The organism is Superficieibacter sp. 1612_C1 (assembly GCF_015234305.1).
Taxonomy (GTDB): Bacteria; Pseudomonadota; Gammaproteobacteria; order Enterobacterales; family Enterobacteriaceae; genus Superficieibacter.
In genome coordinates this window covers 172,889-288,231 of the sequence record NZ_JADGMI010000005.1, presented here as the reverse complement: position 1 = coordinate 288,231, position 115,343 = coordinate 172,889, and the positions used below count along the sequence as shown (strand labels likewise).

Sequence of the window (115,343 nt, the reverse complement as noted above, 5' to 3'; positions counted from 1 at the left end):
CTCTCACCCGGATGCCGGTAAAACGACCATCACTGAAAAAGTGTTGCTGTTCGGACAGGCGATCCAGACCGCCGGTACAGTGAAAGGCCGCGGCTCCAGCCAGCATGCTAAATCCGACTGGATGGAAATGGAAAAGCAGCGTGGGATCTCGATCACCACCTCGGTGATGCAGTTTCCGTATCACGACAGCCTCGTCAACCTGCTGGACACCCCGGGGCACGAAGACTTCTCGGAAGATACCTACCGCACGCTGACGGCGGTGGACTGCTGCCTGATGGTCATTGATGCTGCAAAAGGGGTAGAAGACCGGACCCGTAAGCTGATGGAAGTTACCCGTCTGCGCGATACGCCGATCCTCACCTTTATGAACAAGCTTGACCGCGACATCCGCGATCCGATGGAACTGCTGGATGAAGTCGAGAACGAACTGAAAATCGGCTGCGCGCCGATCACCTGGCCTATCGGCTGCGGCAAACTGTTCAAAGGCGTTTACCACCTTTATAAAGACGAAACTTATCTTTACCAGACCGGTAAAGGTCATACCATCCAGGAAGTCCGTATTGTTAAAGGGCTGAATAACCCGGATCTGGACGCGGCGGTCGGTGACGATCTGGCGCAGCAGCTGCGTGATGAGCTGGAGCTGGTTCAGGGTGCGTCGAACGAGTTCGATCAGGATCTCTTCCTGGCGGGCGAAATTACGCCAGTCTTCTTCGGTACCGCGCTGGGTAACTTTGGCGTCGATCATATGCTGGATGGTCTGGTGGAATGGGCTCCTGCGCCGATGCCGCGTAAAACCGACACCCGTGAAGTGACGGCGGCGGAAGAGAAGTTCACCGGCTTCGTCTTTAAGATCCAGGCCAACATGGACCCGAAACACCGTGACCGCGTGGCCTTTATGCGCGTGGTTTCCGGCCAGTATGAAAAGGGCATGAAGCTGCGTCAGGTTCGTATTGGTAAAGACGTGGTGATCTCCGATGCGTTGACCTTTATGGCTGGCGACCGCTCACACGTTGAAGAGGCGTATCCAGGCGATATCATCGGCCTGCATAACCACGGTACCATTCAGATCGGCGACACCTTTACCCAGGGCGAGATGATGAAGTTCACCGGTATCCCGAACTTCGCGCCGGAACTATTCCGCCGCATTCGCCTGAAAGATCCGCTGAAGCAGAAACAGTTGCTGAAAGGGCTGGTGCAGCTCTCGGAAGAGGGCGCGGTGCAGGTATTCCGCCCGATCGCCAACAACGATCTGATTGTTGGCGCAGTCGGTGTTCTCCAGTTTGACGTGGTGGTGGCCCGTCTTAAAAGCGAATACAACGTAGAGGCGATCTACGAATCGGTTAACGTGGCGACCGCCCGTTGGGTGGAAAGCACTGACGTGAAGAAGTTTGAAGAGTTTAAACGTAAGAACGAACTTCACCTCGCACTCGACGGTGGCGATAATCTGACGTATATCGCGCCGACGATGGTCAACCTGAACATCACCCAGGAGCGTTATCCTGACGTGCAGTTCCGTAAAACGCGCGAGCACTAATCGCTATGCCTTGCCGGGCGCTGCAGCCGCCGCGCCCGTTACTTTCCCTGCCTTATTAATCCCTTGCGGAAATATCTTAATTCAACGCTTTTTCGCTTCGAATGGTCTTTTTTTAGTCATCTGCGCAAGCGGAATTATCATTGTGATCTATATTTAACAAAGTGATGACAAGTCGACTGGCTGAATGCTCTGTTCAATGCGTGAATAGCAGGTTTATGAGCCAGTTAATTTGTTAATCACAATATTAATAACTGAAGCACGGCGGTCACTACCCACTTCTTACCATTAAGCTTCGCTTATGTTGAGAACGCACACTGACTGCTATTAGGTGAGTTTTCACCGCTACAGCAAAGCGGCGTTGTGGTCGCAAACGTTCAGATAATGGACAAACCTACAGGATGAGTTCGATGACTATGAAAAGACTGAAGATTTCTAAATCTCTGCTGGCTGTGATGTTAGGTACTGCGCTGGTGAGCGGCTCTGCCCTGGCGGAAAGCTCTACTGCGGATAAAGCGAAAGCAACCTCTGACAGCGCAGGGCAAAAAATCGATAGCTCTATGAATAAAGTCGGCAATTTCATGGACGACAGCGCGATTACAGCTAAAGTTAAAGCGGCGCTGGTTGATCACGAAACGATTAAGAGCACCGATATCTCCGTGAAAACTGAGAAAAAGGTGGTTACGTTGAGCGGCTTTGTTGAGAGTCAGGCACAGGCTGAAGAAGCTGTGAAAGTGACGAAACAAGTTGAAGGTGTCTCATCTGTCAGCGACAAACTTCACGTGCGTGACAGCAAGTCACAGGGCGTGAAAGGCTACGCAGGCGATACGGCTACAACCAGCGAAATCAAAGCCAAACTGCTGGCCGATGATATTGTCCCGGCACGTAAAGTGAAAGTGGAAACCACTGACGGCGTTGTTCAGCTCTCCGGGACCGTAGATTCCCAGGCGCAGATCGATCGCGCTGAAAGCGTCGCCAAAGCGGTTGACGGTGTGAAAAGCGTTAAGAATGACCTTAAAGCGAAGTAAATCGCAGAATACGATCCCCGGATTTGAATCCGGGGGCGTGTAAACTAAAAGTAAACGACAATGCAGTGAGCAGCCTGAGCGCTCATGTTTAGCGGTCGACAATGACTATGGTAAAGGAGAAACGTATGTTTCGTTGGGGCATTATATTTCTGGTTATCGCGTTAATTGCCGCCGCTCTGGGTTTTGGTGGACTGGCAGGTACGGCAGCGGGCGCAGCAAAAATCGTCTTTATCGTCGGTATTATTCTGTTCCTCGTCAGCCTGTTTATGGGCCGTCGACGTCCATAGCGACGAATTAGATGTGGTAAAAATGTAAAAGCCAGTCTCCGGACTGGCTTTTGCAGTTTCAGCGCCGGGTAAATTGCGCTACCTTAGTCGTATAACTAAGAAGAATGAAAACAGGAAAGCAGGGTGGGACAACGAATTCCCGTGACGCTCGGCAATATAGCGCCGTTATCGGTTGAACCCTTCCGTCCTGAAAAGTTGGCGCTGGTGTGTGAAGGGGGAGGCCAAAGGGGTATTTTTACTGCCGGGGTTCTGGACGAATTCATGCGCGCGCAATTCAACCCGTTCGATCTCTTTCTCGGCACCTCTGCCGGGGCGCAAAATCTCTCCGCTTATCTGTGTAACCAGCCCGGCTATGCGCGTAAAGTTATCATGCGTTACACCACCACCCGCGATTTCTTCAATCCGTTGCGCTTCGTGCGCGGCGGCAATCTTATCGATCTTGACTGGCTGGTGGATGCCACCGCCAGCAAAATGCCGCTGGCGATGGGCTACGCGGCAGACCAGTTCGAACGGGGCAAGGCGTTCTATATGTGCGCCTGTCGTCAGGATGACTACACGCCGGGCTATTTTGCCCCAGACGAAAAAAACTGGCTGGATCTGATCCGCGCCTCCAGTGCCATTCCGGGCTTTTACCGCAGCGGCGTTTTGCTGGATGGCATCAACTACCTGGACGGCGGCGTCAGCGATGCGATCCCGGTGCAGGAGGCCGCCAGACGCGGGGCGACAACCATCGTGGTGATCCGTACCGTGCCGTCGCAAATGTACTATACGCCGCAGTGGTTCAAACGGATGGAGCGCTGGCTGGGCGAAAGTAGCCTGCAACCGCTGGTGAACGTTGTACAGCATCATGAAACCAGCTATCACGCGATCCAGCAGTTTATTGAACAGCCGCCGGACGACCTGCGGATCTTCGAAATCTATCCGCCGAAAGCGCTGAACAGTATGGCGCTGGGCAGCGGCTTACCCGCGCTGCGCGAAGATTATAAAACCGGACGGCTGTGCGGACGCTATTTCCTCGCGACCGTCGGTAAACTGCTGGCGGAAAGCCCGCCGCTGCTGCGCCACGCGCCGCGCATCCAGGTTCCTGCGACAGTGGTGGTGCCGCCTGCGCCTGTCGCCAACGATACGCTTCATACGCCTCTCGTCGATGCGCCGCAGGCTAACGATGCCAGCTTTAATCATGAGGATCTGGCGTGACGGCGCGCTTTATTGACACTCATTGCCATTTCGACTTTCCGCCTTTTACCGGCGATGAACGCGCCAGTTTGCAGAAGGCGGCGCAGGCCGGAGTAGAAAAAATCATCCTCCCTGCCATTGAAGCCAATGATTTTGAACGCGTGACGGCGCTGGCGGAGCAGTACGACGCCCTCTATATGGCGCTGGGTCTGCATCCCATCGTTATTGAGCGGCATACCGACGCGTGCCTCGGACGGCTGGAAGATCATCTTGCCGCGCCAGCGGACAAGCTGGTCGCGATCGGCGAGATCGGCCTCGATCTCTATCGGGAGGATCCGCAGTTCGAACGTCAGGAAACGCTACTGGACGCGCAGCTTGCGCTGGCGAAGCGCTACGATTTGCCGGTGATCCTGCATTCCCGGCGGACTCACGACAAGCTGGCAATGCACCTTAAACGTCACGATCTGTCGCGTACCGGGGTGGTGCATGGTTTTGCCGGGAGTCTGGTACAGGCTGAACGCTTTATTCAGTTAGGCTACAAAATCGGCGTTGGTGGTACGATTACCTATCCTCGCGCCAGTAAAACCCGCAACGTGATGGCGCAATTACCGCTGGAGGCGCTGCTGCTGGAAACCGACGCGCCGGATATGCCGCTAAACGGTTTTCAGGGCCAGCCGAATCGGCCTGAGCAGGTGGCGCGGGTGTTTGCGACATTATGCGAGCTGCGGGCGGAGCCTGCGGAAGTGATTGCCGAGACGATATGGCAGAATACGGTGGCGTTGTTTAAATTTGCCGGATAGTAAACAAACCGTACCGTTGGCTTTTTGCCGGATGGCGACGCTGGCGCGTCTTATCCGGCCTACAAATCAATGACGTTATATGCAGAATTGTAGGCCGGATAAGGCGAAGCCGCCATCCGGCAACCTGTCTGCGGTGCTGCAAAATTACAAATACAGTGCCGGAAAAATCAGCTTCTCTACGCCCCGCGCCCTTAATGCTTTCGCAAGCTGGTTCACATCCTCCGGCGTCGCGCCCGGCCATGTTCTTGCTTCACCGTATACCCCGTGAGCATGAAAGGCATTGAGACGCACCGGAACATCGCCCAGTTGGGATATAAACGCCGCCAGCGGTTCAATATGCTCCAGGTAATCCACCTGACCCGGAATAACCAGCAGCCGTAGCTCGGCCAGCTTTCCGCGATCCGCCAGCAGCAGGATACTGCGTTTAATTTGTTTATTGTCCCTTCCGGTAAGCACAAGGTGGCATTCGCTACTCCAGGCTTTCAGGTCGATCATCGCGCCATCGCACACTGGCAGCAGTTTCTGCCAGCCAGTTTCACTAAGCAACCCGTTACTGTCTACCAGGCAGGTTAACTGCCGTAACTGCGGGTCGGCTTTGATCGCACTGAACAGCGCCAGCAAAAAGGGTAATTGTGTTGTCGCCTCGCCGCCGCTGACGGTAATGCCCTCAATAAAAAACCGCGCTTTGTGCAGATGCGCGAGCACCTCCTCCACGCTCATGGTTTGCGCCATCGGCGTCGCCTGCTGAGGGCACATTTTCAGACAGGAATCGCACTGCTGACAAATGTCCGCCTGCCATATCACTTTCCCTGCGTGAAGACTTAATGCCTGATGCGGACACTGCGGCACACATTCTCCACAATAGTTACAACATCCTATCGTCCACGGATTATGACAGCTCTTACAGCGCAGATTGCAGCCCTGTAAAAACAGGGCCAGGCGACTGCCCGGCCCGTCTACGCAGGAGAAGGGGATAAGCTTACTGACCGAAGCGCATCTGCTGTTCATGGCTTATTACGCGAGGTTGACGTTCCATAATGCGCGTGTTGCGCGCCGCCTCTTCGCCCAGCCAGGTGGTATTCAGGCGCGAGCCTTCAGCGCGGTACTTCTCCAGATCGGACAAACGCACCATATAGCCGGTCACGCGGACCAGATCGTTGCCGCACACGTTGGCGGTGAACTCCCGCATTCCCGCCCTGAATGCGCCGAGGCACAGCTGGACCAGCGCCTGCGGGTTGTTCTTGATGGTTTCGTCCAGGGTCAGAATATCGCTGATACCCGCCTGATAATGGGCGTGATGCGGGGCGACGGTTTGCAGATGGGTAATCGGATCCGGCTCGTCGCCGTAGGGCAGACGCGCGCCCGGCGTGGTGCCGGAATCTGAACTGATGCCGGATTGAGCGTGCAGCATGGCACGGTTTTTCCAGCCGTATTTTACCGGTGTATTTTCTACAAATTCAGCAAGCTGTGCGCTAATGCGGTAGCCCAGTTGATTGGCCTCATCGTCCTTACCGTAACGCGCAGCCACGCCCGCTTTTTCACACAGAATATTGACGGCCTCCGCCAGCGCATACATGCCGAACATGGGAACAAACCGCTGTGGATCGATTAACCCTTCCTTCACCAGGAAGCTGTTATCAAAGAAATGTGACTGCTGATAGAGAAATTCACATCGCGCATCGATAATCGCCAGTTGCTGTTCACAGTAGTGGGGAAGGAGACGCGAAAAGAAGTCCTCTGCCGACTGGCTGCGCTCTGCGACGGCTTTCAGGTTCATCCTGACCAGCGTACTACCGCCCCCGGCTAATGGCAGTGAGTTGTAACAGCTCACCACGCCATAGTGGCCTTTTGTGAAAATTTTATCATTCACCGGCCCGTTAGCGATATGCGGCTTGCTGCATTCACAGATATTTTCCGCAACGCGTAATAGTAAATCGTCCGGAGTAATCTCAGGATCGTAAATAAACGTCAGATTAGGGGAAACCTGTTTCAGCTCCGCATCAGCGCGCAGGATGGCGCGGGTGACAGGGGTATCCGCCGGGCCGATATTGGCGTGCATAAACGCATCGGGCAGCGTCCTGTCGAGATAGCGCCAGAAACGTTTAATTCGAATATCGACCTCTTCTTGTGTTAGGATTCTAACATATGGTTGCAGCAATGTATCAAGCTGACCCAGATAGACTGGCATTGAGGTCACGGAAGGGACGTGATGATACAGAATGGTCAACAATGAAAGCGCGTCATCAAGATCCTGCGCGCCTTCAAGTTCCAGCCACGCTGAGCCGTGTTCAAGAAACCTGGCGTAATCCGGCAGAACATAACGTGGCTTGAACGGCGCATGGCCTTCAAACATATCGCAAATCACGCCGTCATCCAGCGCCGCCTGCGCTTCAGCCGTCAGCGCCGGGGAAGGCAGGGCATTTTCCGCTTCCAGCGCGAGAAAATGGCGCTTTTGTTCAGGGCTGAGCGTTGGACTGGTCACAATCTGTTGGCAACGTTGTTGCAGCGTGTTTTCGCATGAAGTGGGCATCGTCGCGTCCTTAGTATGCCGTAATGATGCTCTATTCTAAGAAAAGGGAGAGAAGGCGCTTTTGATCCTGATGCCTTCATCTCCAGAAACATGAGGGTGGTAAGTGATATAGATCTCATTACAGCAATGCAAATTTGTACGAAGTTTTCATTAACTGTGATGTATGTCGATATGTAATCGCGAGTGGATGTTAGAATACTAACAGACTCGCAAGGTGAAATTTTATACGGCGATGCCGTTGGAGAATCAAATGAGCGATTTAAAAGCAAGCAGCCTGCGTGCACTGAAACTGATGGACCTGACCACGCTGAACGACGACGACACCAATGAAAAAGTGATCGCGCTGTGTCATCAGGCGAAAACCCCGGTGGGTAATACCGCCGCCGTTTGTATTTATCCGCGTTTTATCCCCATTGCGCGTAAAACGTTGAAAGAGCAGGGGACACCGGATATCCGTATTGCGACCGTCACCAACTTCCCGCACGGCAACGATGATATCGATATCGCGCTGGCCGAAACCCGCGCTGCGATTGCTTACGGCGCTGATGAAGTTGACGTGGTGTTCCCGTACCGCGCGCTGATCGCCGGTAACGAACAGGTTGGTTTTGATCTGGTGAAAGCCTGTAAAGACGCCTGCGCAGCGGCTAATGTGCTGCTGAAAGTGATCATCGAAACCGGTGAACTGAAAGAAGAAGCGCTCATTCGTAAAGCGTCGGAAATCGCCATTAAAGCGGGCGCGGATTTCATCAAAACCTCGACCGGTAAAGTGCCGGTGAATGCGACGCCGGAAAGCGCGCGCATCATGCTGGAAGCGATCCGCGATATGAACGTGGCAAAAACCGTAGGTTTCAAACCGGCGGGCGGCGTGCGTAGCGCGGAAGATGCGCAGCAATTCCTGGCGATTGCGGACGAACTGTTCGGAGCTGACTGGGCGGACTCCCGCCACTACCGCTTTGGCGCATCCAGCCTGCTGGCCAGTCTGCTGAAAGCGCTGGGTCACGGCGACGGTAAGAGCGCCAGCAGCTATTAATCGTTGTCGGCCGGGTAAGCGTAGCGCCACCCGGCAAGTGGGTTTGATGCCGGATGGTGGCTGCGCCTTATTCGGCCTGGCGCTATCCTTCCACTCTTTTCCTCTGGAGGTCCCTTGTTTCTCGCACAAGAAATTATTCGTAAAAAACGTGATGGTCACGCGCTAAGCGACGAAGAAATTCGTTTTTTCATCAACGGCATCCGTGATAACACCGTCTCCGAGGGACAGATTGCTGCCCTGGCGATGACCATTTTCTTCCACGATATGACGATGCCTGAGCGCGTTTCGTTAACTATGGCGATGCGAGATTCAGGAACCGTACTGGACTGGAAGAGCCTGAATCTGAATGGCCCGATTGTCGATAAACACTCTACCGGCGGCGTGGGCGATGTTACCTCGCTGATGCTTGGCCCGATGGTCGCGGCATGCGGTGGTTACATTCCGATGATCTCCGGACGCGGCCTCGGTCATACTGGCGGCACGCTCGACAAGCTGGAAGCGATCCCCGGTTTCGATATCTTCCCGGACGACAACCGTTTTCGCGAGATTATTAAAGACGTTGGTGTGGCGATTATCGGGCAGACCAGTTCGCTCGCACCGGCGGATAAACGTTTTTATGCTACCCGCGATATTACTGCGACGGTGGATTCCATCCCGCTGATCACCGGTTCTATCCTCGCTAAAAAGCTGGCGGAAGGGCTGGATGCGCTGGTGATGGATGTCAAAGTGGGCAGCGGTGCGTTTATGCCGACTTACGAACTTTCCGCCGCGCTGGCCGAGGCGATTGTCGGCGTGGCGAACGGCGCAGGCGTGCGTACTACCGCTCTGCTAACCGATATGAATCAGGTGCTGGCCTCCAGCGCGGGTAACGCGGTGGAAGTGCGTGAAGCCGTCCAGTTCCTGACCGGTGAATACCGTAACCCGCGTCTGTTTGACGTCACGATGGCGCTGTGCGTTGAGATGCTGATCTCCGGTCAGCTTGCCAAAGATGATGCCGATGCGCGGGCGAAATTGCAGGCGGTGCTGGATAACGGTAAAGCGGCGGAAATCTTCGGTCGTATGGTGGCGGCGCAGAAAGGCCCGAATGACTTCGTGGAGAACTATGCGAAATATCTGCCGATGGCGATGCTCAGCAAAGCCGTTTACGCCGATACCGAGGGGTTCGTCAGCGCGATGGATACCCGTGCGCTGGGGATGGCGGTAGTGTCTATGGGCGGCGGGCGTCGTCAGGCATCCGATACCATTGATTACAGCGTCGGCTTTACCGAGATGGCGCGTCTGGGCGACAGCGTTGACGGACAGCGTCCGCTGGCGGTGATCCATGCTAAAGACGAAGCCAGCTGGCAGGAGGCGGCGAAAGCCGTCAAAGCGGCTATTGTTCTTGACGATAAGGCACCGGAAACCACGCCAACGGTCTATCGTCGCATCACTGCATAGCGTACATCATTCGCGTTGTGGCGGTGCCGGTCCCGCTCATCTTCCCAAAACGCGAATGATTTAGGGTATACTGATCTGATCGCTTTTTTATGAGCACTACGTACGGAGAAACTATGAAACGTGCATTTATTATGGTGCTGGACTCTTTCGGCATCGGCGCTACCGAAGATGCGAAAAACTTTGGTGACACAGGCTCTGATACGCTGGGTCATATCGCAGAAGCCTGCGCCAAAGGCGAGGCTGACCATGGCCGTAAAGGCCCGTTAAACCTGCCTAACCTGACCCGTCTGGGGCTGGCGAAAGCTCACGAAGGTTCGACCGGTAAAATTGCTGCTGGTCTTGATGGCAACGCTGAAGTCATCGGCGCTTATGCCTGGGCGCATGAACTTTCCTCCGGTAAAGATACCCCGTCCGGTCACTGGGAAATCGCTGGCGTACCGGTGCTGTTTGACTGGGGCTACTTTAGCGACCACGACAACAGTTTCCCGCAGGAACTGCTTGATAAGCTGGTGGAACGCGCCAACCTGCCAGGCTACCTCGGCAACTGCCACTCTTCCGGTACGGTGATCCTGGACCAGCTGGGTGAAGAGCATATGAAAACCGGCAAGCCGATTTTCTATACCTCCGCCGACTCCGTATTCCAGATCGCCTGTCACGAAGAGACCTTTGGCCTCGATAAACTTTACGAGTTATGCGAAATCGCCCGTGAAGAGCTGACCGAAGGCGGTTACAACATTGGCCGCGTTATCGCCCGTCCGTTTGTCGGTGATAAAACCGGTAACTTCCAGCGTACCGGCAACCGTCACGATCTGGCCGTTGAACCGCCTGCACCGACTGTGCTGCAAAAACTGGTCGATGAGAAAAACGGCCAGGTGGTTTCTGTTGGTAAGATTGCGGATATCTACGCCAACTGCGGCATCACTAAAAAAGTGAAAGCGACCGGTCTGGACGCGCTGTTCGATGCCACCATTAAAGAGATGAAAGAAGCGGGTGATGAGACCATTGTGTTCACTAACTTCGTCGACTTCGACTCTTCGTGGGGCCACCGTCGTGATATCGCCGGTTATGCCGCCGGTCTGGAGTTGTTCGACCGCCGTCTGCCGGAGCTGTTGGAACTGGTGGGAGAGGACGACATTCTGATCCTGACCGCTGACCACGGCTGTGACCCGAGCTGGACCGGGACCGATCACACCCGTGAACACATTCCGGTGTTGATCTACGGCCCGAAAGTGAAAGCGGGGTCGCTGGGTCACCGTGAAACCTTCGCGGATATTGGTCAGACCGTGGCGAGCTATTTCGGTACGTCGCCAATGGAATACGGCAAAAACATGCTGTGATGGCATTGCCCGGTGGCGCTTTGCTTACCGGGCCTGCGGTTTTATCGACTTGTAGGCCGGGTAAGGCGAAGCCACCACCCGGCACTATTACGCTGAACAAATACATAATGAATAAGGACCTGAAAATGGCTACTCCCCACATTAATGCAGAAATGGGTGATTTCGCTGACGTCGTTTTGATGCCGGGCGACCCGCTGCGCGCTAAACACATTGCTGAAACCTTCCTCGAAGACGTGCGTGAAGTGAACAACGTCCGCGGCATGCTGGGTTTCACCGGTACTTATAAGGGCCGTAAAATCTCCGTGATGGGTCACGGTATGGGGATCCCGTCCTGCTCCATCTACACCAAAGAGCTGATCACCGATTTCGGCGTGAAGAAAATCATCCGCGTAGGCTCCTGCGGCGCGGTGCGTGCCGACGTGAAATTGCGTGATGTCGTGATTGGTATGGGTGCCTGCACCGACTCCAAAGTGAATCGTCTGCGTTTTAAAGATCATGACTTCGCCGCCATTGCCGACTTTGGCATGGTGCGTGACGCGGTAGAGGCGGCGAAAGCGCTGGGCGTGGAAGCGCGTGTCGGTAATATCTTCTCCGCCGATCTGTTTTACACGCCGGACCCGTCTATGTTCGACGTGATGGAAAAATACGGCATTCTGGGCGTGGAAATGGAAGCGGCGGGCATCTATGGCGTAGCGGCTGAGTTCGGTGCGAAAGCACTGACCATCTGCACCGTGTCTGACCATATCCGTACCCACGAACAGACGACGGCGGCTGAACGTCAGACCACCTTCAACGATATGATCAAAATCGCGCTGGAATCTGTGCTGCTGGGCGATAAAGCGTAAGTTTTTTTAGCCCGGTGGCACAGTGCTAAACTGGGCCTGCAAAACTGCGCAAAATCTGCACGCCGGATAAGGCATTAGCCGCCATCCGGCTTATTTTTCCCCGAAGTATCTATTCACCAATTTTAATTTTTTAAAAATTTACCTTTATTTTTCAGTGGGATGGCGTTTAAAATCTATCCAGGAATCTATTCATTCGGTACGGCCATGCATCCAGGATGGGTATACAAGCAACGCCTCCGGACATTCATAAATTTCTGCCATTCTACTTTTCATATGTGCACTTATTTGTTCTTTTTCGATACGTTTAAGCGCGTCTGGAGTGATGTTTAACATTTTCGCTGCATCAGTACGTGATACATTTTTATAGATGCGTACTGCGGCAAGCCAGGAAACTTTTTGACTAACCATGGTTAACGCAATCGCTTGTTCTTGTTTTAGCAGATCAATCACCTTGCTTTACCTTACCGCTCCGGCCACCCACGCCGAGACCTCACGCAGCTCTTTTTCCTGCTCCGGGAAATCAACCAGCAGCGCTTCGCACTCCTGCTGTAGCATATCCGCCCGGTACAGGCAGCCCTGCAAACGGCCCGCCAGCGCCTCCAGCGGCGCGGGATTCAGGCTGTCGGTAAAGACCTGCGTACGAGTAATATGGCCTTTTTCAACGTCGAAATGCAGTTCCACGCCACCCCAGGTGAAGCGTTCATCCAGCAAATGACTAAAGGCAGGGGCCTGGCCGAAGTTCCACTCCCAGCTGCTCTGGCGGGCAAAGGTCTCGGCAAAATTTGGCAGATCCGGCATTTTCTCCGGGGAGATAATCTCGGCCTTCACGCGCTCGCCATAGTAGCTGAAAAAGGCCTCAGTGACCGCCTCGCAGACCTGCTGATGGGTAATGCCCGGTAGCAGCTCTATCAGATTCGCGACCCGGCCACGAACCGAGGTAATGCCTTTAGCTGCCAGTTTCTTTTTATCCGGATTCAGATAATTAGCCAGACGGCTGAGATCGGCATTGAGCAGCAGCGTACCGTGATGGAAACCGCGATCTTTGGTTTCGCGATAGGCTGAGCCGGAGACTTTTCGATCGCCTTCAGCTGTTTTCACCACCAGATCGTTACGCCCGGACGCCTCCGCCGTAACGCCCAGCGCGTTTAATGCATTGAGCACAATAGCGGTGGAGACCGTTTTATCGTACTCCGGCTTCCCGGCCATAAAGGTGAAACAGGTATTGCCAAGATCGTGAAATACCGCGCCACCACCGCTACTGCGCCGTGCCAGCCGGACATTATCTTCCTCCATCCGGCGAGTGTTACACTCTTTCCACGGATTTTGCGCGCGCCCGATGACTACCGTGTCGGCATTGCGCCACAAAAACAGCACCCGCTGCGTAGCGGGCATCTGGCGGAAAATAGATTCCTCAACGGCCAGGTTAAACCACGGATCGTACGAGTCGGAAAGAAGCAGGCGTAATGTCGGCATCAAACTATCCTTTTCATCATCGCTTTGCGGCAAATGAGCGCCATATTGCGGAAAATTGTCTTTTCTATATTGCCAGAAGCGCTATTGTCGGGGTAGCCTCATGCGTCGTTTTACCCTGGATAGACAGGAGTTGTAATGCCCAACATTACCTGGTGCGATCTGCCCGATGATGTGTCTTTATGGCCTGGTTTACCGCTCTCATTGAGTGGTGATGAGGTGATGCCGCTGGATTATCACGCAGGCCGTAGCGGCTGGCTGCTGTATGGTCGTAGCCTTGATAAACAACGCTTAACCCAGTATCAGCGTAAGCTGGGTGCAGCCATGGTGATCGTCACCGCGTGGTGCGTGGAAGATTATCAGGTCATCCGCCTGGCCGGATCGCTGACTGCGCGTGCGACGCGTCTGGCGCACGACGCGGGGCTGGACGTGGCACCGCTGGGTAAAATTCCGCATCTGCGTACGCCGGGCTTGCTGGTGATGGATATGGATTCCACTGCCATCCAGATTGAGTGCATTGACGAAATTGCCAAACTGGCCGGCACCGGTGAAATGGTGGCGGAAGTGACCGAGCGCGCGATGCGTGGCGAGCTGGACTTCACTGCCAGCCTGCGCAGCCGCGTGGCAACGCTGAAGGGCGCGGATGCCAATATCCTGCACCAGGTGCGCGACGGATTGCCGTTGATGCCGGGCTTAACCCAGCTGGTACTCAAACTGGAGTCGCTGGGCTGGAAAGTGGCCATCGCCTCCGGCGGCTTCACCTTCTTTGCTGAATATCTGCGTGACAAACTGCGACTGTCGGCGGTGGTTGCCAACGAGCTGGAAATGAGGGACGGCAAGTTCACAGGGCATGTGATCGGCGATATTGTCGATGCGCAATATAAAGCCATGACGCTGGTGCGTCTGGCCGAAGAGTACGGCATTCCCCATGAACAAACTGTGGCGATCGGCGATGGTGCAAACGACCTGCCGATGATTAAAACCGCCGGACTGGGCATTGCCTATCATGCGAAACCGAAAGTGAATGAAAAGACGGAAGTGACTATCCGTCATGCTGACCTGATGGGCGTGTTCTGCATCCTGTCCGGCAGTCTGAACCAGAAATAACTGAAATGCCGGAGCAGGCGACCCGCCGGCAATGGTATGAAAAAACGAGGTAACACGTGGCGAAAGCTCCAAAACGCGCATTTGTCTGTAATGAATGTGGTGCGGATTATCCGCGCTGGCAGGGACAGTGCAGCGCCTGTCATGCCTGGAACACCATCACCGAGGTGCGCGTCGCGGCATCGCCAACCGTGGCGCGTAATGAAAAACTGAGCGGCTATGCCGGCAGCGCGGGCGTATCGAAAGTGCAAAAGCTTTCCGATATCAGCCTGGAAGCACTGCCACGCTTCTCCACCGGCTTTAAAGAATTCGACCGCGTCCTGGGCGGCGGCGTCGTACCGGGTAGTGCGATCCTGATCGGCGGTAATCCCGGCGCGGGTAAATCCACGCTGCTGCTGCAAACCTTGTGCCGACTGGCGGAAGGAATGAAAACGCTGTACGTCACCGGGGAAGAATCTCTTCAGCAGGTTGCCATGCGCGCGCACCGGCTGGGGCTGCCGACAGCCAACCTGAATATGCTCTCGGAAACCAGCATTGAGCAGATCTGCATGATTGCTGATGAAGAGCAGCCGAAGCTGATGGTCATCGACTCTATTCAGGTGATGCATATGGCGGATATTCAGTCGTCGCCGGGAAGCGTGGCGCAGGTCCGCGAGACCGCCGCGTATTTAACACGCTTTGCCAAAACGCGCGGCGTGGCGATTGTGATGGTCGGCCACGTCACCAAAGACGGGTCGCTTGCCGGGCCGAAGGTGCTGGAGCACTGTATCGACTGCTCGGTGCTGCTGGACGGCGACGCAGATTCCCGTTTCCGTACCCTGCGCAGCCATAAAAACCGCTTTGGCGCGGTAAATGAACTTGGCGTTTTTGCCATGACTGAACAGGGGTTGCGCGAAGTCAGTAACCCGTCCGCCATCTTCCTCAGCCGTGGCGATGAAGTCACTTCCGGCAGTTCGGTGATGGTTGTCTGGGAAGGCACGCGTCCGCTGCTGGTAGAAATTCAGGCGCTGGTCGATCACTCGATGATGGCGAATCCGCGTCGGGTGGCGGTAGGGCTGGAGCAAAACCGTCTGGCGATCCTGCTGGCGGTACTGCATCGTCACGGCGGGCTACAGATGTCCGATCAGGATGTGTTCGTCAACGTGGTTGGCGGCGTGAAGGTCACAGAAACCAGTGCGGATCTGGCCTTGCTGCTGGCGATGGTCTCCAGCCTGCGCGATCGACCATTGCCGCACGATTTGGTGGTGTTTGGCGAAGTTGGGCTGGCGGGCGAAATCCGCCCGGTGCCAAGTGGTCAGGAGCGCATCTCAGAAGCGGCAAAACATGGCTTCAAACGCGCCATCGTCCCGGCGGCCAACGTACCCAAAAAACCGCCTGAAGGGATGCAAGTTTTTGGTGTTAAAAAACTTTCTGACGCCCTCAGCGTATTTGACGACTTATAATAAAAGACTCGCCGTCTTTCCGGCGGTCGTCTCGTAGCCTGATGCGCGCAGCGCTATCAGGCCGCGGGCGAGGAAGCCGGATGGTATGACCCCAACTTAGCAGGAGGCTCTTGTGTCATTTGATTACCTGAAAACCGCGATAAAGCAAAAAGGCTGCACCCTTCAGCAGGTGGCGGACGCCAGCGGTATGACTAAAGGTTATCTAAGCCAGCTTCTCAATGCCAAGATCAAAAGCCCCAGCGCGCAGAAACTGGAAGCACTGCATCGCTTCCTTGGGCTGGAGTTCCCGCGTAAACAAAAGAGCGTCGGCGTGGTGTTCGGCAAATTCTATCCGCTGCATACCGGGCATATTTATCTGATCCAGCGCGCCTGTAGTCAGGTCGATGAACTGCATATCATCATGGGCTACGATGAGACGCGCGACCGCCAGTTGTTTGAGGCCAGCGCGATGTCGCAGCAGCCGACAGTGTCAGACCGCCTGCGCTGGCTGCTTCAGACCTTCAAATACCAGAAAAATATTCGCATCCATGCGTTCAATGAAGAGGGCATGGAACCTTACCCGCACGGCTGGGACGTCTGGAGCCGGGGTATCAGCGCGTTTATGGAAGAGAAGGGTATCCAGCCTAACTGGATCTACACCTCCGAAGAGGCCGACGCGGCGCAGTACCCGCAGCATCTCGGCACCGAGGCGGTACTCATCGATCCGAAACGTACCTTTATGAATATCAGCGGCGGGCAAATTCGCGCTAACCCCTTCCGCTACTGGGAGTATATTCCGACAGAAGTGAAGCCATTCTTCGTGCGTACCATCGCGGTGCTGGGCGGGGAATCCAGCGGTAAATCCACGCTGGTCAACAAGCTGGCAAATATCTTCAATACCACCAGCGCCTGGGAATATGGACGCGACTACGTTTTTTCTCACCTTGGCGGTGACGAAATGGCGCTCCAGTATTCCGACTACGATAAAATCGCGCTGGGCCAGGCGCAGTATATTGATTTCGCTGTGAAATATGCCAATAAAGTCGCGTTTGTTGATACCGATTTTGTAACCACTCAGGCCTTCTGCAAAAAATATGAAGGGCGTGAGCATCCGTTCGTTCAGGCGCTGATCGATGAGTATCGCTTTGACCTGGTGATCCTGCTGGAAAACAATACGCCGTGGGTGGCCGACGGTCTGCGCAGTCTGGGCAGCTCGGTGGATCGTAAAGAGTTTCAGCGGTTACTGGTTGCCATGCTGGAAGCCAATAATATCGACTTCGTTCATGTCGAGGAGTCAGATTACGACTCGCGCTTTCTGCGTTGCGTTGAGCTGGTGAAAGAGTTGATGGGCGAGCAGGGATAGAGAATATGTGCCGGGTGGCGGCTTCGCCTTACCCGGCCTACAAAAACTACATAATATCAGCGTGTTGCATGTATTTACCGTAGGCCCGGTAAGCGCAGCGCCACCGGGCATCAGGTGGCACGGCGCTGACCGTGACGTTGTGGAATGCCGGGTGGCGGCTTCGCCTTACCCGGCCTACAAAAACTACGTAATATCAGCGTGTTGCATGCATTAACCGTAGGCCCGGTAAGCGCAGCGCCTCCGGGCATGTACAGATTACTTGGCGATACGCTTGTACTTAATCCGCTTCGGCTCCAGCGCGTCCGCGCCCAGCGTGCGTTTCTTGTACTCTTCGTATTCAGTAAAGTTACCTTCGAAGAACTCGACTTTGCCTTCATCCTGATAGTCCAGAATGTGGGTGGCGATACGGTCAAGGAACCAGCGGTCGTGCGAGATCACCATCGCGCAGCCCGGGAACTCCAGCAGGGCGTTTTCCAGCGCGCGCAGGGTTTCGATATCCAGGTCGTTGGTTGGTTCATCGAGCAGCAGCATGTTGCCGCCAACCTGTAGCAGCTTCGCCAGGTGCAGACGACCGCGCTCACCGCCGGACAGCTCGCCCACGCGTTTACCCTGATCGACACCTTTGAAGTTGAAGCGGCCCACGTAGGCGCGGCTTGGCATTTCGGTGTTGCCGATTTTCATGATATCCAGCCCGCCGGAAACTTCTTCCCATACGGTTTTGCTGTTATCCATCGCGTCGCGGAACTGATCCACGGAGGCCAGCTTCACCGTTTCACCCAGGGTGATCGTCCCGCTGTCAGGCTGTTCCTGACCGGACATCATGCGGAACAGGGTGGATTTACCCGCGCCGTTCGGACCGATGATGCCGACAATCGCGCCTTTCGGGACCGAGAAGCTCAGATCGTCGATCAGCACACGATCGCCGTAAGATTTACGCAGGTTACTGACTTCAACGACTTTATCGCCCAGACGCGGTCCAGGTGGGATAAACAGTTCGTTGGTCTCGTTACGTTTCTGGTATTCGGTGCTGTTGAGTTCTTCAAAGCGTGCCAGACGGGCCTTGCCTTTCGACTGACGGCCTTTCGCGCCCTGACGGACCCACTCCAGCTCTTTCTCAATGGATTTACGGCGCGCCGCTTCCTGAGAGGCTTCCTGCGCCAGACGCTGATCTTTCTGCTCCAGCCAGGAGGAGTAGTTGCCTTCCCACGGAATACCTTCACCGCGGTCAAGCTCCAGGATCCAACCGGCAACGTTATCGAGGAAGTAACGGTCGTGGGTGATCGCCACCACGGTACCTTCGAAGTCGTGCAGGAAGCGTTCCAGCCAGGCGACGGATTCGGCATCCAGGTGGTTGGTCGGTTCGTCGAGCAGCAGCATGTCTGGTTTTTCCAGCAGCAGACGGCACAGCGCGACGCGGCGGCGTTCGCCCCCGGAAAGCTTCTCAACTTTCGCATCCCAGTCCGGCAGACGCAGGGCGTCGGCGGCGCGTTCCAGCTGTACGTTCAGGTTGTGACCGTCATGCGCCTGAATGATCTCTTCAAATTTACCCTGTTGCGCAGCCAGCTTATCAAAGTCCGCATCCGGCTCGGCGTACTTCGCGTACACTTCATCCAGACCTTTGAGCGCGTTAACGACTTCAGCTACCGCTTCTTCAACGGATTCACGAACGGTATGTTCCGGGTTCAGCTTCGGCTCCTGCGGCAGGTAGCCAATCTTGAGACCCGGCTGTGGGCGAGCTTCCCCTTCAATATCGGTATCAATACCGGCCATGATGCGCAGCAGGGTAGATTTACCGGCACCGTTCAGGCCCAGTACACCGATTTTTGCGCCAGGGAAGAAGCTCAGGGAGATGTTTTTCAAAATATGACGTTTCGGCGGAACCACTTTGCCGACACGATGCATGGTATAAACGAATTGAGCCACGTTGGACTTCGCCTCTTTTATGGTAATGAGTTCAAAGGCGAAGTGTAGCCGTTTTCCTGACTGAATCCCAGCGGACCTGGCTGGTGCGCTAAAGTAAAAAAATGTCCGGAACGTGGCGGAATGTGCAATGTCTGATTAGCATAAACAGTTTACGCGGCACGATGCTGCCTGAGTAATCCATTAAATAAAGAGGAAGAGCTTGTGAAGAGAGCCAACGATGTGGCCTGGCGTCTTCTGGCCGTTAGCGCTTGTCTGATGAGCGTTAGCTACCAGGCCCATGCTGATTCACTGGATGAACAGCGCAACCGCTATGCCCAGGTGAAACAGGCGTGGGACAACCGTCAGATGGAGACGGTCGATCAACTGATGCCGACGTTGCAAAGCTATCCCCTTTATCCTTATCTCGAATACCGTCAAATCACCGACAATCTGCAAAATCAGACGGCGATTGCGGTCAGTCAGTTTGTGCAGGCTAATCCAACCCTGCCGTCGGCCCGTGCGCTGAAATCCCGCTTTGTGAATGAACTGGTGCGTCGTGAAGACTGGCGCGGCTTGCTGGCCTTTAGCCCGGATAAGCCTGGCTCTACCGAGGCACAATGTAACTATTACTTTGCGAAGTGGAGTACCGGACAGGCGCAGGAAGCCTGGGACGGGGCGAAAGATCTGTGGCTAACCGGGAAAAGCCAGCCTAATGCCTGCGATAAGCTATTTGGCGCCTGGCGCGCATCGGGAACGCAGGATCCGCGCGCGTATCTGGAGCGTATTCGCCTGGCGATGAAAGCCGGCAATACCGGGCTGGTGAATACGCTGGCCGCGCAAATGCCGCCTGATTACCAGACCATTTCTACCGCCGTGATGTCGCTGGCGAATGCGCCGGACAGCGTGCTGACGTTCGCCCGCATGACCGGTGCGACCGATTTCACTCGTCAGATGGCGGCCGTCGCGTTCGCCAGTGTCGCGCGTCAGGATGCGGAAAACGCGCGGCTGATGATCCCTTCGCTGGTTCAGGCGCAGGAGTTAAATGAGGAGCAAACCCAGGAGTTGCGCGATATCGTCGCCTGGCGGCTGATGGGCAATGATGTCACCGACGAGCAGGCGCGCTGGCGCGATGATGCCATTATGCGCTCGCAGTCGGTCTCGTTACTGGAGCGCCGCGTGCGGATGGCGCTGGGCTCCGGCGATCGTAAGGGCCTCAATACCTGGCTGGCGCGCTTGCCGATGGAAGCCAAAGAGAAAGATGAATGGCGCTACTGGCAGGCCGATTTGTTGCTGGAGCGCGGACGGGATGCGGAAGCAAAAGAGATCCTACATACGCTAATGAAGGAGCGTGGGTTCTATCCTATGGTTGCTGCCCGCCGTCTCGGCGAAGATTACCAGCTTAAAATTGATAAAGCGCCGGGCAATGCCGATCCTGCTCTGGTTCAGGGCGCAGAAATGGCCAGGGTGCGCGAGCTGATGTACTGGGGACTGGATAATACCGCCCGCAGCGAATGGGCGAATCTGGTCAGCAGCCGGACGAAAACGGAGCAGGCCCAGCTGGCACGTTACGCTTTTGACCGCCAGTGGTGGGATCTGAGCGTGCAGGCGACCATCGCCGGTAAACTGTGGGATCAGCTGGAAGAACGTTTCCCGCTGGCGTGGAACGATCTCTTCGCCCGCTATACCAGCGATAAGGACATCCCGCAAAGCTATGCGATGGCGATTGCCCGCCAGGAGAGTGCCTGGAATCCAAAAGTTCGCTCACCGGTCGGTGCGTCTGGCCTGATGCAGATTATGCCCGCGACCGCCGCCCATACGGCGAAAATGTTCTCTATTGCCGGTTATAGCAATCAGGGGCAGCTACTGGATCCGGAAACCAATATTACGATTGGTACCAGCTATCTTCAGTATGTCTATCAGCAGTTTGGCAATAACCGTATTTTTGCTTCAGCGGCCTATAACGCCGGTCCGGGGCGCGTGCGCACCTGGCTGGGCAACAGCGCCGGGCGCATTGATGCGGTCGCGTTCGTGGAAAGTATTCCATTCTCTGAAACGCGCGGCTACGTGAAGAACGTGCTCGCCTATGATGCTTACTACCGTTACTTTATGGGTCAGAAGCCGGTCATCCTTAACGACGCGGAATGGGATCATCGTTACTGATCCCGGCGAGTTATGTTATGCTTGTACTCGTTTAAGAGTACATCAGGCAGGAGATACCCCGGTATCTCCTGTTATAACAAGGCGGTGTGACATGACCCAGCAATCACCTTACTCCCCGGCTCTGGCCGAGCAGCGTAATCAGGAGTGGCTTCGTTTTGTGGAGCTGCTTCAACAATCCTGTGGGGAAAATTTACATATCCCGCTTCTGCAACTGATGCTGACGCCCGACGAGCGCGAAGCGCTGGGTACGCGGGTACGTATTATTGAAGAGTTGCTGCGCGGTGAAATGAGCCAGCGTGAGCTTAAAAACGAGTTAGGCGCGGGGATAGCTACCATTACGCGCGGATCGAATAGCCTGAAATCCGCGCCGGTAGAATTACGTCAGTGGCTGGAGACCGTTCTGCTCAGGAATGACTGAGGGTTGACACCTGGCAAAGCGTTACCGATAGACCGCATTATGAAACGGGCTCAGCGCCAGGATCACCGCCTGATGATACACGCTGCTGCGGGTGAGCTTTCCGGCGGTAAAAATCCCAATCGCGCCCTCTTTTCGTCCGATTTCATCAATGCCGGTATACTGTGACATCACCGGACCCAGTGCCTCACCCGCGTTGACTTTTTCGAGGATCGCCGATGGCAGTGGCAGGGTGGCAGAGCGGGCTTCACCGCGCTGTTGCCCACTCTCAATCACCACCCAGCTAAAGGTGCTGCCATCGTCGATTCCGGCTTCAATGGCGACCCAAAAATCGGCGTCCGGGCGCAATTGCCGGGCATTCTTCACCCGATTTCTTGCCCCGGTGCGGGTTTCTTCGCTGCCGAACGGCTGCTCAGGAACGCCGCTGGCGACGGAAACGGCGTCGATTTGACACGCGCTTTCGCCGAAGATCTCGTTAAATGCCTGGAGAATTGCCTGAATTTTGGCGGGATTAGTGGTAGCGACGACAACATTGTGCATAATCATCATTAACTCTCAATAAAATATCATCGCAGTATAACGGATAAACAACATGTTACAGGTATACCTTGTTCGCCACGGTGAGACGCAGTGGAACGCCGAGCGACGTATTCAGGGCCAGTCTGACAGTCCGCTCACTGAAAAGGGCGAACGGCAAGCGCATCAGGTGGGGGAACGGGCGAAAGCGCTGGGCATCACCCACATCATTTCCAGTGATCTAGGACGTACCCGCCAGACCGCAGCGATCATCGCCGATGCCTGTGGCTGTAAGGTTACGCTGGATCCGCGCCTGCGCGAGCTGGATATGGGCGTGCTGGAAGAGCGACATATTGATTCCCTGACCAGTGATGAAGAAGCGTGGCGTCGTCAGTTGGTCAACGGCACGTCAGACGGGCGTATTCCGGACGGTGAGTCTATGCAGGAACTGAGCGACCGTATGCACGCGGCGCTGGCAGCGTGTCTGGAATTACCGGAAGGCAGTCGTCCGCTGGTGGTCAGTCACGGCATGGCGCTTGGCTGTCTGGTCAGCACCATTCTTGGTCTGCCAGCCTGGGCAGAACGTCGCCTGCGTCTGCGGAACTGCTCGATCTCGCGGATTGATTACCAGCAAAGCCCGTGGCTGGCGTCGGGGTGGGTTGTTGAGACGGCAGGGGATGTCTCGCATCTTGACGCCCCTGCGCTGGACGAATTGCAGCGTTAACGACGGATTGGAATCAGGTATTCGCAACGAATCTGAATCGGCGGCTCCTGATTCCGCGCTTCATCCTCGGGGAAGAAGCGCTCAATATCCTGGCCTTTACGGCGGGTCAGATTGAGCATCGGCATACAGGTGCCGTAGACGGTGAGGATAAATTCCTGCAAACCAGTCCCTGGCCCTTCGTACGTAAACTGAATGTATTCGCCACCTTCCAGCTTCACCGCTTGTCCGTTTTGCAGGTGGCCGTTGACCATGTCAGTGGTTAACGCCGTGGTGTAGAATACCTCCTGCTCATCGTCTTTTTCCAGACTGGGACGCGGCTCATGCAAGCCGTACAGTACGCGTGGCAGGGAGGGCGAATTCCCCAGAAATTCCCGCCAGAACTGAATGCGCATCTGATTACGGAAATCGGAAATCTCTTCCAGTTTGCAGGTATAACTCTGGGTTACCCCGACCAGCTCCGTTTGCTGTAGCGTCACAAATTCATACTGAGGCATGCTAAATTCAGACAGGCGCAGCGGTGGACGCATACCGAACGAACTCCAGTCCGGCGAGCGGCGATAAAGCGCGGGCGTCAGATTAAACTGCTTTTTAAACGCGCGAGTAAACGTCTGCTGCGAATCAAAGCGGTACTGAAGGGCAATATCAAGGATCGGACGCGCGGTCAGGCGCAGGGCAACAGCGGATTTGGATAAACGACGCGCACGAATATAGGCACCGATGGCATGGCCGGTCACATCTTTAAACATCCTTTGCAGATGCCACTTGGAATAACCCGCTTTTGCCGCCACATTATCGAGTGCCAGGGGTTGGTCAAGATGACCTTCCAGCCAGGTAAGTAGATCGCGAATGATCCCAGCCTGATCCATACAATGTCCTCATCCATAAAAGCAGTTGCCTGATACTAAGGTAGCGGATGATAGCATTTTTTGATGTTTTAGCATTCAGTGTTTTTTTTGCGAATAAGTGCGATTGTAGGTAGCTAAAAAAGATGATCTTTCTAATGCTGTGATCTATAAACAGTTTCTTTAGTAAAGTTGAATAATCACGCAGTTAAATCTTTGGAAAAAGTAACAATATGAAATATAAGCGCTTGATTCTTTCCCTGTTGTTAGCCACAACGGCCCAGCTTGCCCATGCTGAAGAGGTGGGTTCCGTCGATACCGTCTTCAAAATGTTTGGCCCCGACCACAAGATCGTCGTAGAAGCGTTTGACGATCCGGATATCAAAAACGTGACCTGTTATATCAGCCGCGCTAAAACCGGCGGTATCAAAGGCGGCCTGGGTCTGGCGGAAGATACTTCCGACGCGGCGATTTCCTGTCAGCAGGTCGGGCCGATTGAGCTGAGCGATAAAATCAAATCCGGCAAAACGCAGGCTAATGTCGTATTCCAGAAACGGACCTCGCTGGTATTCAAGAAACTCCAGGTGGTACGATTCTACGATGCAAAACGTAACACGCTGGCTTACCTGGCCTATTCGGACAAAGTCGTTGAAGGCTCGCCGAAAAACGCACTGAGTGCGGTGCCGATCATGCCGTGGAGAGAGTAAACAGGGACCCCGTATGCAGCAGCCATTAATCTGGTTAGTTGAGGATGAAGTCAGCATTGCGGAAACGCTTATTTATACGCTGCAACAGGAAGGATTTGCTGTCAGAGCCTTCGAACGCGGGCTACCGGTACTTGAGGCGGCGCAGCATCAGGTGCCGGATCTGGCGATCCTTGATATCGGGTTGCCGGATATCAGCGGTTTCGAACTGTGCCGACAGCTTCAGGCCCATTATCCGGCGCTGCCGCTCCTGTTCCTGACCGCCCGCAACGACGAGGTGGATAAGCTGCTGGGGCTGGAAATGGGGGCGGACGATTATATCGCGAAGCCGTTCTCCCCGCGTGAAGTCTGCGCGCGGGTACGCGTTGTGCTGCGCCGTCTGCAAAAAAGCAGTGAGCCGCCGCCCCTTCAACGTATCGGTTTGTTTGAGCTGAACGAAACGGGCGCGCAGATCCGCTGGTGCGGACAGACGTTACCACTCACCCGCTATGAATATTTGCTGCTGAAAACGCTGCTGAAATCGCCAGGCCAGGTTTTTTCCCGCCAGCAGCTGATGGATAAGGTATGGGTTGATGCGCAGGAGAGTTTTGATCGCACCGTCGATACCCATATCAAAACCCTGCGCGGCAAGCTGCGCGCCATTAATCCCGATCTCTCACCTATCAATACCCATCGCGGTCTCGGCTACAGCCTGGGGATCCAGTAATGCGCATGGGGATGCGTTTGCTGCTCGGCTACTTTCTGATTGTCGCCGTCGCAGGCTGGTTTGTGTTTTCCATTTTCGTGCAGGAAGTAAAACCCGGCGTGCGGCGGGAGATGGAGGGAACGCTGATTGATACCGCCACGCTGATGGCTGAACTAGCGAAAGACGATCTGCTCTCCGGCAATACGCAAAATGGCCGTCTGGCTAAAGCGTTCGCCGATTTGCGTTATCAACCTATTAACGCGAGCATTAGCGGCATTAAAAAAAGGCGCAACGAATACCTCCTCTACATGACTGACGCGCAGGGGAAAGTGGTATTCGACTCTGCCGGTCGGGCGGTGGGGGAGGACTATTCCCGCTGGAATGACGTATGGCTGACCCTGCGGGGGAAATACGGCGCACGCAGCACACAAATCGATCCTGACGATGTCGACAGCACGGTGATGTACGTTGCTGCTCCCATTATCCACGACGGGAAAATTATTGGCGTCCTTAGCGTCGGTAAAGCGAATAACACCATGGCCCCGGTGATTAAGCGCAGCGAGCGTCGCATCCTGTGGGCTGGTGGCGCACTGCTTGGCATTGCGCTGATGATTGGCGGCGTGATGGTCTGGTGGATCAACCGCTCCATCGGCAAGCTGGTTCGCTATGCCGATTCCGTGACCCTTGAACAGCCCGTGCCGCTACCGGATGTCGGCAGCAGCGAACTGCGTAAGCTGGCCAACGCTCTGGAAAGCATGCGCGTGAAGCTTGAGGGGAAAAACTATATCGAGCACTACGTTCATGCGCTGACGCATGAATTAAAAAGCCCGCTGGCCGCCATTCGTGGCGCGGCGGAGATCTTACAGGAAGCGCCTCCTCCCCAGGTGGCTGCGCGTTTTACCGACAATATTCTGACGCAGAATGCGCGGATGCAGGCGCTGGTCGAAAAACTGCTGCTCCAGGCGAAAGTCGAAAGCCGGCTTGAAATCCCGCTGGCTGCCGTTTCGGTGAATGCACTGTTCGTCCGCCTGCGTGAATCGCGCAGCATTCAGCTTGAGCGTAAAGGCATTGCGCTTCAGTGCGATGAGAGCGACCTCCAGGTGGAAGGAGAGGCGGAGCTGCTGGACGAAGCGCTGGGAAATCTGCTGGATAACGCCATTGATTTTACCCCCTCCGGCGGCAGGATTTGGCTGACGGCACGCGCGCAGGAAGAACAGGTGTGCCTCCGCGTGACCGATAGCGGCAGCGGTATTCCTGACTATGCCATCGACCGTCTCTTCGAGCGCTTTTATTCCCTGCCGCGTGAAAACGGCCATAAGAGCAGCGGGCTGGGACTGGCTTTCGTGCGTGAAGTCGCCCGACTGCATCGCGGTAGTATCCAGTTGGTAAATATCTCGCCGACAGGCGCAGAAGCCACGCTGACGCTTCACCGTCGCTTCACATAGCTTCAACCTCTGCACACATAGCCGTTTTACTCTCCGGGCATTACAGAGGAGAACGCTATGCTGAAGTCACCGGTTTTTATCAAAATTGTTACCCTGATGGGGTGCATGCTGCTGCTGTTAGTCCCGCTTATGCTGCTGCATAACGTCATCACCGAACGCGCCAATTACCGCGATGACGTTGAGGCTACGCTACGGCAAAGCACCAGCGGTCCCCAAAAGGTGGTGGGGCCGCTGATTGCCATCCCGGTCACGGAACTCTATACCGTCCTGCGCCCGCGTGATGATGGCACTCGCGAGCAGGTGCAGGAAAAGCGGATTGCCCTGCATTACTGGCTTCCCGAGTCGCTCATGGTGAAAGGCAATCAGGACGTTGAGTCACGGCAAATTGGCATATATGACGGCAACGTCTGGCACGGCGATCTGTCGCTAAAGGCCGAGTTCGATCCGGCCCGGCTGAAGGATATTATGAATGCCGGTACCATTGCCGGTGAGCCTTTCATCGTGCTGAGTGTGGGCGATGCGCGAGGGATCGGCCGGGTTGATCCGGCAACCGTGAACGGTGAAATCTTTAACGCTGAGCCTGGACCCGGCATGTTGATTGAGGAACAGGGGATCCATATTCCGCTGCCTTCACGGGTGATCGATGAAAAGCGTCTTAGCGTGGAGTTGTCGCTAAACCTCAGCGGGACGGGGCCGCTGGCGCTGGTGCCGGTGGGGCGTAATAGCGAAATGTCGCTTATCGGCAACTGGCCGCATCCCGGCTTCACCGGCGATTATCTGCCGGCAAAACGTGAAATTACCCCCAGCGGTTTTCAGGCGCAGTGGCAAAGCTCGTGGTTTGCCAATAACCTCGACAGCCGATTTTTACGTGATGCTGACGATAGCTGGAAATCGTTGCCCGCCTTTAGCGTCAATATTGCCACGCCCTCAGACCAGTATCAGCTCACTGACCGGGCAACCAAGTACGCCATCCTGCTGATTGGCCTGACGTTTATGGCTTTCTTTGTCTTCGAAACCCTGACGACGTTACGGATGCATCCGGTGCAATACTTGCTGGTAGGGCTGTCACTGGTGATGTTCTATCTGATTTTACTCGCCCTCTCCGAGCATATTGGCTTTACGGCGGCCTGGATTTGCGCCAGCCTTGCCGGGGCGATGCTGAACGCGTTTTACCTGCACGCCGTGCTGAAAGGATGGCGGAACAGCCTGCTGTTTACTGGCGCGCTGCTGGCGCTGGATGGCGTGATGTGGCAACTGTTGCGTTCCGAGGAGAATGCCTTGTTGCTGGGAAGCGGGGTGTTGTTTATTGCGCTGAGCGCCATTATGTTGCTGACTAAAAATGTCGACTGGCACAGCGTTTATGGGCGCAGGAAAAAAACAATGCAGCCAGAAATAACCGACGATCAATTACGATTGTGGAAATAAAAAAGCGGCGCATTGCGCCGCTTTTTTTAATCAAATTATTCCTGCAAGTCACCGCAGAAACGATAGCCTTCACCATGGATGGTGGCGATGATTTCCGGGGTATCCGGGGTGGATTCGAAGTGTTTACGAATACGACGGATAGTAACGTCAACGGTACGGTCATGCGGCTTCAGCTCGCGTCCGGTCATTTTTTTCAGCAACTCGGCACGTGACTGAATTTTGCCCGGATTTTCGCAGAAGTGCAGCATAGCGCGGAACTCACTGCGCGGCAGCTTGTACTGATCACCGTTAGGACTCACCAGAGAGCGGCTGTTAATATCCAGCTCCCATCCGTTGAACTTATAGCTCTCAACGCTGCGACGCTCTTCGCTAACGGTACCCAGGTTCATGGTACGCGACAGGAGGTTGCGAGCACGGATCGTCAGTTCGCGCGGATTGAACGGTTTAGTGATGTAATCATCGGCACCAATTTCGAGGCCGAGGATTTTATCGACTTCGTTATCACGGCCGGTAAGGAACATCAGGGCAACGTTTGCCTGCTCGCGCAATTCACGCGCCAGCAGCAGACCATTTTTGCCCGGAAGATTGATGTCCATAATCACCAGGTTGATGTCGTACTCGGAGAGGATCTGATGCATTTCTGCGCCATCGGTGGCTTCGAAAACATCATAACCTTCCGCTTCAAAAATACTCTTCAACGTGTTGCGTGTTACCAACTCGTCTTCAACAATCAGAATGTGCGGGATCTGCATGGTTTGCTACCTAAATTGCCAACTAAATCGAAACAGGAAGTACAAAAGTCCCTGACCTGGCTGATGCATGGCAAAAATTAACATGCGCAGCATAACAAGACTAAAGTACGTAATTGCGTTCTTGATGCACTTTCCATCAACGTCAACAACATCATTAGCTTGGTCGTGGGTACTTTCCCTCTGAACCCGACAGTGTCAAAAACGGCTGTTATCCTAACCATTTTAACAGCAACATAACAGAGCAGGAGACAGCTGACACCCAATAAAACTACGCTTCGTTGACATATATCAAGTTCAATTGTAGCACGTTAACATCTTGCAGAAACTCTTGCAGCGAAATGCTAGCGTCTATCACAATCTATCAACAACTCAACAAGTTACCCATGATAATTTATAAGTACGGTGAATTTAATTACGTGGAAACATACAAAATATAAATATCAATACTAAACATGTAGATAAGCATGTTCTGTTAACATACTACACTCACTAACGGCTTTAAAACAGTTTAGCTTCTTTTAAGTATGGGGAAAGCGGGCGATAGTGACGGTTGTTGCAAATTTGTAAATTCTCGATGCGAAATAAGCTGCCCGCCATGCCCCCTTTCACCGGCAAACTGATTAATAAGAGATCATAAATGCGATTCACAATTGTACTGGTCGCCCCCGCCAGGGCGGAAAATATCGGCGCGGCTGCCAGAGCGATGAAAACTATGGGATTCAGCGAGTTACGGATTGTTGACAGCGAAGCGCATTTGCAGCCAGCCGCGCGCCGCGTCGCGCACGGTTCTACCGATATTCTGGACAATCTGACCACGTACCCGACGCTTGAGGCGGCGCTGCACGATGTGGACTTTACCGTTGCCACTACCGCGCGAAGCCGGGCGAAATTTCATTACTACGCCACGCCGCCAGAACTGGTCCCGCTGCTGGAAGAGAAGGCCGGGTGGCTGAACCATACCGCCCTCGTTTTTGGCCGGGAAGATTCCGGTTTGACCAATGAAGAGCTGGCGCTGGCCGATATTCTCACCGGCGTTCCGATGGTCGCGGATTATCCTTCGCTTAATTTGGGCCAGGCAGTGATGGTCTTTTGCTATCAATTAGCGCCACTAATACAACAACGTCCCATCACCTCCAGTCCTGGCGATGAAAATCAATTGCTGGCGTTACGCTCACGCATTGTCACCCTGCTTGAGTCACTGGGGGTGACGAATGATGAAAAACTGGCCGACTGGCTACAGCAGCGTATCGGTCTGTTGCAGCAACGTGATACGGCAATGCTGCATCGTTTACTCCACGATATTGAAAAAAAACTGGCAGAGTAAAAACCTGTCCTTAGTTTCTGCGTCAGATTAATAATCTGCTTTGTTGGCAATTAGCCCCATTGGTACATTAAAAAATGCGCTGAAGGTGGTCGGATGGCGAGCAGGTTAAAAATGTGACGAATTTAAAAATTCATTGACTTAGCCAGGCAGATACTTTAACCAATATAGGCATACAGGACAGACAGATAACTATTACAGAGCAAACAACATCATGATCCGCATCAGCACAATCACCATTACCACCATCACAATTACCACAGGTAACGGTGCGGGCTGACGCGTACAGGAAAAACAGAAAAAAGCCCGCACCTGAACAGTGCGGGCTTTTTTTTCGGGTAAAAATCAAAGGGGCATTACCATGCGAGTGTTGAAGTTTGGCGGTACATCAGTGGCAAATGCAGAACGATTTCTGCGGGTTGCCTATATTCTGGAGAGCAATGCCAGGCAGGGGCAGGTTGCGACCGTCCTCTCTGCCCCGGCAAAAATCACCAACCACCTGGTGGCGATGATTGAAAAAACCATTGGCGGCCAGGACGCTCACACCAATATCAGCGACGCCGAACGTATTTTCGCCGAACTTCTTCAGGGCCTTGCCGATGCTCAGCCAGGGTTTCCTCTCGCCCGGCTAAAAACGGTTGTCGAGCAGGAGTTCGCGCAGATCAAACATGTTCTGCACGGCATCAGCCTGCTCAACCAGTGCCCGGACAGCGTCAACGCTGCGCTGATTTGCCGTGGCGAAAAACTCTCTATTGCCATTATGGCTGGCCTGTTACAGGCCCGGGGCCACAACGTAACGGTCATCGATCCGGTTGAAAAACTGCTGGCCGTCGGACACTACCTTGAATCCACCGTGGATATCGCTGAATCCACCCGTCGTATCGCGGCCAGTCAAATCCCGACCGACCATATGATCCTGATGGCAGGCTTTACTGCCGGGAATGAGAAAGGCGAGCTGGTGGTGCTGGGACGTAATGGTTCAGACTACTCGGCGGCGGTGCTGGCGGCCTGCCTGCGCGCAGATTGCTGTGAGATCTGGACCGACGTTGACGGCGTGTATACCTGCGACCCGCGTCAGGTTCCGGACGCACGTCTGCTGAAATCCATGTCTTATCAGGAGGCGATGGAGCTGTCTTATTTTGGGGCGAAAGTGCTGCATCCGCGCACGATTGCGCCGATTGCCCAGTTTCAGATCCCCTGTTTGATTAAAAACACCGGCAATCCTCAGGCTCCCGGTACGTTGATTGGCGCTAACAGTGATGAAGACGGTCTGGCGGTCAAAGGGATTTCGAATCTTAATAATATGGCGATGTTCAACGTCTCCGGTCCTGGCATGAAAGGGATGGTGGGCATGGCGGCGCGTGTGTTTGCCACGATGTCGCGTGCCGGGATTTCGGTGGTGTTAATTACCCAGTCCTCTTCCGAGTACAGCATCAGCTTTTGTGTGCCGCAGTCCGACTGCGCCCGTGCGCAGCGCGCGATGGGTGACGAGTTTTATCTTGAGCTGAAAGAGGGGCTGCTGGAGCCGCTGGCTATTATGGAACGGCTGGCGATTATCTCCGTGGTCGGCGACGGCATGCGCACCCTGCGCGGGATCTCCGCCAAATTCTTCGCCGCGCTGGCGCGGGCCAATATCAATATTGTCGCCATTGCGCAGGGCTCTTCCGAGCGTTCCATTTCCGTGGTGGTCAGCAATGATGACGCTACGACCGGCGTGCGCGTCACCCATCAGATGCTGTTTAATACCGATCAGGTGATTGAGGTCTTCCTGGTGGGCGTCGGCGGCGTCGGCGGCGCGCTGCTGGAGCAGATCAAACGTCAGCAGACCTGGCTGAAGGGTAAGCATATCGATCTGCGCGTCTGCGGCGTGGCGAACTCGAAAGCGCTGTTAACCAACGTCCACGGCCTGAATCTGGAAAACTGGCAGAATGAACTGGCGGAAGCGAAGGAGCCTTTCAACCTTGGCCGTTTGATCCGCCTGGTAAAAGAGTATCACCTGCTGAACCCGGTGATTGTCGACTGTACCTCCAGCCAGGCGGTCGCCGATCAGTATGCCGATTTCCTGCGTGAAGGTTTCCATGTGGTGACGCCGAATAAAAAAGCCAACACCTCATCAATGGATTACTACCATCAACTGCGCCATGCGGCGGGACATTCGCGACGCAAATTCCTCTACGATACCAACGTCGGCGCGGGCCTGCCGGTGATTGAAAATCTGCAAAATCTGCTCAACGCGGGCGATGAACTCCAGCGTTTCTCCGGCATCCTTTCCGGTTCCCTGTCGTTTATTTTCGGCAAGCTTGATGAGGGCATGAGCCTGTCGGAAGCGACCCGCGTCGCGCGGGAAATGGGCTATACCGAACCCGATCCGCGTGACGATCTCTCTGGTATGGACGTAGCGCGTAAGCTGCTGATCCTCGCGCGTGAAACCGGGCGCAGCCTTGAACTGAGCGATATCGTGATTGAGTCCGTGCTGCCGGAGAGTTTTGACGCCACCGGCGATACCGACAGCTTTATGGTCCGCCTGCCGCAGCTTGATGACGGTTTTTCTGCCCGCGTGGCAAAAGCGCGTGATGAGGGTAAGGTTCTGCGCTATGTTGGCAATATTGAAGACGACGGCGTGTGCCGGGTGAAAATCGCCGAGGTGGACGGTAACGATCCGCTGTATAAAGTGAAAAACGGCGAGAACGCGCTGGCCTTTTACAGCCATTACTATCAACCGCTGCCGCTGGTGCTGCGCGGTTATGGTGCGGGCAACGATGTGACCGCGGCGGGCGTATTCGCCGATCTGCTGCGCACCCTTTCATGGAAGTTAGGAGTTTAACATGGTTAAAGTTTATGCCCCGGCTTCCAGCGCCAATATGAGCGTCGGGTTTGACGTACTGGGGGCGGCGGTAACGCCCGTTGACGGTTCGCTACTGGGCGATACCGTTGCCGTTGAAGCCGCGGATCGTTTCAGTGTGGAAAATAGAGGCCGTTTTGCCAGTAAACTCCCCGCTGAACCGCGTGAGAATATCGTTTATCAGTGCTGGGAACGCTTTTGTCAGGAGATTGGCAAAACCGTTCCGGTGACCATGACGCTGGAAAAAAATATGCCGATTGGCTCCGGGCTTGGCTCCAGCGCCTGCTCGGTGGTAGCCGCGCTGGTCGCCATGAATGAGTACTGCGGCAAGCCGTTGAATGACACACGGATGCTGGCATTAATGGGCGAGCTGGAGGGACGTATTTCCGGCAGCGTTCACTATGATAACGTCGCCCCCTGTTTTCTCGGCGGCATGCAGTTAATGATCGAAGAAAACGGCATTATCAGCGAGCAGGTGCCAGGCTTTGATGAATGGCTGTGGGTGCTGGCTTATCCGGGGATCGTCGTCTCCACGGCGGAGGCGCGTGCCATTCTGCCCGCGCAGTATCGCCGTCAGGATTGCATCGCGCACGGTCGCCATCTGGCGGGATTTATTCACGCCTGTTATTCACGTCAGCCGCTGCTGGCGGCGAAACTGATGAAAGATGTGATTGCCGAACCCTATCGCGCAAAATTGCTGCCGGGCTTTAATGAAGCGCGGCAGGCTGTCGCGGAAATCGGCGCGCTGTCTTGCGGTATCTCTGGTTCAGGGCCAACGCTGTTCGCCCTGTGCGATAAAACCGATACCGCGCAGCGCGTGGCGGACTGGCTCAGCAGGCACTATCTGCAAAATCAGGAAGGCTTTGTTCATATTTGCCGGCTGGACACGGCGGGCGCACGAGTAGTGGGATAACCAATGAAACTCTATAACCTCAAAGATCACAACGAGCAGGTCAGCTTTGCGCAGGCCGTTACGCAGGGGCTGGGCAAGCAGCAGGGGCTGTTCTTTCCGCATGATCTGCCCGAATTCAGCCTGACCGATATTGATGAGATGCTGAAGCAGGATTTCGTCAGCCGCAGTACTAAAATCCTCAGCGCGTTTATTGGCGATGAGATCCCGCCTGCGGTGCTTGAAGAGCGCGTGAGGGCAGCATTTGCTTTCCCGGCTCCGGTGAAGCCGGTGACCGAAGAGATCGGCTGCCTGGAGTTATTCCACGGCCCGACCCTGGCGTTTAAAGATTTCGGCGGGCGCTTTATGGCGCAGATGCTGACGCACATCAGCGGTGACAAGCCGGTGACCATCCTGACCGCGACCTCCGGCGATACCGGGGCCGCCGTCGCCCATGCGTTTTACGGCCTGCCAAATATCCGGGTAGTGATCCTCTATCCGCGCGGCAAAATCAGCCCGCTACAGGAAAAACTGTTCTGCACCCTTGGTGGTAATATCGAAACCGTCGCCATTGATGGCGATTTCGACGCCTGTCAGGCGCTGGTCAAACAGGCGTTTGATGATGAAGAATTAAAAGCGGCGCTGGGGCTGAACTCTGCCAACTCGATTAATATCAGCCGCCTGCTGGCGCAGATCTGCTATTACTTTGAAGCGGTGGCGCAGTTGCCGCAGGAAGCTCGTAATCAGCTGGTGATTTCCGTTCCCAGCGGAAACTTCGGCGATTTGACCGCGGGCCTGCTGGCAAAATCGCTCGGTCTGCCGGTGAAGCGCTTTATTGCCGCCACCAACGCCAATGACACCGTGCCGCGCTTCCTGCACGCCGGGAAATGGGAGCCGAATGCGACGCAGGCGACGCTCTCTAATGCGATGGATGTCAGCCAGCCAAACAACTGGCCGCGGGTGGAGGAGATCTTCCGGCGTAAAATCTGGCGTCTTAACGAGCTGGGTTACGCCGCGGTGGATGATGAAACCACCAAAGCCACGATGCGTGAACTTCAGGGGCTGGGCTACGTGTCTGAGCCGCATGCGGCCATTGCCTATCGGGCGCTACGCGATCAGCTGCAACCGGGCGAATATGGTTTATTCCTCGGCACCGCGCACCCGGCTAAATTTAAGGAGAGCGTTGATGCAATCCTTGGCGATACGCTGCCGCTACCGAAAGAGCTGGCCGAGCGGGCGGATTTACCGTTGTTGTCGCATAATCTACCGGCGGATTTTGCCGCTTTACGCCAGTTGATGATGGCGCGCGGGTAACTATTCGCGCTAATTATGCCGGGTGAGCATTGTGGCTACCCGGCATTTTTTATGGAGAAAATAAGGAGGAAAAAAGCAGGCAAAAAGGAGAAATTCCCAATAAATGCGGTAACTTAGAGATTAGGATTGCAGAGAATAACAACCCCCGTTCCCCTCACGTATTCTCCTGACATCGGCCCACATTGGGCAAGAATGAAAAGGAGTAACCCATGTCTACACTGAAACCCGCGCTTCTGGCGCTTTCGATGCTGCTGGTGGCTCCCGTCGCGGTACAGGCAGCAGAGATCACCCTCATTCCGGCAGTTACCCTGCAAATCGGCGACCGCGATGATCACGGGAACTATTGGGATGGCGGCCACTGGCGGGATCATGGCTGGTGGGAGAAACACTACGACTGGCGAGAAAATCGCTGGCAGCCGCATGGTCCGCGTGCAGAGCAGCGCCATAACGATCATCATGACGATCGCCGCGACGATTACCGTCCGGGACCGGATGATCATCATCGCTAACGTAAAGCGCCTTCGGGCGCTTTACTTACTGCTCATGACGTTTAAACACCAGCTCGCCACTGCCGGATGCGTCTTTATCAAAGAAATAGCCGTCGCTGTTAAACGCGGTAAGCTGCTCCGGCGTCGTCAGACGGTTTTCAATGATGTAGCGGCTCATCAGGCCACGGGCTTTCTTGGCGTAGAAGCTAATGACTTTGAACTTGCCGTTCTTCTCATCAAGGAACACCGGCTTAATCACCTCACCGTTCAGCTTTTTCGCCTTCACGGATTTAAAATATTCCTCTGAGGCGAGGTTGATCACCACGCGATCGTTCTGCGCTTCCAGCATCTCGTTGAGCTTATCGGTAATGATATCGCCCCAGAACTGGTAAAGATCTTTGCCGCGAGCATTGGCGAAGCGGATGCCCATCTCCAGACGATAAGGCTGCATCAAATCCAGCGGACGCAGCACCCCGTAGAGACCAGAAAGCATCCGCAGATGCTGCTGGGCAAAATCAAAATCCGCCTCGCTAAAGGTCTCGGCCTGAAGCCCGGTGTAGACGTCACCCTTAAACGCCAGAATCGCCTGGCGGGCGTTTTCCGGCGTGAAGTCGGGCTGCCAGTCGTGGAAACGAGTGGCATTCAGGCTCGCCAGCTTATCGCTAATGCTCATCAGACTGGCGATTTGCGGTGCCGTCAGCTTGCGCGCGTCCTTAATCAACTGCTGCGAATGGTCCAGCAGTTCAGGCAGGGTAAAGCGTTTCGTCGCCAGCGGACTTTGATAGTCCAGCGTTTTTGCAGGTGAAATCAGAATCAGCATAGTTAATCCTTGCGGCAAATTATCCTGCGACTGTAGCAAAAAAAGCAGGCGATGTGGGCGATGGCTGCGATTGTCGCCTTATTGCTTCGGTGGATTTTCCCATGTATCCGGCATTAATTGCCGCTGGAGATCCGGGTAGCGTTGCGGATCAAATACCGGCCGCACGCCTAATTTACGCTGACGCAGATAGTCGCTGGCGATAAGCCGCACCACTGGCGACAGGAGCAGGATGGCGGTCAGATTGGTGATGACCATCAACGCCATTACAATATTCGCCAGTTGCCATACCACCGGAAAGCTCAGAAACGAGCCTGCCACAACCATCATTAACGTGGTGGCACGTAACACCCAGCGCGCCCAGCGCGCATCAAGACGCAGGAAAAACAGGTTGTTCTCGGCGTAGAGATAATTCCCCACGATGGACGTAAAGGCGAACAACATGACGACGATGGCGACCAGTCCGGCACCGGCATCGCCAATAAGCATCACCATCGCCTGCTGTATTCTTTGAATGCCTTCTATCGCGGTATGCGGCGTATTTGCGCCTGCTAACAGCACGATTAACGCACTACAGGTAGAGATAATAAACGTATCAATAAACACGCCGATCATCTGCACAATGCCCTGGGCAGCAGGATGCGGTGGCCAGGAGGCTGCGGCCGCCGCGACATTAGGCGTCGAGCCCATTCCAGCTTCATTGGAGAACATCCCGCGCTGAAAACCGCTGGTGAGTGCCTGGCTAACGGTATAACCCGCCGCGCCAGCCGCCGCTTCCTGCCAGCCAAAGGCGCTTTTGACAATAGCCGCGAGCGTGCCGGGGAGCGCCGTAATATGCCATGCGGTAACAAGAAGGCTGGCGATAACCCAGATAACAACCATCACCGGTACCAGCCATTGCAGCATACGGGCAACGCCGCGAATACCGCGCACCACCGACAACAGGACCAGCGCGGCAAGCCCCACGCCCGTTGCCAGTGACGGCACAGAGAAAGCGTAGTTTACCGCACTGGCAACGGAATGCGCCTGAACCGTATTAAAAACCAGGCCATACGAGAGCAGTAAAAACAGGGAGAAGAGTATGCCCATCCAGCGCATCCCCAGCCCGCGATCCATATACCAAGCCGGTCCACCGCGAAACTGTCCCGTGGCATCGCGCTGTTTATAAAGCTGGGAGAGCGAACATTCAGCAAAGCTTATCGCCATACCGGTCAGCCCCGATATCCACATCCAGAAGATAGCCCCGGGTCCGCCTGCGGCAATAGCCAGTGAAATACCGGCGAAGTTGCCGCTGCCGACGCGCGCGGCCAGACTGGTGCACAGCGCCTGAAACGAGGTTAACCCGCCCGGCTGCGGTGTCAGGCTGTTTTTCAGACTTTTGCGGTAGTGACGAAGATAGCGAAACTGAATAAATCCCGTGCGCCAGGTAAACCAGATGCCAGCCCCGGCAAGGAGGTAGATCATTATCGATCCCCACATGACGTCGCTCATAAACTGAAGAAAATCAGGCATTAAACGTCCTCTTGTTTATGCCGGTGCGCTTATGTAAGCGCTACCACTTACGGGATAAATGATTACCCTTCAGGTAATCAGCCAGCGAAGTCTACCATACTCTCTGCGGGCTTACCGTCGCGGTTGCGCTGAGAGTGGGTCGTGATATTATCAGGGCAGACCGGTTACATCCCCCTAACAAGTTGTTTAAAGAGAAACACTATTATGACGGATAAATTGACCTCTCTGCGTCAGTACACCACCGTGGTGGCTGACACCGGAGATATTGCGGCAATGAAGCTGTATCAGCCGCAGGATGCAACAACTAACCCTTCTCTGATCCTCGGCGCTGCGCAAATTCCTGAATACCGTAAACTGATTGACGATGCCGTGACCTGGGCACGTAACCAGAGCAGCGATCGCGCGCAGCAGATCGTTGATGCGAGCGATAAACTGGCCGTTAACATTGGTCTGGAAATTCTGAAACTGGTGCCGGGACGTATTTCGACTGAAGTCGATGCGCGTCTTTCTTATGACACCGAAGCGTCCATCGTTAAAGCCAAACGTCTGATCAAGCTGTACAACGACGCTGGTATCAGCAACGACCGTATTCTGATCAAACTGGCCTCTACCTGGCAGGGCATTCGCGCTGCCGAGCAGCTGGAAAAAGAAGGGATCAACTGTAACCTGACGCTGCTGTTCTCCTTCGCTCAGGCTCGCGCCTGCGCCGAAGCGGGCGTGTACCTGATTTCTCCGTTTGTCGGTCGTATCCTCGACTGGTACAAAACCAATACCGATAAGAAAGAGTATGCGCCAGCAGAAGATCCGGGCGTGGTATCGGTAACGGAAATCTACGAATACTACAAACAGCACGGCTATGAAACCGTGGTCATGGGCGCAAGCTTCCGTAACCTGGGCGAAATCCTGGAGCTGGCGGGCTGCGATCGGCTGACCATCGCACCAGCGCTGCTGAAAGAGCTGGCGGAAAGCGAAGGCGCGATCGAGCGTAAACTGTCGTTTAGCGGCGAGGTTAAAGCGCGTCCGGAGCGTATTACTGAAGCCGAGTTCCTGTGGCAGCACAACCAGGATCCGATGGCGGTCGATAAACTGGCGGACGGTATCCGCAAGTTCGCCGTTGACCAGGAAAAACTGGAAAAAATGATCGGCGACCTGCTGTAATCATGATGGCCGGTAACATCCTACCGGCCATTTTTTTATCTGGCAGGCAAAATCAGTGTTGAAGCTGCCGTAACTCTTCTATTGCAATGCCCGTCATCTTGACGATCGCCTGATCCTCTAACCCATTCTCCAGCATCGCTCGTGCAATTTTGAGCGTGGCTTCACGTTCTCCTGCCTGCTTGCCTTTTTCAATACCTTTCATGAGACCGATATTTTCCAGTTGCTCTGCCATTGTCATCAATTCATCTCCATGTCGGGGGACGCGCTGTGCAAGCTTACGCAAAAACACGGTGGCGTTTTGTGTTTCGCTGGTCTGCAACATGTAGTTTACCAGGGCAACTACCTGCTGTCTGTCAATATGCTCCATTAGCAACAGGCTGGCGAGTTTATCCAGCAATTGCGCCAGATCGCGCTGGCGAATATGTTTCTGAATAAGCGTCAATGCCGCCATACTTCGATGCTGCATAATATCATCGTCCGGGATCGTCGTGATATCGACCAGGGTAAAATCATGGCTATAGATCTGGCAGGCAAGCTGGGGATCGGTAAAGTCTTCCAGCCAGTTCATCGCCCAGGGATAGGGGCTTCTGCGAACCTGATAAAAAAGAATCGGGATCACCAGGGGGAGGGTGTCATGTCCGGCATCAAGATGACGTTGCATGGCGGCAATGGCATAGCGCATCAGGCGAAACGCCATATGTTTGTCCGGTGAGCTTTGATGTTCAATCAGGACATGAATGTAGCCCTCTCCCCGGGTCGTTTTCAGTGAGTAGAGTATATCGCTGTAGTAAGAGCGTAAATTCTCTTCAAGGAAGCTCCCGGATGCCAGCTGTAGCGTGTCGAGATTGCAGAGGCGAAGTAGCGCAGGGGGCAGGTGGAGCATTATAAAATCGCGCGCCGTTTCAACGCGTGAGAGAAACGTTTTGAAAATGGCATCGTGAGGGGTTGAGGTGGTTTTTTCACTCATGACAAGCCGTCCATGGACTATTTTGGCGACATCCTGCCACTGGCGGCAGCAAGCCGATAGTGGAAATAAAAAAAGGATATCGGTTTTGCGTACCTCCTCGAGAAAGGTGATGTTCAGATGCGTCGTATTGCGTGACGTTCGCGTGTATTATTCCTGGAAATAGCATCACAGAAGGGAATACTCATGGACACCTTACGCATTGGCTTAGTTTCCATCTCCGATCGCGCCTCCAGCGGCGTTTATCAGGATAAAGGCATTCCGGCGCTTGAATCCTGGCTGGAAAAAGCGCTCACCACACCTTATGACATCCAGACGCGTTTAATCCCCGACGAACAAAGTATCATTGAACAAACGCTGTGTGAGCTGGTGGATGAAATGAGTTGCCATCTGGTCCTGACCACGGGCGGAACCGGTCCGGCGCGGCGTGATGTGACGCCGGACGCCACACTGGCAGTGGCCGATCGTGAAATGCCTGGTTTTGGCGAGCAGATGCGGCAAATCAGCCTGCAATTCGTTCCGACCGCTATCCTTTCCCGTCAGGTGGGCGTCATTCGCAAGCAGGCGCTGATCCTCAATTTACCGGGCCAGCCTAAGTCTATTCAGGAAACGCTGGAAGGCGTTAAAGATGAACAGGGTAAATCGGTGGTGCCGGGTATTTTTGCAAGTGTACCGTATTGTATACAGATGCTTGAAGGACCTTATATCGAAACGGACAGTCAGGTAGTAGACACTTTCCGGCCCAAAAGCGCGAGACGAGAGACGCTTTCCTGATTAAGCAGGTTGCCAGGTTTTAACAAAAACGTCCGTAGCGTAGCGATTTATTTACTATTAAGTAATTTTTAATTTACATAGTATAGTGAGCATCTTCTCTCCTGCTTACACATGGTCAGCTATGTCGAAAAACGCACGGACTCTGAATCGTCAGGACTATAAAACGCTGACGCTCGCCGCCCTCGGTGGCGCGCTGGAGTTTTATGATTTTATTATCTTCGTTTTCTTTGCGGCATTAATCGGCGATCTTTTCTTCCCCGCTACTATTCCTGAATGGCTGCGTCAGGTGCAGACGTTCGGGATTTTTGCCGCCGGTTATCTGGCACGGCCGCTGGGTGGCATCGTCATGGCCCACTTCGGCGATCTGGTCGGACGTAAAAAGATGTTTACCCTGAGCATTCTGCTCATGGCCCTGCCAACGCTGGCGATAGGGCTGTTGCCTACCTATGCCACGGCAGGTTTAGCTGCGCCATTGCTTCTGCTGTTAATGCGTATCCTCCAGGGCGCGGCCATTGGTGGCGAGGTGCCGGGAGCGTGGGTGTTCGTCGCTGAGCATGTGCCGGAGCGGCGGATAGGCATAGCCTGCGGCACGCTGACGGCCGGGCTGACGGTGGGTATTCTGCTCGGCTCGGTGGTCGCGACTATCGTCAATACCACCCTGAGCCAGCAGGCGATTCATGATGTCGGCTGGCGTTTACCGTTCCTGCTGGGTGGCGCGTTCGGGCTGATCGCCATGTATCTGCGCCGCTGGTTACAGGAGACGCCCATCTTCCTGGAGATGCAGCAGCGTAAGGTTCTGGCAAAGGAATTGCCGGTGAAATCGGTCATTGTCAGGCATAAGAAAGCGGTCATTCTCTCTATGTTACTGACCGGCCTGCTCTCTGCCGGCATTGTGGTCGTGATCCTGATGTCGCCGGTCTGGCTGCAAAAACAGTATGGCTTTGCCCCTGCGCTAACCCTACAGGCCAACAGCATTGCCACCATCATGCTCTGTTTTGGCTGCCTGATGGCCGGGCTGGCGGTCGATCGTTTTGGGCCCGGTAAAATATTTATCATTGGCAGCATAATGCTGGCCTGCTCCGGCTGGATGTTCTATCACCTCTCCGGCGTGTATCCGCAGCAACTGTTTTTACTGTACGGGCTGGTGGGGCTATGCGTGGGCGTCGTGGGGGCCGTGCCTTACGTGATGGTCAAAGCATTCCCGCCCGCGGTGCGTTTTTCCGGCATCTCCTTTTCCTACAATATGTCGTATGCCATTTTCGGCGGCCTGACGCCAGTCGCGGTCACCATGCTGATGGGCGTTTCGCCGATGGCTCCGGCCTGGTACATTTTGGCGATATCACTGGTGGGAATAGCGCTGGGCGTAGTCTTAAAGCGTGAGAGCAGTGAAGATAATACGGAGAGGGTTTTACAGCGTTCTTAATGCTGAAGATTCATGGCGGATACCCTGAACGGTATCCGCCAGCGTCAATTAGTGCTGCTCGCCAATCGGCAGCACGGTACGGCCAAACTGTTCGTTCAGCACTTCACCCATCGCCAGATAGATAGCGCTTGCACCACAGACCAGACCAACCCAGCCTGCAATGTGAATGATACCTTCATTGCCGCCGATGTTGCCGACTGCCAACAGCGCAAACAGGACGGTCAGGCTTAAAAAGACAAACGACAGCATTCTTGCGCCTTTCAGCGTACCGAAGAACATAAACAGCGTAAACACGCCCCACAGACCGAGGTAAGCCCCGAGGAACTGCGCGTTTGGCGCATCGGTTAAGCCCATTTTGGGCATCAGCAGGATGGCGACCAGCGTTAGCCAGAAAGAGCCGTATGAGGTAAAGGCGGTTAAACCAAAGGTATTGCCCTTTTTAAATTCCAGCAGGCCGGCAAAAATCTGCGCGATACCACCGTAAAAAATACCCATCGCCAGGATAATACCGTCGAAAGGGAAAATGCCCGCATTATGCAGGTTCAGCAGAATAGTGGTCATGCCGAAACCCATCAGGCCCAGCGGAGCCGGATTAGCCAACTTAGTGTTGCCCATAATTCCTCAAAAACTTATCGATTTACAGTGAAAGGTGTTCGCCCATCAAACCCGCTACGGGGAGGGCGCAGCATCATAATCGGAGGTATTTGCACTGTCTATGATCTGCCGGGGGTAAAAGGTGATTTTTACCCCCGCACAGTAATGGCGAAATCAGGCGTGTTGAGCCGCAATCATTCGGCGCAGGCAGGCTATTCGTAATACGGCGGGGATAGTCACCCGATACGCATTACCACTCACGGCTTTTACACTATTTAGCGCTGCACCCACCGGGCCACCCAGCCCGGCACCGCGCAGTAAACCGTGTCCAATCACGCTGACGGCCGCATGGGTGCGCAGGATGCGGTTTAGCTGGCCGGAGAGCAATAACGAAACGCCGCCAATCAGTTTTTTATCCTCAAGCAACCGGGGCAAAATCTCTTCCAGCTCGGTCACTTTAAGCTTTACCGCAGAAAAGAACTGCGCTTTTTGCTCCTCATTCATTTTCTTCCACGTATTGCGCAGAAAATGCTCCAGCAGACACTGCTCGATTGCAAACGTAGACTGGTTTTTTTCTGCTTTCAGCTTCAGGCGATGGCAAACATCCAGCAGAATGGCCCGATACAATTTCCCGTGTCCGCGCAGCGTATTGGCGATGCTGTCGCCGCCGAAGTGCTGAAGTTCGCCAGCGATAAGCCGCCAGCTATGACGATGACGTTCCGGATGCCCCTCCATCGACTGATAAAGTTCATTGCGCAGCAGCATGCTTGAGAGACGCGGCTTATTTTTGCTGTTATGGGTTAATAAACGGGCAAAATCGGCCAGCTGTTCTTCGCTACAATGCTGCAAGAAGCTGAGATCGTCGTCGTGTAAATAAGTGACGTTCATAAATGTTAATGTCCAATAAATAATGTTAACAACAATGGACTGTTAATAATTAGTCATCGCCAATAATTTTTAGCCGCGCCATATCTGAGGAGTTCACCGTATGGCCGGAAAATACAATCTTCGACACGCAGCGTTTATTGTCGTTATCGCTATTAATATTGATCCAGCCCGTGCTCTCGCCTTCTTTAATGGTGGAAGGCACGTTCAGGCTCTGGCTGGCGTTGCGTAAGGCTTTAAAGTAGACCGATGCGCCGCTAAGCTGCACATCACCGTGATCGGCCTTAATCTGGATACGCTTCACCACGCGGCAAACGGGCATTTTTAGCGTCAAATCATTCGTTTCATTACGCGGCATGGCGATAATACCCATCGCTTTATGAGCGTTCGCCATAGCAGGCAGGTTGATCAATAAGCCGGACAGTAAGCCTAAGAAGATTATTAATAACCGGTTCATTTTTATTCCTTTGTAAAATGCATTCAATGGCGCTTTAGCGGGGCCCTTTATTTTAACACTTAATGTCTTTTTCCTTCGAGTTCGCAATGCTTTCCATTTATTTCAAAAGTCATGGGAATGTATTTGTTATTTATATTCACGCTATGAATGTATTGCTTATCGCCGGCGAGCGGAACGCTTGCGCTGGAGCCAGTGAGCTGTCTGAGACGATCCCGATCGGCAAAATTTTTTTCACTTCCCCCCTTGATGCAGGTCGCGGCGACCCCATCTTGTAGTCAACCGCAGTGAGTGAACCTGAAAAAAAACGATTTAAGGCAGTTGAAACCGCACGTTTCGCCCTTATTACAGGTTCACAACCACATGATGACCGAATTTTTAGTGGAGACGTTTAGATGGGTAAAATTATTGGTATCGACCTGGGTACAACTAACTCTTGTATAGCGATTATGGATGGCACGACGGCACGTGTGCTGGAGAACGCAGAGGGCGACCGCACAACGCCTTCTATCATTGCATATACGCAGGATGGTGAAACTCTGGTTGGTCAGCCGGCTAAGCGTCAGGCAGTGACAAACCCGCAAAACACCCTGTTTGCGATTAAACGCCTGATTGGCCGCCGCTTCCAGGACGAAGAAGTGCAGCGTGATGTATCCATCATGCCGTACAAAATCATCGCCGCCGATAACGGTGACGCATGGCTTGATGTTAAAGGCCAGAAAATGGCACCGCCGCAGATCTCTGCTGAAGTGCTGAAGAAAATGAAGAAAACGGCAGAAGATTACCTGGGTGAGACGGTAACTGAAGCGGTTATCACCGTACCGGCCTACTTTAACGATGCTCAGCGTCAGGCAACCAAAGACGCGGGCCGTATCGCCGGTCTGGAAGTCAAACGTATCATCAACGAACCGACCGCTGCCGCACTGGCCTACGGTCTGGATAAAGAAGTCGGCAACCGTACTATCGCGGTATATGACCTCGGTGGCGGTACGTTCGATATCTCTATTATCGAAATCGACGATGTTGACGGCGAAAAAACCTTCGAAGTACTGGCCACCAACGGTGATACCCACCTGGGCGGTGAAGACTTCGACAGCCGTATGATCAACTACCTGGTTGAAGAATTTAAGAAAGATCAGGGCATCGACCTGCGTAACGACCCGCTGGCGATGCAGCGTCTGAAAGAAGCGGCAGAAAAAGCGAAAATCGAGCTGTCTTCCGCGCAGCAGACCGACGTCAACCTGCCGTATATCACTGCGGATGCGACCGGTCCGAAACACATGAACATTAAAGTGACGCGTGCGAAACTGGAAAGCCTGGTCGAAGACCTGGTGAACCGTTCTATCGAGCCGCTGAAAGTGGCATTGCAGGATGCGGGTCTGTCCGTCTCTGACGTTCAGGACGTGATCCTGGTCGGTGGCCAGACGCGTATGCCGATGGTGCAGAAAAAAGTTGCTGAGTTCTTCGGTAAAGAGCCGCGTAAAGACGTTAACCCGGATGAAGCGGTGGCGATTGGTGCCGCAGTTCAGGGTGGTGTACTGACCGGTGAAGTGAAAGACGTACTGCTGCTGGACGTTACCCCGCTGTCGCTGGGTATCGAAACCATGGGCGGCGTGATGACGGCGCTGATCAGCAAAAACACCACCATCCCGACCAAGCACAGCCAGGTGTTCTCGACTGCGGAAGACAACCAGTCTGCGGTAACCATCCATGTGCTACAGGGTGAGCGTAAACGCGCCGCTGATAACAAAGATCTGGGTCAGTTTAACCTCGATGGTATTCAGCCTGCGCCGCGCGGTATGCCGCAGATCGAAGTGACCTTCGACATTGATGCTGACGGTATCCTGCACGTTTCCGCGAAAGACAAAAACAGCGGTAAAGAGCAGAAGATCACCATCAAGGCGTCTTCTGGTCTGAACGAAGACGAGATCGCGAAGATGGTCCGCGAAGCGGAAGCCAACGCGGAATCTGACCGTAAGTTCGAAGAGCTGGTTCAGACCCGTAACCAGGGCGATCATCTGCTGCACAGCACCCGTAAGCAGGTTGAAGAAGCGGGCGATCAGTTGCCGGCAGATGACAAAACCGCTATCGAGTCTGCGCTGAGCGCGCTGGAAACATCGCTGAAAGGCGAAGACAAAGCGGATATCGAAGCGAAGATGCAGGCGCTGGCTCAGGTTTCCCAGAAGCTGATGGAAATCGCTCAGCAGCAGCACGCACAGCAGCAGGCTGGCGCTGATGCTTCTGCAAACAACGCGCAGGATGACGATGTGGTCGACGCTGAGTTTGAAGAAGTAAAAGACAAAAAATAATCGCCCTTTGAATGGGTTATGAACTGGCACGGGCGAAGAGGTTTCCTCTCCGCCCGTGCTCGCATGTTAGGGGCTGAAAAAGACAATGGCGAAACAAGATTATTACGAGATTTTAGGCGTTTCCCGGACGGCGGAAGAGCGTGAAATCAAAAAGGCGTACAAACGCCTGGCGATGAAATATCACCCGGACCGTAACCAGGGTGATAAAGAAGCTGAAGCCAAATTTAAAGAAATTAAAGAAGCGTACGAAATCCTGACCGACGCCCAGAAGCGTGCGGCTTACGATCAGTACGGCCACGCCGCGTTCGAACAGGGCGGCATGGGCGGCGGTGGCGGTTTCGGCGGCGGCGGTGCTGACTTCGGCGATATCTTTGGCGACGTGTTTGGCGATATCTTTGGCGGCGGCCGTGGTCGCCAGCGGGCTTCACGCGGAGCCGATCTGCGCTACAACATGGAACTGACGCTGGAAGAAGCGGTACGCGGCGTCACCAAAGAAATTCGCATTCCGACGCTGGAAGAGTGTGATATCTGCCACGGTAGCGGAGCCAAACCCGGCACGCAGCCGCAGACCTGCCCGACCTGTCATGGTTCCGGCCAGGTGCAGATGCGTCAGGGCTTCTTTGCCGTACAGCAGGCCTGTCCGCACTGTCAGGGCCGCGGTACGCTGATCAAAGATCCGTGCCATAAGTGCCACGGTCACGGGCGCGTCGAGAAAAGCAAAACGCTGTCGGTTAAAATTCCGGCAGGTGTGGATACCGGCGACCGTATCCGTCTGTCAGGTGAAGGCGAAGCGGGCGAGCACGGTGCGCCAGCGGGCGATCTGTACGTTCAGGTACAGGTGAAACAGCATCCGATCTTCGAACGCGAAGGCAACAACCTGTATTGTGAAGTGCCGATCAACTTCGCCATGGCGGCGCTGGGCGGTGAAATCGAAGTGCCGACCCTGGATGGCCGCGTGAAGCTGAAAGTGCCGGGTGAAACCCAGACCGGTAAACTGTTCCGTATGCGCGGCAAAGGGGTGAAATCCGTGCGCGGCGGGGCACAGGGCGATTTGCTGTGCCGCGTGGTTGTCGAAACGCCGGTAGGTCTTAATGACAAGCAGAAACAGCTACTGAAAGAGTTGCAGGACAGTTTTGGCGGTCCGACGGGCGAACATAACAGCCCCCGCTCTAAAAGCTTCTTTGATGGTGTAAAAAAGTTTTTTGATGATTTGACGCGTTAATATCATCCCGGCAATTCATCGGCCTGAGAGTTCACTCTCAGGCTTTTTTTTGCCTGTTTATTACTGAGTCGGCCAGCGTCCGCCCGCAGAACGGCCTGTATCCCTGACGTTCAGGTTTCAGTACCGCCGCGAAAGAGGCAGATATATTAAGTTTTATTAAAAATGATATGTTGTTTAGCTAAATAGAGTTGTTGGTTTATATGAAACATTTTGTGGATTTATTGTTTATAAAAAAACGATGTCTCTCATCGTAATAATTTATTATTCTTTTGATAAACTGTTATTTGCTTTATTTTGAGTATTATCTATATTGCATTTTTTAAATTTAAGAGGCTGACAATGGATGGGCTCAAAAGGTGCCAACAAGCACTTTGATTATAATTTAATCAAAGTCCTTGACGCTGTCATATCGGCAGGCAATGCCACCAAAGCCTCCAAAAGATTATCCGTTACGCCTGCTGCTATTTCTCTGGCACTGTCCCGTTTGCAGAGCTTTTATCAGCAAGAATTATTTGTCAGAAGCAAAGATGGTCTGGTTCCCACGGCAAAAGCCATCGAGATCCATCAGGCTTTTCGTCAGGCTATGGCGCTGGTAAATGATACCTTTGTCCCCGAAGAGACGAGTACGCGCAGCCAGAAAATCACCGTGCTTGGTAGTGAGATCGCTGAAAACTATTATCTGTCACAGTTATATGAAGATGATATTTTTGAGCGATTCTCTCTGCGTCATTTCTCTGCCAGAAATATACATAAAGATACTCTCAAAGAACATTTGATAGTCGGTGATTGCGATCTTGTTATCAGCCCCGACACTATCATCGAGCCGGGTATCGAAAACCAACTTATCGACAGCTTTAAAAACTTCGTCTGCATCTGTAGCGCCGACAATCTGCTTGGCGAGTTGTCGCAGCTCACGCTGCACAGCTTTTATTCTGCACGTCATGCTGTCTATCAATCTGGACTCTTCTCACCCATTATGATCAATGATGACGATCTGCATGAAAAAAATGACGAGTATAAGGGGTACCGGGTGAAGGGCTACCGCAGTGATTCCATCAGCGGCATCATCAGTATCGTTGAGCGTACCTCATTAATTGCCATATTACCTTTAAAGCTGGCGCTTTTTTATAAAAATCAGCGCCGCTATGCGATTAAAATGGTCCAGCCACCGCCGCAATTGGTTTTTAAACCGCTGAATGTTTATGCTTCATGGAATAATAAAAGCAGTAAAAAACAGGACGTAAAGGAATTGGTAGATATGCTTCATACCCTTTCCTCATTCAGACGTTAGGAGTAGTACCTTCAGGGACGAGTGATAAAAATTGGTATTTAATGATGCGGTTTGATTACGGCTTTAGCGCTATTTTTATTACATTCCTACCATGTCATTTCAATACAGGAAGTTAAAATGTCTATTCCCAATCATTTAGAAACCTCAGAAGTTGTACTTCTGGAGATGGAAATTTTATTAACCGTTGTCGCGACGGGCGCGTGGGGCGGTTTTGTCAGTTATCTGTTAAAGTCCAACAGGAAAAAGACGGAACCAATGCATAAAAGCATTATGAGCTGTCTTACGCAAATTGTGATCTCCTGCTTTACCAGTTTTTTATTAAGCGCTATCGCGATTGAAAAAGGGCTAAGCTTCAATATGATTTTACTGGCCGCCGGTATTGGTGGCGTATTTGCCGCGCCGATACTTAAATTCCTCGGCGATAAGCTAAAGAAAACCATCGAAGATAACAGTATCATAAAATAAAAATATAAGGCTCATTGCTGAGCCTTATACCGCTCGTTTTTATATTGCTACGCAAAGGCGTAGCAATGCATTTTTTCGTTTTTTACGTTACCCGGTTTTTAATCCATCCGTAGATGAAATCTTCATTTTGCGGTCTTTCTTCCGTAATATTCAGGTAGTAGGCACCCTGGCTACAGTTCAGCGCTTCGACCAGCACATGCTCGCCCTCTCTGCCGCGCCAGGCGATGAAGACCTGCAAGGCGGTAATGGTCATAGGTCCGATGTGACCATCAACTTTAATATCCTGATAATTTTTCTGCTCGCGGTTCAGGGCATTCAGCCAGCGCTGCAACCACAGGCAGGGAAGCCGCGGTCCAATGTTCACAGCGGCATCGCAGAGTTCAAAAGCAACTGGCCAGGAAATCTGCGAAATAAGTTCAAAGCCCGGTTTTATCCAGTAATTATTTTCGAGTATAGAGTACGCTTCTGCGCGCGTCATATCCCGCATATCGCCCTGATAACCGTTCGCACGCGCTGTCGCTTCGGTAATTCCCCAATTGGTTGCGCCGCCCCGATCGTTAGGGTTATTTGTGTAACTGCCTTCTGTCATTAAAATGCCGTCAATAACTGGATTCATTTTTTCACCTCAACAATATTAGTGGATATTCACATAACAGGCGGCTGCTAATACGGCAGCGGCAGCAACGGTAAGCATGACTTTAACTGGCGTTTTATTTAGCCATGCCCAGCGTTTGCCTGTTTTATTGTCTATTGGTTTTACCGGAATCTGGTTATTAACCTGAATGCCTTTTCGCGGCACGGTAATCAAAAAATCATTCACTCCTAATGATTTTAGATCGCGACGAATGAGATAGAGTATCTGCGTTAAATTGGCATCATTAACGAAGTTCCCCCGACTTCCCCATAGCGCCGTGGTGAGCTGCTGGCGTTCAATCACATCCATTTGTGCGTTCTCAATAATAAAGCTAAGGCATCTTGCACGCATTGCGGTCATTTTGATAACCAGCGAATTCGAGATACTTCTTAACTCATGATTCCTTTCATTGTAGATACAATTGTTATTGATCATGTAGGTTTTCATAACGTCATCCTTTAGAAATTTACATCCTGTTTTGAGTGCGACTGATATTAATTATAAGAATTTGCTCAATCCATTATTTCCCAATGATTTTATTGAGTTAAACGCCGGAAAACCAACTTACGTCACAAAAAAGTGACCTTATTAAATGAGGTTTACTATCAACTTTAATGAAACTTAATACATAACATGGCGCAGGGCTTTGCTAATTCACTCGATGGTCATTAGCGTGATGAGAGTGGGATGTTTATCTGAGGAATCTCACTATTTTAGTGATTTGAGCATCACCTGAATATGTGATGTTTTGTGATTAGCCATTTGGCCGATGCGGATGGATTATGGACCCCGCAGAACGAACTGCGATTAATTTTAAATCATAAGGAAATAATCATGGCACAGAGCAAATTAATTAAGGGCGATACCCTGACAGAAACCAGCAACGCAGCTGACGGCTTTAACCCGGCAATTGACGACAGTAAACTGAGCTACACCTCTGCTCGTGTCGCGAAACCTGTCTATAACCAGTACAAAGCTGACGCATCGAAGCCGAAAGTATTTGGCTACTATACTGACTGGTCGCAGTACGATTCTCGTTTGCAGGGCGATGACACTGAACTTAACCGTGGTCGCGGCTACGATCTGAACAATGTGTCTCCGACCGCTTACGACAAAATTATTGTTGGTTTTGTGGGCATCACCGGCTTTAAAAAGCAGGATGGCCTGGACCGCGACGTTGTTGCCGAAGGCGCAGCGCTGTGCGGTAAAGTGAAATACGAGCCGACCTTCCTCGATCCGTGGGGCGATTTCCAGACTTACGTAAACGTCGGTTTCGACGTTAGCGGCTGGGATGTCGATCCTAAGACCGTAACTCAGGCCAACACCAAAGGCTTCCTCGGCGGTCTGCGCGACCTACAGGCGAAAGCGAAAAAACAGGGCCATAATCTTGAGCTGTCCATGAGCATCGGCGGCTGGACCATGAGTAACGGCTTCCATGAAACGTCGGCTTCCGACGCTTCCCGTAAAATTTTTGCTAAAGGCGTGGTCAAACTGTTCAAGCAGTTCCCGATGTTCAGCGGCGTGGACCTGGACTGGGAATACCCGAACGTGGAAGCTGTCGGCAACCCGTACGGACCGGAAGATGGTGCGAACTTTGCCCTGCTGATCGCTGAAGTGCGCAAACAGCTGGACGCCGCAGGCCGTAGCGACGTGAAAATTTCTATCGCTGCTTCCGCGGTTGTCGCTAACCTCGCTTACGCTGGCGTTAACACCCTGATGAAGTCCGGTATGGATTTCGTCAACGTCATGACCTACGACTTCTTCGGTACGCCGTGGGCAGAAACCGTAACCCATCATACCAACCTGAAAGCGCTGACCGCAGGCGGCTGGTCTGTTGAAACTATCGTTGACTACCTGCTGGCGGAAGGCTTCCCGGCTGAGCGTATCAACATCGGTTACGCCGGTTACACCCGTAACAGCCGCAACACCGAAATCACCAGCTTCTCCCCGCTGGAAGGGACTTATAACCCAGGCACTGGCTCGACGACCGGTACGTTTGAAACCGGTACCTCCGAATGGTACGACGTGATTTACAACTACCTGGACCTGGAAAATCAGAAAGGACGTAACGGCTTCAACGTCTATACCGACCAGAAAGCAGACGCGGACTATCTGTACAACCCGCAGTCTAAACTGTTCATGTCGCTGGATACCCCGCGCACCGTTAAAGCCAAGGGCGAGTATGCGGCGAATCTGGGTCTGGGCGGCGTATTTACCTGGACAATCGATCAGGACAACGGCGTGCTGGTTAACGCGGTACGTGAAGGTCTGGGTTATGAACTGAGCAAAGAAGTCATCGATATGGAGCCGTTCTATTTCGAAGGCATCAACGTTGAAGAAAAAGAAGAAGATGAAGGCCAGAAGGTAAACCATGCGCCGAAAGCGGCCATCGAACTGCGCGTTGTGGGCGGTTCCCGCGTTCAGCTGTCCGGGGCGAACTCTTCTGATGAAGATAAAGATGAACTGAGCTTCAGCTGGGGCGTACCGTCTGCCATTACCGTGGCGGACAAGACAGCGGAAATCATTGAGTTTGAAGTGCCGCAGGTCACTGAAGAGACACAGTTCCAGTTCACTCTCTTTGTTCGCGACTGCTGGGGTGAGCCGTCAACACAGCAACGCTTTGTTCTGACCGCGGTTGTCGCTCAGGCAGACGCGCAGCCGAAAGAAGACGACGTGCTCCCTGCACCGGAAGACGAAGACGTTATCCCGGTACCGGACGATAAAGAAGAAGATAAAGAAGAAGAGACCGATACCACGCCGGACGATAAGGCTGCTCCTTACGCCGAATGGGACGCGACCAAAGTTTATGGCGCTAGCTGGGGTTCTTTCGAAATCGTTAGCTGGAAAGGCCATAACTACCAGGTTAACTGGTGGTCTCAGGGCAACCAGCCGGATCTGAACTGCGGCGCTGGCGGCGCATGGACTGACCTCGGCGCTTACTAATCGACCGTAGCACGGATAGTTGTTGAATTTTGCTAAATGGAAGCCCCGGTGACTCGGGGCTTTTTTCCCCTAAGGACAGAGGATTTATCATGTCGGCCATTTCCATTAAGAGCAGCGCGCTCAACGCGCAAAGCTGGTATCAAAAGATGACGCTGACGCTCACGAACCAGAGCGATCGCGCCGTTGATCTCAATCATGCCACTATTCATTTCACTGCATCGGGTCATCCCGATCCGTGGGGTAACTTTGGCGGTAATCTGAAGGGCGATCTTCCATTGACGCTGCGCGAACAGCCGCAGGGAAGATTGAACGCCATTGAGATGACCATCAATAACCGCGGCGAACTCTTACTGGCACCGGGAGAAAGCGGCAAACTCTTTTTTAGCCTGGCGGCGGCAAAAGTCCCGGTGACGCTGTCGGCATTCACATTAACGCTGGCGTCAGAGGCGGCGGACGTTATTCCGGATGAGGAAGAAGAGGACAAAATACCGCAGCCGCAGCCGGAACCACAACCTGAACCGCAACCCGAGCCTCGGCCAGAACCGCAACCCGAGCCAGAGCCGCAACCCGAGCCTCAGCCAGAACCGGTCACCGGCGAGGGGATCGCCTTAACCGTCAGCGATATTAACGTCAACAGCTGGTATCAGCGTGTCAAAATGACCCTGAAAAACGGCTACTCGCGCGCCATCGACCTTAACAAGCTGCAAATTACCTTTACCGCCAGCGCGCATCCAGACCCTTACAGCCCGTTCAGCGGGACGTTAATGGGAAACCAGCCGGTTAAACTTGGCAGCGACGACGGCTGGCCTGTCGAAAAAAATAGCATCACTATCAATAATGACAGCGCAATGAAGCTGGGTGCAGGCAAATCGGCGGAGCTGGAGTTTTATCTGGCGGCAACGCAAACTCCGGTTGTACTCGAAGACCTACAGGCGACGCTGGCGCACGATCCGGGTCGTCAGGGCAAGATCGAATTCATCTTCCCGGCGCGGAAAGAGGCGACCCCCCTGAAGCCGGGGCTGGATATCGTTTACCCGGACGGCAGCGTTAAAAACGTCACCGGCGAGTGGGGCCAGTCGCTAACGGTGGCCGATCTCGCGGCAGGGCAGTACACCGTTAACGTTCAGTCCCCTGAAAATGATGACATGCGCATTGCGCCGGTAAAAGAGACGCTGACCGTTACGCTTGTCTCAGGCCAGGACAGCAAGAGCTGCCCGATCGCCTTCCAGGAAACGGTACGTTTTGCCGCGATGACGCTCAAACTGGATCTCCCTTCCTGCGACGGCGGTCTGATAAACGCCGAGCTATGGGGTAGCGATAACACCGTCGCGCGTACCGTGGCGCTTACGGCTGGAGAAGCATTACAGGTGACTCGCCTGACCGCCGGTCAGCGTTATGAGGTGCGTCTGCTTCCCGCCTGCATTAACAACCTGATGATTAGCTCCCCGGCGCAGCCGACCGCAGCGATCCCTGAAGTGGGTAAAGCCACCGTGGTTAACGTTGGCTATCAGCAGAAAAGCACCGATACCGCTGGCTTTGTCGAGGTGAAAGCCACCGTGCTTGGTCTGCCAAAAGGTGCCGGGGCCCAGCGCTATCGCTTCCATAGCGGAAACGGAAAAGGGGAGTACCAGTATCTGTTGACCCTGGAAAGCCATAGCCAGCAACAGGCGTTTCCTCTGCGCATCGCGCCGGGGCTGTATGCCGTGGAGGTTGCCGATGTGCATTGCGATGGGGCCATCTGGCACTGCGAAGCCGACGCCGGTCTGCGCCTGCTGCAAAGCAGCAATGTGATTACGCTCTGCTTTGAAAAAGGCGTTGTTTTGCAGGTACGCGGCTGGCCAGATTACGTTGCTCACGGCGGCGTCACGGTGAATGCGGCGGATACCGCCACGCTCTACCGCGATGTGCCCGTCAGCGCGCTGTTTAAATATGACGGTTTTGACGGCGGCGGCGACCCGATCCCGGCAAAAGAGATGGACCTGAACAGTGACGGCTTCCTGGATTACGACCTGCTGCCGATCCACAAAACCGTGCCGCTGGTGCGGCAAATTGAGAAAGAGGCGGGCCGATCGGTGATGCCGGTGATGGTGGTGTATACTGCCAACGCCAGCGGTGGTAGCGCCGTGAGCGATCTACAGGATAGCCAGAAGCTGCGTAACCACTTCGGTAACTTTATTACGCAATGTATGGCCGCGCAGTCTTATAAAGATGACGCGCACCCGGTCCCGGCGACGTTTGTCCTGAACCCCGATTTCCTGGGCGCGATGCAACAGGAGCCTTACGGTTACACGGCGGTGAGGCAGAAAAACAGCGTACCGGTGAATGCCCAGCTCGCCGTGGCGGTGAAGGCGCTTGCCCCGGTGCTGAAATACAGCGTGCCAGCGCTGCCGACGTTCAGTGACGATCTGTATGGCTACATTCAGGCGATCAACTACCTTGTTCACCAGTTTGCGCCGGATGTGGCGTTCGGCTGGCAGACTAACGTCTGGTCAACCGGCACGGCCGACTGGGTACTGCGCGAAGGTGCCGATCCGCAGGCGCAGGGAAAACAGATTGCGGCCTTTATTAATGAGCTTGGCGTTTACAGCGGCAATTACGCACCCGATTTTATCGCTTTCGATAAATTTGAACGCGACTGCTTTAGCCCGGACGCGCTGGCGCACTATGGCTGGAACGCGACCTGCTGGCTTAACTACCTGGGAATGGTGAAACAGGCGGCGAAAGATCTGAATAAACCCGCTATGCTCTGGCAGATCCCGGGCGGGCATATGCCGACGGCAGAGGAGGGCACCACCATGATTAGCGAAAACCATTTTGCGTCGGGTGGCACCTTCTTTATGGGCGACAAGCGTATTGGTACCAATGTGGAGGAGATTACCGGGACGTTGAAAAATATGGCGCTCAATCAGGGCACCTACGGCGCGGCGACGGCAGGAGACTTCTTGCGTAAAGATAAGGGGTATGATTGGGGACAAATGCAGGCGTTAAATCTGCCTGACTATAATGTCTTTTCTATCCTCTGGGGTGGTGGTTCGACCGTCAGCATCACCACTATTCACTCTAATGGTGAAGACGGTGGCTGGCTGGCGGATAAGATGCGCGAATATTATTCCTCTCCCCGCAGCCTTACTTGAATAATTTAATCCTGAACGATAAGGTTGATCCCTGGCGGTATGGAAATTATTTCTCCATACCGCTATGGTGATCGCTATGTAGTTTTTTATGGTAATATATGTTAAGGATTTACTTAAATCATTATTTCTAATTGTGGTTGCTTTTGTGATTATTTTTAATGCAATTGTTTCTATGGTTTTTATCACCCTGCTTCAATAAGTTAATCTTTAAATTGATGTTAATTTTAGTGAATTGATTTTCATATACTTAACCCGTATCGTATGTTTTTGTTTTATACTGACTATGCACCCGATGAATTTAGAAATTCTGGCAAACATTGAAAATTGTACTGACGATTCATTACATTCTTTCATCTTTAATCAAAAATCGAAGCCCCTTGCCGCCCTGGCTAATGTATTACAGAAACTGATCCCGCACGGCACGCCTCTTTCTTTAGAAGTTGGCGAAGTTTTTCCATTGGGGATGAACAAGGAAGAACAAAAGATTGTGATACTGGATGAGGGAATTACCTCATTCTGCCATGCAAAAAGTCAGCGTCAGCTCTGCGCTATTTTTGCGCCTACATTACTGGGTCTCATAGACAGCTATGCCCGTACTTACGAGGTTTCCGAGTGGCCGCATCACTATCTGGTGGCGGAAACCCGCTGCAAAGGTTATTCAATCCTGCTGGCAGATTTTATCAGGTTGTCTGATGAGTTAAATTTATGGCATGACATTGCCCGCATTCTTGCGCAGCGGCTAATGGTTATGAGTGCGCGCGAACAGGAGCTGGTCGGCGTCGATTCTTACCTGAAGGTCAGAGCATTGCTTATTGAGATCTCGATATACCCTGATGCTTATCGTCAGCAGATCAATATCATGAGTTTCATTCAGCGACGCACGGGTTTATCAAAAAGCCGCATCATGAAGATCCTTTCCGAGCTTAAGAAAGGCGGTTATATCAGTATTGATAATGGAAAGCTTGTTGATATGAAAAAACTGCCGGCAGCCTATTAGCGTTTTCCTTTCCGCGGGCAGGATCTTCTTTTTGAAAAAGAAAATCCTGTCGCTACTTAAAATGCTTATTTAGATTTTGCTTAATCATACTATTATATTTTTGTCAATATGAAATGAAGCAAATGCCAAATGGCAGCTGGTTATGATTTTAAAATCAACAGGTTAACATCGGTCCTTTAAAAAGATCATCTCATCGTTGCACCTCAACCCGCTGTTAGTAATAATAAAATTCAAGTCGGGAGAATAAAGCGTTGCTTCGCCTTTCCCGATTAAGCTATCGAAAAGCTAATTGACTCAAATAAATAACGACCAGAATTCTTCTCCATGAATTCGATCTCTACTTATATCTGACTGTATAAGGAATATACTGAGCAGGCGGGTGGGCTATTGCTCAGATATTTAATAAGAGGGTCATCAACAACATAATTAGGATTATCAGAGGGAATATGAAAAAGTATTTATTTGCGATGGTCGTTACGGCTATCACTGCTGGTGGAACGGCAATGGCGGCAGAAACCGATACAACGACTGTTAACGGCGGTACCGTCAATTTCGTGGGCCAGGTTGTTGATGCTGCCTGCTCCGTCACGGCTGATTCTGTCGATCAGACCGTCACCCTGAGCCAGGTGCGTTCCTCAAAATTAACGGCTGCCGGAATGGTCGCAAACCAGAAAGAAGACTTCAACATTAAGCTGGAAGATTGCGATACCACCGTTAGCCAGAACGCCGCGGTCATTTTTAACGGCCAGGAAGATGCCAGCCAGCCGGGTTCACTGGCAAACACGGCGGGTGCGGGTTCTGCAACAAACGTCGCCCTGCAACTGTATGGACCGGATGGTCAGACGCTGAACGTGGGCGAAACGTCCTCCAACGTGACACTGATTAACGGTGGAAATACCATTCCGCTGAGCGTTGACTACATCGCTACCGGTGCGGCGACGTCCGGTAACGTTGAGGCAACCGCGACCTTCAGCATGGTTTATTCCTGATTTCATGATTTTCCGCCTTCCTTCTGCGGAGGGAAGGCGGCGCACTATTTACGTTAAAAAAGCAGCGCGGGCCAGACGAAAAAGAATGACGATGATGAAAACACAGATGTTAAAACGCCTTGTACTGCGGGCCATCGCCTTCACGCCGGTGCTGATGTTGGGTGTCGTTATGATGGGGGCGACGGTGAAGGCTTACGCGGGCGGCGTGGCGCTCGGCGCAACGCGCGTTATCTATCCGCAGGGTGAAAAGCAGGTCTCCCTGCCCATCACCAACTCTTCTGCAAACAACGTTTTCCTGATCCAGTCATGGGTGGCCAATGCTGATGGAACAAAGTCCCCGGATTTCGTGGTGACGCCACCTCTCTTTGTGATCCAGCCGAAAAAAGAAAACGTGCTGCGCATTATGTATGTCGGGCCGACGCTGCCCACTGACCGGGAGAGCGTCTTTTACTTCAACAGCAAAGCGATCCCCTCCGTTGACAAGCGCAAGCTCCAGGGCAACGTGCTGCAAATTGCTACCCAGAGCGTGATTAAGCTGTTTATCCGCCCGAAAAATCTGCCGACGCCTTCTCTTGACGCACCGGCGTCTCTGCGCTGTCACGTGGCTGACGGCAAGGTCACGCTCTCTAATCCTTCGCCGTATTACCTGTCCCTGGTGGAGCTTTACATCGGCAAGGTAAAACAGACCAACACGATGGTGCCGCCAAAGGGCAGCCTGATACTGAACGCCACCGGCGACGGTCGCGTGAAGTACGAGACGGTCAATGACTTTGGGGCCACTACCCCTGCGCAGATCTGCGCCGGCAGTTGATGTGATGAAAGGCAATAAGCAGAGCGTAAAACCCGGCGTCCAGTGCTGGCTGACGCCGCTGGCACTGGCGATGGCGAGCCTACTGACGCCCGCAAAAGGCCGGGCTGAGAATTACTTTAACCCGGCCTTCCTTTCGGACGATCCGGCCGCGGTGGCCGATCTTTCGCATTTCGAAGGCAATGAACAGGCACCCGGTACTTACCGGGTCGATGTTTATCTGAATAAAAATTTCCTCGCCAGCCGGGATATTCGCTTTACGACGGCGAAGCCAGTGCTTTCCGCCTCCGTCCAGGCGCTACGGGATGATACCGGTCTGAGCGCCTGCCTGACGCCCGGCGCGCTGGCGCAAATGGGGGTGAATCTGGCGGCGTTTCCCGCGCTGGCCGCCGCCGCACCGGAGAGCTGTATTGATATTGGCGCTGCCATTCCGGCGGCCTCTTCGCGCTTCGATTTTGCCCGGCAGCGGCTGGATATCAGCATCCCGCAGGCGGCCATGAAAAATAGTGCCAGAGGATACATTCCGCCCGCGCAGTGGGACGAAGGCATCAATGCGTTGACGCTGAACTACGATTTCACCGGCGCGAACAGCCGCGATAACAGTGAAGGCAGCACGACCAGCAACAATTATTTCCTCGGCGTAAACAGCGGTCTGAACTTCGGCGCGTGGCGACTACGCGACTATTCCACCTGGAACTACAACAGCGGCGGCGAAGAGAGAAAAAGCGACTGGCAGCACATCAGCACCTATGTTGAACGCGATGTTATTCCCCTTAAAGGCGAGTTAACGGCAGGCGACAGCTATACCCCTGCCGATGTGTTTGACAGCCTGCCTTTCCGCGGAATACAGATCGCCTCTGACGATAATATGTTGCCGGACAGCATGAAAGGATTTGCCCCGACCATTCACGGCATTGCCAACAGTAATGCCCAGGTCACCATCAAACAGAACGGCTACACCATTTATCAAAGCTATGTACCGCCGGGCGCATTTACCATTAAAGATCTCTATCCGACCGCTTCCAGCGGCGATTTGACGGTAGAGGTGAAAGAGTCGGACGGCACGCTACACAGCTATGTCGTGCCTTACTCCGCCGTGCCGGTACTCCAGCGCGAAGGCCGCATGAAATATGCCGTAACGGCGGCTGAGTACCGGGGCGATAGCAGCCAGAAAGAGGATGTGAAATTCGGCCAGGCTACTCTGCTATGGGGGCTGCCGCACGGATTTACCCTCTATGGGGGAACGCAGTTTTCCGATCGTTACACCGCCGCAGCGCTGGGTAGCGGCGTCAATATGGGCGATCTCGGCGCTATTTCGGCGGATATTACCCAGGCGCGCAGCACCCTGGCGGATGACAGCACGCATCAGGGCCAGTCCGTAAGACTTCTGTACGCTAAATCGCTTGAAGACATCGGTACCCATATTCAGTTGATGGGCTATCGCTACTCGACGTCCGGTTTTTATACGCTGGATGAAACCGCCTGGCGTCATATGGAGGGCTATACCGGCCAGCCGGATGACGACGACAAGCCGCAGTGGCAGGACTACTACAGCCTCTATTACACCAAACGCGGCAAAGTGCAGATCAACCTTTCTCAGCCGCTGGGTCAGATGGGGTCGATCTTTTTTACCGGCAGCAAGCAGAGCTACTGGCACACCGATGAAACCAACTCCCTGCTGCAAATCGGCTATAGCGGCACGCTGGACAGTATCAACTGGAGCCTGACCTACAACTACACCAAAGCGCCGGGTGAGAACGAGAGCGATCAAATCTTTGCGCTCAGCCTGTCGTTGCCGCTAAGCCAGTGGCTACAGCCGGGCGGCGACGTGGCGGGCCATCATCACAACGTCTATGCGACCTACAGCGCCAGCACCGATAAACACCATAACGTAACGCAAAACGCCGGGATTAGCGGCACGCTGCTGGATGACAACAATCTGAGCTACAGCATTCAGCAGGGATACCAGAATCATGGCGTGGGTGCCAGCGGCAATGCCAGCCTTGAGTATGACGGGGCTTATGGCAACGCCAATGTGGGCTACAACGACAGCAATAACGGCGACTACCGGCAGGTCAACTACGGTCTGAACGGCGGCATTGTGGCGCACGCGCACGGGATTACGTTTAGCCAGCCGCTCGGCAACACCAATGTTCTCATCGCGGCCCCCGGCGCGAGTAACGTCAAGGTCGAAGGGGAGCCGGGCATTCATACCGACTGGCGCGGCTATGCCGTGGTTCCGTATGCCACCACCTACCGGCAAAATCGTCTGGCGCTGGATGTCGACTCTATGGCCGACAATGTGGATGTCGATGATGCAGTCACCAACGTGGTGCCTACCGAAGGGGCGCTGGTCCGGGCGACATTTAACGCGCACGTCGGCGAGCGCGCCCTGCTGACCATTTTCCACCTTGGAAAACCGGTGCCTTTCGGCACGACGATCACGCGTGGCGATATGCAGGGAGAAACGATCGCAGGCGAAGATGGCGAAACCTATCTGTCTGGCTTAAGCGAACACGGCACCCTGACCGCCCAGTGGGGCGATGGACCCGATCAGCGCTGCGTGGCGCATTATCAACTCCCCAATACACAGCAACCGCTGGTGCGGCAAAAAGTGGAATGCAATTAAATGAACGCGCGTATTTTATTGTTCACGGCTCTGTTTCTGGCAAATCATTGCCTGGCCGCCGTCTGTCAAAACGTTAACGGCACACCATCGGCGATTAACTATGATTTAAGCACCACGCTGACCGCCGCGCAGAATCAGCCGGGGGCGACGGTGCAACTGGCGAAAAGCCAGGAAGTGAACGTGCAGGCAACCTGTCCGGCGGGAACCTCGTCCACCGGGCGAACCTTTCGCTCCTATACCACGCCATTTACCGTGGTTGAGACCAATGGCCCCTGGCAATATTTAAAACTGGACCCTGACTACCTGGAAGGCGCGATGGAAATTCAGGATTCTGCGGCAGGCACGATTTATCCGCCTGTTGATTACGTCTATATGGAATACGACAAAAATGTGAACACCGGTACGCCGTTTTACATTCGCGATTCCAATTTACTGTTCCAGATTAAAATCGTTAAGTCGTTTATTGGGACGGTCAATATCCCACCCAAAGACATGTTTAGCGTTTACGTCACCACGACCCACGACGATCCGCTATCGCAGGTAGTTTACAACATCACCTACAGCGGCAGCGTTACCGTGCCACAGAGCTGTGAAATTAATGCCGGGCAAACCATTCTTGTCGATTTTGGCACCCTGAATAGCGGCAGCTTTAAACATGCGGGCGAAAAACCCAGGGGCGTGCGGACAAGAAGCTTTAACGTGCCGGTGAAATGCAGCGGCACCACTTCGCAGGTCAACCTGAGCATGCGCGTTCAGGCGACGCCCGATCCCCATTTTTCTCAGGCCATCGCCTCTGACAACCCGGATGTCGGCGTGGTTGTCACCAATAATCAGGGAACGGCCCTGACGCCCAATGATATCGCCAGCGCCGTTCCCTTTACCACCGATGACACCGGCGCAGCCAATATTATGCTCCAGGCTTACCCGGTCAGCACCACTGGCGAAACGCCGGAGGAGGGGACCTTTACCTCGCTGGCCAGCTTACGGGTGGATTTCGATTAAATGAATACGTTGAAATGGCTACAGGGAAGCGTGCTGTGCATTCTGCTTGGCGGTGGCGCTGTCCGCGCGGACGACAGCTATAACCTTGAGTTTACCGGCACCATTCAGGCGGAAACCTGTAATGTCGATCTCTCCAGCCTGAGTCAGAGTATCGATTTAGGGCAGTTTCCCATCGATGAATTTCAGTCCGTGGGCACCACGACAAAATTTAAACCCTTCAACATTAACCTGCTCAATTGTTCGCGTGGCATCAGCGGCACGAAGGTCTGGTTTACCGGCGAGGCCGACAGCAATAACCCGTCGCTGCTGGCGCTGACCGATACCGGAATGGGCAACGAAGCGATGATGGCCACCGGCGTGGGCGTGGAGATTCTGGATGAGAATCAGGACACCGTGAGCATCAATAATACCGATTCGGTGGTTTATCCACTGAAGGCGGGAAGAAATACGCTCTCTTTCTATATCCGCTACAAATCGACCCTTCCGCAGGTGACGTCCGGTAACGCCACGGCGGTGATGTATTTTGACCTCGAATATCAATAAGGATTGGTCATGAAGTATTTGCTGGTTCTGGTACTGGCGACAATCGTTTCCACGGGTGCACAGGCGCACGCCGGGCGAGTCTACGTCACCGGTTCCATTACGGATAACACCTGCACGCTGTCGCCTGATTCGGAAACGATTACGGTCGGCATGGGCAGCGTATCGGACCGTCAGTTCTATCAGGCCGGGGCAGGGGCCGACTGGCAGTCGTTCACCATCAATCTGGAAAACTGCGGCAGCACCGCCAGCGGTGTCACGGTCAGCTTTAGCGGCGCGGCAGATAGCCAGAACCCGGACCTGCTGGCGCTCACCGCCGGTGCCGGTAACGCGTCGGGCGTCGGGCGTCGGCGTTGCGCTCTACAATAAAGACAAAAGCCCTATCCCCCTCGGCGAAAATAGCCAGATACAGCCGCTGATACCGGGCCAGCAGTCGGCGCATCTTAACTTTTATGCGCGTTATGTGGCGGATGGCAGCACGGTAGCCGCCGGAACGGCCAACGCCTCAGCGACATTTATCTTAACGTATGCGTAATTTCCTGTTTTTAATCCTGCTGATGCTCAGCGTCACGGCGAACGCGGGCGTGGTCATAGGCGGCACGCGCTTTATTTACCCTGAGGGACGTCAGGCGCTGGACGTGCCTGTCCGCAACGACTCGCCCGCGCCGTGGCTGATCAATACCAAAATTCTCTCTGCACAACGCTGGCCGGGGGCGCAGGTGCGCACCGTTGCAGATGCGCCGTTTATTGCCACGCCGCCGCTGTTTGCGCTCTCCGCCGGACAGGAAAATAAAGTCCGCCTGATCCGTACCGCCGTGCCGCTCCCCCCGGACCGGGAAAGTCTGTTTACGCTGAGCGTTGCCGCGATACCGTCCGGGAAGGCTGGGCCGGACAGCGTACAAATGGCGATCCGTTCGGCGCTGAAGCTGATTTATCGTCCCGCCGGGCTGAAGGGCGATCCGCAGCAGGCTTATGGTCAATTACGCTGGCGGCGTACTACGGATGGCGTCGAGGTAGACAATCCCACGCCGTTCTACGTCACCCTTTTTAACGTTCGCGTCAACGGTAAGCCCGTGGATAACGCCGGGGTGGCCGCGCCCTTTGGTACGCGGGCGCTGGCGTGGTGCAAAGGGACTGCGGCCTGTCAGCTCCAGTGGCAAACCCTCAACGATTACGGGCGGGTAATGCCGCCGCTGAACGCCGACGTGCGAGAGCGCCGATAAATGTGTACTCCATCCTCCAACGATATGAAAAGAGAAATGTGTTATGTCCCGTAAAGCAGTAAAAATGAGTCGTCTGGCCCTCCTCCTGACCCTGGCGGGCGCGGTGCCAGCAGTCAATGCCGCGGACGCTGACGCGTTCACGCCTGCGCAACAGGCGCAAATTGGGCAAATCGCAGAAACGTACTTAACCGCCCATCCGGATAAAATGGGCGAAGCCGTGGCGACTTATCTGGCCGATCACCCGGAGTTTCTGATTGCCGCCAGCGAAAGTTTGCATCAGCGCCAGCAAATTGCGCAACAGCAGGCCTACGTGCAGCTTGCCCGTCAGTATCAGGCGGATCTCCTGTCAACGGACAGCCCCTCCATTGGCCCTAAAAATGCCAAAGCGGCGGTGGTGATGTTCTTTGATTACCAGTGCGCATGGTGCAGTAAAATGGCCCCGGTAGTTGAGCAGGTCATCAAATCTAACCCGGATGTTCGTTTTGTCTTTAAAGAGTTCCCGATCTTCGCCTCGCGCTGGCCCGCATCGGGTCTGGCGGCGCGCATCGGCGAGCAGATCTGGCTGAATAAAGGCGGCGAAGCGTATCTGGCCTGGCATAATGCGCTGTATGCCACCGGAAAAGTGGAGGGCGATCTGACGGAGCCGGAGATCCTGACCAGCGCGGAGCGGTATTTGACGGCGGAGCAGATCGCGGCGGTAAAACAGATGCATGATAGCGGACCGGTACACGATGCTCTGATGGTCAACCGCGCGCTGGCGCAGCATATGGGCTTTACCGGAACGCCAGCGTTTGTGGTGATGCCGCAGGCAAAAGAGGCGGACATAAAACAAATTACCGTCATTCCGGGCAGCACCTCGCAGGATATGCTGCTGATGGCGATTCAGAAAGCGAAAGGCTAACTGGCAGGGGAAGCCGGGGCGGCTTCCCGGCGTAATGTTGCAGGCATCATCCTGTCACCAGCGAATTGATGATATGAATGATACCGGACTGATACAAAGGAGTGTCACGTATTATGAATATCAGGCTATTAACGTCAGGCGTTCTCTTTTTTTCACTGTGCGCGTTAGCGGATGACGCCAGCGCCGACGGACAGCTTAACTTTAAAGGCACGGTGATTGAGTCCGGCTGCTGGCATGAATCCAGTGTGCCGATGATCCTCTGCCAGAAAAGAAATACGATTGAGCGTCATATCATTATTGAAAACCTGAGCACCAGTATTACCTCACCTAACGCCACGGTTGAACAAACCTTCCTTGATGAGGATAAGCAGCTGACGTTATTGCGTATCATCTATGACTAGCGATAGTTAAGTTATCCCCCTCAGGCAGCTATCCGGCTGCCTTATTACTATCAGCACGACGCTCATTCTTCCATCAAACGCGCCAGCGATAATTTGTGTTGCTTTGTGATTAGCCCGCGATCGTCTGTTAACGGATGATTTGCCACGGACATAAACCGCAATCCATTCACATTAAAAGGATATTAACATGGCTAAAAGTAAATTAATTCAAAGCGATACACTGACGGAAACCAGTAATGCCGCTGACGGTTTCAACCCGGCAATTGACGACAGTAAACTGAGCTACACCTCTGCACGTGTCGCTAAGCCGGTCTATAACCAGTACAAAGCGAACGCCACGAAACCGAAAGTGTTTGGCTACTATACCGACTGGTCGCAGTACGATTCTCGTTTGCAGGGTGATGACTCCGAACTTAACCGCGGTCGCGGCTACGATTTGATGAATGTCTCTCCGACCGCCTATGACAAAATCATCGTTGGCTTTATCGGGATTGTAGGTTTCCATAAAATTGACGGACAGGCGCGTGACGTAGTGGCCGAAGCGGCGGCGCTGTGCGGCAAAGTGAAATACGAGCCGACCTTCCTCGACCCGTGGGGCGATTTCCAGACCTATACCAACGTCGGTTTCAACATTAGCGGCTGGGATGTCGATCCGAAAACGGTGACTCAGGCCAACACCAAAGGTTTCCTCGGCGGCCTGCGCGATTTACAGGCGAAAGCGAAAAAGCTGGGCCACAACCTCGAACTGTCCATGAGCATCGGCGGCTGGACCATGAGTAACGGCTTCCATGAAATGGCGTCTAAAGATGCTTCCCGTAAGATCTTCGCCAAAGGGCTGGTTAAACTGTTCAAACAGTTCCCGATGTTCAGCGGCGTGGATCTGGACTGGGAATACCCGAACGATGAAGCGGCAGGCAACCCGTACGGTCCCGAAGATGGCGCAAACTTTGCCCTGCTGATTGCTGAAGTGCGTAAACAGCTGGACGCGGCAGGCCGCAGCGACGTGAAAATTTCTATTGCCGCCTCCGCCGTAGTACAAAAGTTGCAGTCTATCGATCTCAAAACGATGATTAACGCCGGTATGGATTATATCAACGTGATGACCTACGACTTCTTCGGCACCCCGTGGGCAGAAACGTTAACCCATCACACCAACCTGAAAGCGCTGACTGCTGGCGGCTGGTCGGTTGAAACGGTCGTTGATTATCTGCTGGCGGAAGGCTTCCCGGCTGAGCGTATCAACATTGGCTATGCGGGTTATACCCGTAACAGCCGCAACACGGAAATCACCAGCTTCTCCCCGCTGGAAGGGACTTACAACCCAGGTAAGAAACTGGCAAACGGCGAGTACGAAAAAACGACCGGTACGTTTGAATCCGGCACTTCTGAATGGTACGACATCATTTACAACTACCTGGACCTGGAAAACCAGAAAGGGCGTAACGGTTTCGACGTCTATACCGACCAGAAAGCGAACGCGGACTACCTGTACAACCCGCAGTCCAAACTGTTTATATCCCTGGACACCCCGCGCACGGTTAAAGCGAAGGGTGAGTATGCAGCGAACCTGGGTCTGGGCGGCGTATTTACCTGGACGGTCGATCAGGACAACGGCGTACTGGTTAACGCGGTGCGCGAAGGTCTGGGCTATGAAATCAGCAAAGAAGTCATCGACATGGAGCCGTTCTACTTCGAAGGCATCAACGTAGAAGACAAGGGTGACGAAGAAAAAGAGGATGAGAAGGACCAGGAGCCGTCTGAAGACGAAAAAGAAGATGACGTTCCGACGGTAAACCACGCGCCTAAAGCGGCCATCGAGCTGCTGGTGGTTGGTGGCTCCCGCATTCGTCTCTCCGGCGCGAAATCGTCCGATGAAGACAACGATGCGCTGCGATATAGCTGGGGCGTACCTGCGGATATCGAGGTCGACGATAAAACGGCTGAAGTTATTGAATTCAACGTGCCGAAGGTCGCCGTAGATACCGAGTTCACCTTTACGCTGTTCGTGCGCGATGTTAACGGTGAGCCGTCAACGCAGCAGCGCTTTGTGCTGACCGTCGTACCGGCCTCTTCCAGCGTCGATCCTGACGAGGAAGAAGACGAGCGCGAAGAAGATGAAGCAGACAACCAGGACGATGTTGAACCACAGCCTGAAGACGAGACCGCAGACGAAGAGACACCTCATCCGTTGTGGAATGCGACTACCGTCTACGGCGCGACCTGGGGCTCTTTCGAAATTGTCAGCTGGAAAGGCCATAACTACCAGGTGAAATGGTGGTGCTGTGGCGAGCAGCCGGATAAACATTGCAGCCAGGGCGATGTCTGGACCGATCTGGGCGCTTACTGAGTTTTCACAATAAGGCATAAATAGCACAAGGCCCCGGAGAAATCCGGGGCCTTTTTGCCGATCGTTTACCCTACCAGCAAATACGCAAACTGACGCTTTTACGCCCATAAAAAAACCCGCCATTCAGCGGGTTTTTCACAAAGCGACAACAAGCAGGCGATTAAGCCAGTTTGCTGATCTGAGCGGCCAGGTTAGCTTTATGACGCGCAGCTTTGTTTTTGTGGATCAGACCTTTTGCGGCCTGACGATCCACGATCGGTTGCATTTCGTTAAATGCGTTCTGTGCAGCAGCTTTGTCGCCAGCTTCGATAGCTGCGTAAACTTTCTTGATGAAAGTACGCATCATAGAGCGACGGCTAGCGTTGTGTTTGCGAGCCTTTTCAGACTGAACGGCGCGCTTCTTAGCTGATTTGATATTAGCCAAGGTCCAACTCCCAAATGTGATCTTTATGGACAATTCAAAGGCCGAGGAATATGCCCTCTTAGCCTTCTTTTGTCAATGGATTTGTGCAAATAAGCGCCGTTATTATGGCGACGCTCGTTACGTAGTGATGGCGCAGGATTCTACCAGCTTGTGCGGCGTGAATACAGCTTTTCCGCCATAAAATTCGCACTGCGGCGACAGATTTTCCTGTATCCGGCGGTAAGGTTGATGAAATCCCTGGTCCTTTCTGCTTTACGATGCAATCGCGGGTTAACGTCGACCCCTGTACAAGGTATAATCCGACGATTTTCACTGTTTTGAGCCAGAGATGAAGCTGATACGCGGCATACATAACCTCAGCCAGGCCCCGCGCGGGTGTGTGCTAACCATTGGTAATTTCGACGGCGTGCATCGCGGACACCAGGCGCTGCTGAAAAACCTACGCGCCGAGGGGCAAGCGCGCGATCTCCCGGTCGTGGTGATGATTTTTGAACCGCAGCCGCTGGAACTGTTTGCCGCTGACAAAGCGCCTGCCCGCCTGACCCGGCTGCGTGAAAAACTGCGCTATCTGGCGGAGTGTGGCGTTGACTATGTGCTCTGTCTGCGCTTCGACCGCCGTTTTGCCGCCCTGACTGCCCAGGCGTTTATCAGCGACCTGCTGGTGGACCGCCTCGGCGTACAGTTTCTCGCCGTGGGCGACGATTTCCGCTTTGGTGCTGGTCGGCAGGGCGATTTCTTGTTATTACAGAGAGCTGGCGCGGAATTTGGCTTTGACGTAACCAGTACGCAAACCTTCTGCGAAGACGGGGTGCGTATCAGCAGTACCGCCGTACGGCAGGCGCTGGCCAATGACGACCTTGATCTTGCCGCCAGCCTACTCGGGCACCCGTTTACTATCTCCGGGCGCGTGGTCCACGGCGATGAACTGGGACGCACCATCGGCTTTCCGACGGCGAACGTGCCGCTGCGCCGCCAGGTTTCCCCGGTCAAAGGGGTCTACGCGGTTGAGGTGATGGGCCTCGGTGGGCAGCCTTTTTTAGGCGTCGCCAATATTGGCACCCGTCCGACGGTGGCGGGTGTGCGTCAGCAACTGGAAGTGCATTTGCTGGACGTTGTAATGGACCTTTACGGTCGCCATATAGATGTGATACTGCGTAAAAAGATACGCAGCGAGCAGCGGTTTGCCTCGCTGGACGAGCTAAAAGCGCAAATTGCGAAAGATGAATTAACCGCCCGTGAGTTTTTTGGGCTATCAAACCCGGCTTAACGCCTGAGTGATAAATACGGAAACGAGAATCTGATGAGTGACTTTAAATCAACCCTGAATTTGCCGGAAACAGGGTTCCCGATGCGTGGCGATCTCGCCAAACGCGAACCGGGAATGCTGGCGCGTTGGACCGATGATGACCTGTACGGCATCATCCGTGCAGCCAAAAAGGGCAAAAAAACCTTCATTCTGCATGATGGCCCTCCTTATGCGAATGGCAGCATTCATATAGGTCACTCGGTTAACAAGATTCTGAAAGACATTATCGTGAAGTCCAAAGGGCTTTCCGGTTATGACTCGCCGTACGTGCCGGGCTGGGACTGCCACGGTCTGCCGATCGAGCTGAAAGTGGAGCAGGAATTTGGCAAGCCGGGCGAGAAATTCACCGCCGCCGAGTTCCGCGCTAAGTGCCGCGAATACGCTGCCACCCAGGTTGACGGCCAGCGTAAAGACTTTATCCGTCTGGGCGTGCTCGGCGACTGGTCGCATCCGTACCTGACCATGGACTTCAAAACCGAAGCCAACATCATCCGCGCGCTGGGCAAAATCATCGGCAACGGTCACCTGCACAAAGGCGCGAAGCCGGTACACTGGTGTGTAGATTGCCGCTCTGCGCTGGCGGAAGCGGAAGTGGAGTATTACGACAAAACCTCTCCGTCTATCGACGTTGCCTTTAAAGCCGTCGATCAGGATGCCATTCAGGCGAAATTTGGCCTGCCGGGCGTCAGCGGTCCGATCTCACTGGTGATCTGGACCACGACGCCGTGGACCCTGCCTGCGAACCGTGCGATTTCTCTCTCTCCTGAATTCGAATACGCGCTGGTGCAGATTGACGGCCAAGCGCTGATTGTGGCGAAAGACCTCGTCGCAAGCGTAATGCAGCGTATCGGTGTGGCGGATCACACCATCCTCGGCACCGTAAAAGGCTCCGAGCTGGAGCTGATGCGCTTTACCCATCCGTTTATGGGCTTCGACGTGCCGGCGATCCTCGGCGATCACGTCACGCTGGATGCCGGTACCGGCGCGGTGCATACCGCAGGCGGCCACGGTCCTGACGACTACACTATCAGCCAGAAATACGGTCTGGAAATCGCCAACCCGGTTGGCCCGGACGGCGCGTATCTGCCGGGAACGTATCCGGGGCTGGACGGCGTTAACGTTTTTAAAGCGAACGACCTGATTGTTGAACTGCTGCGTGAAAAAGGCGCGCTGCTGCACGTTGAAAAAATGCAGCACAGCTATCCGTGCTGCTGGCGTCACAAAACGCCGATCATCTTCCGCGCCACGCCGCAGTGGTTCGTCAGCATGGATCAGAAAGGTCTGCGCGCGCAGTCGCTCTCTGAAATCAAAGGCGTGCAGTGGATCCCGGACTGGGGCCAGGCGCGTATCGAATCAATGGTTGCCAACCGTCCTGACTGGTGCATCTCCCGTCAGCGTACCTGGGGCGTGCCGATGTCGCTGTTCGTGCATAAAGACACCGAAGAGCTGCACCCGCGTACCCTCGAACTGATGGAAGAAGTGGCGAAGCGCGTTGAAGTGGACGGTATCCAGGCATGGTGGGATCTCGACAGCCGCGATATTCTCGGCGACGACGCCGATAACTACGTGAAAGTGCCGGATACCCTCGACGTGTGGTTCGATTCCGGGTCTACCCACTCTTCAGTGGTTGACGTGCGCCCGGAATTTTCCGGTCATGCGGCGGATATGTATCTGGAAGGTTCCGACCAGCATCGCGGCTGGTTTATGTCCTCGCTGATGATCTCCACGGCGATGAAAGGCAAAGCGCCGTATCGCCAGGTGCTGACCCACGGCTTTACCGTCGATGGTCAGGGCCGCAAGATGTCCAAATCCATCGGCAACACCGTGTCGCCGCAGGACGTAATGAACAAGCTGGGCGCGGATATCCTGCGTCTGTGGGTGGCATCTACCGACTACACCGGCGAGATGGCGGTCTCTGATGAGATCCTCAAACGTGCTGCTGACAGCTATCGTCGTATCCGTAACACCGCGCGCTTCCTGCTGGCGAACCTGAATGGTTTCGATCCGGCGAAAGACATGGTGAAAGCGGAAGAGATGGTGGTGCTGGATCGCTGGGCCGTCGGCTGTGCGAAAGCCGCGCAGGAAGAGATCCTCAAAGCCTATGAAAGCTACGATTTCCACGAAGTAGTACAGCGCCTGATGCGCTTCTGCTCCGTTGAAATGGGTTCGTTCTACCTCGACATCATCAAAGACCGCCAGTACACCGCCAAAGCGGACAGCGTGGCGCGTCGTAGCTGCCAGACCGCGCTGTACCACATTGCGGAAGCGCTGGTACGCTGGATGGCACCGATCATGTCCTTCACCGCGGATGAGATCTGGGGCTATCTGCCGGGCGAACGTGAACAGTACGTCTTTACCGGCGAGTGGTACGAGGGGCTGTTCGGCCTCGCGGAAACCGAAGCCATGAACGATGCCTTCTGGGACGAGCTGCTGAAAGTACGCGGCGAAGTGAACAAGGTCATCGAACAGGCGCGCGCCGACAAGAAAGTCGGCGGCTCGCTGGAAGCGTCGGTCACGCTGTTTGCGGAACCTGAACTGGCGGCTAAACTGGTGGCGCTGGGTGACGAATTACGATTTGTCCTGTTGACCTCCGGGGCGCAGGTCGCAGATTATGCGAACGCACCTGCTGATGCCCAGCAGAGCGAGCTGCTCAAGGGGCTGAAAGTCTCGCTGAGTAAAGCCGAAGGTGAGAAGTGCCCGCGCTGCTGGCATTACACTCAGGACGTCGGTAAGGTGGCGGAACACGCAGAAATTTGCGGACGCTGTGTAGTCAACGTCGCCGGTGACGGCGAAAAACGTAAGTTCGCCTGATGAGTAAACCGATCTTTTCAACAGGGCTACGCTGGCTGTGGCTGGTGGTAGTCGTGCTGATTATCGATCTGGGCAGTAAATACCTGATCCTCCAGAACTTTGCTCTGGGGGATACGGTGTCTCTGTTCCCGTCGCTTAATCTGCATTATGCGCGTAACTATGGCGCGGCGTTTAGTTTTCTGGCGGATAGCGGCGGCTGGCAGCGCTGGTTCTTTGCCGGTATCGCAATAGGTATCAGCGTGATCCTGGCGGTCATGATGTACCGGACAAAAGCCACGCAAAAGCTGAATAACATTGCTTACGCGCTGATTATTGGTGGTGCGCTGGGTAATCTGTTTGACCGCTTATGGCATGGCTTCGTGGTCGATATGATCGACTTTTACGTCGGCGACTGGCATTTTGCGACCTTCAACCTCGCCGACAGCGCTATCTGCATCGGCGCGGCGCTGATTGTGCTGGAAGGCTTTTTGCCGAAGCCTGCCGCAAAAGAACACGCGTAACCGTGAATCCCGGGTGGCGCTGTGCTTACCCGGCCTGTGGTATCGTGGATGTAATGCCGGGTGGCGCTGCGCTTACCCGGCCTACAGTGTCGTGGATGTAATGCCTGTGGCACGGTGAATTTTATGACTGGCGATGCTGCGTTTATCCGGTCTTTTGTAGGCCCGGTAAGCGCAGCGCCACCGGGCACGCGGTACTGCCTGGCCTGCTGCGGGGCACCCGGTACTATCGGCACCTTATATGTCCGGATCGCCCTGCGTCACCGGCTAAAACAAGTGAGCAATCTGCATGTCTAAATCTGTACAGAGCAACAGCGCGGTGCTGGTGCATTTCACGCTGAAGCTGGAAGATGGCTCTACCGCGGAGTCAACCCGCAACAACGGCAAGCCTGCGCTGTTTCGCCTCGGCGATGCCTCGCTCTCCGAAGGGCTGGAGCAGCATCTGCTTGGCCTGAAGGCCGGGGAGAAAACTGCTTTTTCCCTGGAGCCGGATGCGGCGTTTGGTATTCCCAGCCCGGATCTCATTCAGTACTTTTCGCGCCGTGAGTTTATGGACGCGGGAGAACCTGAGATCGGGGCAATAATGCTCTTCACTGCGATGGATGGCAGCGAAATGCCGGGCGTGATCCGCGAAATTAACGGCGACTCCATCACCGTCGATTTCAACCATCCGCTGGCCGGGCAAACCGTCCATTTTGATATAGAAGTACTGGAAATCGATCCGGTACTGGAGGCATAAGATGCAGATCCTGTTGGCCAACCCGCGTGGCTTCTGCGCCGGGGTAGACCGCGCTATCAGCATTGTTGAGAACGCGCTGGTGATTTACGGCGCGCCGATTTATGTGCGTCATGAAGTGGTGCATAACCGCTACGTGGTCGACAGCCTGCGCGAGCGCGGCGCGATCTTCATTGAGCAAATCAGCGAAGTGCCGGACGGCGCTATTTTAATTTTCTCCGCGCATGGCGTCTCACAGGCGGTGCGTAACGAAGCCAAAAGCCGCGATCTCACCGTCTTTGACGCGACCTGCCCGCTGGTCACCAAAGTGCATATGGAAGTCGCGCGCGCCAGCCGTCGCGGTGAAGAATCCATACTCATCGGCCACGCCGGGCATCCGGAAGTAGAAGGGACGATGGGCCAGTACAGCAACCCGGCCGGGGGCATGTATCTGGTTGAATCGCCGGAAGACGTTGCCACGCTGGACGTCAAAAACGATGGCAAACTGTCGTTTATGACCCAAACCACGCTCTCGGTGGATGATACCTCCGACGTCATCGACGCGCTGCGCGAACGCTTCCCGAAAATCGTTGGCCCGCGTAAAGATGATATCTGCTACGCCACCACCAACCGTCAGGAAGCGGTACGCTCGCTGGCGGAGCAGGCGGATGTCGTGCTGGTCGTCGGCTCGAAAAACTCCTCCAACTCCAACCGCCTGGCAGAGCTGGCGCAACGGATGGGCAAAGCCGCCTATCTGATTGATGATGCTACCGACATCCAGGAAGAGTGGGTGAAAGACGCCGCCTGCGTCGGCGTCACCGCAGGCGCATCTGCCCCGGATATTCTGGTGCAGAACGTGATTGCCCGCTTGCAGGAACTCGGCGGCGGCGAAGCCATCCCGTTGGAAGGACGCGAAGAGAATATCGTCTTTGAAGTCCCGAAAGAGCTGCGCGTGGATGTTCGTGAAGTAGAGTAATTCTGCCGTAACTCAGCCGGACGCCGCCGTTTTAGCGCCGTCCGGCACTTTCCCCCGTAAATGTGATCGCTTCAGCAAAACCGGACGACGCCCGTCAAGGTTAATCGATTAATCTGCTATCATTTCTCCGCTGTTCTCCTTGGGCCGGAGAAAAATATGAATATTTCAATCATCCAGCCGCCGCAGGTGGCGTGGGCCAGCGGCCTGTTCTCTGGCGGGCCACTCATCCGCAAATCGACCTGTATTGGCAATCTGGCAAACGTCTTTGCCGATGAACAAGCGTGGCAGGCGTACCCGCCTCATGAAGTTGTTTATGAGGTGGATATGCTGGATTCCGCTTCTACAGAAGGCGCGTTGTATACCGGCGTGACTCATCTGAACCCCGGAAAAGTCGGCGATGAATACTTTATGACGCGCGGGCACTTCCATGCACGGCGCGAGCAGGGCGAAGTGTATTGTGGCTTGCGAGGAACCGGGTTATTGCTGTTGCAGGATGAGCAGGGCGCGGCGCGCCTTGAGCACGTCTTTCCCGGATCGGTGCATATCATCCCCGGCTTCACCGCCCATCGTCTGATCAATACCGGTAGCGATATTCTCTCCGCGCTGGCCGTCTGGCCGAGCGCGGCAGGGCACGATTACGCCGCGCTGGCGCAGGGATTCTCGGTGCGTGTAGTGGAGGAAGGCGGAGAGGCTCGGGTTAAGGAGATAAACCATGACTGACTATGGTCTGGATATGTCGATCCACGCTCAGCCGCTGGGATTCAGTTACGGTAATGACGTTACCGGGCCGATGCCGGAGATCCGCACCCTCGATCAGATCCGCGCCTCGCTGCGCGATCCTGACTGTGACGGGCCGGATCAGGTCTATGCCATCGCGATGGACGTGGCCCGGCTACAGGATCGTCAGGAGCTGGAAAAACGGATGCTGCTGTTTGGCGTGGTCACCTATGCGGCTGGTCAACTTGGCGATGAACCGATTCGCAGCCAGGGCCACATCCACCGTATCAGCCAGCACAGCGGCTGGTCGCCGCCGGAGCTGTATGAAATCTGGCAGGGTAAGGCCATCATCTATATGCAGGAGTATGTTGAAGACGATCCGGGGCGCTGCTTTGCCGTCCTTGCCGGGCCGGGGGAGAAAGTGCTGGTCCCGCCGGGCTGGGGGCATGCCACAATTTCGGCCAGCCCGGATGAGGCGCTGACCTTCGGCGCATGGTGCGATCGCGAATACGGATTTGAGTATGAGGCGGTGCGGGCGCATAAAGGGCTGGCATGGTATCCGCTGGTGCAGGATAACAATATCATCTGGCAGCATAACGCCCACTATGTACCCGGCCGGCTACAGGTGATCACGCCGCGCAAATACACCGAGTTTGGCATTACGGACGAGCCTGTCTATCAACAATTTATTACCGACCCGGCGCGCTTTCAGTTTATTTCTAAGCCGGAAAAAGCGGCACCGTTGTGGCACCATTTTCATCCCTGATCGATGAAGATATCAGGTTGCAGAGCGTACCCTGCAACCTGAAAATGACTACTCCTCACTATCCGGCAACGTAAACCCGTTATCGGCAATCAGCTGGCGATACCAGTGGGCGCTCTTTTTCAGCCGCGTCTCTTTCGTCTGCGGATTAAACTCAACCAGGCCATACATATTCTTAAACTGATTGCTCGGCGACCACAAATCGATAAACGACCACAGGTGATAACCATGCAGGTTAACGCCTTCTGTCACCGCCCGGTGTACGCAGCGCAAATGCTGCTGCAAAAATTCGATTCGGTAATCGTCCTGAATTTCGCCGTTTGCGCCCCGGAAGTTCCACTCCTTTTCCACGCCCATGCCGTTTTCGCTGATGTAGCATTCGACGTTGCGGTAGTCCTGCTTAATCATCATCAGCGTATCGTATAGCGCCTGCGGATAAATCTCCCAGCCGCGGGAGGTGTTCATTACCCGGCCCGGCATGTCATAGAAATCATAAAAAGCGTTGCGATCCTTTTTTTCGCCCGCTTCAGGCGCGCGTTCTTTCGCTTTTACCCTGGCGGGGAAATAGTAATTTATGCCGAGGACATCAATCGTATTGTTGGCGATGATCTGCAAATCGTCAGGCGTAAACTGCGGCGCAGCGTCGATCTCTGCCAGCGTGGTGAAATAGTTTTCCGCAAAGCGCCCGTGGATCAGCGGATCGAGAAAACAGCGATAGTTTAACAGCGCAAAGGTTTCTGCGGCCCGGATATCTTCCGCGCCCTGGCTGCGGGGATAGACGTGGTTTATGTCGATAACCGAACCGATTTTTTTCTTAAAATGATGCTGTTTGTAACTCTCGACGACGCGAGCGTGCGCCAGCACCATATTGAAAATCACCTGGCTGTGATAGCGAAAATCGACAATATTCGGATAGCAGCGATTATCTAAATATTTAAGGTCGGCATCCACCCGCGGCTCGTTATAGATATGCCAGATATCCACCAGATCGTCGAACAACTCAAAGCACGTATGGCAATACGCCACGAAATCATCAATCACCTCACGATTGCCAAAACCGCCGCGATCTTCAAACAGTACCGGCATATCAAACCAGTACAGCACAACATAAACATCCATACCGCGCTGTTTTAAGTCACGGAAGATGGTCTGGTAGTAGTCTCTCGCCTGCGGATCGACATTCTTGCCGTCAGGCATCAATCTTGCCCACAGGATCGACGTGCGAAAGCTCTGGTGGTTTAATTGGGAGAGATAATCATGATACAGCGGATAACGGTGATACCAGTCTAAGGTCTCATCAGGGCTTTGTTGCTGATAAAAGCGCTCTGGCTGTAACTGGTAATATTTTTCATATACCGTTGCGGCTTTGCCCTCCTGGTCCCAGGCACCTTCGGTTCCCTGCGCCCAAATCGCGCTGCCCCAGGAAAAATGTTTCGGGAATGGGTAAAACATCATTCGCTCCTTCTTATTTAACCGTATTCTGTTTATTAATGATTCTGATAAATGGCAGCCATATAAGTACGCCAATGAATAAATTAAAAGCCTGTAATAACGCGCCCATAATCGAGTTGGTGGCGAGGAAGCCGGATATTAATGGCGGAGTGGTCCAGGGGATCTGTACGCCTGTAGGCCGGGGAACAATACCGAAGCGCATAAAGCAATAAGTGCTGATCACAAAAACCACCATAACCAGCACCCAGGGAATAAGAATAAAAACGTTCAATACTACCGGCAGCCCGAACGCCACCGGTTCTGATATGTTAAATATACCGGCGGGCACGGAAATTTTACCGATCTCGGCCCCCGCAGTGGCTTTCTTCGCAAATAACACCAGCGCGATAACCAGCGAGAAAAATTGCGGCCAGATAAACACCTCCATAAACTGCTGGGTGACGATGTACGGTAGCGGTTCCCCGGCCGCAAACGCCGAGGCATTGGCGGTGGAGGCCACCTGCCAGAGCGGTGACATAATCGCCCCGACCAGACTTTGCCCATGTAACCCCATAAACCAGAACAACTGGACGAAAAGGGCGGCGATCACGGTGGGAATGAGGCCGGTACCGATGTTCACCATCGGCGATTGCAGCACCTCATAAATGAATTTATTCATACTGCCATAGGGCGTGAGCGAGAAGCCAAAGCGAATAAGCGCCATCACCAGGAAGGTGATAATCAACGGCAACAGAAACAAAAATGAGTTTGCCACATTCGGAGGCACCATATCAGGCAGCTTAATCGCCAGATTTTTTGACGTTAGCCAGCGATAGAGCGAACAGGAGAAAAAAGCGGAGAAAATACCGACGAACATGCCGGCAGAACCCAGGTATTGAGTGGGAATGCTTACGCTGGTGGTGCCGTTTTCAGATACCACCGTAAAAGGAATTAAAATCAGAAACGAGCCTAAGACGACAAACAGGGTAAACAGTACTGAAATTTCGTATTCTTTGGCATAAAACCAGGCGATGCAGACGATAAGGTAAAGCGAAATTAATTCTAATGTGATATCCACGATAGGCGAAAGTATTTGTCTGACTAATAAAAGCGTCTCTGCGTTTACCACGGATTCAATAAACGGGAAATACATAATGATCAGTGCAAACGATCCGCCGATGGTAATCGGAATTAAAGAGACCATTGCGTTTTTTAATATGGTTAATGTTTTGTTGCGCGACACCCAGTTTCCTGTCGGGATAAGCCATTTTTCCAGAAATCCCTCTATCTTATTCATGATTATCTCCTGATGTTCAGAATAAAAAATTGGCTGCACAAAGTGATAACAGCAATTCCCGGTGTGGTTTTTATTTGAGTAAAAAGACCTGATTATAAAAAGAGTTATTAACGTACTATTGATCTTATTAATGTATTTCAGCCTCTCTTTTCATTAACCAGAAAGGCTGAAAATGCTTGCGGTTTATCCGCTGAACAGGCCGGTCAGCACGCCAATGGCGGCCAGCACCAGCAGGAGCAACATCGCTTTTACTGGCGATACGCCCCGTTTCGCCATCAAATACCAGGTTCCCAGCACAACGATAAGCGGGAGTAGCTGGGGGAAAATGCCGTCCAGCATTTGCTGAACGTGGATGTTCACCCCCTCTTTGGTAATAAACTCCAGGCCGGTGCCAAGCTTAACGTAGCTGGCCGCCACGCCGCCCATCACAAAGACGCCGAGCAATGATAATGCTTCGCGCAGGCGCGTGGATTTGCTGCTTACCAGCATCTCCACCGAGCCGGAGCCCATTTTGTAGCCTTTCAGAAACAGCAGCCACGAGCCGGGGATAATGATCGCCAGCCAGGCGATAGTATAAAACAGGGGGCCGAGGATGCTGCCGCCCGCCGCCAGCGCCATCCCGATGCTCAACAAAATGGGAATTAACATACCGGGGATCATCGAGTCGCCGATGCCCGCCACCGGGCCCATTAGCCCGACTTTTAACGTGTTAATGGTTTCGCCGTCGATAGGTTCGCCGTTAGCACGTTTCTCCTCCAGCCCTAGCACCATGCCGTTAACGATGGCCCCGAGCTGGGGTTCGGTATTATAAAATGAGGCGTGACGCCGCAGCATCTCCGTGCGCTGCGCCGCGTCCGGATAGAGCTTGCGGGCGACCGGCAGCAGGCTAAGACAAAAACCGAGCGATTGCAGGCGTTCAAAGCTCATTGACGACAGGTTGTGCATCATCCACGCCCGCCAGCAACGGCGCAGATCGCGACGGTTAAGTTTGCGCTCTTCCATCAGAATTCATCCTCATCAGCATCGGCCGCGCGCGGGGCATTAACGCTCTGCGGCGGTTCCGGTTTGTAGTTGTAGTGGATCAGCGCCAGCAGCGCGCCGACAATCACCAGCGCCACCATATTCAGCTTGAGAAAAACAATGCAGACGAAGCCCACAAGGAAGTAGATCAGCAGGGAGTAGCTCTTGATGATCTGCTTAAGCAAGATAGCGATCCCGACGGCAGGCAGGATGCCACCCAGCACGTTCATGGTTGAAAGCACGATTTTCGGCAGGCTTTCCATAAAGCCGCTGATATATTGCGCGCCAAAATAGACGGCAATAAACGTAGGCACAAAGCGCAGCACGAAGTTGGTGGCCTGCGGAAAAATAACGCTGTTGAGGTAAATACCGCGTGCGTTGTCCTGTTCTATCGCTGTGTCCGCACGATGGTTCCAGAAGGAGTTCAGCACCATCATGGCGTTAAACAGAATGGTGCCTGCAATGCCAATCGTCGCCGCCAGCGCGACCGCCACCTCCGGCCCCTGGCCTGAGAGCACGCCCAGTGCAATCGCCGGGTAAGCGACGAAGTTCAGATCGGCGGGCATTGAGCCGCCCGGCGTCACCATCGCGATATACACAGCCTGCACCGCCACGCCAATCATAATGCCGGTTTTCACATCGCCAAGGATCAGGCCAACCAGTAACCCTGAGACCAGCGGACGGGTGATCAGATACCAGCCGCCGGTCAGCCCCAGTAGCCAGGGGCAGCTAAGCGCGCCGAGATAGCAGAGAATGCCGATCAATGTAGCTTCAATAAACATCGTCGCCTCCTTATTTCAGTTTTTGCCGGGCGTCCTGCCACTGATAAGCGCTGGCATCGGGTACCAGGCGGAATTCAACAATGTGCCCGCGCTCGGTCAGCCAGTTAAACGCGGCAATCTCGTCGCCATTGACCGACTGGTTTGGGCCAATGGTAGTGGTGTTGGCACGCGCGCTCATCGGGCCGACGTTAATTTTGCCGTTGGCATTTTTCAGGCTGATCCCGGCCTGCTCAAGGCGCTGTAGCGTGACCGGCGATTTGCCGATCACGAAGTAATTTTTTTCACTGGCGATCACCTTCGGCAATTTTTCGATCGCCGTGGCGGTCGTAAAGAGCCAGACTTTGGTATCCGGAACGGCACCTTTCATCACTGAGGAGAGGAGCGGATCGGCGGCGACGGCGTCATCAATCGCGACGATGCCGTCGCAGGGCAATTCTTTCGCCCAGCGCGTCACCAGCTGTCCGTGAATAACCCGGTCGTCGATGCGAACAAATGAAATACTCATAGCAACTCCTTAAAAATCATCCGGCTGGGCTGATACTGTCAGCACCGCCTGGATCAGCGTAGGGTGAGTCAGCGCGATAAGTTGCCGGGCGGCGGCCTGCACGTCGCAAAAATGGCTCACGTCATCGGTTTGCAGCAGCATAGGGAAGTTAACGCCCGCCACGACCGCCACGGGCGGCGTCGTCTGAGGCGAAAATGCACGCTGGCAGGCGACATTCCACGGCGTGCCGCTTTGCATATCGCACAGCACCAGTACGCCATCCGCGCCTTCGCTGGCATCGGCCAGCACGCGGGAAAACGCCTGTTGAAAACCGTCAATACCCGCCTCTTCCGTGAGCGTCACCGCCCGCACGTTGGGTAGCTCGCCATACACCATCCGGCTGCTCTCCAGCAGGGCCAACGCCAGCGGCCCATGCGTGGCGACAATAAAATGGATCATGATTACCCCCTTACCCAGGCTTTGATCGTCGCCAGTTGCTGACCCTGACCTTTCCCCCACGGCGAAATGCGGTACTCGCCCACGCTCGCCGGGATGATGAACGTTTCGGCGTAGCGCACAATAAAGGGTTCAAAAGCGCCGGAGGGGCTTTCCACCCGCGCTTCCTCACCCTCCACCAGATTGAGCACGTTCACGCCGCCGTGGGTATGGTGCAGGACGGGGGCGGTAAACCAGTGACGGCGGGTTTCAATAAATTCACGCTCATGCAGGCCGGTACGCTCTTCGCGCCAGCCGTCGCCTTCCGCCAGCGGTTCGATACGGTTGACCAGGTTTTGCATCACCCAGTCGGTATTGCGCTGCCAGTCAATCACCTGCTCGCCGTGGTTCAGATGCACCGGACGGGGCAGGCCGTCCATTCCCAGGCGGCCCCAGTCCCACAGCTTGAAGGTAAAAATATACGGCGTAGCGCTGATCTCCAGCACCATTGTTCCCGCGCCGGAGCAGTGCACCGTGCCTGCCGGGATCAGAAAGTGATCGTGCTTGTGGGCCGGGATCGCGTTAACAAAACGGTCATCGTCAAAGGATTTTTCGCCGCGTTGCGCCGCATGCAGATCCGCCAGCATCGCCTGCGGCTGCGTTCCGGTTTTGGTGCCCAGATACACGGTTGCGCCGGGTTCCGCATCCAGAATGTAGTAGCTCTCATCCTGGGTATAGTGCATGCCAAACTGCTGCTGAATGTACTCCGTCAGGGGATGCACCTGGAAACTCAGGTTCTGACCGCCGATGGTGTCGAGAAAATCAAAGCGGATCGGAAACTCCGCGCCGAAACGAGCATGGACTTTCTCCCCCAGCAGTGGGCGGGGGTAGAGCAGTACCAGATCCTGAGAGGGGATCTCGATCCGCACATTGCCAAAACGTAGCAGCAGGCTGTTTTCCTCGGGCACGCAATCAAAACACCATGCGTAGTTCGGCGCTGAGGGATCGAGATCGAATCTTTCTTTCATCCACTGGCCGCCCCACACGCCGGGATCGAAGAACGGCATAACGCGGAAGGGCCGCCGGGTCGTTTGTTCCAGCCCCGCGCGCAGCGCCTCGCCGCTAACCATCGCGGGGGCATCGGCGACGGTCGTATCCAGCAGATAATCCATGCGTTTGAGCAGCGGCGTTTTATGCCGATCAAAAACGCGCCATTCGACGAAGAAGGCGCGTTTGTAACGCCTGAGCATCTCTTCATCGCTATTTTCCGCGCCCCAGTTGCCCAGTTCGCCGCTGCGCATGCGCTGCTGGATTTCCCAGCGCGGCATATCGGCGTAGATCAGCACGTCGCCAGGATGGACCAGCGATGCGCCAGGCCCGTAGACGATCACCAGCCCGCTCTGGATCTTCTCAACCTGTAGACGCAAGGCGTTCAGCTGCGCATCATCGAAAAATTCGTGAAGCTGATGGCAGGAGAGAACGCCAAAGACCCGGTCATCCGTCAGATTACGGGCCAGAAGATGATGCAGCGCCTGCGTATTTTTTCGTGCGGTCTCACTATTGATCGTCAGCGCAGCGTTGAAATCCGCCAACAGCTGTGATTGCAGCTCATTAAGCCGTACACCGGGGTAACAATCGATAACTAACACCGTGCGGGCCGCGCCGGAAAGCCGCGCCTTCAGCACCGCCATAATCGATTCCCAGCCGCGCCAGGCCTGATTGTGATATCCCGTAACGGCCACCTCCGGGAATCTGTCATACCGGGTTTTGTTCATGTTATCTCTCCATAATGACTACGCTAAGATTAATCGATTAACCTCATATGAAAAGAGTGGTTAACGCGATTAACCCGTCATTTATGGCAGGTCAGGGCGATCTGCGGTGGGATATGTGAATCGAGTCACAAAGAATCAGGCATTAAAAAGGTTATTCGATTAATCTATTATAAAAAGAGGGAGGAGATGATGACCACAATTACGCTGGCGGAGGTTGCAAAGCGCGCCGGGGTCTCTACGGCGACGGTATCCATGGTGTTACGTAACCGGGGACGCATTTCGCAGGCGACGCGTGAACGGGTGCTGAAAGCGCTGGATGAGTCCGGATACGTCTATAACCAGACCGCCGCCAACTTACGTAACCGCAGCAGCAACCAGGTCGGATTATTGCTGCATGATATTACCAACCCGTTTTATGGCGAAATGACGGCGGGATTAAGTCATGAAATGGAACGCCATGAGCTGTTGCTGTTTCTGGCGAACAGTGAAGAGTCCTGCGAGCGGCAGCAAAAGTTTGTCGATTCATTAATGCGCAATAACGCCTGCGGTATGGTGCTCTGCGCGGCACGCGAGACACCCCGTGCCTTTTTCGAGGCGTTAAAACGCCGCAATATTCCGGCCATTATGGTGGTGCGTCCGCCGGACGATCCGGGTTTTGACTTTGTAGGTACAGATAATTTTCTGGGAACGCAAATGGCGACCGCGCATCTGTTGAAACTGGGGCACCGACATATTGCCTTTATCGGCGGCAGCCAGCGCTCCAGGACGCGCGCGCAGCGCATCGGCGGCTTTACCAGTAAGCTGCTGGAAAATGGCATTGCGCCAAAAGCGGAATGGCTGGTTACCGCAGAGGCCAGCCAAAGCGACGGTTCACGGGTAGCGGAGACGCTGTTTAACCAGTATCCGCAAATTACCGCCGCGGTGTGTTATCAGGATATCGTCGCGCTGGGCGTCATGCAGGCGCTGCGTAAACTGGGGCGGGAGCCGGGACGCGACTTTGCGCTGGTGGGATTTGATGATATCAGCGAGGCGGCGCTGGTGCAGCCAGCGCTAACCACCGTATCGGTCGCCGCGAAAGAGATTGGCCGTAAGGCCGGAGAGCTGTTGTTTAGCCGCATCCAGGGCAATGATGAACCGCCTAAAAGCATCATTCTGCCTCCGGCATTAGTGGTGCGCGAGTCGTGCGGCTTTCGTTAACTATGTCTTTTACTGATACTGGCGTCGCTTTAACATAAATTTCTTATTATCGCTGTTTTCGGCTGGCAGCTTTTCGTCGGGCTGGTTAACCTGAGAACGTTTTGTAATCATTTTTTAACATAAGAGTAAGACTATGCATGATGCACAAATCCGCGTCGCCATCGCGGGCGCGGGCGGGCGTATGGGACGCCAGCTGATTCAGGCGGCTCTGGCAATGGACGGCGTGGCGCTGGGCGCGGCCCTTGAGCGGGAAGGTTCTTCTCTCATTGGCAGCGACGCGGGCGAACTGGCTGGCGCGGGAAACGCGGGCGTCGCCGTGCAAAGCCGCCTTGAAAGCGTTAAAGATGACTTTGACGTTTTTATTGATTTCACCCGTCCGGAAGGGACGCTGGCGCATCTGGCGTTTTGCCGCGAACACGGTAAAAGCATGGTGATCGGCACGACTGGTTTTGATGAGGCCGGTAAACAGGCGATCCGCGAGGCCGCCGAGGATATCGGGATTGTCTTTGCCGCCAACTTTAGCGTCGGCGTTAACGTCATGCTGAAGCTGCTGGAGAAAGCGGCGAAAGTGATGGGCGACTATACCGACATTGAAATTATTGAAGCCCACCATCGGCATAAAGTCGATGCGCCGTCAGGCACCGCGCTGGCTATGGGCGAAGCGATTGCTCAGGCGCTGGACAAAGATCTTAAGGATTGTGCCGTCTATAGCCGGGAAGGGCATACCGGCGAACGCGTGCCGGGCACCATTGGTTTTGCCACCGTGCGGGCTGGCGATATCGTTGGTGAGCATACGGCGATGTTTGCCGACATCGGCGAGCGCGTGGAAATTACTCACAAGGCGTCAAGCCGGATGACCTTCGCCAACGGTGCGGTGAGATCGGCTTTATGGCTTAAAAGTAAGGGTAACGGCCTTTTTGATATGCGAGATGTGCTTGATTTACACAGCCTGTAGGCATTTATTACCCATCGTGATGTGGTTATTGTAATCTCAATCTATTGATTACAAAGGGCAATATTTTATTGCCCTATTATTTTACCTTAATTTCGTGAATTATTGTCTGTAATGACGATAATTATGCTTTTTATGCGCTTTTAAAATCCTTTTCCGCTAAATTATCTTCTTCTCCGCTTGTTTTTTGCCCTTCAGTAATTTTTTATCAGCTATCTGCTGGCGCAAGCGTTTTCGTTGGCATTGCAGCAGGGGTTTTTGCGGGAAAAAGCCCCTATTCTTCATGGGTGGCGCAAAAGAATAATATAAATCGTGCTTTGAGTTGACTTTGAGACGACTTATCTGCAAAATGCCGCCGTTTGCCAGAAATCCACCGGTAAACGAAATTTGCATTGATTCACGCCATATTTATGAATTAATATGCAAATAAAGTGAGTGAATATTCTCTGGAGGGTGTTTTGATTAAGTCAGCGCTATTGGTTCTGGAAGACGGAACCCAGTTTCACGGTCGGGCCATCGGGGCAACGGGTTCGGCGGTTGGGGAAGTCGTTTTCAATACTTCAATGACCGGTTATCAAGAAATCCTCACTGATCCTTCCTACTCCCGCCAAATCGTCACTCTAACTTATCCCCATATCGGTAATGTCGGCACCAATGAAGCTGATGAAGAATCCTCTCAGGTCCATGCACAAGGACTTATCATTCGCGACCTGCCGCTGATAGCCAGCAACTACCGCAACACCGAAGACCTCTCTTCTTATCTCAAACGCCATAACATTGTCGCCATTGCCGATATCGATACCCGTAAGTTGACCCGTCTGCTGCGTGAGAAAGGCGCGCAGAACGGCTGCATCATCGCCGGAGATAACCCGGATGCGGCGTTAGCGCTGGAAAAAGCGAAAGCGTTTCCCGGCCTGAACGGCATGGACCTGGCAAAAGAAGTGACGACAGCGGAAACCTATAGCTGGACGCAGGGCAGCTGGACGCTGGCAGGTGAACTGCCGGAAGCGAAAGCCGAAGAAGAACTGCCATTCCACGTCGTTGCCTATGACTACGGTGCGAAGCGCAACATTCTGCGTATGCTGGTGGATCGCGGCTGCCGCCTGACCATCGTTCCGGCGCAGACCTCTGCCGAAGAGGTGCTGAAGATGAACCCGGACGGCATTTTTCTCTCCAACGGCCCCGGCGACCCGGCACCGTGCGACTATGCCATCACCGCAATCCAGAAATTCCTTGAGACCGACATTCCGGTCTTCGGCATCTGCCTCGGCCATCAGCTGCTGGCGCTGGCCAGCGGCGCAAAAACCGTGAAGATGAAGTTCGGCCACCACGGCGGCAACCATCCGGTAAAAGATATCGACAACAACACCGTGATGATCACCGCGCAGAACCACGGCTTTGCGGTTGACGAAGCGACCATGCCCGCCACGTTGCGCGTGACGCATAAATCGCTGTTCGACGGCACCTTGCAGGGCATTCACCGTACCGACAAACCAGCGTTCAGTTTCCAGGGGCATCCGGAAGCCAGCCCCGGCCCGCACGATGCCGCGCCGCTGTTCGACCATTTCATTGCGTTAATCGAGCTTTACCGTCAGTCCGCGAAATAATCAGGAGTTAAGAGAGCCATGCCAAAACGTACAGACATAAAAAGTATCCTGATTCTGGGCGCTGGCCCGATTGTTATCGGCCAGGCGTGTGAATTCGACTACTCCGGCGCGCAGGCGTGTAAAGCGCTGCGCGAAGAGGGCTACCGCGTCATTCTGGTGAACTCCAACCCGGCCACCATCATGACCGACCCGGAAATGGCCGATGCGACCTATATCGAGCCGATCCACTGGGAAGTGGTGCGTAAAATCATCGAAAAAGAGCGCCCGGACGCAGTGCTTCCGACCATGGGCGGTCAGACGGCGCTGAACTGTGCGCTGGAGCTGGAGCGCCAGGGCGTGCTCGACGAGTTCGGCGTCACCATGATTGGTGCCACCGCGGACGCGATTGATAAAGCCGAAGACCGTCGCCGTTTCGACGTGGCGATGAAAAAAATCGGCCTGGATACCGCGCGTTCCGGTATCGCGCACAACATGGAAGAGGCGCTGGCCGTAGCCGCCGACGTTGGCTATCCGTGCATTATCCGCCCCTCCTTTACTATGGGCGGCACCGGCGGCGGTATCGCTTATAACCGCGAAGAGTTTGAAGAGATCTGCGCCCGCGGGCTGGATCTCTCGCCGACCAACGAACTGCTGATTGATGAATCGCTGATTGGCTGGAAAGAGTACGAGATGGAAGTGGTGCGCGATAAGAACGACAACTGCATCATTGTCTGCTCCATCGAAAACTTCGATGCGATGGGCATCCATACCGGCGACTCCATCACCGTTGCCCCGGCACAGACCCTGACCGATAAAGAGTATCAAATCATGCGTAACGCCTCGATGGCGGTGCTGCGTGAAATCGGCGTTGAAACCGGCGGCTCTAACGTCCAGTTCTCGGTCAACCCGAAAGATGGTCGTCTGATTGTTATCGAAATGAACCCGCGTGTTTCCCGCTCCTCGGCGCTGGCTTCGAAAGCGACCGGCTTCCCGATTGCCAAAGTGGCGGCGAAACTGGCGGTAGGTTATACCCTTGACGAGCTGATGAACGACATCACCGGCGGCCGTACCCCGGCCTCGTTTGAGCCGTCCATTGATTATGTCGTCACCAAAATTCCCCGCTTTAACTTTGAAAAATTCGTCGGCGCGAATGACCGCCTGACCACCCAGATGAAATCGGTCGGCGAAGTGATGGCGATTGGCCGCACCCAGCAGGAGTCGCTGCAAAAAGCGCTACGCGGTCTGGAAGTGGGCGCGACTGGCTTTGATCCGAAAGTGAATCTTGACGACGCCGATGCGCTGACCAAAATCCGCCGCGAGCTGAAAGATGCCGGTGCCGAGCGTATCTGGTACATCGCCGATGCCTTCCGTGCCGGGCTATCCGTTGATGGCGTTTTCAACCTGACCAATATCGACCGCTGGTTCCTGGTGCAGATTGAAGAGCTGGTGCGTCTGGAAGAGAAAGTGGCTGAAGTTGGCATTAACGGCCTCGATGCTGATTTCCTGCGCCAGTTGAAACGCAAAGGGTTTGCCGACGCGCGTCTGGCTCAGCTGGCGGGCGTGCGCGAAGCGGAAGTACGCAAACTGCGCGACCAGTACAACCTGCATCCGGTCTACAAACGTGTCGATACCTGCGCGGCGGAGTTCGCCACCGATACCGCGTACATGTACTCCACCTATGAAGAGGAATGCGAAGCCAACCCGTCCGTTGACCGCGATAAAATCATGGTCCTCGGCGGCGGTCCGAACCGTATCGGCCAGGGCATCGAATTCGATTACTGCTGCGTTCACGCCTCGCTGGCGCTGCGCGAAGACGGCTACGAGACCATTATGGTCAACTGTAACCCGGAAACCGTTTCTACCGACTACGACACCTCCGACCGTCTGTACTTCGAGCCGGTTACCCTGGAAGACGTGCTGGAAATCGTGCGCATCGAGAAACCAAAAGGCGTTATCGTCCAGTACGGCGGCCAGACACCGCTGAAACTGGCGCGCGCACTGGAAGCCGCTGGCGTACCGGTTATCGGTACCAGCCCGGATGCCATCGACCGCGCAGAAGATCGCGAACGCTTCCAGCAGGCGGTTGACCGCCTGAAGCTGAAACAGCCTGCGAACGCCACCGTGACCGCGATTGAAATGGCTGTCGAAAAAGCTAAAGAGATTGGCTACCCGCTGGTGGTGCGCCCGTCCTACGTACTCGGCGGTCGGGCGATGGAGATCGTCTACGACGAAATCGACCTGCGTCGCTACTTCCAGACCGCCGTCAGCGTCTCTAACGATGCGCCGGTGCTGCTGGATCGCTTCCTTGACGATGCGGTAGAAGTGGATGTGGACGCCATCTGCGACGGTGAAATCGTGCTGATTGGCGGCATCATGGAGCATATCGAACAGGCGGGCGTCCACTCCGGCGACTCTGCCTGCTCGCTGCCGGCTTACACCCTGAGCCAGGAAATTCAGGACGTGATGCGTCAGCAGGTGCAGAAGCTGGCCTTTGAATTGCAGGTTCGTGGTCTGATGAACGTGCAATTTGCCGTTAAAGATAACGAAGTCTACCTGATTGAAGTTAACCCGCGTGCAGCGCGTACCGTCCCGTTCGTCTCCAAAGCCACCGGCGTACCGCTGGCGAAAGTGGCGGCGCGGGTGATGGCGGGCAGAACGCTGACCGAACAGGGCGTGACCAAAGAGATCATCCCGCCCTATTTCTCGGTGAAAGAGGTGGTGCTGCCGTTCAACAAATTCCCGGGCGTTGACCCGCTGTTGGGGCCAGAAATGCGCTCTACCGGAGAAGTGATGGGCGTCGGGCGCACCTTCGCCGAAGCCTTTGCCAAAGCGCAACTGGGCAGCAATTCGACCATGAAGAAAAAAGGGCGTGCGCTGCTCTCGGTTCGTGAGGGTGATAAAGAGCGGGTGGTGGATCTGGCCGCGAAGCTGCTTAAGCAGGGCTTTGAGCTGGATGCGACTCACGGTACAGCGGTGGTGCTCGGTGAAGCCGGGATCAACCCCCGTCTGGTCAACAAGGTGCATGAAGGCCGTCCGCACATTCAGGACCGTATCAAGAATGGCGAATACACCTACATCATCAACACCACCGCAGGGCGTCAGGCGATTGAAGACTCCAAACTGATCCGCCGCAGCGCGCTGCAATATAAAGTGCATTATGACACCACGCTGAATGGCGGTTTTGCTACCGCGATGGCGCTGAATGCGGATGCCACTGAGAAGGTGACGTCAGTGCAGGAAATGCACGCGCAGATTCAGAAGTAAAAATCAGGCATTAACAAAAAGCCAGCGCAAGCTGGCTTCAGACTGCTGACAAAATAGGTTGTCAGGGGAAACACCGGGATTGGGTTCCCGGAGGGAGGCCCAACCCGGTGGTCGCCCCGTGTTCCACGGACGGTTTGTCATCAACTCAAGCCAGCGAAAGCTGGCTTTTTTGTCTCTGTTGACCCCCTATATTTAATAGCCAATTTGTTTTTCACAACGGCAGGGGCATCCTTTACCATTAAAAACGTTTGTTTAATAAATCCAAATTTCACGTTGAAGGAGAAACGCGTGTTAAAAAGAATATTACTTCTGGGTGCCTGCATTACATTGACCGCCTGCTTTGGGGACAGTAAAGAATTCCTCATTGATAATCCCACGGAGAAACCATTAGCTATTTCGATTGATAATGAAAAAATAACCATTCCGGCAAAAGAAACGCAAAATATTAAACTGGAGGCCGGACAACATACCCTGTCGCTGGAAAATGGCGAAAGCGTTAAGTTCAGCGTCTTTGACGCGTGGCCCCGCTCGGGCGTTAGCGGGCTTATCAACCCGACCCGCACTCGTTATGTTTACGTGGTACAAAAATACCTGGCGGAAGGTGTACAGCCCACGAATGAAAATAGCGATGTCCATACCCTGACTATCGATGGTCAAACCGTCACCGGGCCGTTCAACGATCTGGGTAGCGAGCTGTTTATTGATAACTTCGAGCATAGCTGGGAGCTAAACCCGACCGAGGCGTTCCCGGAGTCGATGTCTTCTACTTCCAAAGACAATTACAAAACCAAAATCTTCCGGGTCGAGGATTTCAAGCATTACTACACCAATGAATTCTCTCCGGCCACCGATTACACTCAAGACATGCGTATCACCGAGTCGCGTTATCAGCAGCCTGAAATAACCGCGCATTTCAGCTCTCCTGAGCTACAGCAAAATCTGGACGACGCCACGAAAATCTACACCGCGTTTATTCATGCAGACTCGGCGAGCGATCAAAAGGATTTACTGAAGGAGTTTGAAAAACAGAATCGCGAGAAATGGCGCAATCCTAAAACGGGCGGCGAAGAGACGACGACGTATTATGAGATCATGAGCAACATAAACCACACCATGATGAGCTCGATTCTTGAGTTGAAAAAATAGCCCCAGCCGGTCAGGCATCTGTCAGCCCGGATGCCTGACTTCAGAACCTTCTGTATTTCCATCCGCTTTTAGTAATTTAGCCTAAAATAATCAGGTAAGTAATTAAATCCAACTGAAAGCAAGGGAGTACACCATGCGCAATAACTTACTCATCTCTTCGATTTTTGCTGCCGCAGCCCTGTTTACCGTCGCTGGTTGTACTTCCAACCAGGCGGTTAAAACCACCGATGGCAAAACCATCGTGACGGATGGTAAGCCGGAAGTAGACAGCGATACCGGTCTGGTTTCTTATGAAAATGCCGAAACTGGCAAAACAGAGCAGATTAACCGCGATCAGGTTAAAGGGATGAACGAGCTCGATAACTGATGAATCAAAACAAAAAGCCCCGGCCGGTGAAGACTGTGTCGGGGCTTTTTGCTTTATTGCCCCCGCAGAGCGGCGCTGAAGAGGGGGAACCCGTTGCAGATGCCCCGCAAAATAGAAATTTTTCTCATTCTTTACCCTGGCACCAGTCGACGAAAGATTAGGCTTTACGTATAGTGGCGACATTTTTTAGTATCCAGGAAAACTTCAATGATCAGTCTGATTGCGGCGTTAGCGGTAGATCGCGTCATCGGTATGGAAAACGCCATGCCCTGGGATCTACCGGCAGATCTCGCCTGGTTTAAACGTAACACCTTAAACAAGCCGGTCGTCATGGGTCGCCTGACCTGGGAATCCATTGGCCGTCCGCTACCGGGGCGTAAAAATATCGTGATCAGCAGCCAGCCCGGCTCTGACGATCGCGTGCAGTGGGTGAAGTCGGTTGATGAAGCGATTGCTGCCTGCGGCGATGCTGAAGAGATTATGGTGATCGGTGGCGGACGCGTGTACGAGCAGTTCCTCCCCAAAGCCAATAAACTCTACCTGACGCATATTGATGCCGAAGTGGAAGGGGACACACACTTCCCGGACTACGAGCCGGATGAGTGGGAATCGGTGTTCAGCGAATTTCACGATGCGGACGCGCAGAACTCGCACAGCTACTGTTTTGAGATTCTGGAGCGGCGTTAATGATTATCCTCCCGGCGATATCCTGTCGCCGGGAGAATGTACACATACCGTATGGAGAAGGGTATGAATACATTTTATCAGCTAAAAATTACGCTTAATAATATTGAGCCTGTCATCTGGCGGCGGTTTGTGGTGCCCGCCAACCTGACCCTTGATCGGCTGCATGATGTAGTCCAGATTGTGATGGGGTGGGAAGATAGCCATCTGCATCACTTCAAATTCAAGAAGCAAATATTTACCGAGTCTCCTGAATCAATAAAAGAAGAGAACGAAGCTGGCGTTCGTTTGAATACGCTGCTGAAAAGCCGGGGCAATAAACTGGCTTATCTCTATGATTTCAGTGACGGCTGGGAGCATGAAATTGTTCTCGAAGATAAAAATTATTTTTATGACGAGATGCTCACGCCTTTTGAATGTATCGAAGGGCTAATGGCCTGTCCGCCCGAGGATTGCGGTGGATCGACTGGCTATATGCGTATTTTGCGTGCCGTTTTCGATCCGCAAAATAATGAGGAGGACTATGAATTTTTCCTCGAGATGACCGGCCTGACTGATGTTCACGAGACTGACGTTCAGTCATTAGTATTCCAGTATGATCCTGGTGCCGTTAATGCGGTATTAGCCTTATATGCCCGCTGGTCACGGGATCGTGAGCTGCCTCTGGTTGATGATTATTGAGTCGCATAGCTTATTGATATTGATTATTTTGTCGGCCGGGTAAGGCGAAGCCGCCACCCGGCAAAACGGCGCATTCAACAGGAAAACAGGTTTGCCATCAACCTCGTTATTTCCTTTACTATACTTTTACGACGCCACTGCCTCGCCTTCCCCTAAATCCATCTGACGGTTCGACGGCTGGATAAAATAGTGCTTATCTTCCCAGCGCAGGCAGGTTAAATCCCCGCCCCAGCAGCAGCCGGTATCCAGCGCGTAAATGCCTTCCGGCGCGCCTTTGCCTTCCAGCGACGCCCAGTGACCAAAGGCAATGCTGTACGCCTCGGATACCGGTCCGGGTATAGCGAACCACGGCTTCAGCGGCGCAGGGGCGTTTTCCGGGGCTTCTTTCGCGTACATATCCAGCTGGCCGTTCGGGAAACAGTAGCGCATCCGGGTAAAGGCGTTGGTAATAAAACGCAGACGCGCCAGACCCGTCAGCTCGGGCGACCAGTTATTCGGCATATCGCCATACATCGCGTCGAGGAAGAAAGGGTAAGAGTCGCTGGCGAGTACCGCTTCGACATCGCGCGCGCAGGCGATGGCGGTCGGCAGATCCCACTGCGGCGTGATGCCCGCATGCGCCATCACCAGTTTTTTCTCTTCATCCACCTGGAGCAGCGGCTGACGGCGCAGCCAGTTAATCAGCTCGTCGGCATCCGGCGCTTCCAGCAATGGGGTAATACGATCTTTTGGCTTATTGCGGCTGATGCCAGCAAACACCGCCAGAAGATGCAGATCGTGATTGCCCAGCACCATGCGCACGCTGTCGCCAAGCGACTTGACGTAACGCAGCACTTCCAGCGAACCGGGGCCGCGGGCCACCAGATCGCCGGTTAGCCACAGGGTGTCTTGCTCAGGGGTGAATTCCACCTGGTTTAAGAGTGCGATCAGTTCATCGTAGCAACCATGAACATCGCCAATAAGATATGTCGACATAGTTTTAATGGATCAGAGTTGGAACTGCCAGACGGAAAACGGGTATATCGATGGTGAAAGCGTTGCCATCTTCATCGATCATGTCATAGTGGCCCTGCATCGTGCCGAGCGGCGTTTCAAGTACGGCACCGCTGGTGTATTGATATTCACTGCCTGGCGCGATGTGGGGCTGTACGCCAACCACACCTTCACCCTGTACTTCGGTTTCGCGGCCGTTAGCGTTGGTAATCAACCAGTAACGGCCCAAAAGCTGAACCGGATGTCGCCCCAGATTACGAATAATTACCGTATAGGCAAAAACGTAACGCTCATCGTCCGCAGAGGATTGCGATTCAATGTAGACGCTCTGGACCTGTACGCAAATTCGGGGCGAGTCGATCATGGTTTAGCTCTCCTTTGGTGGCGCGTTATCCACCAGATAATTGGCCAGCTTACAGTATTGTGCAACCGAGATATTCTCTGCGCGCATCGCCGGATCGATACCCAACTCCGTCAGTACCTCAACGCTAAACACATTGCCGAGACTGTTACGGATGGTTTTACGCCGCTGGTTAAAGGCTTCGGTGGTAATACGGCTCAGCACGCGAATTTCTTTTACCGGGTGCGGCATGACGGCATGCGGCACCAGACGTACCACAGCGGAATCCACTTTTGGCGCAGGCGTAAATGCCGTTGGCGGCACTTCCAGCACCGGGATCACCTGGCAGTAATATTGTGCCATGACGCTTAATCGACCATACGCTTTACTGTTTGGCCCTGCAACCAGTCGATTAACCACTTCTTTTTGCAGCATGAAGTGCATGTCGGCGATGGCATTAGTATAGGTAAACAGGTGGAACATCAGCGGGGTAGAGATATTGTACGGCAGGTTGCCAAACACGCGTAGCGGCTGACCCAGCTCCTGCGACAGCTCGCCGAAGTTCATGGTCATCGCATCCTGCTGGTAAATCGTCAGCTTCGGCCCGAGGAACGGGTGCGTTTGCAAACGGGCAGCCAGATCGCGATCCAGCTCGATCACCGTCATTTTATCAAGACGTTCGCCGACAGGCTCGGTCAATGCGGCAAGGCCCGGGCCGATTTCGACCATCGCCTGACCTTTTTGCGGATTAATGGCCGCGACAATGCTGTCGATCACGAACTGATCGTTGAGGAAGTTCTGCCCGAAGCGTTTACGGGCTAAGTGGCCCTGATGGACTCGATTATTCATTTAGTATTAACAATCATTTTGATGGCGAGGTTAAGCGCCGTAATAAAACTGCCGACATCCGCTTTCCCCTGGCCCGCCAGTTCCAGCGCGGTACCGTGGTCAACGGAAGTACGAATAAAGGGCAAGCCGAGGGTGATATTTACGCCCCGACCAAAGCCCTGATATTTTAGCACGGGGAGGCCCTGATCGTGGTACATCGCCAGCACGGCGTCTGCACGATCGAGGTATTTCGGCTGAAATAACGTGTCGGCGGGCAGCGGCCCGCTCAGATTCATGCCTTTGGCACGCATCTCTTCCAGCACCGGGATCAGGATGTCGATCTCTTCGCTGCCCATATGGCCGCCTTCACCCGCATGAGGATTCAGGCCGCACACCAGCACATGCGAATCTTTAATACCGAACTTGCTCTGAAGGTCGCCATGCAGAATGGTAATGACCTCGCGCAGCAAATCCGGGGTGATCGCATCAGCAACGTCGCGTAGCGGCAAATGCGTCGTCGCCACCGCCACGCGCATTACTTCCGTCGCCAGCATCATCACCACTTTTTCTGCCTGCGCACGCGCTTCAAAAAACTCGGTATGCCCGGTGAAAGGAATACCTGCGTCGTTGATCACCCCTTTATGCACGGGACCGGTGATCAGCGCGGCAAACTCATCGCTCAGGCAGCCATCGCAGGCGCGGGCCAGCGTTTCTACCACGTAGTGCCCGTTTTCCACGCTGAGTTGACCCGCGATGACAGACGCACGGAGCGCAACGGGTAGCAGCGTCAACGTTCCCGCACGCTGCGGTTGCGCCGGTTGTGAGTCACTATAGGGCCGTAGAGAAAGCGGAAGACCGAGCATCGCTGCCCGGTCTATCAGGAGGGTTGCATCGGCGCAAACAACCAGTTCTACCGGCCAGTCGCGCTGTGCAAGCTGGACCACCAGGTCCGGGCCAATCCCGGCAGGTTCGCCGGGAGTGATCACCACACGGTGAGGATACGCCATTATTCGCTCAGAATTTTAACGTAGGCCGTCGCACGCTGTTCCTGCATCCAGGTTGCCGCTTCTTCAGACATTTTCCGGTTCATCAACATACGGTAAGCTTTGTCTTTCTGGGCTGCGTCGGTTTTATCAACCTGGCGCGTATCCAGCATTTCGATCAGATGCCAGCCGAAGGAGGAGTGCACCGGGGCGCTCATCTGGCCCTTGTTGAGTTTCATCAGCGCATCGCGGAACGCCGGATCGTACATATTTGGCGTTGCCCAACCCAGATCGCCACCCTGGTTTGCCGAGCCTGGATCCTGAGAGAACTCTTTCGCCGCGTTAGCAAACGTGGTTTTACCGCTCTTAATGTCCGCGGCAATTTGTTCCAGCTTCAGGCGCGCCTGATCGTCAGTCATGATCGGTGACGGTTTCAGCAGGATATGACGGGCATGGGCTTCAGTCACAGAGATGTTCTGATTCTGACCGCGCATATCGTTAATTTTCAGGATATGGAAGCCGACGCCCGAGCGGATTGGGCCGATGATGTCGCCTTTTTTCGCCGTGCTCAGCGCCTGCGCGAAGAGTCCAGGCAGTTCCTGAATACGGCCCCAGCCCATTTGCCCGCCCTGCAACGCTTGCTGATCGGCAGAGTAGCTGATAGCCAGTTTGCCGAAGTCAGCGCCGTTACGGGCCTGCTCAATAATGGAGTTTGCCTGTTGCTGTGCTTCGCTGACCTGCTCGGAAGATGGATTTTCCGGCAGCGGCAGCAGAATGTGGCTCAGGTTAAGCTCGGTGCTGGCGTCGTTCTGGTTGCCGATTTGCTTCGCCAGGGAATCCACTTCCTGCGGCAGTACAGTAACGCGACGACGCACTTCGTTGTTACGCACTTCAGAGATGGTCATCTCTTTGCGGATCTGGCTGCGATAGGTGCTGTAATCCAGCCCATCGTAAGCCAGACGGCTGCGCATCTGATCCAGCGTCATGTTGTTCTGTTTAGCAATGTTAGCAATGGCCTCATCGAGCTGCTGATCGGAGATTTTCACTCCCATCTTCTGTCCCATTTGCAGGATGATCTGATCCATGATCAAGCGTTCGAGGATTTGGTGACGCAGCGTGGCGTCGTCCGGCAGCTGTTGCCCGGCCTGGCCCGCGTTCATTTTTACCGACTGCATCAGGCCATCAACGTCGCTTTCAAGAACGACGCCGTTATTGACGACGGCTGCTACTTTATCGACAACCTGCGGGGCAGCGAACCCTGAATTCACCACCAGTGCGAGGGCGAAAGCAGGAAGCAGCGTTTTCCAGTTCTTCATACATTTTCCATTTCAATTAACCGCAATGCGGATTACGTTTTCAAACAACTGCATTACAGAGAGCTACGGTAAGGCAAAATGTTCGAGCGCAGCATCTGCTGTGTGCCCAGACCATAGTTCGAACTCAGGCCACGCAGTTCAATATTAAAGCCGATGACGTTATCGTACACGCTTTGGTCGTTTTCCCAGCCGTTAAGTTTACGCTCGTAACCGACGCGGATCGCATAACAGCAGGAGTTATATTGCACGCCTATCATCTGGTCAGCGGCTTTTTTCTCGTTGGTATCGAAATACCATGCGCCCACCACCGACCAGCGATCGGCAATTGGCCAACTGCCCGCCGCGCCGACCTGAGAAATACCCTCTTTATACTCATCCGACGTGGCGTATGACGGCAGCGTCGCCTGAATATATTCCGGGCTGGCGTAACGGTAGTTCAGCTGTAACATACGATCCTGGTCACGACGATATTCAATGGTACTGCTGCTGGTGGCAATGTTATCCAGACGCGTATCGTACTGGAGGCCGCCACGCAGACCCCAGCGATCGGAGATGCGCCAGTAAGTATCGCCCGCCCAGACCAGCGAGCCGGTTTGGTCGTCATCTTCCCATTTAATATTATCGTCATCACCGGTGCGCGACTCGGTGAAGTAGTAGATTTGACCTACGGAAACGTTAAAACGTTCCACGGCGGCGTCATCATAAATTCGCGAGGTCAAACCGGTGGTGACCTGATTTGCCGAGGCGATACGGTCGAGGCCGCCATAGCTACGGTCGCGGAACAGGCCGGTGTAGTCTGATTGCAGTAATGATGAGTCGTAGTTATTGATGTGGCTCTGGTCGCGATAAGGCACGTACAGATACTGGGCGCGCGGTTCAAGAGTCTGGGTATAGCCTTCCGCCCAGTTCATATCGCGCTCGAAAATCATTTTGCCATCGACTTTGAACTGCGGCATCACGCGGTTGACCGAGTCATCGAGCTGATTGGTGTTGTTGCGGTTATAGGTATCCAGATTGGTCTGCTGATAATGCGTCGCCAGCAGTTTGGCTTCCGTATTCACGCTTCCCCAGCCGTTAGACAGCGGCAGGTTGATAGTCGGTTCAAGGTGCAGACGCGTGGCTTCCGGCTGGTTGCTTTCGGTATTGACGAAATGCACCGCCTGACCGTAAATACGGGTATCAAACGGACCGACATCATTTTGATAGTAGTTGACGTCGAGCTGCGGCTCTGCGGAGTAGCTGCTGTTGTTCTGATCGCTGAAGACCTGGAACTGTTTGGTGGAGACGGTGGCATCAAAGTTCTGCACCGCATAGCCAAGGCTGAATTTCTGCGTGGCATAGCCGTCGGTACTGGAACCGTATTTACTGTCAAAGTCGTTAAAATAGTTAGAGTCGCTGACTTTGGTATAATCGACGTTAAAGCGCCATACTTGGTCCAGAACCCCACCGTGTTGCCAGTAGAATAACCAACGATGGCGGCTGCCTTCTTTATCGTGATCGTCCTGATAAACGTCATCTGACGGCAGGTAGTCCAGCTCCATCAGACCTGCGCCCGCCTGAGTCAGATAGCGGAATTCGTTCTCCCACATCACGTTGCCACGACGGTGCATGTAGTGCGGCGTGATGGTGGCGTCCATGTTGGGCGCGATGTTCCAGTAATATGGCAGAGTGAACTCAAAGTAGTTCTTGCTGCTGTATTTGGCGTTAGGGATCAGAAAACCAGAGCGACGCTTGTCACCCACCGGTAATTGCAGGTAGGGACTGTAAAAGACCGGAACCGGACCGAGCTTAAAGCGGGCGTTCCAGATTTCCGCAACCTGCTCTTCGCGGTCGTGGATCACTTCGCTGCCCACCACGCTCCAGGTATTTGATCCCGGCAAACATGAGGTAAAGGTGCCGTTTTCCAGGATGGTGTAGCGGTTTTCGCCACGCTGTTTCATCAAATCCGCGTTACCGCGTCCCTGACGGCCCACCATCTGATAGTCGCCTTCCCAGATATTCGTATCTTTGGTGTTCAGGTTGGCCCAGCCTTTCGGCCCTTTCAGGATCACCTGGTTATCGTCGTAGTGCACGTTGCCGAGCGCATCGACGGTACGCACCGGTTCAGGCTGACCTTCGGCTTCTTTTTGATGAAGCTGGACTTCATCGGCCTGCAGGCGGCTGTTGCCCTGATTGATATCCACGTTGCCGGTAAAAGCGGCGTTATCGGGATAATTTCCTTTGGCATGATCGGCGTTGATCGTGACCGGTAATTCGTTTGGCTCGCCCTCCACCAGAGGACGGTTATAGCTCGGCACGCCCAGCATACACTGCGAGGCGAGATCGGCGGCCATACCCTGCTGGCTGTACAGGGCGCTGGCGATCATGGTGGCCAGAAGGGTGGGAATACGTTTTTTCATACGTTTTATTGTTGTTCCGTCATCAGTGGCGTAGCGACTAGCAAACGGTCAGAGACTAACTTACTCATCCGCATCGCGCTAGTCTTAATCCTGCCCGTTTCATGCCCTTGTGTTAGGCACGGCATTGAATGACGGGTATGATAAAACATATTTTAGTCGCAGGCATGACGATTTGGGGAGTATATGCAGTATTGGGGCAAAGTGATTGGCGTAGCAGTGGCATTAATGATGGGCGGCGGCTTCTGGGGCGCGGTGCTGGGGCTGCTGATAGGCCATATGTTTGATAAGGCGCGAAGCCGTCGGCTGAACTGGTTTGCCAATCAACAGGAGCGACAATCGCTGTTTTTCGCCACTACCTTCGAGGTGATGGGCCATTTAACCAAATCGAAAGGCCGCGTCACGGAAGCGGATATCCAGATCGCCAGCGTGTTTATGGATCGCATGAATCTGCACGGCGAATCACGCAGCGCTGCCCAGCAGGCGTTTCGCGTGGGTAAAGCGGATAACTACCCGCTACGTGAAAAAATGCGCGCCTTTCGTAGCATCTGTTTTGGCCGTGCCGATTTGATTCGGATGTTTCTGGAAATTCAGATCCAGGCGGCGTTTGCGGACGGACAATTGCATCCTAATGAACGCGAAGTGCTGTATGTGATTGCCGAGGAGTTAGGCATTTCCCGCACGCAGTTCGATCAGTTCCTGCGCATGATGCAGGGGGGGGCGCAGTTTGGCGGCGGATATCAGCATCAGCAGCAGTCCGGCGGCTGGCAGCAGGCGCAGCGCGGACCGACGCTGGAAGATGCCTGTAACGTGCTGGGCGTGAAGCCGACCGATGACGGGACGACCATCAAGCGCGCTTACCGCAAACTGATGAGCGAACATCATCCGGATAAGCTGGTGGCAAAAGGTCTGCCGCCGGAGATGATGGAGATGGCGAAGCAGAAAGCGCAGGAGATCCAGAAGGCGTACGAGCTGATTAAAGAGCAGAAAGGATTTAAGTAAGGTCGACAACGTGGCCCGGAATAATGCCATTACCCCACGATAATGCCGGGTGGCGGCTTCGCCTTACCCGGCCTGTAAAATCGACAATATCAGCGAGTTATGCCATAACTGTAGGCCCGGTAAGCGCAGCGCCACCGGGCATTATGGCACCTCGCCAGCGCCAACGAGGACCGTTATCAGAAATTCGCTGGCACCTTAAAGGTCATCGAACTGCCATACGCCGGATGGGTAATGGTCAGCATCTCCGCGTGCAGCAGCAGACGTGGCGCTAACGCCAGCGCCTCCGGCGTAGCGTAGAACCGATCGCCGAGGATCGGATGGCCCAGCGCCAGCATATGCACGCGCAACTGGTGCGAGCGCCCGGTAATTGGCTTCAGCACCACGCGAGCGGTGTTATCCGCCGCGTACTCCACCACCTCATACTCCGTTTGCGCCGCCTTACCGGTCTCAAAACAGACTTTCTGCTTTGGCCTATTCGGCCAGTCGCAGATCAGCGGCAAATCCACCAGTCCTTCCGCTTTTGCCGGATGACCCCAGATCCGCGCCACGTACTGTTTTTTCGGCTCGCGCTCGCGAAACTGGCGTTTCAGCTCCCGCTCGGCGGCTTTGGTCAGCGCCACCACAATCACGCCGCTGGTGGCCATATCCAGACGATGCACGGATTCGGCCTGCGGATAATCACGCTGAATGCGCGTCATCACGCTGTCCTTATGCTCCTCAAGACGCCCCGGTACGGACAACAGGCCGCTCGGCTTGTTGACTACCATAATGTGTTCATCCTGATACAGAACGACCAGCCAGGGCTCCTGCGGCGGATTGTAGTTTTCCATCCCCATATTCGATTCCGTTACTGATGCGTGACGACAATCAGACGCAGCGCGTCCAGACGCCAGCCCGCCTGATTCAGGCTTTCCATCACCTGCTGGCGGTTGCTGTCGATGGCCTCCAGTTCATCCTCACGAATGTTCGGATTGACAGCTTTCAGCGCTTCCAGACGCGACAATTCGGCAGACAATTTCTCGTCGGCCTCGCTGCGCGCCGCATCAATAAGCAGGCGGGCGGCTTTTTCAATCTGCGCTTCGCCCTGTTGCAGAATGGCGTGAACCTCCTGCTGCACGGCGTTAACCAGCTTGCTGCCGGTATGACGGTTAACCGCACTGAGCTGGCGGTTAAAGGTCTCAAACTCGACCTGCGCGGCCAGGTTAGTGCCGTTTTTATCCAGCAGCATGCGCACCGGTGTCGGCGGCAGGAAGCGGTTAAGCTGGAGCTGTTTCGGTGCCTGTGCTTCGACAACGTAGATCAGTTCCAGCAGCAGTGTGCCTACCGGCAGCGCCTTGTTTTTCAGCAGTGAAATGGTGCTGCTGCCGGTATCGCCGGACAAGATCAGATCCAGACCATTGCGGATCAGCGGATGTTCCCAGGTAATAAACTGCGCATCTTCACGCGACAGCGCGATATCACGCTCAAACGTAATAGTGCAGCCATCTTCCGGCAGGCCGGGGAAATCTGGCACCAGCATATGATCGGACGGCGTCAGGACAATCAGGTTTTCACCGCGGTCATCCTGGTTAATGCCGACGATGTCAAACAGGTTCATGGCGAAGGCGATCAGGCTGGTATCGTCATCCTGCTCTTCAATACTTTCTGCCAGCGCCTGCGCTTTCTCGCCGCCGTTGGAGTGGATCTCCAGCAGACGGTCACGCCCCTGTTCAAGCTGGGCTTTCAGCGCATCGTGCTGCGCGCGGCAGGATTTGATCAGCTCATCAAAGCCGTCGCTGTTTTCCGGGGCGGCCAGATAGTTGATCAAATTGTTATACACCGTGTCGTAAATCGCGCGGCCGGTCGGGCAGGTATGCTCAAACGCATCCAGACCTTCGTGATACCAGCGTACCAGCACCGACTGTGCGGTTCTTTCGAGATAAGGAACGTGGATCTGAATATCGTGCGCCTGACCGATACGGTCCAGACGGCCGATACGCTGCTCCAGCAGGTCCGGGTTAAACGGCAGGTCAAACATCACCAGGTTGCTGGCAAACTGGAAGTTACGCCCTTCAGAGCCGATTTCCGAGCACAGCAGTACCTGCGCGCCGCTGTCTTCTTCGCCAAACCACGCGGCGGCGCGGTCGCGTTCGATGATCGACATGCCTTCGTGGAAGACCGCGGCGCGGATGCCTTCGCGCTCGCGCAGCACCTGCTCCAGTTGCAGGGCGGTGGTGGCCTGGGCACAGATCACCAGCACTTTCTGCGAGCGGTGGCTGGTCAGATAGCCCATCAGCCATTCCACGCGCGGATCGAAGTTCCACCAGGTGCCGGTATCGCCTTCAAATTCCTGATAAATCTGCTCCGGATAGAGCATATCGCGCGCCCTGTCTTCCGCGCTTTTGCGCGCGCCCATGATGCCGGAGACTTTAATCGCGGTCTGGTACTGGGTCGGCAGCGGCAGTTTGATGGTATGCAGTTCGCGTTTCGGGAAGTCTTTCACCCCGTTACGGGTATTGCGGAACAGGACGCGGCTGGTGCCATGACGGTCCATCAGCATGGAGACCAGTTCCTGACGGGCGGATTGTGCGCCGTCGCGGTCGCTGTTCGCCGTTTGCAGCAGCGGTTCAATATCCTGTTCGCCGATCAGCTCACCGAGCATATTCAGTTCGCTGTCGCTGAGTTTATTGCCCGCCAGCAGCAGGGCGACCGCGTCGGCGACCGGACGGTAGTTATTCTGTTCTTCCACAAACTGCGCGAAGTCGTGGAAGCGATCCGGATCCAGCAGGCGCAGGCGCGCAAAGTGGCTTTCCATTCCGAGCTGTTCCGGCGTGGCGGTCAGCAGCAGAACCCCCGGTACGTGACCGGCCAGTTCTTCAATGGCGCTATATTCGCGGCTCGGTGCGCTTTCACTCCACACCAGATGGTGAGCTTCATCGACTACCAGCAGATCCCACTCGGCATCACACAGATGCTCAAGGCGCTGTTTATTGCGACGCACGAAGTCCAGCGAGCAGATCACCAGTTGTTCGGTTTCAAACGGATTATCGGCATCGTGCTGCGCTTCGGCATAACGCTCATCGTCAAACAGCGCAAAACGCAGGTTAAAGCGACGCAGCATTTCTACCAGCCACTGATGCTGCAACGTTTCCGGCACCACCACCAGTACGCGCTCAGCCGCACCAGAAAGCAGTTGCTGATGCAGGATCATCCCGGCTTCGATGGTTTTACCCAAACCGACTTCATCAGCCAGCAGCACGCGCGGTGCGTGGCGACGGCCAACGTCATGGGCAATGTTGAGCTGATGCGGGATCAGGCTGGTGCGCTGGCCGCGCAGGCCACTGTACGGCATACGGTACTGTTCGCTCTGGTATTTACGCGCGCGATAGCGCAGCGAGAAGCGATCCATACGGTCGATTTGTCCGGCGAACAGACGATCCTGCGGTTTGCTGAACACCAGTTTGCTGTCGAGGAAGACTTCGCGCAGCAGAACGTCTTTTTCGTCAGTGTCCAGCCGCGTTCCGGTATAGGCGAGCAGGCCATTTTCTTCTTTTACGTCATCAATGTGCAGTTGCCAGCCTTCATGACTTGTTACGGTATCGCCCGGATTGAACATGACGCGGGTCACGGGAGAGTCGCTGCGTGCATACAGGCGATTTTCGCCGGTGGCCGGGAATAACAGCGTGACAGTACGCGCGTCCATCGCGACAACAGTACCAAGTCCTAGTTCGCTTTCGGTGTCGCTGATCCAGCGTTGACCAAGTGTAAAAGGCATATGTGTTCGGCTCTATCTCTTTGATTGCAGGCAATAACCGACCTCTGCCATCCGAAGGTGGCAGCGGTCTGAATTGGGTCCAGGAGTGGAAAGGGCGCTATGGTACTGGATGGCAACGGATTCGTCACGTATCAAAATAGCCCCAGTTGCCCCGTCACTAGTGTAGCAAAATTATCGTTCATAAAGGGGAGTATCCCTTCGGCGACCGGCTCAAGCTGGCGGGTCAGGTAGTGGTCGTAATCTAAGGGTGAATGCTGGTAATCAACCGGCTCCGGCCCGTTAGTGGTCCAGACGTATTTAATGGTCCCGCGGTTTTGATATTGCGCGGCGCGGCCGCGCTTCAGATTCTCTTCATCTGCCAGCCGCGCGGCGCGCACGTGCGGTGGGACATTACGCTGATATTCGCTCAGCGGACGGCGCAGACGTTTGCGATAGACCAGCCGATCGTCCAGTTCACCCGCCATCAGTTTGTCGATGGTCTCACGCACGAAATCCTTATAAGGCTCGCGGCGGAAAATACGCAGGTACAGCTCCTGCTGGAACTGCTGCGCCAGCGGCGTCCAGTCGGTGCGCACGGTTTCCAGCCCTTTAAATACCATCTGCTGTTTTTCGCCTTCCTGAATCAGTCCGGCGTAGCGTTTTTTGCTGCCGGTCTCGGCACCGCGAATGGTTGGCATCAAAAAGCGGCAGAAGTGGGTCTCAAACTCCAGCTCCAGCGCGCTGGTTAAGTTCTCTTTTTTCAGCTCCGCCTTCCACCAGTCATTCACTTTTTTCACCAGCGTCTGACCAATCTGCGCGGCATCATCTTCACTGTGGGAACGTTTGAGCCAGACAAAAGTGGAGTCGGTGTCGCCGTAAATTACGTCATAACCTTCCGCTTCGATCAGGGCTTTGGTCTGACGCATGATCGCATGGCCGCGCATGGTGATCGACGAGGCCAGACGTGGATCGAAAAAGCGACAGGCGCTGGTGCCGAGCACCCCGTAGAAGGCGTTCATAATGATCTTCAGCGCCTGCGACAATGGCTTGTTGCCCTGACGTTTGGCTTCTTCGCGCCCGTGCCAGATTTGGCTGACGATCTCCGGCAGACAGTGTTTGTCGCGGGAAAACCACGCGTCGAGAAAACCTTCGGTGCTGTGGGTGGGATCGGGCTGCGCCATGCCTTCAATCAGCCCGACCGGGTCGATCAGAAAGGTGCGGATAATCGACGGATACAGGCTCTTATAGTCCAGCACCAGCACCGAATCATACAGGCCAGGCCGGGAGTCCATCACGTAGCCGCCGGGACTGGCCTGCGGCGGCACCGAACCCATATTCGGCGCAACGTATCCGGCGCGATGCATCCGCGGGAAATAGAGATGGCTGAAGGCGGCGACCGACCCGCCGTGGCGATCAACCGGCAGGCCGTTGACCGTTGCCCGCTCCAGCAGGAAGGGCATGATCTCCGTTTTATGGAAGATACGGGTCACCAGTTCGCAGTCTTTGAGGTTATACGTGGCTAATGCAGGTTTATCTTCGGCGAAACGGCGGTCAATTTCGTCCATCCGGTCCCACGGGTTATCAATCGATTTCCCTTCGCCCAGCAGCTCTCGCGACACCGATTCCAGCGAGAATGAGGAGAAGTTCCAGAATGCCGATTTCAGCGCGTCAATGCCGTCGATGATCACCCGGCCGTTCATCTGCGCGAAAAACACGCCGTTTTTAAATCCGTGCTCGCGCCACTCCAGCTCGCTGTTACCGCGTCCCAGGCGCAGTGGAATGCGATAGCGTTCGGCATGCTTTTGCAGCATGCGTAAATCAAACCCCACCACGTTCCAGCCGATTAGCACGTCCGGATCGTGCTCCGCAAACCAGGCGTTAAGTTTCTCCAGCAGCTGCGGACGGCTGGCAACATACTCCAGGTGAAAGTCGAGGGGCGGATCTTCACCGTTGGGCTGCCCGAGCATATAGACTACCCGCTGACCGCAGCCTTCAAGACCAATACAGTACAGTTCGCCGTGGCGGGTCGTTTCGATATCCAGCGATACCCATTTCAGCGGCGGACGATAGTGCGGGTTGGGCTTCAGGCGAGCGTTAATCAGTGCGCCATTCTGCTCATCACCGTCAACCCAGACCGGTGCGGTAATAAAACGCTCCATCAGGAAGCGCTCTGGCGGGCGCACGTCAGCTTCATACACGGTGACGCCGTTCTCGCGCAGCCGTTTTTCATAGTTCATTAACTGGCGGTGAGAGCGGCAGTACAGCCCGTAAACCGGGCGACGGTGAAAATCTTTTAGTTCAAGCGGCGTGAGGCGAAAACCATGTTCGGCGCTTAAGGTTTGCTCAGCGCGCGCGACGTGGTCAGCAGCAATAAAGGCCACGGATTCCTGCGGCGGCAGGGTGACGTGCAGCGGACCGTTATCCGTCGCCAGCCAGAATGTCACTTCCGTCCCCTGCGGGGTATCCCGCCAGTGCCGGGTTAAAATAAAGCCTTCTCGCGCCTGCGCCACGCTCAGTTCTCGTCAATAAAATCAGACGTTATTATAACCGTTTTCAGCGCTGGGTACTGACTTTTTGTACAGCGGTATGCGGCATCAGGCGGTAGATACGATAACCGGTATACCAGAACGACTCCTGTGCCAGCATCGGAAGACGAGTAGACCAGCTGCGGAACTGCGAGCCAGGCGTTGGGGACGACCAGGCCTGAATATTGTTGTCCCAGGCCATCAACATTAAGCGATGCATATGCAGAGGATCGCTGACCATCAGGGCGGTGGTGAGATGTTGTTCCTGCATCAATGTCCTGGCATTTTTAACGTTCTCGCGGGTTTTTGTTGAGGTCTCTTCCATCAGGATGGCAGAGGCGGGGATCCCCTGCGCCAGCAGGTACTGGCGGGCGATGGCGGCGTCGGATCGCTGTGCATGAGCGCTGAGGCCGCCAGTTAAGATAACCATCCGCACCAGCCCCTGTTGCCAGAGATGAACGGCGTGATCGAGCCGTGCCTGAAACACCGGCGAGGGCTGGTCGCCCTGAATGCCCGCGCCCGCGACGATGGCGCAGTCGGCTTTTTGCGTTTGATCCTCCAGGCTGAAATGATAAATGGCGATGGCATTGTAGATAAATACCGTGGCGATGATGACGATAAACAGCACTGCCCCACGCCCCGCATATTTTAGTTTCATTTCTGCCAGCCCCTGGACACGTTATCCTGCCTGGAATTGATTGGGGTTATCCTTGCATAAAAACGCAATGCGGTCACAAAATTCAGCATATTGTGCAAAGAGAGTTTCTTCAGAGGGTAAACTCGCTCCCAGATAATAGCGATATTTCTTCCCGGTAGTTTCAATGACCGTTAAATAACAGTTTTTATTTGCAGGATGAATATTAGGCGTTAATCGCAAAGTCTGTATTTCGTTCAGTGCCCAACGATGGTTATCAATACGCAAGTGGCCTGGCGTGATGCCGATCTCCGCAGGGGTAGTCGATTTCCGCCAGCAGCCCCAGGCATAAATCGGTGCCAGGAAGCAGAGTTCAGCGATGATCACCACGATAATGCCTTTGACAATCATCTCCATGATAGGTAATCCCAGAAAACAGGCAATGATAACTAATAAAAGCACGCTGCAAGGAATGGTGGCAAAGATAAAATAGTTATCTTTTATTAATGATTTTGTGATGATTGATTTGTTAAGTATATATTTTGTTTCCGTCATTATCATTACCTCCGATTTAGCGGCGTTAAAATAGCATGATTACTTTTGCCAGCAAAAGAGGAGAGTAAAAAGAAACGGGAAATATAAAAAGGTATAACTTTTCAGGAAAAACTCGATTCTGAAGGATGACGACAGAAGGTTGCCATAACACTGCACTGTTACCCGTTTTGTCGGGTTTGCAGGCATCTATACCTGAATCATAGCCTGGAAGGAATGCCGCCGGGATCCGCAATGACCGGCGGCACAAGGGATGAAGATGTTATTGCCCGTAATACGCTTTCGCCCCGTGCTTGCGCAGATAATGCTTATCCAGCAGCGTCTGCTGCATGTCCGGCAGCTGCGGAGCGAGCTGGCGGCAGAAGATACCCATATAGGCCACTTCTTCCAGCACGATGGCGTTATGCACCGCGTCGTCGGCATTTTTACCCCACGCGAACGGGCCGTGGGAGTGGACCAGCACGCCCGGCATCTGCGCGGCGTCGATGCCCTGTTTCTCAAAGGTTTCGACGATCACGTTGCCGGTTTCCCATTCATAGTCGCCGTTGATTTCCGCGTCGGTCATTTTGCGTGTGCAGGGAATAGTACCGTAGAAATAGTCGGCGTGGGTGGTGCCGGTAGCCGGAATAGATTGCCCCGCCTGTGACCAGATGGTCGCATGGCGCGAGTGGGTATGCACAATGCCGCCAATGGTGGGGAAAGCCTGATATAGCAGGCGATGCGTTGGCGTGTCGGAAGAGGGTTTTTTCGTGCCGTCGACCACTTCGCCGGTGGCGATGCTGACGACCACCATATCTTCGGCTTTCATTACGCGGTAATCGACGCCGGAAGGTTTGATAACAAAGACGCCGCGCTCGCGGTCGACGGCGCTGACGTTACCCCAGGTGAGGGTCACCAGATTGTGTTCAGGTAATGCCAGGTTCGCTTCCAGCACCTGACGTTTGAGATCTTCTAGCATGTTGCTCTCCATGCCGGATGGCGCTGCGCTTATCCGGCCTACGGATGGTTGTCTTGATACCGGATGGCGCTTCGCTTATCCGGCCTGTGGTCGGTGGTTCCCATAACGAATGACGACTCGTAGGCCCGGTAAGCGCAGCGCCACCGGGCATTACGCTTACCGTTTTGAGCCGAAATAGACTTCGTTCCAGCGCAGCGCGTCCTTAAACGCCGGCAGGCGGGTATCGTTATCAATGACGGCAATTTCAATATCGTGCAGCTCGGTGAACTGACGCATATCGTCCAGCGTCAGCGCATGGCTGAAGACGGTATGGTGCGCACCACCGGCGATGATCCACGCCTCCGATGCGGTAGGGAGATCCGGCTGGGCTTTCCACAGGGCGTTAGCCACCGGTAGCTTCGGCAGATCGTGTGGGGTTTCGACTGAATCCACGCAGTTGACCAGCAGACGGAAGCGATCGCCGAGATCGATAAGGCTGGCGGCGATCGCCGGGCCGGTCTTGGTGTTGAAAATCAGACGGGCCGGATCGGCCTTGCCGCCGATACCAAGCGGTTTAACCTCAAGGATCGGTTTTTCATCCACGGCGATGGACGGACACACTTCCAGCATATGTGAGCCGAGCACCAGATCGTTGCCCTTCTCAAAGTGGTAGGTGTAATCCTCCATAAATGAGGTGCCGCCCTGTAGACCGGTTGACATCACCTTCATGATGCGTAACAGAGCGGCGGTTTTCCAGTCGCCTTCGCCCGCAAAGCCGTAGCCCTGCTGCATCAGACGCTGCACGGCAAGACCCGGGAGCTGTTTCAGGCCGTGTAAATCTTCAAACGTCGTAGTGAACGCGTGGAACCCGCCTTCTTCGAGGAAGCGCTTCATCCCGAGTTCAATACGCGCCGCGTCGATCACGTTCTGCCGTTTGTCGCCGTGGATCTGCGCTGCTTCCGTCAGGCGATAGCTGCTTTCATATTCGTCAACCAGCGCGCTGATATCGCCATCGCTGACCGCATTGACGACCTGTACCAGATCGCCGACCGCCCAGGTATTGACGGAGAAGCCGAATTTAATCTGCGCCGCGACTTTATCGCCGTCGGTCACTGCCACTTCACGCATATTGTCGCCAAAGCGGCATACTTTCAGGTGGCGGGTATCCTGCTTCGAGACCGCCTGACGCATCCACGCGCCGATACGCTGATGGGCGTCTTGATCCTGCCAGTGACCGGTCACGACATTGTGTTGCAGACGCATCCGCGCGCCGATGAAGCCGAACTCGCGGCCGCCGTGCGCGGTCTGGTTGAGGTTCATAAAGTCCATATCAATGCTGTCCCATGGCAGGGCGGCATTGAACTGGGTATGGAATTGCAGCAGCGGTTTGTTGAGGATCGTCAGCCCGTTGATCCACATTTTGGCTGGCGAGAAGGTGTGCAGCCAGACCATCAGTCCCGCGCATTTATCATCGTAGTTGGCATCGCGGCAAATGGCGGTGATCTCATCCGGCGAGGTGCCCAGCGGTTTTAACACCAGCTTGCACGGCAGTTTGCCTTCGCTGTTCAGCGCATTGACTACGTGTTCCGCATGCTGCGTTACCTGACGCAGCGTTTCCGGGCCGTAAAGATGCTGGCTACCAATCACAAACCATACTTCATAGTTATTAAAAATCGTCATTGTCGTGTCCTTAACAGGTCAGAGATGTCTGGTGAGCCGCCGCTTTTTGTACCGGTGCGGCGTCAGGAAGGTATTGCTGTTCGGCGCTGACCGCCCACTGCTGATAGCGGCGATAGAGCTGTTCAAAACGCTGCGCCTGCTGCGGGCGCGGTTGCAGGGTGATCTCCACGGCGCTGGCCATACTGGCCTGCGCGGCGGGAATAGTGGCATGCACGCCTGCCGCGACGGCGGCGAAGATCGCCGCGCCCAGCGCGCAGCACTGATCCGAGGCGACGATTTGCAGCGGCCGGTTCAGGACGTCGCAGCAGGCCTGCATAATCACCGGATTTTTACGCGCGATACCGCCAAGGGCCATTACGTTATTGACCGCAATGCCTTGTTCGGTAAAGCACTCCATAATGGCGCGCGCGCCGAAGGCGGTGGCGGCAATCAGACCGCCGAACAGCGCAGGCGCGTCGGTCGCCAGATTCAGATCGGTGATCACCCCTTTCAGACGCTGATTGGCATTGGGCGTGCGGCGGCCGTTAAACCAGTCAAGCACTACCGGCAGGTGATCGAGCGAGGGATTTTTCGCCCACGCTTCGGTGAGCGCCGGAAGTAGCTGCTTCTGGCTGGCTTTAATCTGCTCTTTCAGTTCAGGATGCTGCGCGGCAAGCTGTTGCAGCGGCCAGCCGAGGATGCGGCCAAACCACGCATAAATATCGCCGAACGCCGATTGCCCGGCTTCCATACCGATAAAATCAGGCACCACGCTGCCGTCGACCTGGCCGCAGATACCTTTCACGGCGCGCTCACCGACGCTCTCTTTGTCGGCAATCAGAATGTCGCAGGTGGAGGTGCCGATCACTTTAACCAGCGCGTTAGGCTGTGCACCCGCGCCGACCGCGCCCATATGGCAGTCAAACGCACCGCCGGAAATGACCACGCTTTGTGGCAGGCCCAGGCGCTGCGCCCATTCGGCACTCAGGCTGCCGACCGGCAGATCCGCGGTGTACGTTTCGCTAAACATCGGATACGCCAGGTGGCGATTGAGAAGCGGGTCCAGCTCATCAAAGAAGCTGGCCGGTGGCAGTCCACCCCAGCCTTCATGCCACAGTGATTTGTGTCCGGCGCTGCAACGACCGCGGCGGATATCGGCAGGACGCGTCGTACCGGAGAGCAGGGCAGGTACCCAGTCGCATAATTCGATCCATGACGCCGCCGCCTGCGCAACGGCACTATCCTGACGAGTAACGTGGAGAATTTTGGCCCAGAACCATTCGCTGGAGTAAATACCGCCGATATAGCGCGAGTAATCCTCTTTGCCCGGCGTGTGGCACAGGCGGGTAATCTCTTCGGCTTCTTCTACCGAGGTGTGATCTTTCCACAGTACGAACATGGCGTTCGGGTTATCGGCGAACTCCTCTCTGAGCGCCAGTACATGACCCTCGGCATCAATGGGGGCAGGGGTGGAACCGGTACTATCGACGCCAATGCCGACGACATCATGGCGCTGCGCATCGCTCAGCTCCGCCAGGACGCTTTTGACCGCCGCTTCCATCGACTCAATATAATCGCGCGGATGATGACGGAACTGGTTATTCGGGGCGTCGCAATAACGTCCCTCCTGCCAGCGCGGATACCACTCCACGCTGGTGGCGATCTCTTTACCGGTGGCGCAATCTACCGCCAGCGCGCGTACAGAATCACTACCAAAATCGAGGCCAATTGCAATCGCCATCGTATAACTCCATCCAGAAAAACAGTGATGGTGAAACAGTAGAGACTGGCGAAAAAAAGCGTCAGGCCGGAACCGCTAATCTTATGGACAAAATCGCTATGGCGTTGCAAAGTGTGACGGCGTGCAAATATTCAATGTGGACTTTTCAACCTTCTTTATAGACACTCTTGTTACTACTTTGAAACTGCTATGTAGCCTGTTAATAGGGGAAGGGCTTCTCCGGAGCGGGTTGGTACGCTGAATTCGATATTTTTGTTAACGTTGCCCTGCATTAACCGCCTTAAATCGTAATATGGACAATTGGTTTCTAAAACTTTATCGGGAGTGTAGTGGTAATGGCTGAAACGCAGAACGATCCTTTATTGCCAGGCTATTCATTCAATGCTCATCTGGTGGCAGGTTTAACGCCGATTGAGGCGGGCGGTTATCTGGATTTTTTTATCGACCGGCCGCTGGGAATGAAAGGATATATCCTCAATCTGACCGTGCGTGGGGAAGGGGTGATTGATAATCACGGGCAGCGCTTTGTCTGCCGTCCGGGGGATATGCTGCTGTTCCCGCCAGGTGAAATCCACCACTACGGTCGTCACCCGGAGGCGAAGGAGTGGTATCACCAGTGGGTTTATTTCCGTCCCCGCGCCTACTGGCAGGAGTGGCTGGCGTGGCCGACCATCTTCGCCCAGACCGGTTTTCACCGTCCTGACGCGTCGCATGAACCGATATTTCGCGAGTTATTCGCGCAAATTATTGACGCTGGTCAGGGAGCCGGGCGCTATTCAGAGTTGCTGGCGATTAATCTGCTGGAGCAATTGCTGTTGCGGCGTCTGGAAGCGGTAAATGAGTCTCTGCACCCGCCGCTGGATCACCGGGTGCGCGAGGCGTGCCAGTACATCAGCGATCATCTCTCCGACAGCCATTTTGATATCGCCAGCGTCGCGCAGCACGTCTGCCTTTCGCCTTCCCGCCTCTCGCATCTATTTCGCCAGCAGCTTGGCGTTAGCGTACTGAGCTGGCGTGAGGATCAGCGGATCAGCCAGGCGAAGTTCCTGCTCAGTACCACCCGGATGCCGATCGCCAGCGTCGGGCGCAATATTGGTTTTGAGGATCAGCTCTACTTTTCCCGCGTTTTTAAAAAATGCACCGGGGCCAGCCCCAGCGAATTTCGCTCAGGTTGTGAATAAAAAGTGAATGATGTGTCCGGGTACTTGTCATAACCGTTAATCACTTCAGACAATTGATGTCTTGACGACGTATGCATCGCTGCGCAGAATCCCTGCTTCAGAAACCCCGACGGACACATTATGCAAGCACTGCTGGAACACTTTGTCACTCAATCAGCCAGTTACTCATTGATCGCTATCGCGCTGGTCGCCTTTCTCGAATCGCTGGCGCTGGTGGGACTGATCCTGCCGGGTACGGTGATGATGGCCGGTCTGGGCGCGCTGATTGGCAGCGGTGAGGTTAACTTCTGGCAGGCGTGGCTGGCGGGGATTGTCGGCTGCTTGCTGGGCGACTGGATCTCGTTCTGGCTGGGCTGGCGCTTTAAAAAGCCGCTGCACCGCTGGTCGTTTATGAAGAAGAATAAGTCGCTGCTGGATAAAACCGAGCACGCGCTGCATCAGCACAGCATGTTTACCATTCTGGTCGGCCGCTTTGTCGGGCCGACGCGCCCGCTGGTGCCGATGGTCGCCGGAATGCTCGATCTGCCGGTTGCCAAATTTGTGCTGCCGAATATTATCGGCTGCCTGTTCTGGCCGCCGGTCTACTTCCTGCCGGGTATCCTCGCCGGGGCGGCGATTGATATTCCTGCCGATGCGCAGAGCAGCGGCTTTAAGTGGCTGCTGCTGACGGCGGCGCTACTGCTGTGGATTGCCGCCTGGCTGTGCTGGCGCTTATGGCGCAGCGGGAAAAGTGGCCGCGATCGCCTTTCACAACTCCTTCCGCGCGCGCGGCTGATCTGGCTGGCACCGCTGGTCAGCGGTATCGCTGTCGTGGCGTTAATTGCGGCGATTCGTCACCCGTCGATGCCAGTCTATGCGAATATTCTACTCAGGGTCGTGACTGGCAATTCCCAGTAATGAAGAGGCGCTGGCGCGACCGCTCAGTAGTTCAGCGGTTGCGCCATCCCACGCTATTCTGCCATCGGCGATCACCAGCGAGCGCCCGGCGATGCGTGCAGCATCCTCTACGCTGTG

The 115,343-nt window shown here is 54.5% G+C and carries 103 protein-coding genes, 2 pseudogenes and 1 other annotated feature (2 of these 106 running past the window's edge); of the genes and pseudogenes, 65 read left to right on the top strand and 40 right to left on the bottom strand.

All coding sequences use genetic code 11. From position 1 onward, the window contains the following. The 5 genes from prfC to INT84_RS18095 all read left to right on the top strand — a co-directional run. Positions 1–1,534, top strand: the 3' portion of a protein-coding gene (gene prfC / locus INT84_RS18115; protein ID WP_176920253.1) for a peptide chain release factor 3. Its footprint begins 56 nt before the window's first position; 1,534 of the gene's 1,590 nt are visible here — the last part of the coding sequence; its start codon lies off the left edge, out of view; it ends in the stop codon at positions 1,532–1,534. A 407-nt stretch (positions 1,535–1,941) separates the two neighbouring features. Next, positions 1,942–2,559 (top strand): molecular chaperone OsmY, encoded by a 618-nt coding sequence (gene osmY, locus INT84_RS18110; RefSeq protein WP_176920254.1) that lies wholly within the window; start codon positions 1,942–1,944, stop codon positions 2,557–2,559. A gap of 125 nt (positions 2,560–2,684) precedes the next feature. Continuing rightward, complete coding sequence (locus INT84_RS18105; RefSeq protein WP_007373037.1) at positions 2,685–2,846, top strand: DUF1328 domain-containing protein; 162 nt, start codon at positions 2,685–2,687, stop codon at positions 2,844–2,846. A gap of 123 nt (positions 2,847–2,969) precedes the next feature. Next, on the top strand, positions 2,970–4,043 hold the full coding sequence (locus INT84_RS18100) for a patatin family protein (RefSeq protein ID WP_194207913.1): 1,074 nt from the start codon (positions 2,970–2,972) through the stop codon (positions 4,041–4,043). Further along, positions 4,040–4,822, top strand: coding sequence for a metal-dependent hydrolase (locus INT84_RS18095; protein WP_194207912.1), 783 nt, complete (start codon positions 4,040–4,042; stop codon positions 4,820–4,822). Before INT84_RS18100 ends, INT84_RS18095 begins: the two co-directional genes overlap by 4 nt. Before the next feature lie 144 nt (positions 4,823–4,966). Here the strand turns inward: INT84_RS18095 and INT84_RS18090 are convergent, their stop codons facing one another. Beyond that, positions 4,967–5,830, bottom strand: a complete 864-nt coding sequence (locus INT84_RS18090) for a YjjW family glycine radical enzyme activase (protein ID WP_194207911.1) — start codon at positions 5,828–5,830, stop codon at positions 4,967–4,969. After that, positions 5,802–7,352 carry a YjjI family glycine radical enzyme gene (locus INT84_RS18085; protein WP_194207910.1) on the bottom strand — a complete coding sequence of 517 codons (1,551 nt, stop codon included), beginning with the start codon at positions 7,350–7,352 and terminating at the stop codon, positions 5,802–5,804. Before INT84_RS18085 ends, INT84_RS18090 begins: the two co-directional genes overlap by 29 nt. Before the next feature lie 250 nt (positions 7,353–7,602). Here INT84_RS18085 and deoC point away from each other — a divergent pair, with 250 nt between their 5' ends. The 4 genes from deoC to deoD all read left to right on the top strand — a co-directional run bounded on the left by deoC (position 7,603) and on the right by deoD (position 12,001). Next, the gene (deoC, locus tag INT84_RS18080; protein WP_228066336.1) at positions 7,603–8,382 is read left to right on the top strand and encodes a deoxyribose-phosphate aldolase; all 780 of its coding nucleotides are present in this window, start codon (positions 7,603–7,605) and stop codon (positions 8,380–8,382) included. Between the two features lie 114 nt (positions 8,383–8,496). Continuing rightward, positions 8,497–9,819 (top strand): thymidine phosphorylase, encoded by a 1,323-nt coding sequence (gene deoA, locus INT84_RS18075; protein WP_194207909.1) that lies wholly within the window; start codon positions 8,497–8,499, stop codon positions 9,817–9,819. Between the two features lie 113 nt (positions 9,820–9,932). Further along, positions 9,933–11,156: a phosphopentomutase gene (gene deoB, locus INT84_RS18070; protein WP_194207908.1), complete on the top strand. Its 1,224-nt coding sequence runs from the start codon at positions 9,933–9,935 to the stop codon at positions 11,154–11,156. A 125-nt stretch (positions 11,157–11,281) separates the two neighbouring features. Beyond that, positions 11,282–12,001: a purine-nucleoside phosphorylase gene (gene deoD, locus INT84_RS18065; RefSeq protein WP_176918415.1), complete on the top strand. Its 720-nt coding sequence runs from the start codon at positions 11,282–11,284 to the stop codon at positions 11,999–12,001. A 189-nt stretch (positions 12,002–12,190) separates the two neighbouring features. Here the strand turns inward: deoD and INT84_RS18060 are convergent, their stop codons facing one another. Both INT84_RS18060 and lplA read right to left on the bottom strand, forming a co-directional pair. Next, on the bottom strand, positions 12,191–12,451 hold the full coding sequence (locus tag INT84_RS18060) for a helix-turn-helix transcriptional regulator (protein WP_194207907.1): 261 nt from the start codon (positions 12,449–12,451) through the stop codon (positions 12,191–12,193). Between the two features lie 6 nt (positions 12,452–12,457). Then, the gene (lplA, locus tag INT84_RS18055; RefSeq protein WP_194207906.1) at positions 12,458–13,474 is read right to left on the bottom strand and encodes a lipoate--protein ligase LplA; all 1,017 of its coding nucleotides are present in this window, start codon (positions 13,472–13,474) and stop codon (positions 12,458–12,460) included. A 135-nt stretch (positions 13,475–13,609) separates the two neighbouring features. Here lplA and serB point away from each other — a divergent pair, with 135 nt between their 5' ends. The 3 genes from serB (at position 13,610) to nadR (ending at position 17,359) form a co-directional block, all read left to right on the top strand. After that, positions 13,610–14,578 carry a phosphoserine phosphatase gene (gene serB, locus INT84_RS18050; RefSeq protein ID WP_176918412.1) on the top strand — a complete coding sequence of 323 codons (969 nt, stop codon included), beginning with the start codon at positions 13,610–13,612 and terminating at the stop codon, positions 14,576–14,578. A 56-nt stretch (positions 14,579–14,634) separates the two neighbouring features. Beyond that, on the top strand, positions 14,635–16,017 hold the full coding sequence (radA, locus tag INT84_RS18045; RefSeq protein WP_194207905.1) for a DNA repair protein RadA: 1,383 nt from the start codon (positions 14,635–14,637) through the stop codon (positions 16,015–16,017). Between the two features lie 112 nt (positions 16,018–16,129). Next, on the top strand, positions 16,130–17,359 hold the full coding sequence (nadR, locus tag INT84_RS18040) for a multifunctional transcriptional regulator/nicotinamide-nucleotide adenylyltransferase/ribosylnicotinamide kinase NadR (RefSeq protein WP_194207904.1): 1,230 nt from the start codon (positions 16,130–16,132) through the stop codon (positions 17,357–17,359). A 255-nt stretch (positions 17,360–17,614) separates the two neighbouring features. Here nadR and ettA read toward each other — a convergent pair whose 3' ends face one another. Beyond that, positions 17,615–19,282: an energy-dependent translational throttle protein EttA gene (gene ettA / locus INT84_RS18035; RefSeq protein WP_194207903.1), complete on the bottom strand. Its 1,668-nt coding sequence runs from the start codon at positions 19,280–19,282 to the stop codon at positions 17,615–17,617. Between the two features lie 201 nt (positions 19,283–19,483). On the opposite strand from ettA, the gene sltY reads away from it, so the two are divergent. Both sltY and trpR read left to right on the top strand, forming a co-directional pair. Next, complete coding sequence (gene sltY / locus INT84_RS18030) at positions 19,484–21,421, top strand: murein transglycosylase (protein ID WP_194207902.1); 1,938 nt, start codon at positions 19,484–19,486, stop codon at positions 21,419–21,421. 91 nt (positions 21,422–21,512) lie between these two features. Next, on the top strand, positions 21,513–21,839 hold the full coding sequence (trpR, locus tag INT84_RS18025) for a trp operon repressor (protein ID WP_194207901.1): 327 nt from the start codon (positions 21,513–21,515) through the stop codon (positions 21,837–21,839). Between the two features lie 21 nt (positions 21,840–21,860). On the opposite strand, the gene yjjX is transcribed toward trpR, so the two are convergent. Continuing rightward, positions 21,861–22,376, bottom strand: coding sequence for an inosine/xanthosine triphosphatase (gene yjjX, locus INT84_RS18020; protein WP_194208083.1), 516 nt, complete (start codon positions 22,374–22,376; stop codon positions 21,861–21,863). A 52-nt stretch (positions 22,377–22,428) separates the two neighbouring features. Here yjjX and gpmB point away from each other — a divergent pair, with 52 nt between their 5' ends. Next, on the top strand, positions 22,429–23,076 hold the full coding sequence (gpmB, locus tag INT84_RS18015) for a 2,3-diphosphoglycerate-dependent phosphoglycerate mutase GpmB (RefSeq protein WP_194207900.1): 648 nt from the start codon (positions 22,429–22,431) through the stop codon (positions 23,074–23,076). On the opposite strand, the gene robA is transcribed toward gpmB, so the two are convergent. After that, complete coding sequence (gene robA, locus INT84_RS18010; protein ID WP_194207899.1) at positions 23,073–23,942, bottom strand: MDR efflux pump AcrAB transcriptional activator RobA; 870 nt, start codon at positions 23,940–23,942, stop codon at positions 23,073–23,075. The two genes, gpmB and robA, sit on opposite strands and share 4 nt — an antisense overlap. A 209-nt stretch (positions 23,943–24,151) precedes the next feature. On the opposite strand from robA, the gene creA reads away from it, so the two are divergent. Genes creA through creD form a run of 4 tightly spaced genes read left to right on the top strand, consistent with a single transcriptional unit; the run spans position 24,152 to position 28,177 of the window. Continuing rightward, a complete protein-coding gene (gene creA / locus INT84_RS18005) occupies positions 24,152–24,625 on the top strand; it encodes a protein CreA (RefSeq protein WP_194207898.1) in 474 nt (157 codons plus the stop codon). Between the two features lie 13 nt (positions 24,626–24,638). Next, a complete protein-coding gene (gene creB / locus INT84_RS18000; RefSeq protein WP_194207897.1) occupies positions 24,639–25,328 on the top strand; it encodes a two-component system response regulator CreB in 690 nt (229 codons plus the stop codon). Then, a complete protein-coding gene (creC, locus tag INT84_RS17995) occupies positions 25,328–26,752 on the top strand; it encodes a two-component system sensor histidine kinase CreC (protein WP_194207896.1) in 1,425 nt (474 codons plus the stop codon). Before creB ends, creC begins: the two co-directional genes overlap by 1 nt. A gap of 57 nt (positions 26,753–26,809) precedes the next feature. After that, on the top strand, positions 26,810–28,177 hold the full coding sequence (gene creD, locus INT84_RS17990) for a cell envelope integrity protein CreD (protein ID WP_194207895.1): 1,368 nt from the start codon (positions 26,810–26,812) through the stop codon (positions 28,175–28,177). A gap of 35 nt (positions 28,178–28,212) precedes the next feature. Here creD and arcA read toward each other — a convergent pair whose 3' ends face one another. Further along, positions 28,213–28,929: a two-component system response regulator ArcA gene (gene arcA / locus INT84_RS17985; protein WP_176918392.1), complete on the bottom strand. Its 717-nt coding sequence runs from the start codon at positions 28,927–28,929 to the stop codon at positions 28,213–28,215. A 99-nt stretch (positions 28,930–29,028) separates the two neighbouring features. Between arcA and yjjY the strand changes: the two are divergent. From yjjY to INT84_RS17950, 7 genes and pseudogenes are all read left to right on the top strand, one after another. Beyond that, positions 29,029–29,166, top strand: a pseudogene (gene yjjY / locus INT84_RS17980) (protein YjjY); the annotation flags it as partial. Positions 29,167–29,566: 400 nt separating this feature from the next. Beyond that, positions 29,567–30,253, top strand: a complete 687-nt coding sequence (locus INT84_RS17975) for a tRNA/rRNA methyltransferase (RefSeq protein WP_194207894.1) — start codon at positions 29,567–29,569, stop codon at positions 30,251–30,253. 211 nt (positions 30,254–30,464) lie between these two features. Beyond that, positions 30,465–30,530: a thr operon leader peptide gene (gene thrL, locus INT84_RS17970; protein WP_194208082.1), complete on the top strand. Its 66-nt coding sequence runs from the start codon at positions 30,465–30,467 to the stop codon at positions 30,528–30,530. After that, positions 30,466–30,586 (top strand) — a sequence feature (Thr leader region). It overlaps the preceding gene by 65 nt. A gap of 25 nt (positions 30,587–30,611) precedes the next feature. After that, positions 30,612–33,074 (top strand): bifunctional aspartate kinase/homoserine dehydrogenase I, encoded by a 2,463-nt coding sequence (gene thrA, locus INT84_RS17965; protein ID WP_194207893.1) that lies wholly within the window; start codon positions 30,612–30,614, stop codon positions 33,072–33,074. A gap of 1 nt (position 33,075) precedes the next feature. Continuing rightward, the gene (gene thrB, locus INT84_RS17960) at positions 33,076–34,005 is read left to right on the top strand and encodes a homoserine kinase (RefSeq protein WP_194207892.1); all 930 of its coding nucleotides are present in this window, start codon (positions 33,076–33,078) and stop codon (positions 34,003–34,005) included. 3 nt (positions 34,006–34,008) lie between these two features. Further along, on the top strand, positions 34,009–35,295 hold the full coding sequence (thrC, locus tag INT84_RS17955; RefSeq protein WP_194207891.1) for a threonine synthase: 1,287 nt from the start codon (positions 34,009–34,011) through the stop codon (positions 35,293–35,295). A 209-nt stretch (positions 35,296–35,504) separates the two neighbouring features. After that, entirely contained in the window at positions 35,505–35,804 is a 300-nt protein-coding gene (locus INT84_RS17950; RefSeq protein WP_194207890.1) for a DUF2502 domain-containing protein, read from the top strand. 25 nt (positions 35,805–35,829) lie between these two features. Here INT84_RS17950 and yaaA read toward each other — a convergent pair whose 3' ends face one another. Together yaaA and INT84_RS17940 are read right to left on the bottom strand one after the other, a co-directional pair. After that, a complete protein-coding gene (yaaA, locus tag INT84_RS17945) occupies positions 35,830–36,603 on the bottom strand; it encodes a peroxide stress protein YaaA (protein WP_194207889.1) in 774 nt (257 codons plus the stop codon). A 78-nt stretch (positions 36,604–36,681) separates the two neighbouring features. After that, positions 36,682–38,112 (bottom strand): sodium:alanine symporter family protein, encoded by a 1,431-nt coding sequence (locus INT84_RS17940; RefSeq protein WP_194207888.1) that lies wholly within the window; start codon positions 38,110–38,112, stop codon positions 36,682–36,684. A 204-nt stretch (positions 38,113–38,316) separates the two neighbouring features. On the opposite strand from INT84_RS17940, the gene tal reads away from it, so the two are divergent. Continuing rightward, entirely contained in the window at positions 38,317–39,270 is a 954-nt protein-coding gene (gene tal / locus INT84_RS17935; RefSeq protein ID WP_194207887.1) for a transaldolase, read from the top strand. Positions 39,271–39,322: 52 nt separating this feature from the next. Here the strand turns inward: tal and INT84_RS17930 are convergent, their stop codons facing one another. Beyond that, entirely contained in the window at positions 39,323–40,237 is a 915-nt protein-coding gene (locus INT84_RS17930) for an Rpn family recombination-promoting nuclease/putative transposase (RefSeq protein WP_194207886.1), read from the bottom strand. A gap of 183 nt (positions 40,238–40,420) precedes the next feature. Between INT84_RS17930 and mog the strand changes: the two genes are divergently transcribed. After that, positions 40,421–41,008 carry a molybdopterin adenylyltransferase gene (mog, locus tag INT84_RS17925; protein ID WP_194207885.1) on the top strand — a complete coding sequence of 196 codons (588 nt, stop codon included), beginning with the start codon at positions 40,421–40,423 and terminating at the stop codon, positions 41,006–41,008. Between the two features lie 121 nt (positions 41,009–41,129). Beyond that, on the top strand, positions 41,130–42,431 hold the full coding sequence (locus INT84_RS17920; RefSeq protein ID WP_194207884.1) for an MFS transporter: 1,302 nt from the start codon (positions 41,130–41,132) through the stop codon (positions 42,429–42,431). Between the two features lie 48 nt (positions 42,432–42,479). Here INT84_RS17920 and satP read toward each other — a convergent pair whose 3' ends face one another. The 3 genes from satP to INT84_RS17905 all read right to left on the bottom strand — a co-directional run bounded on the left by satP (position 42,480) and on the right by INT84_RS17905 (position 44,367). Continuing rightward, positions 42,480–43,046: an acetate uptake transporter gene (satP, locus tag INT84_RS17915; protein WP_176918380.1), complete on the bottom strand. Its 567-nt coding sequence runs from the start codon at positions 43,044–43,046 to the stop codon at positions 42,480–42,482. 153 nt (positions 43,047–43,199) lie between these two features. After that, entirely contained in the window at positions 43,200–43,913 is a 714-nt protein-coding gene (gene msyB / locus INT84_RS17910) for an acidic protein MsyB (RefSeq protein WP_194207883.1), read from the bottom strand. A 49-nt stretch (positions 43,914–43,962) separates the two neighbouring features. Continuing rightward, on the bottom strand, positions 43,963–44,367 hold the full coding sequence (locus INT84_RS17905) for a DUF2541 family protein (protein ID WP_194207882.1): 405 nt from the start codon (positions 44,365–44,367) through the stop codon (positions 43,963–43,965). Between the two features lie 392 nt (positions 44,368–44,759). Here INT84_RS17905 and dnaK point away from each other — a divergent pair, with 392 nt between their 5' ends. The 4 genes from dnaK to INT84_RS17885 all read left to right on the top strand — a co-directional run bounded on the left by dnaK (position 44,760) and on the right by INT84_RS17885 (position 49,651). After that, entirely contained in the window at positions 44,760–46,673 is a 1,914-nt protein-coding gene (gene dnaK, locus INT84_RS17900; RefSeq protein WP_194207881.1) for a molecular chaperone DnaK, read from the top strand. Between the two features lie 85 nt (positions 46,674–46,758). Further along, complete coding sequence (gene dnaJ / locus INT84_RS17895) at positions 46,759–47,895, top strand: molecular chaperone DnaJ (RefSeq protein ID WP_176918376.1); 1,137 nt, start codon at positions 46,759–46,761, stop codon at positions 47,893–47,895. A 343-nt stretch (positions 47,896–48,238) separates the two neighbouring features. Further along, complete coding sequence (locus INT84_RS17890) at positions 48,239–49,186, top strand: LysR family transcriptional regulator (RefSeq protein WP_194207880.1); 948 nt, start codon at positions 48,239–48,241, stop codon at positions 49,184–49,186. A 117-nt stretch (positions 49,187–49,303) separates the two neighbouring features. Next, positions 49,304–49,651, top strand: coding sequence for a phage holin family protein (locus INT84_RS17885; RefSeq protein ID WP_194207879.1), 348 nt, complete (start codon positions 49,304–49,306; stop codon positions 49,649–49,651). Between the two features lie 82 nt (positions 49,652–49,733). Here INT84_RS17885 and INT84_RS17880 read toward each other — a convergent pair whose 3' ends face one another. Then, the gene (locus INT84_RS17880; protein ID WP_194207878.1) at positions 49,734–50,267 is read right to left on the bottom strand and encodes a glycoside hydrolase family 108 protein; all 534 of its coding nucleotides are present in this window, start codon (positions 50,265–50,267) and stop codon (positions 49,734–49,736) included. Positions 50,268–50,285: 18 nt separating this feature from the next. Continuing rightward, positions 50,286–50,732: a transcriptional regulator gene (locus INT84_RS17875; protein WP_228066335.1), complete on the bottom strand. Its 447-nt coding sequence runs from the start codon at positions 50,730–50,732 to the stop codon at positions 50,286–50,288. A gap of 387 nt (positions 50,733–51,119) precedes the next feature. On the opposite strand from INT84_RS17875, the gene INT84_RS17870 reads away from it, so the two are divergent. The 13 genes and pseudogenes from INT84_RS17870 to INT84_RS17810 all read left to right on the top strand — a co-directional run bounded on the left by INT84_RS17870 (position 51,120) and on the right by INT84_RS17810 (position 68,199). Then, on the top strand, positions 51,120–53,228 hold the full coding sequence (locus INT84_RS17870; protein WP_194207877.1) for a glycosyl hydrolase family 18 protein: 2,109 nt from the start codon (positions 51,120–51,122) through the stop codon (positions 53,226–53,228). An 89-nt stretch (positions 53,229–53,317) separates the two neighbouring features. Continuing rightward, positions 53,318–56,362: a chitinase gene (locus INT84_RS17865; RefSeq protein WP_194207876.1), complete on the top strand. Its 3,045-nt coding sequence runs from the start codon at positions 53,318–53,320 to the stop codon at positions 56,360–56,362. A 292-nt stretch (positions 56,363–56,654) separates the two neighbouring features. After that, positions 56,655–57,359, top strand: a complete 705-nt coding sequence (locus INT84_RS17860) for a winged helix-turn-helix transcriptional regulator (RefSeq protein WP_194207875.1) — start codon at positions 56,655–56,657, stop codon at positions 57,357–57,359. Positions 57,360–57,805: 446 nt separating this feature from the next. Further along, a complete protein-coding gene (locus tag INT84_RS17855; RefSeq protein WP_194207874.1) occupies positions 57,806–58,348 on the top strand; it encodes a fimbrial protein BcfA in 543 nt (180 codons plus the stop codon). A 106-nt stretch (positions 58,349–58,454) separates the two neighbouring features. Then, entirely contained in the window at positions 58,455–59,159 is a 705-nt protein-coding gene (locus INT84_RS17850; RefSeq protein ID WP_370529684.1) for a fimbria/pilus periplasmic chaperone, read from the top strand. A 4-nt stretch (positions 59,160–59,163) separates the two neighbouring features. Further along, positions 59,164–61,785: a fimbrial biogenesis usher protein gene (locus INT84_RS17845; RefSeq protein ID WP_194208081.1), complete on the top strand. Its 2,622-nt coding sequence runs from the start codon at positions 59,164–59,166 to the stop codon at positions 61,783–61,785. Then, complete coding sequence (locus tag INT84_RS17840; RefSeq protein ID WP_194207872.1) at positions 61,786–62,787, top strand: fimbrial protein BcfD; 1,002 nt, start codon at positions 61,786–61,788, stop codon at positions 62,785–62,787. After that, positions 62,788–63,330 (top strand): fimbrial protein BcfE, encoded by a 543-nt coding sequence (locus tag INT84_RS17835; RefSeq protein ID WP_194207871.1) that lies wholly within the window; start codon positions 62,788–62,790, stop codon positions 63,328–63,330. It abuts the gene before it with no gap. Positions 63,331–63,339: 9 nt separating this feature from the next. Beyond that, positions 63,340–63,862, top strand: a pseudogene (locus INT84_RS17830) (fimbrial protein BcfF). Then, complete coding sequence (locus INT84_RS17825) at positions 63,855–64,550, top strand: fimbria/pilus periplasmic chaperone (RefSeq protein WP_194207870.1); 696 nt, start codon at positions 63,855–63,857, stop codon at positions 64,548–64,550. The pseudogene INT84_RS17830 and the gene INT84_RS17825 overlap by 8 nt, the downstream one beginning before the upstream one ends. Positions 64,551–64,593: 43 nt before the next feature. Beyond that, positions 64,594–65,451: a DsbA family protein gene (locus INT84_RS17820; RefSeq protein WP_194207869.1), complete on the top strand. Its 858-nt coding sequence runs from the start codon at positions 64,594–64,596 to the stop codon at positions 65,449–65,451. Positions 65,452–65,564: 113 nt separating this feature from the next. After that, a complete protein-coding gene (locus tag INT84_RS17815) occupies positions 65,565–65,852 on the top strand; it encodes a hypothetical protein (RefSeq protein WP_194207868.1) in 288 nt (95 codons plus the stop codon). 187 nt (positions 65,853–66,039) lie between these two features. Further along, positions 66,040–68,199 carry a glycosyl hydrolase family 18 protein gene (locus INT84_RS17810; RefSeq protein WP_194207867.1) on the top strand — a complete coding sequence of 720 codons (2,160 nt, stop codon included), beginning with the start codon at positions 66,040–66,042 and terminating at the stop codon, positions 68,197–68,199. A 160-nt stretch (positions 68,200–68,359) separates the two neighbouring features. Here the strand turns inward: INT84_RS17810 and rpsT are convergent, their stop codons facing one another. After that, positions 68,360–68,623 carry a 30S ribosomal protein S20 gene (rpsT, locus tag INT84_RS17805; protein ID WP_061497808.1) on the bottom strand — a complete coding sequence of 88 codons (264 nt, stop codon included), beginning with the start codon at positions 68,621–68,623 and terminating at the stop codon, positions 68,360–68,362. A gap of 150 nt (positions 68,624–68,773) precedes the next feature. Between rpsT and INT84_RS24245 the strand changes: the two genes are divergently transcribed. The 8 genes from INT84_RS24245 to INT84_RS17770 all read left to right on the top strand — a co-directional run bounded on the left by INT84_RS24245 (position 68,774) and on the right by INT84_RS17770 (position 76,411). Beyond that, on the top strand, positions 68,774–68,944 hold the full coding sequence (locus INT84_RS24245) for a hypothetical protein (RefSeq protein WP_370529683.1): 171 nt from the start codon (positions 68,774–68,776) through the stop codon (positions 68,942–68,944). A 7-nt stretch (positions 68,945–68,951) separates the two neighbouring features. Then, positions 68,952–69,890, top strand: a complete 939-nt coding sequence (gene ribF, locus INT84_RS17800; protein WP_194207866.1) for a bifunctional riboflavin kinase/FAD synthetase — start codon at positions 68,952–68,954, stop codon at positions 69,888–69,890. A 33-nt stretch (positions 69,891–69,923) separates the two neighbouring features. Then, on the top strand, positions 69,924–72,740 hold the full coding sequence (ileS, locus tag INT84_RS17795) for an isoleucine--tRNA ligase (RefSeq protein WP_194207865.1): 2,817 nt from the start codon (positions 69,924–69,926) through the stop codon (positions 72,738–72,740). Beyond that, positions 72,740–73,240 (top strand): signal peptidase II, encoded by a 501-nt coding sequence (gene lspA, locus INT84_RS17790; protein WP_194207864.1) that lies wholly within the window; start codon positions 72,740–72,742, stop codon positions 73,238–73,240. The genes ileS and lspA overlap by 1 nt, the downstream gene beginning before the upstream one ends. Positions 73,241–73,526: 286 nt before the next feature. Continuing rightward, positions 73,527–73,976: an FKBP-type peptidyl-prolyl cis-trans isomerase gene (gene fkpB / locus INT84_RS17785; protein ID WP_176918359.1), complete on the top strand. Its 450-nt coding sequence runs from the start codon at positions 73,527–73,529 to the stop codon at positions 73,974–73,976. Between the two features lies 1 nt (position 73,977). After that, the gene (gene ispH / locus INT84_RS17780; RefSeq protein WP_194207863.1) at positions 73,978–74,928 is read left to right on the top strand and encodes a 4-hydroxy-3-methylbut-2-enyl diphosphate reductase; all 951 of its coding nucleotides are present in this window, start codon (positions 73,978–73,980) and stop codon (positions 74,926–74,928) included. A gap of 156 nt (positions 74,929–75,084) precedes the next feature. Further along, positions 75,085–75,648 (top strand): glucose-6-phosphate isomerase family protein, encoded by a 564-nt coding sequence (locus INT84_RS17775; RefSeq protein ID WP_194207862.1) that lies wholly within the window; start codon positions 75,085–75,087, stop codon positions 75,646–75,648. Next, the gene (locus INT84_RS17770; RefSeq protein WP_176918356.1) at positions 75,641–76,411 is read left to right on the top strand and encodes a glucose-6-phosphate isomerase family protein; all 771 of its coding nucleotides are present in this window, start codon (positions 75,641–75,643) and stop codon (positions 76,409–76,411) included. Before INT84_RS17775 ends, INT84_RS17770 begins: the two co-directional genes overlap by 8 nt. A gap of 48 nt (positions 76,412–76,459) precedes the next feature. On the opposite strand, the gene INT84_RS17765 is transcribed toward INT84_RS17770, so the two are convergent. The 7 genes from INT84_RS17765 to INT84_RS17735 form a co-directional block, all read right to left on the bottom strand. Further along, positions 76,460–77,863: a glycoside hydrolase family 1 protein gene (locus INT84_RS17765; RefSeq protein ID WP_228066334.1), complete on the bottom strand. Its 1,404-nt coding sequence runs from the start codon at positions 77,861–77,863 to the stop codon at positions 76,460–76,462. Between the two features lie 10 nt (positions 77,864–77,873). Continuing rightward, positions 77,874–79,136 (bottom strand): PTS sugar transporter subunit IIC, encoded by a 1,263-nt coding sequence (locus INT84_RS17760; RefSeq protein WP_194207861.1) that lies wholly within the window; start codon positions 79,134–79,136, stop codon positions 77,874–77,876. A gap of 183 nt (positions 79,137–79,319) precedes the next feature. Next, a complete protein-coding gene (locus INT84_RS17755) occupies positions 79,320–80,138 on the bottom strand; it encodes a PTS system mannose/fructose/sorbose family transporter subunit IID (RefSeq protein WP_176918353.1) in 819 nt (272 codons plus the stop codon). Further along, the gene (locus INT84_RS17750) at positions 80,138–80,938 is read right to left on the bottom strand and encodes a PTS sugar transporter subunit IIC (RefSeq protein ID WP_194207860.1); all 801 of its coding nucleotides are present in this window, start codon (positions 80,936–80,938) and stop codon (positions 80,138–80,140) included. Before INT84_RS17750 ends, INT84_RS17755 begins: the two co-directional genes overlap by 1 nt. A gap of 10 nt (positions 80,939–80,948) precedes the next feature. Continuing rightward, positions 80,949–81,443 carry a PTS sugar transporter subunit IIB gene (locus INT84_RS17745; protein WP_194207859.1) on the bottom strand — a complete coding sequence of 165 codons (495 nt, stop codon included), beginning with the start codon at positions 81,441–81,443 and terminating at the stop codon, positions 80,949–80,951. 9 nt (positions 81,444–81,452) lie between these two features. Continuing rightward, positions 81,453–81,881 carry a PTS sugar transporter subunit IIA gene (locus tag INT84_RS17740; protein ID WP_194207858.1) on the bottom strand — a complete coding sequence of 143 codons (429 nt, stop codon included), beginning with the start codon at positions 81,879–81,881 and terminating at the stop codon, positions 81,453–81,455. A 2-nt stretch (positions 81,882–81,883) separates the two neighbouring features. Then, positions 81,884–83,632 (bottom strand): class I mannose-6-phosphate isomerase, encoded by a 1,749-nt coding sequence (locus INT84_RS17735; protein WP_194207857.1) that lies wholly within the window; start codon positions 83,630–83,632, stop codon positions 81,884–81,886. Between the two features lie 162 nt (positions 83,633–83,794). On the opposite strand from INT84_RS17735, the gene INT84_RS17730 reads away from it, so the two are divergent. Together INT84_RS17730 and dapB are read left to right on the top strand one after the other, a co-directional pair. Continuing rightward, a complete protein-coding gene (locus INT84_RS17730; protein WP_370529686.1) occupies positions 83,795–84,829 on the top strand; it encodes a LacI family DNA-binding transcriptional regulator in 1,035 nt (344 codons plus the stop codon). Between the two features lie 133 nt (positions 84,830–84,962). Further along, positions 84,963–85,784, top strand: a complete 822-nt coding sequence (gene dapB, locus INT84_RS17725; RefSeq protein WP_194207855.1) for a 4-hydroxy-tetrahydrodipicolinate reductase — start codon at positions 84,963–84,965, stop codon at positions 85,782–85,784. A 156-nt stretch (positions 85,785–85,940) separates the two neighbouring features. On the opposite strand, the gene INT84_RS17720 is transcribed toward dapB, so the two are convergent. Next, the gene (locus tag INT84_RS17720; RefSeq protein WP_194207854.1) at positions 85,941–86,174 is read right to left on the bottom strand and encodes a hypothetical protein; all 234 of its coding nucleotides are present in this window, start codon (positions 86,172–86,174) and stop codon (positions 85,941–85,943) included. Between the two features lie 65 nt (positions 86,175–86,239). Here INT84_RS17720 and carA point away from each other — a divergent pair, with 65 nt between their 5' ends. From carA to INT84_RS17690, 6 genes are all read left to right on the top strand, one after another. After that, positions 86,240–87,388 (top strand): glutamine-hydrolyzing carbamoyl-phosphate synthase small subunit, encoded by a 1,149-nt coding sequence (carA, locus tag INT84_RS17715; protein ID WP_176918346.1) that lies wholly within the window; start codon positions 86,240–86,242, stop codon positions 87,386–87,388. 18 nt (positions 87,389–87,406) lie between these two features. Further along, on the top strand, positions 87,407–90,631 hold the full coding sequence (carB, locus tag INT84_RS17710) for a carbamoyl-phosphate synthase large subunit (RefSeq protein WP_194207853.1): 3,225 nt from the start codon (positions 87,407–87,409) through the stop codon (positions 90,629–90,631). A gap of 288 nt (positions 90,632–90,919) precedes the next feature. After that, complete coding sequence (locus INT84_RS17705; protein ID WP_194207852.1) at positions 90,920–91,777, top strand: hypothetical protein; 858 nt, start codon at positions 90,920–90,922, stop codon at positions 91,775–91,777. 133 nt (positions 91,778–91,910) lie between these two features. Beyond that, positions 91,911–92,144 carry a YgdI/YgdR family lipoprotein gene (locus INT84_RS17700; RefSeq protein WP_194207851.1) on the top strand — a complete coding sequence of 78 codons (234 nt, stop codon included), beginning with the start codon at positions 91,911–91,913 and terminating at the stop codon, positions 92,142–92,144. Between the two features lie 207 nt (positions 92,145–92,351). Next, complete coding sequence (gene folA / locus INT84_RS17695) at positions 92,352–92,831, top strand: type 3 dihydrofolate reductase (RefSeq protein WP_176918342.1); 480 nt, start codon at positions 92,352–92,354, stop codon at positions 92,829–92,831. Between the two features lie 63 nt (positions 92,832–92,894). Further along, positions 92,895–93,509 (top strand): plasmid pRiA4b ORF-3 family protein, encoded by a 615-nt coding sequence (locus INT84_RS17690; RefSeq protein ID WP_194207850.1) that lies wholly within the window; start codon positions 92,895–92,897, stop codon positions 93,507–93,509. A gap of 126 nt (positions 93,510–93,635) precedes the next feature. On the opposite strand, the gene apaH is transcribed toward INT84_RS17690, so the two are convergent. Genes apaH through lptD form a run of 6 tightly spaced genes read right to left on the bottom strand, consistent with a single transcriptional unit; the run spans position 93,636 to position 100,368 of the window. Next, entirely contained in the window at positions 93,636–94,484 is an 849-nt protein-coding gene (gene apaH / locus INT84_RS17685) for a bis(5'-nucleosyl)-tetraphosphatase (symmetrical) ApaH (protein ID WP_194207849.1), read from the bottom strand. A 4-nt stretch (positions 94,485–94,488) separates the two neighbouring features. Beyond that, positions 94,489–94,866 (bottom strand): Co2+/Mg2+ efflux protein ApaG, encoded by a 378-nt coding sequence (apaG, locus tag INT84_RS17680; RefSeq protein ID WP_176918339.1) that lies wholly within the window; start codon positions 94,864–94,866, stop codon positions 94,489–94,491. 3 nt (positions 94,867–94,869) lie between these two features. Then, a complete protein-coding gene (gene rsmA, locus INT84_RS17675) occupies positions 94,870–95,691 on the bottom strand; it encodes a 16S rRNA (adenine(1518)-N(6)/adenine(1519)-N(6))-dimethyltransferase RsmA (protein ID WP_176918338.1) in 822 nt (273 codons plus the stop codon). Next, positions 95,688–96,677, bottom strand: a complete 990-nt coding sequence (gene pdxA, locus INT84_RS17670; RefSeq protein ID WP_194207848.1) for a 4-hydroxythreonine-4-phosphate dehydrogenase PdxA — start codon at positions 96,675–96,677, stop codon at positions 95,688–95,690. The genes rsmA and pdxA overlap by 4 nt, the downstream gene beginning before the upstream one ends. After that, positions 96,677–97,969, bottom strand: a complete 1,293-nt coding sequence (surA, locus tag INT84_RS17665; RefSeq protein ID WP_194207847.1) for a peptidylprolyl isomerase SurA — start codon at positions 97,967–97,969, stop codon at positions 96,677–96,679. The genes pdxA and surA overlap by 1 nt, the downstream gene beginning before the upstream one ends. 53 nt (positions 97,970–98,022) lie before the next feature. Further along, positions 98,023–100,368, bottom strand: a complete 2,346-nt coding sequence (gene lptD, locus INT84_RS17660; RefSeq protein WP_194207846.1) for an LPS assembly protein LptD — start codon at positions 100,366–100,368, stop codon at positions 98,023–98,025. Positions 100,369–100,551: 183 nt separating this feature from the next. On the opposite strand from lptD, the gene djlA reads away from it, so the two are divergent. Continuing rightward, on the top strand, positions 100,552–101,367 hold the full coding sequence (djlA, locus tag INT84_RS17655; RefSeq protein ID WP_194207845.1) for a co-chaperone DjlA: 816 nt from the start codon (positions 100,552–100,554) through the stop codon (positions 101,365–101,367). Between the two features lie 176 nt (positions 101,368–101,543). Here djlA and rluA read toward each other — a convergent pair whose 3' ends face one another. From rluA to araB, 8 genes are all read right to left on the bottom strand, one after another. Next, on the bottom strand, positions 101,544–102,203 hold the full coding sequence (rluA, locus tag INT84_RS17650; RefSeq protein WP_194207844.1) for a bifunctional tRNA pseudouridine(32) synthase/23S rRNA pseudouridine(746) synthase RluA: 660 nt from the start codon (positions 102,201–102,203) through the stop codon (positions 101,544–101,546). An 11-nt stretch (positions 102,204–102,214) separates the two neighbouring features. Continuing rightward, positions 102,215–105,121, bottom strand: a complete 2,907-nt coding sequence (gene rapA, locus INT84_RS17645; RefSeq protein ID WP_194207843.1) for an RNA polymerase-associated protein RapA — start codon at positions 105,119–105,121, stop codon at positions 102,215–102,217. 131 nt (positions 105,122–105,252) lie between these two features. Next, positions 105,253–107,610: a DNA polymerase II gene (gene polB / locus INT84_RS17640; RefSeq protein ID WP_194207842.1), complete on the bottom strand. Its 2,358-nt coding sequence runs from the start codon at positions 107,608–107,610 to the stop codon at positions 105,253–105,255. 43 nt (positions 107,611–107,653) lie between these two features. Then, on the bottom strand, positions 107,654–108,283 hold the full coding sequence (locus INT84_RS17635; RefSeq protein WP_194207841.1) for a YdcF family protein: 630 nt from the start codon (positions 108,281–108,283) through the stop codon (positions 107,654–107,656). A gap of 21 nt (positions 108,284–108,304) precedes the next feature. Then, a complete protein-coding gene (locus INT84_RS17630) occupies positions 108,305–108,814 on the bottom strand; it encodes a hypothetical protein (RefSeq protein ID WP_194207840.1) in 510 nt (169 codons plus the stop codon). A gap of 259 nt (positions 108,815–109,073) precedes the next feature. Beyond that, a complete protein-coding gene (gene araD / locus INT84_RS17625) occupies positions 109,074–109,769 on the bottom strand; it encodes an L-ribulose-5-phosphate 4-epimerase (protein WP_194207839.1) in 696 nt (231 codons plus the stop codon). Positions 109,770–109,925: 156 nt separating this feature from the next. After that, entirely contained in the window at positions 109,926–111,428 is a 1,503-nt protein-coding gene (araA, locus tag INT84_RS17620; RefSeq protein ID WP_194207838.1) for an L-arabinose isomerase, read from the bottom strand. A 10-nt stretch (positions 111,429–111,438) separates the two neighbouring features. Then, positions 111,439–113,148, bottom strand: coding sequence for a ribulokinase (gene araB / locus INT84_RS17615; RefSeq protein WP_194207837.1), 1,710 nt, complete (start codon positions 113,146–113,148; stop codon positions 111,439–111,441). Between the two features lie 335 nt (positions 113,149–113,483). Between araB and araC the strand changes: the two genes are divergently transcribed. Together araC and INT84_RS17605 are read left to right on the top strand one after the other, a co-directional pair. After that, a complete protein-coding gene (araC, locus tag INT84_RS17610; protein WP_176918326.1) occupies positions 113,484–114,329 on the top strand; it encodes an arabinose operon transcriptional regulator AraC in 846 nt (281 codons plus the stop codon). 120 nt (positions 114,330–114,449) lie between these two features. Next, on the top strand, positions 114,450–115,226 hold the full coding sequence (locus INT84_RS17605; protein ID WP_194207836.1) for a DedA family protein: 777 nt from the start codon (positions 114,450–114,452) through the stop codon (positions 115,224–115,226). On the opposite strand, the gene thiQ is transcribed toward INT84_RS17605, so the two are convergent. Next, positions 115,194–115,343, bottom strand: partial view of a thiamine ABC transporter ATP-binding protein ThiQ gene (gene thiQ, locus INT84_RS17600; RefSeq protein ID WP_194207835.1) — the 3' end only. It continues 561 nt past the right edge of the window; only the last 150 of its 711 coding nucleotides appear in the window; the start codon falls outside the window, past its right edge; its stop codon occupies positions 115,194–115,196. The two genes, INT84_RS17605 and thiQ, sit on opposite strands and share 33 nt — an antisense overlap.

What these genes read in the sequence shown, in the direction of transcription:
- osmY (WP_176920254.1), top strand. Translation starts at nt 1,942, where the DNA reads ATGACTATGAAAAGACTGAAGATTTCTAAATCTCTGCTGGCTGTGATG.
- INT84_RS18105 (WP_007373037.1), top strand. Translation starts at nt 2,685, where the DNA reads ATGTTTCGTTGGGGCATTATATTTCTGGTTATCGCGTTAATTGCCGCC.
- INT84_RS18090 (WP_194207911.1), bottom strand. Translation starts at nt 5,830, where the DNA reads ATGAACAGCAGATGCGCTTCGGTCAGTAAGCTTATCCCCTTCTCCTGC.
- INT84_RS18085 (WP_194207910.1), bottom strand. Translation starts at nt 7,352, where the DNA reads ATGCCCACTTCATGCGAAAACACGCTGCAACAACGTTGCCAACAGATT.
- deoC (WP_228066336.1), top strand. Translation starts at nt 7,603, where the DNA reads ATGAGCGATTTAAAAGCAAGCAGCCTGCGTGCACTGAAACTGATGGAC.
- deoB (WP_194207908.1), top strand. Translation starts at nt 9,933, where the DNA reads ATGAAACGTGCATTTATTATGGTGCTGGACTCTTTCGGCATCGGCGCT.
- deoD (WP_176918415.1), top strand. Translation starts at nt 11,282, where the DNA reads ATGGCTACTCCCCACATTAATGCAGAAATGGGTGATTTCGCTGACGTC.
- lplA (WP_194207906.1), bottom strand. Translation starts at nt 13,474, where the DNA reads ATGCCGACATTACGCCTGCTTCTTTCCGACTCGTACGATCCGTGGTTT.
- serB (WP_176918412.1), top strand. Translation starts at nt 13,610, where the DNA reads ATGCCCAACATTACCTGGTGCGATCTGCCCGATGATGTGTCTTTATGG.
- trpR (WP_194207901.1), top strand. Translation starts at nt 21,513, where the DNA reads ATGACCCAGCAATCACCTTACTCCCCGGCTCTGGCCGAGCAGCGTAAT.
- yjjX (WP_194208083.1), bottom strand. Translation starts at nt 22,376, where the DNA reads ATGCACAATGTTGTCGTCGCTACCACTAATCCCGCCAAAATTCAGGCA.
- gpmB (WP_194207900.1), top strand. Translation starts at nt 22,429, where the DNA reads ATGTTACAGGTATACCTTGTTCGCCACGGTGAGACGCAGTGGAACGCC.
- robA (WP_194207899.1), bottom strand. Translation starts at nt 23,942, where the DNA reads ATGGATCAGGCTGGGATCATTCGCGATCTACTTACCTGGCTGGAAGGT.
- creA (WP_194207898.1), top strand. Translation starts at nt 24,152, where the DNA reads ATGAAATATAAGCGCTTGATTCTTTCCCTGTTGTTAGCCACAACGGCC.
- creB (WP_194207897.1), top strand. Translation starts at nt 24,639, where the DNA reads ATGCAGCAGCCATTAATCTGGTTAGTTGAGGATGAAGTCAGCATTGCG.
- creC (WP_194207896.1), top strand. Translation starts at nt 25,328, where the DNA reads ATGCGCATGGGGATGCGTTTGCTGCTCGGCTACTTTCTGATTGTCGCC.
- creD (WP_194207895.1), top strand. Translation starts at nt 26,810, where the DNA reads ATGCTGAAGTCACCGGTTTTTATCAAAATTGTTACCCTGATGGGGTGC.
- arcA (WP_176918392.1), bottom strand. Translation starts at nt 28,929, where the DNA reads ATGCAGATCCCGCACATTCTGATTGTTGAAGACGAGTTGGTAACACGC.
- INT84_RS17975 (WP_194207894.1), top strand. Translation starts at nt 29,567, where the DNA reads ATGCGATTCACAATTGTACTGGTCGCCCCCGCCAGGGCGGAAAATATC.
- thrA (WP_194207893.1), top strand. Translation starts at nt 30,612, where the DNA reads ATGCGAGTGTTGAAGTTTGGCGGTACATCAGTGGCAAATGCAGAACGA.
- thrB (WP_194207892.1), top strand. Translation starts at nt 33,076, where the DNA reads ATGGTTAAAGTTTATGCCCCGGCTTCCAGCGCCAATATGAGCGTCGGG.
- thrC (WP_194207891.1), top strand. Translation starts at nt 34,009, where the DNA reads ATGAAACTCTATAACCTCAAAGATCACAACGAGCAGGTCAGCTTTGCG.
- INT84_RS17950 (WP_194207890.1), top strand. Translation starts at nt 35,505, where the DNA reads ATGTCTACACTGAAACCCGCGCTTCTGGCGCTTTCGATGCTGCTGGTG.
- yaaA (WP_194207889.1), bottom strand. Translation starts at nt 36,603, where the DNA reads ATGCTGATTCTGATTTCACCTGCAAAAACGCTGGACTATCAAAGTCCG.
- INT84_RS17940 (WP_194207888.1), bottom strand. Translation starts at nt 38,112, where the DNA reads ATGCCTGATTTTCTTCAGTTTATGAGCGACGTCATGTGGGGATCGATA.
- tal (WP_194207887.1), top strand. Translation starts at nt 38,317, where the DNA reads ATGACGGATAAATTGACCTCTCTGCGTCAGTACACCACCGTGGTGGCT.
- INT84_RS17930 (WP_194207886.1), bottom strand. Translation starts at nt 40,237, where the DNA reads ATGAGTGAAAAAACCACCTCAACCCCTCACGATGCCATTTTCAAAACG.
- mog (WP_194207885.1), top strand. Translation starts at nt 40,421, where the DNA reads ATGGACACCTTACGCATTGGCTTAGTTTCCATCTCCGATCGCGCCTCC.
- INT84_RS17920 (WP_194207884.1), top strand. Translation starts at nt 41,130, where the DNA reads ATGTCGAAAAACGCACGGACTCTGAATCGTCAGGACTATAAAACGCTG.
- satP (WP_176918380.1), bottom strand. Translation starts at nt 43,046, where the DNA reads ATGGGCAACACTAAGTTGGCTAATCCGGCTCCGCTGGGCCTGATGGGT.
- msyB (WP_194207883.1), bottom strand. Translation starts at nt 43,913, where the DNA reads ATGAACGTCACTTATTTACACGACGACGATCTCAGCTTCTTGCAGCAT.
- INT84_RS17905 (WP_194207882.1), bottom strand. Translation starts at nt 44,367, where the DNA reads ATGAACCGGTTATTAATAATCTTCTTAGGCTTACTGTCCGGCTTATTG.
- dnaK (WP_194207881.1), top strand. Translation starts at nt 44,760, where the DNA reads ATGGGTAAAATTATTGGTATCGACCTGGGTACAACTAACTCTTGTATA.
- dnaJ (WP_176918376.1), top strand. Translation starts at nt 46,759, where the DNA reads ATGGCGAAACAAGATTATTACGAGATTTTAGGCGTTTCCCGGACGGCG.
- INT84_RS17890 (WP_194207880.1), top strand. Translation starts at nt 48,239, where the DNA reads ATGGGCTCAAAAGGTGCCAACAAGCACTTTGATTATAATTTAATCAAA.
- INT84_RS17885 (WP_194207879.1), top strand. Translation starts at nt 49,304, where the DNA reads ATGTCTATTCCCAATCATTTAGAAACCTCAGAAGTTGTACTTCTGGAG.
- INT84_RS17880 (WP_194207878.1), bottom strand. Translation starts at nt 50,267, where the DNA reads ATGAATCCAGTTATTGACGGCATTTTAATGACAGAAGGCAGTTACACA.
- INT84_RS17875 (WP_228066335.1), bottom strand. Translation starts at nt 50,732, where the DNA reads ATGAAAACCTACATGATCAATAACAATTGTATCTACAATGAAAGGAAT.
- INT84_RS17870 (WP_194207877.1), top strand. Translation starts at nt 51,120, where the DNA reads ATGGCACAGAGCAAATTAATTAAGGGCGATACCCTGACAGAAACCAGC.
- INT84_RS17865 (WP_194207876.1), top strand. Translation starts at nt 53,318, where the DNA reads ATGTCGGCCATTTCCATTAAGAGCAGCGCGCTCAACGCGCAAAGCTGG.
- INT84_RS17860 (WP_194207875.1), top strand. Translation starts at nt 56,655, where the DNA reads ATGAATTTAGAAATTCTGGCAAACATTGAAAATTGTACTGACGATTCA.
- INT84_RS17855 (WP_194207874.1), top strand. Translation starts at nt 57,806, where the DNA reads ATGAAAAAGTATTTATTTGCGATGGTCGTTACGGCTATCACTGCTGGT.
- INT84_RS17850 (WP_370529684.1), top strand. Translation starts at nt 58,455, where the DNA reads ATGTTAAAACGCCTTGTACTGCGGGCCATCGCCTTCACGCCGGTGCTG.
- INT84_RS17845 (WP_194208081.1), top strand. Translation starts at nt 59,164, where the DNA reads ATGAAAGGCAATAAGCAGAGCGTAAAACCCGGCGTCCAGTGCTGGCTG.
- INT84_RS17840 (WP_194207872.1), top strand. Translation starts at nt 61,786, where the DNA reads ATGAACGCGCGTATTTTATTGTTCACGGCTCTGTTTCTGGCAAATCAT.
- INT84_RS17835 (WP_194207871.1), top strand. Translation starts at nt 62,788, where the DNA reads ATGAATACGTTGAAATGGCTACAGGGAAGCGTGCTGTGCATTCTGCTT.
- INT84_RS17825 (WP_194207870.1), top strand. Translation starts at nt 63,855, where the DNA reads ATGCGTAATTTCCTGTTTTTAATCCTGCTGATGCTCAGCGTCACGGCG.
- INT84_RS17820 (WP_194207869.1), top strand. Translation starts at nt 64,594, where the DNA reads ATGTCCCGTAAAGCAGTAAAAATGAGTCGTCTGGCCCTCCTCCTGACC.
- INT84_RS17815 (WP_194207868.1), top strand. Translation starts at nt 65,565, where the DNA reads ATGAATATCAGGCTATTAACGTCAGGCGTTCTCTTTTTTTCACTGTGC.
- INT84_RS17810 (WP_194207867.1), top strand. Translation starts at nt 66,040, where the DNA reads ATGGCTAAAAGTAAATTAATTCAAAGCGATACACTGACGGAAACCAGT.
- ribF (WP_194207866.1), top strand. Translation starts at nt 68,952, where the DNA reads ATGAAGCTGATACGCGGCATACATAACCTCAGCCAGGCCCCGCGCGGG.
- ileS (WP_194207865.1), top strand. Translation starts at nt 69,924, where the DNA reads ATGAGTGACTTTAAATCAACCCTGAATTTGCCGGAAACAGGGTTCCCG.
- lspA (WP_194207864.1), top strand. Translation starts at nt 72,740, where the DNA reads ATGAGTAAACCGATCTTTTCAACAGGGCTACGCTGGCTGTGGCTGGTG.
- fkpB (WP_176918359.1), top strand. Translation starts at nt 73,527, where the DNA reads ATGTCTAAATCTGTACAGAGCAACAGCGCGGTGCTGGTGCATTTCACG.
- ispH (WP_194207863.1), top strand. Translation starts at nt 73,978, where the DNA reads ATGCAGATCCTGTTGGCCAACCCGCGTGGCTTCTGCGCCGGGGTAGAC.
- INT84_RS17775 (WP_194207862.1), top strand. Translation starts at nt 75,085, where the DNA reads ATGAATATTTCAATCATCCAGCCGCCGCAGGTGGCGTGGGCCAGCGGC.
- INT84_RS17770 (WP_176918356.1), top strand. Translation starts at nt 75,641, where the DNA reads ATGACTGACTATGGTCTGGATATGTCGATCCACGCTCAGCCGCTGGGA.
- INT84_RS17765 (WP_228066334.1), bottom strand. Translation starts at nt 77,863, where the DNA reads ATGATGTTTTACCCATTCCCGAAACATTTTTCCTGGGGCAGCGCGATT.
- INT84_RS17760 (WP_194207861.1), bottom strand. Translation starts at nt 79,136, where the DNA reads ATGAATAAGATAGAGGGATTTCTGGAAAAATGGCTTATCCCGACAGGA.
- INT84_RS17755 (WP_176918353.1), bottom strand. Translation starts at nt 80,138, where the DNA reads ATGGAAGAGCGCAAACTTAACCGTCGCGATCTGCGCCGTTGCTGGCGG.
- INT84_RS17750 (WP_194207860.1), bottom strand. Translation starts at nt 80,938, where the DNA reads ATGTTTATTGAAGCTACATTGATCGGCATTCTCTGCTATCTCGGCGCG.
- INT84_RS17745 (WP_194207859.1), bottom strand. Translation starts at nt 81,443, where the DNA reads ATGAGTATTTCATTTGTTCGCATCGACGACCGGGTTATTCACGGACAG.
- INT84_RS17740 (WP_194207858.1), bottom strand. Translation starts at nt 81,881, where the DNA reads ATGATCCATTTTATTGTCGCCACGCATGGGCCGCTGGCGTTGGCCCTG.
- INT84_RS17735 (WP_194207857.1), bottom strand. Translation starts at nt 83,632, where the DNA reads ATGAACAAAACCCGGTATGACAGATTCCCGGAGGTGGCCGTTACGGGA.
- dapB (WP_194207855.1), top strand. Translation starts at nt 84,963, where the DNA reads ATGCATGATGCACAAATCCGCGTCGCCATCGCGGGCGCGGGCGGGCGT.
- INT84_RS17720 (WP_194207854.1), bottom strand. Translation starts at nt 86,174, where the DNA reads ATGCAAATTTCGTTTACCGGTGGATTTCTGGCAAACGGCGGCATTTTG.
- carB (WP_194207853.1), top strand. Translation starts at nt 87,407, where the DNA reads ATGCCAAAACGTACAGACATAAAAAGTATCCTGATTCTGGGCGCTGGC.
- INT84_RS17700 (WP_194207851.1), top strand. Translation starts at nt 91,911, where the DNA reads ATGCGCAATAACTTACTCATCTCTTCGATTTTTGCTGCCGCAGCCCTG.
- folA (WP_176918342.1), top strand. Translation starts at nt 92,352, where the DNA reads ATGATCAGTCTGATTGCGGCGTTAGCGGTAGATCGCGTCATCGGTATG.
- INT84_RS17690 (WP_194207850.1), top strand. Translation starts at nt 92,895, where the DNA reads ATGAATACATTTTATCAGCTAAAAATTACGCTTAATAATATTGAGCCT.
- apaH (WP_194207849.1), bottom strand. Translation starts at nt 94,484, where the DNA reads ATGTCGACATATCTTATTGGCGATGTTCATGGTTGCTACGATGAACTG.
- apaG (WP_176918339.1), bottom strand. Translation starts at nt 94,866, where the DNA reads ATGATCGACTCGCCCCGAATTTGCGTACAGGTCCAGAGCGTCTACATT.
- rsmA (WP_176918338.1), bottom strand. Translation starts at nt 95,691, where the DNA reads ATGAATAATCGAGTCCATCAGGGCCACTTAGCCCGTAAACGCTTCGGG.
- pdxA (WP_194207848.1), bottom strand. Translation starts at nt 96,677, where the DNA reads ATGGCGTATCCTCACCGTGTGGTGATCACTCCCGGCGAACCTGCCGGG.
- surA (WP_194207847.1), bottom strand. Translation starts at nt 97,969, where the DNA reads ATGAAGAACTGGAAAACGCTGCTTCCTGCTTTCGCCCTCGCACTGGTG.
- lptD (WP_194207846.1), bottom strand. Translation starts at nt 100,368, where the DNA reads ATGAAAAAACGTATTCCCACCCTTCTGGCCACCATGATCGCCAGCGCC.
- djlA (WP_194207845.1), top strand. Translation starts at nt 100,552, where the DNA reads ATGCAGTATTGGGGCAAAGTGATTGGCGTAGCAGTGGCATTAATGATG.
- rluA (WP_194207844.1), bottom strand. Translation starts at nt 102,203, where the DNA reads ATGGGGATGGAAAACTACAATCCGCCGCAGGAGCCCTGGCTGGTCGTT.
- rapA (WP_194207843.1), bottom strand. Translation starts at nt 105,121, where the DNA reads ATGCCTTTTACACTTGGTCAACGCTGGATCAGCGACACCGAAAGCGAA.
- INT84_RS17635 (WP_194207841.1), bottom strand. Translation starts at nt 108,283, where the DNA reads ATGAAACTAAAATATGCGGGGCGTGGGGCAGTGCTGTTTATCGTCATC.
- INT84_RS17630 (WP_194207840.1), bottom strand. Translation starts at nt 108,814, where the DNA reads ATGACGGAAACAAAATATATACTTAACAAATCAATCATCACAAAATCA.
- araD (WP_194207839.1), bottom strand. Translation starts at nt 109,769, where the DNA reads ATGCTAGAAGATCTCAAACGTCAGGTGCTGGAAGCGAACCTGGCATTA.
- araA (WP_194207838.1), bottom strand. Translation starts at nt 111,428, where the DNA reads ATGACGATTTTTAATAACTATGAAGTATGGTTTGTGATTGGTAGCCAG.
- araB (WP_194207837.1), bottom strand. Translation starts at nt 113,148, where the DNA reads ATGGCGATTGCAATTGGCCTCGATTTTGGTAGTGATTCTGTACGCGCG.
- araC (WP_176918326.1), top strand. Translation starts at nt 113,484, where the DNA reads ATGGCTGAAACGCAGAACGATCCTTTATTGCCAGGCTATTCATTCAAT.
- INT84_RS17605 (WP_194207836.1), top strand. Translation starts at nt 114,450, where the DNA reads ATGCAAGCACTGCTGGAACACTTTGTCACTCAATCAGCCAGTTACTCA.